The following is a 115,343-nucleotide window of genomic DNA, read 5'->3' as shown; positions in this document are numbered from 1 at the left end:
CGGCTAAGACGTTTAGAATAAATGAGCTCCTGATCAAACTCTCCTGTTTCAAGACGACTAATAGTGTCTCGAATAAACTCTATCGGGTCCTTATCCGTGAACACCTGTTGAAACAAGGCTTTTTGGAATCGTCTTGCTAATGGTGTCCAATCACTTCGGGCGGCTTCTAGACCTTTAAAAATAAGCGCACCATTAGACATACCTGCGTAGCGTTTTTTACTACCCTCTTCTTGCCCTCGAATGGTTGGCATAAAAAACCGTTCATAACAGGTTTCAAATTCTAGCTCTAAATATGATCGAGTTTGATGCTCAGTGCGACAATAATCCATCCATTTATCATTAATCAAGGTGCATAACTTTTTACCTTGCTGATTAATCTCATGGGGAGCAAACTTATCATCTAAAACAACAAACACGGAATCAGTGTCACCATAAATAACCTTTCCGCCAAATGCTTCTATCCACTGCTTCGTTTGCTCTAGAATTTGATGGCCTCTCATGGTAATAGAGCTAGCCAATTCCGCATGATAAAAGCGGCATACATTAGACCCTAAAACACCATAGAAGGAGTTCATAATGATTTTAATCGCGTAACTTAAGATACTATTGTCTTGAGCTTTTGCTAATTCACGGGCTTGTGCAAGCTCATCAATCAATATCGGTAAGATCGCATCTGCAACCGCGAATCTAGCCCCTAAGAAACCTTCCACCTTCGGTTCTTGTTGACTTATCCTGGCCAGCGGATCAATTTTAAAGGTTCGTATAATACTCGGATAAAGACTTTTAAAATCCAGCACTAAGACATTTTTATAAAAGCCAGGTATAGAACTCATTACAAAACCGCCAGGACTTGACTGAAATTCACCCTCACTCCAAGCAGGTCCAACAAAACCGCTTTGGTGCAGTCTTGGCAGGTAGAGATTTTCAAAAGACGCGACCGAGCCTCCTGTTTGCTCCAATGGTATGCCAGTCAAATCTGCACGTGTTTGTTGTAATTCAATTAATTTTAATTTTTGAAAAATCCGTAAGACCAAATCACAATCTTGTATATTGTAGTCAACAAATTTAGTTAAATCGTTAGCGTGCATTGCTTCAATTTCTTGCCAACGGCCACTTCCATGAAGCGTTTTTTGGTCTTGTAAAATTTCTTTGCTGACATTATTTAAACTGTAGGATTCAAAATGGTAACCACCCACTTTCAATAAAGAAATACCATCTAGCACCACCCGTCCAGGTATAGTAATGAAGTATTTCCCTTCTTTTTCCGATGAGCGCAGTGACCAAGATTCGCCATTCACACCAAACTGAGGTTTCAGCCCAAGTGCTTGGCATCGGCGGTCGATAAACGCCATATCAAACCCAATAACATTCCAACCAATGATAATATTAGGGTTATGCAGTCGGATAAAACGCATAAATGCGAGCAACAAGCTTTTTTCATCTTTGAAATAATAACAGCGTGGATCTTCATTAGGAGTCAGGCTCACAACAAACACAGCCGCTAGGTCCTTGGAAACAACGCCAATAGAGAGCAGGGTGTTATTCGTAACCGAGGTTTCAATATCAACAGACCAAACCTTCCAGTCTGGCTGATTAAAGGGAGAATCTATTTTAGCTGGTTTGAGAATAGCCTGGTTGTAATGAGTGCTTGTACTGTCACACTCACCAATAAAACATATTGCTCCGCGAATCCTCCTTTCCATTAAATACCGATCTTGAGGTTTGATATCCTCCTCATAAACCGGAAAGCCATTTTGTTTCAATCTCTGAATTAAATCATGTCTTTGTTTTAGACTAGAACAATATACTGTTAATACTGGCCGATGCTGAAAATCTAAATAGTCATGTTTTTCAAAATGAATGTTCAACATGACCAGTAACTTTTGAGCTTGTAAGTCCGTAAAAAAAACAACATGCTGCTTATTAGGGACCACATGCACTGTCTTACTGGCGGTTTTTACCCAGTAAGACATCTCAACCACACCTTTTATATCCTTAGCATGACGGCTAAGAATATAACCTTCGTCTGTTTTCAGCATAAACTCTTATTATTTATAAAGATCGCAGCATTCTCATTGGAGGCACGGTCAATACAGACTTACCCGCATATAATCCAATAATTGATACTACAACAAAGCCTGTCATGGGTCCTAAAAACCACATTAAGGGATGAAAGCTTGGAGCAAGCTCAAACACAAATACTTGCAAACCAAACAAACTTAATTCTGCCGCTAAAGCACCAATAACACCAGCGGAGAAACCAAGGAACCCAAATTCCACCAACATTGACTGGCGAATTAAGGTTTTACTTGCTCCCAACGTTCTTAATAGTGCACCTTCCTCTAGCCTTTCGTCTAAACTTGCCCTAACACTTGCATTCAATACCAATACCGCTGAAGACAAGATAAAGAACAAAACAAGCTGAATGGCTTGAGAAACTTGCGCGATAATGAGCTGTATTTGTTGAATTAAATCACCCACGTTCAGCATGGATACTGTAGGGAAATCCGCCATTTTTTTATAAAAGGATTGAACATTATCTTTGTCAATAAACACGCTGCTTACATAGTTTGCAGGGAAGTCTGATAAAATACTTTGAGGTAATATCAGGTAAAAATTCGGCCTCATGGAACTCCAATCCACACTTCGGATCGACGTAATAGGCAGTTGGTAGTCTAAACCGCCTATCTTCACCCCCAAGGTATCACCAATTTTCAGCCCGATTTCTTTAGCGACTTCTTCTTCAATAGATAAACCATTCACATTTCCACCAAACTCACCTTCAAGCAAAACATTATCTTCAGCCAATTCATTTGACCAAGTTAAATTCATTTCTCTTGAAAGTAATTCAGGTTCTTTATCATCAGATGTATAAAGTAAGTCAGCATCCTGTCCGTTAATTTGAACCACTCGACCTCTTACCATTGGATACCATTCACTGACCGGTATTTGTAAATTATCAGCTATGTCAGAGATCTGTTTAACTTCGCCCTCTTGAACATTAAATAAATAATGATTAGGCGCATCAACAGGAAGTTGTCTTTGCCAATCAGAAATCAAACTGGATTTCACCCCAATTAAAATTAACCCCAACATGATAATTAAAGTAAACACCAACAGCTGGAATAAATTTCCCATCAAGCGACGATGCAATGAAGCAAGGCCAATTTGCCAACCACTCACCGCTCCAGACGTTAACACTCTACCTAACTTAAAAAGCCCATAACCAATAATGCCAATGGCCACGGCTACCATAAAAATGGCTGCGATCATAATACTTGGTAATAGCAATCCACCCGTGTAGACAACCATTAATAAATACATACCCGTTAACGCAATGATATAGAGTTGCAATGACTTTAATTGCACTTTTCCTGCTGGATGTAAAACCGTTAATGGAGAAACATCAAATAAACGCATCAGTAATGGCAGACAAAAGGCAAAGAGTGACATTAGGCCAGTCACCATCCCTAACCATAAGTTACTAATTGATGCGGCAGGCAATACGGTCGATAACAAACTGGCTAAACTTAACGCAATCACTTCCTGTATAAGCCAACCCAGTAATAATCCAAGACCCGTACCTACTAAGAAAATAATAGCCAATTGTGACAATAATAGTTGTGCAATTTTTTTCGGGGTAGCGCCTAATGTTTTAATCACAGCGACTTGTGTGAGGTGTCGTCGAACATAACGAGAAGACGCTAACGCCATAGCCACACCAGACATAACTACGGCTAAGGTCCCAGCTAACAATAAGAATGATTCCGCTCTTTCTATAGCCGAATTAATGCCCTGCCCCCCACTTTTAGGGGTTCTCCAGCGCTCTCCTTTTTCTAAATTAGGCGTAATCCAAGCTTCATATTGATTGAGGGCGTCTTCATTACCGGCAAGTAACAACGAATAACGCACTCTGCTACCTGGTTGAATTACTTGCGTTTTTAATAAATCGTCTTGGTTAATCACCGCCCTTGGTGCAATCGCAAAAGCGGACCCTGTGGAACCTGGATCTCGTACTAAATAATGACGAATGGTTAGATCAGTTTCACCAACTTGTACCGCATCTCCTATACCAACACCTAATAAGCTTGCCAGTCTTGATGACACCCAAATATCGCCCTCACTAGGACCATCCTCAACAGAGTAGCCAGCGCCAAACAAGTCATCATCAACCAAATAGCTTCCTCTTAATGGGTAATTACCCGTCACCGCAGATAATTGCGATAACTGTAACCCTTCGTTCGAAAAAACCATGGATGAGAAAGACGTTTTCTGTGCCGTTTCTAAACCTTGCTCTTTCGCATATTCCATTCTTTCATTGGTAATCGCTGTATTACTTCTAACAACCCTATCAGCCGCCAGCAAGGTTGCTGATTGTATGGTAAAGGACGTCTGTAAGCGATCAACAAACAAATCAATTCCTGTGACGGTCGATACAGATAAAATTAAGGCGAACAATAACGTCAGGACATCGCCATTACGTATTTCTCTAATAAGCAGTTTAACAGCCAACATTGTCTGTTACTCCTTACCTAATGATTCGATGATTTTACCGGATGACATCATAATTTGACGAGAGCAGCGCTGTGCCAAGCTCGCATCGTGAGTGACTAAAACTAAGGTAGTACCTTGCTTTTCATTCAACCCAAATAGTAAGTCAGTCACCATTTTGCCATTTTCAGAATCTAAATTACCCGTAGGTTCGTCTGCAAATAGTACTTTCGGGGAAGAGGCAAACGCACGAGCCACAGCCACACGCTGCTGTTCACCACCAGACAACTGGCGAGGATAATGCTGTAGTCTATGTTCTAAGCCAACTTGTTCTAAAAATTCTGTCGCTTTACGCTTAGCGTCTTTATCACCTTTTAGTTCACCGGGCAGCATAACATTCTCTAATGCTGTGAGACTCGGCAATAGATGGAAAGACTGGAACACAAAACCGACATATTGGCCTCGAAGATCCGCACGTTTTTCCTCATCTAATTTCGACAAGTTATGACCATACAAAAGTACGTCGCCATCGGAACATACATCCAATCCAGCAATTAATCCTAATAAGGTCGATTTTCCAGATCCGGAGGCCCCCACTATGGCGACACTTTCCCCTTCTTCAATACTCATTGAAATATCATTCAAAATAGTAAGATCATCAGCAGCAGTTTTTACCGTATGAGTTAAATTTTGTGTTTTAATTGCAAGATTCGTCTTCATATACTTACTCGTTCTCATTCTTTAAGGTAAGAAAAATGCATTTCTTAAACCACATTAAATTTTTGTTTATGACCGCTTTTCTTTTGCTGTCTTCTTCCATTTACGCAAATAGCATTCTTGTTATGGGAGACAGCTTAAGTGCTGCTTACAACCTAAAACTAGATCAAGGCTGGGTTTCTTTATTAGAAAACACAGCCGATTTTCAAGATACTAACTATGCTATTATCAACGCCAGTGTTAGTGGTGAAACCTCTCAAGGCGGTGTTGCTCGTTTAAACAAATTACTCACTACCCATCAACCTACCATCGTCATTCTAGAGTTGGGGTCAAATGATGGGCTCAGAGGCTACCCTCTAAATAAGACGAAAGCCAATCTAGAAACGATGATTCAGCAATCCATCAACCATGGAGCCAGTGTTCTGCTCATCGGAAATCGCATGCCGCCCAACTATGGAAAACGTTACACGGAACAATTTTTTACTCTCTATCAGGCTCTTGCTGAGCAATTCAATATAGAATCCTATCTTCCATTTATGCTAGACAATGTTGCCCTAAATGATGATCTTATGTTAGAGGATGGCTTACATCCTAATCCTGAAGGGCAAAAACAAGTCCTCCAAAATATTATGCCGTTTCTTATGCCTATGTTGTCAAAATAAAAAGGAAATATAATGAAAGCTGTCTTTTTAGATCGAGGCTCATTCCCTGAACACGTTACGTTTAATGTGCCAACGTCTTCTTTAAGTATTACTGAGTACCCTCATACATCACCAGAGCAAGTAGTCGAACGAATCAAGCACGCTGATGTTATTTTAGTCAATAAAACATGGTTAAGTGCCGAAACATTAGCCCAATGCACTCATTTAAAAATGATCCAAGTGACCGCTACTGGCACCAATAATGTTGATCTAGAATACTGCAAAAAAAATAACATCTTAGTACAGAATGTGGCTGACTACTCCGCCAACAGTGTTCCTGAACACACCTTTTCTTTACTGCTTAATTTAAAACGCAACCTTGATTCTTATGTAAGAGCGGTAAAGCAAGGAGCCTGGTCCAAATCGACTCATTTTTGTTTTCTAGATTACCCTATTAATGATTTAGCTGGCTCTACTATGCTGATTGTGGGTAATGGAAACATAGGTAAAAATGTGGCTCGTATCGCAGAGGCATTTGGCATTCATTGTCTTTTTGCAGAGCGTAAGCATACTGACACGGCACGTGAAGGACGCATAGCCTTTGCTGAAGGGATTAAAGTGGCCGATATTGTCACTCTTCATTGCCCCCTGACGGCAGAAACCAAATCCATGATAGGAAAACAAGAACTCCAAGACATGAAGTCTACAGCCGTATTGCTCAATGTGAGTCGCGGTGGTTTAGTGGATGAAGAAGCACTAGTTGAAGCCATTAAAACCCAACAAATTCTTGGCGCCGCCATGGACGTTGCCACCCTTGAGCCAATGTCTTCTGTTAATCCACTGAATGCACTAGCCGACTACCCAAATTTTTTGTTAACGCCGCATGTCGCGTGGGCCAGTGAGCAAGCAATGCAAACTCTGGCAAATATCGCAATGGGACATATCAAAGATTTTTTATTGACTCATTCATCATGATTGATACTTTACCTATTCTATTTCAAGATGAGCATATCGTTGTCATCAACAAACCTGAAGGTCTGCTGGTACACAGAACCCATCTCGACAAGCAGGAAGAAGAAGCGGTTGTCCAAAGATTAAGAGATCAGATTGGTCAATGGGTCTTTCCTGTCCATCGACTTGATAGAGCGACCTCTGGTGTACTTGTTTTAGCCTTATCGCCAGCTGTTGCCAGAGACTTCGGCACTCAATTTGAAAACCATGAGATAGAAAAAACCTACCATGCGTTAGTCAGAGGTCATTTAGCGAGCCGTGGTAATATTAATTACCCGCTCGCAAAAATAAATGAAGTAAAAGGATCGGCTAGAGCTAAGGTGGCAGGAACAGAGAAAGCAGCGGAAACCCATTACAAAACACTGACGCATTTCACTCTGCCAATGGCCGTTAGCCGTTATGACGAAGCCCGTTGCTCATTAGTAGAAATCACACCTCGGCAGGGTCGAAAGCATCAAATAAGGCGTCATTTTAAGCATATTTTCCATCCATTGATTGGCGACACACGCTACGGTTGCCGCCATTACAACGCATTGTTTAAACTAGATTTGCTCCCTAAAAGAATGTTTTTACATGCTTTAAATATTCGTTTTTTTCATCCTATTACTCATCAAATCATGGATATAAAAGCACCGTATCCAGACAGTTTCACAGGGACTATTACCTGGTTAAACACTCACGGTCTCGCTGAGGCCGTGTGAAACAACATTAGGTTATGACCCTAGCTTCAAACACTTCTCTCAATTTGCGATTGTTTACTACTGAAAAGGAAAAAACTAGTAATAGTAAACAAATTCAAATTTATAGAAAAAGTAGCCAATTTCCAAACAACTAATCATTGATATAAAAGCGTAAATTGTTTCTACTGCCTGTCCATTCGTTTAAATTCATTTTTAAAAGAACAAACCGCCCCCCATACATGAAAGTAACGTACTAACCTCATTAGCATCAAAATAAAAAGATACGATGATAATTCATCTATGACTCGATAAAAGATTCTTATACCCATGCTTCTTATTTACAAAACGATGATGCTACCACCACAACAGCAATTTATAGTGAGGGTACATATGCGAACACAGATAAAACGAATGTCATTACAGGTGTTCGTATTGCAAACGAAAAAGTAGATCGTACAAGTGGCTTTGATTGGACAGGTCAAATTGATCAATTTGAAACCTTTAAAGGGAATGATCTGCCTAGCGCACCAAAAAACCATTTTGGTTTTGGCTTTGCTCAGTACCTTGGGGAAAAGTGGTCATTTGGTGCGGACATTACTTATGTCGGAGATTATTGCTCTGATTTAGATAATACCGACAATTATAAAGTGGGTGATTATACAACGACAGATGCTCGTATTCAGTTTCTTCTCGATAATCTGACCATTAACGGTTACGTTACGAATCTAACCAACGAAGATGTCGTCTATTATGCTGCACGAGGACCAAGAGCATCAGTAGGTCAAACAAGAACCATAGGATTAAGCGCAATCTATCGCTTGTAAATACTCTATATTGTTCCGGTCATAAGTATGATATAAAATTCACTTTTTATGGCCGAAGCCGAATTGGTGGTCCTTATAAAGGTATTCTTTATATGGACCAAAACATCACTCTAAACGCCACCTGAAATCTATTAAATGAACAATAAATTTATTTAAATTAGAGTCAGGCAATTTCGCTTTAACTGGTGTGAGACCAGATGTTTCAAAGATTCGATAGTAAAACTGATTATTCATATCAACTCGAGTAGTAAGACTTTCTAGTCCGCAGCACCCAAGAACGGGCAGTAAACTTCGAATCGCGTAACTAACAACATCAGAATATACCTGATCTTTACGTATTTTAAGTAATAATTCGGCTTTCGATTTTTGCTCATTTTGGAAAACAAAAATAATCCAACCAACGACTGCCTGCTTATTTTCTAAGATTAAGTAATGATCTTCTTCTAAATCATTCTCAAATCTAGACAACAAGTCCTCTTCAGTAAGAGGGCCCATCTTTGAGTAAGAATAAAACTCATAAAAACAGTTTTCTCTTTTAGCCAGTTCCAAAACCCAAGGAACATGGTGGCTCAAGGCTTTTGTAATGGAGTATTTAGGTTGCATAATGAATCGACTTCTATCCACTTTAGGTGAAGTATAGTCAATAAATTAAATTCAATCTTAATCATTTAAAGATTGTTACTATATGTAATGATGATAAACTTTATTTCTTTACGAAATTGTTGAAGCGCGAGTAACCGATGTCAAGCAAGTTAGTTTATTCCACTGAGGTAGGAAAGGTATGTTCACAATGCCAGCAATCAATCAATGACTGCAGTTGCAAAGAGGATCACCACGTCATAGGCTCTGGAAAAGTAAAAGTACTGCATGAAACAAAAGGCAGAAAAGGTAAAGGCGCTACCTTGATAACAGATTTAGCTCTCAATAGTACTGAACTAGCTAAATTAGCAAAAGAAATAAAAGCTAAATGCGCAACAGGTGGCACAGTAAAAGATGGTATTGTAGAGATTCAGGGTGATCACAGAGATAAAATAATACAACTGCTTTCGTTAAAGGGTATTCGAGCAAAAAAATCAGGTGGATAAATGTAAGAAAATAATAAAAATAAAGTATCCTTGTTTTCAGCCGATAGAAAATAGATTTATCGGTTTAATAAAACAATAAAATTATGCCGTATCTTGTAAAAGATATAATTTAGTTACTTATTTTACGCCAAACGGATTTAGCGTTTTATCTTCTTTAAGAGGTTAAGATGCGCCAAGAAAGTCCTTCTCAGGCTGTGAGCTTATTACGAAAAGCCGTTCCTTTGATGATGAAACTGAATATTGCACCAACTCCCTATAATTACGGCGTTTGGTACACCTATGTTTCCAATCGAAACAAAAAACTGAATAACATCATGGACACGACTATCCAAAAACTGGGTAGCCTGCCTAATTTTATTTCTAAAGAGCTTTTTCAAGAGTTCATTCTAGACGAAGATTTAAAAGTAAACGATGAACATTCAAGTCAGCTTGATTCTATGATTGAAAAAATAGAATCAAGTTCAGAAAAAATGAGTGAAGGGTTACAAACTCTCACCAGTTCACTAGAAAAGAGTAAACGTTCATTAAAAAGTAATGGTCGTGTTGAAAATATTGAGAAAGTGGTTCGCTATTTAGAAGTGAATTCCATAAAAGCATCACACCAAACCCATCTTTTTCAAGAAAGCTTACAAGAAATTCAAAATCAAATATTGTCTTTAAAAGAGGAAATACATCAGTCTAAGGAAAATTCAAATATTGACCCTGTCACTGGTTTATTAAATAGCCAAGGGCTAGAGAGGACGCTCTACTCTTGGATCAATGATGCTGAAGATGATTTATCCATAATGCTGATCGATATTGATAAATTAGCTCTTATCAATCAACAATATGGAAAGAAGGTAGGCAGTGCTATTATTCGTTTTCTAGGGCAGTTTCTACAAAGTAAAAAACTAGAAAACAGCGTAGCTTCACATTTAGACGGTGGTACTTTTGCCATCTTGATTAATGAAGAAAGCCTCAGTTTTACATCAACCTTTGCTGAAGAACTACGTTTACAAATACAGAACCAAGTGATTCGAACCAAAAAAACACAAGAACCCATTTCCTCATTAACGGTATCTATTGGTATTGCTACATTATTAGGACAAGAATTAGGCGAACAACTCTTAGACAGAGCCAGAAAGAACCTAATGCACGCTAAAGCGAAAGGTGGTAACCAAGTTTCAACAAACTAATTCTGAATAGCCGGAAAACATTATTACAGCATGAGAAAAAATCCATGGTAGAACAGCACATTACAAATTTTGAAGTAAGAGATTACGAGTGTGATATTCAAGGTATTGTTAATAATTCTGTTTATCAAAATTATCTAGAACACGCACGTCACAAATTTCTAAAAAGTAAGGGGATTAATTTTACTGAACTTGCGAAAAACAACATTAATTTAGTGGTTATTAGAGCTGAGCTTGACTATAAATCCCCTCTTATTAGTCAAGATGAGTTCATCATTAGCACTCATATGGTAAAAACCAGTAAAATAAAGTTTGCCTTTCACCAAACAATAACACGCCTAAGCGATAACGCACTCATACTTCAGGCTATTGTGACTGGAACCTCTATTAATGAAAAAGGCAAACCCATTCGTTTTTCAGATCTGGATGATTTGGTGTAATCCATCCCTACCCTTAAAATAAGAAGAGGCAAGGAAAACAACCTAGTTATATTTGTACTATAACGATCACCAATATAGATCTGACTACAGGGAGGTAGAAAATTGATCCACCAGTAAGCTTGCAACCGCTAGATCCTGAGCCCCTAGTCCTGTTAAGTCGACAATGGAAATCCCCGTACCATTAAAGTCTAATTCCGAATATTGACCGGATAGCACCTTTCCCATGGCGTAATCGGCATCTTCTTTTATAGCCTTAGCTCTCACTGCCGCACCAAAATCCCCGTGATGTAAACATTGATCATGATCATCGGTTACCACTATTTTTGCAGCATGAAACACGCTAGGGTCTATTTCTAATTTTCCAGGACTGTCTGCACCTATCGCGACTATATGCAATGACTCAGGTAAATCCTCAGCACGAATTAAGGCTCTTTCAGAAGGCGTTACCGTGATAACAACTTGACTCGCATGGCACACCGACCTAGCACTGTCCATTGGCACAGCGATAACATCAAGCTCTTCATTTAATTTACGGCAAAAGGCCGCACTTTTCTCCAGCGACCGCCCAAGTACCGCCACTCTTTTCAATGACAGTTTTTCAGTAATCATTTTTACCTGTAAATAGGCTTGAATGCCCGTACCTATAACACCCAAACAATCTGTCTTTTTTACGTCTCTTAGTGATGCGGCTAACGCTCCAGCAGCGGCGGTTCTCACCTGAGTTAACCATCCTTCATCCTGTAACAATGCTACAGCCTGGCCATTATCCGAAGACATAACCAATACCAAGCCATTGTTGACCGGCAACCCTGCGGCGGCGTTATTATAAAAACCTGATGCGACCTTAATCACAAAGTATGCATGCCGTTTTTTTTGTGCAGACTTTACGTGACAGTCACCCGTAAGTCGGCCCAGCTCATCTTTAAATAAAATTTGCATAGGATCTGGCTGTTCTATTAATCCTTGAGAGTAGTCTATAAACGCGTCTCTAACGGCTACTGTGGCGGCCGATAACGAAACCATGGATTGAATCTCTTTTAATGTCACAATACGCATTCTAAGCCCTTATAATTCGCCTTGCTGAATTCAAAAAAATCACTACAAATAAGAATTTCTGACTACCAACATGAGGGTTATCTTGCATAATCCGCGTAGTATTGCTCAAAATGTTGACGCATTACGGAGACACCCTCTTTGAAAATCTCTCCTCGACCAAACCCAATACGAAAACAATCTTGAGCTACCTCGGTTAAATCTGACACATAAATCGACGCAGGTAAAAGCAAGACTCCACTTTTTTCCAGTAAGCCCTGACAAAAAACATCTACATTATCAGGACCTGTGTATTTAGGAAAAGCCACACAGCCTCCTTTTGGGCGTTGCCATTGAATCAGGCTGGGAAAGTCATCGAATAGCGCTTCCAATAACAGCACATTTTCCATCATTAATGCGCGATTCTTAGCGAAGATAGCCTCTCTGTTTTGGATGGCAATAAGCGCTAACGACTCAGAAGGCGCTGAGTTACAAATCGATAAAAAATGCTTATAACGCTCTATCTTTTGTAAAATATCTAAATCTTGAGACGCAACCCAACCAATCCTTAATCCAGGTAAGCCATAGGCTTTTGAAACTACATTTAAAGAAATACCTTTTTCATAAAGATCGGCTATTTGTGGCATTTGATCCGCTAAATCCAATTCAACGCCTCGATATACTTCATCGGACAAGATATAAATATCATGTGCGCGACATAAGCTAATTAAGGCATTCAATTCTGCGCGATTAATCAACATCCCGGTTGGGTTATGTGGAAAGTTTAATGACAGCAATTTTGTATTTGGACGAATGGCATTTTTTATCGCCTCAATATCCAAAAACCAACCGTCATTACCGGACGTATTTTTTGTCAATAATGGCACACCGGTGACATCACATATTGACAGAGGTACCGTTTCAGCACTTTGATAATTAGGAGTAGGTACTATAGCATGGTCTTCAGGGCCCAATATGCATTTTGAAACACTGTAAATACCTTCCCCAGCACCCGCCATACAAAGAACATTTTTGGCATCTAATCGTTCATAGAGCTGAGCTATTTCCCGCCTCAACTCAGGTGCGCCCCAGGTTTCCGTGTAACCTAACCAAAGTGAATTAAACTCGCTTCGCTGTTCTGCTGTTGCCATAGAAAGTAAGGTTTCAAGCGTCATACTTTCTAAATCTGATGCCGTCATATGGTACTTGGCAGCGAATTCCCATTTGGAAAAAAAGACTTCTAGGCTAAAGTCGCGCATCGGCTTTTTCGTTTTAGTCATAATTCGTACTCTCACATTGCGTCGGTAGATTGTTTACTGGCTTTTAATAACTGATAAAAACTTGCCCTAGATATACCGAGGGCTTCGGCGACATAATCGGCTGAGCCCCGAGATAGAAAGATATCCGCTTCATTTAGCGCTTTAATAATGGCTAAACGGTCAGTTTTTTTGGCATGGCTAAGCGACACATTCATCTCAAGCAAGGTTTTGGAAATAATGACATTAGCGGTTTCTCGCCAATCATTTTTTAAAATCGGTTCCGCATCAGGAATTTGAAATGAGACAATGCTTTTTAGGTGTTGCAGAGACAACTCAAAACCATCAATTCTCATATTGATGCACAATAATCCAATAGGACCTGATGCCTCCTCCGTGATTACCATCGAGATGGATTTTACCTTACTGCCATCAGGGTTGGTTTTCACATAAGGGCCTAGAACCCCCTCTTCATTCATTTCATTTTCGTAATTTTCAGTTTCCAAAAGTGAATCATCATCTACACACCTATGTGTAAAAGCATTTTCAATATGATAAATCTTGTTGGTACGAAGGTCATGGACAACCACTTCCACCAAATCAGGTAAAAGTAAGCGCAGAGTGCGAGCAACTAACTTATAAGGATGTAGACTATTACTCATATATTTAGACTTTTTATATAAAAATATACTTTTAATCTTATTTTAAACAAATTTAAATCGCAATCTTTATTATCTTATAAACAAAAAAACGCCTACCAATGTCATGGCAAGCGTTTACTCTTCTGTCGCGATAGATGCTTATGAAGGTAGAAAATCACTGACTCTGCATGCAAGCATCCATAAGCAGATAATCGTAGCCAAGCCTTACCATTGCATTTCGCCTTTATGTACTTTCGCTCCGATACTTAGAGCAATGGATTTATCGCCATTTGGGTATTTCTGGGAAATCAAATCCATCAGTTCTTTACTATTAGCACTCTTTGTAACAGCCTCTTGAAAGTCCTCTAGGTAGTCAATGGAATATTGAATAGCACTTACATCCATTTTTGTTCCACTCGCCATATGGCCAGGAATAACGCTTTCTGGATTCAGCTCTAACATTTCATGAAGTTGATTCTTCCACGCTTGTTGAGATTCTAACGTCTGCGTGTCCGCCATCCACAAATGTAAATCGCCAAAAACAGACACATTTCCCAAGATAGTTTTTTGATCAGGTATCCATAAATAGGGTCTATGCGCTAATAAACCTTCTGTGCCATGTATTTCAACTTTATGGCCATCGATCATAATAGTTTTTCTTGAATATGCCTTTGGAACTACTGGAGACTCAGGCGCATTCGCTCCCATTCTAGGAGTCCAAACAGCCAGTTTTTGTTCCAATTTTTTCTCGATCACTTTCTTCACGGCTGGCGTGGTAATAATATCGGCTTTTGGAAACAACTTATGCAATATTTCTGCACCAAAATAATAGTCTGGATCTGCTTGACTAATAAAAATGGTGGTTAATTCTTTCTGTGATTGAATGACTTTTATTGCGATATTTAATGCATCTACTTTTGTAAATCCAGTGTCAACCACCATGGCTTCCGTGTCACCGTAAATAACAGTTGAGTTGACACTAAAACTATTTTCATCCGCATTGTACACATCGAATGTTAATGCCTTATTCTCCGCTGAAAATGCCACTTGAGCCATCAAGGCCGAGCCCATAACTAATGCAATTTTTTTCATATCATTCTCCAAATAAGTAGTCAGTAGACGAATAATAGAGGATTGATATGCACAGAAAAAGATACAATAATGAACATGATTATTTCATAATTCGAGCATATAAAAGAGAGAAATGATGGACAAACTGACTGCCGCTAGAGTATTTATCGATGTGGCTTATTCCAATAGCTTTACGTTAACAGCTGATAAACTGAATATGTCTAGGCCTATGGTTACTCGTTATATTGAAACGATAGAGGATTGGCTAGGGGTACGTCTACTGCATAGAACTACCCGAAAAATATCCTTAACAACGGCTGGCAAAGAATCACTAAAAGACATTGAAGCATGGGTAGCACAAGCAGATCATATAGTGCACTTAACGTCTAACTCTGATGTGTTATCCGGTGCAATTCGAATTACTACCAGTATGTCGTTTGGCATTCATCAGTTATTGCCTGCTATTCAAGATTTCATGAATAAATATACTCAGGTACAAGTCAATATTGAACTGGAGGATTCAGTGACGGACATGATAGAACAAAGTATCGACTTGGCCATTCGCATTGCTTCCACTCCCCACCCATCTTTAATAGGTAAACCTATTGCTATCTGCGAGTCCGTTTTAGTGGCCTCTCCGGAGTACCTGAACGGAAAAACGGCAATTAAACACCCACAAGATTTGCAAAACCATGATTGTTTAGGCTATAAAAATCATGAACGTTATATTTGGAATTTATCTAAAAATGAAGACTTCGAAGCCGTTGCTGTGACTTGCCGTCTCAGTGCGAACGAGGCGACGGTCTTATTAAACGCTTCTTTAAAACACGCAGGGATAACGCTCCAACCAAAGTATCTAGCAAATACTTATATTAAGACAGGGGAATTAACACCCATTTTACCTGAGTGGAAGCCAAACGACCTCACCATTTATGCACTTTACTCTTCAAGAAAGCATTTATCCCCTACTGTGCGGGCACTCATAGATCACCTTGAACACTATTTTTCCAACCATCCTTGGTAAATAAAAACAGAACGATTACATAGCAAGCACAATCGTGTTTTCCCCTTTAGCAGGTACGGCGCAACAGAGCAGTACCTTTCCTGGCTCAATACTCGCTGTCGGCGGGTTACGATAAGTAATAGCACCATTTTGTAACCTGACAGAGCATGATCCGCAAGAACCACTGCGACAACTGTATGCGGGAGTCAAGCCTTGATCTTCAGCGACTTCTAGTAAGGTTTTGTCACCCGCACGCCATTCCCTTTCAATCCCTGATTCACTAAAACGAATCATGGCACGGTCTGACTCCTTTATTCTTCCTCCTGGTATGACTTTTCTTTGTAAGGCAGAAGGTCCGAATGCCTCAGCATAAATACGCCCGTCTTCCACTCCTAATGCAATCAATTCATCGTACATAGTTTGCATAAAACCATTTGGTCCGCATATATAAAAGTCACAGCGCTCAATATGATCATTAGAATAAGAATCCAAAGTGAACTCCTGTCGAAAAACATCCGCATTTATTCGCCCTGAGACAGTGAAATCCCTCCCTATTTTACTCTTTCCATCAGGCTGACTAATAACGGAGAGATAGCGGAGCTTACCCTCAGTTTCTTTTTGCAACATGTTAAAAGAACGAAAAAAAGCCCTTTCTTCAATTGTTCGACAGGCATGAAATACAGTTAATTGTCGAGTATAGCGGGTTCGCTTTCCTTCATTCGCAATATGCTGTGCCATGGACATCATCGGTGTCACACCTACACCACCAGCAATTAACACAGCAGGACGGTCAGCCTTTGCATCGATATAAAAATGACCAGTCGGCACTTTTACTTGAATAACTTGACCTTCAATAAGATCATCATGGAAAAAGTTAGATACACTCCCACGCTCTTCGCGTTTAATAGAGAGGCGATAGTAATACTCATTGGGCGCATTCGATACGGTATAGTTACGGATGTTGTCTTGTTTTCCTATCGGCACTTTTACTGTCAAATGCTGACCTGCATAAAACGGCAATACCACCGAACCGTCCGCAGGCCTTAAATAATATGAACAAATCACACTATTTTCGGGTTCAATTTTTTCTACTCGATAAGATTGCCAACGATTACGAAGCCCTTCCATCGCAAGTCGTTTTTTCGCTTCTTGCCATGTACCCATCATTTCTGAATTGGGTGAATACTCTGCAGATAGGCTTCTAAAAGGCAGGGCGTCTTTTAACCATTGCCCTTGAATGACAGTAAAGCGCCAAGCTCTTTCTGCACCTCGAAAAGACAGTACCTCGGGATCATCCTCTAATAACAGTTCAACGCTACCAGTTAGCTGCAATAAATCACCAGTGATAAAGTCTGGGAATAGTAACCCTGCTTTCGGATTAATTAGAAAATTACCTAACGTATTAAAAAAATGATTGCCTGGGAAGTCTGGAATCGTTAACTGGTTGCCTTCTCGCTTAACAAAACCCGGCATACCACCACGATGAGAAACATCCACGCCTTCCCTTACAGGCTGTTCTAGAGCAGGCACGAAGCTGGCTACAAAAAAAGTATCTGCATTGTCTATCAACTTATTAGCCATTTTATCTAGGTTAGAAAAGTGCTCAACCGTGTGGCTAGGACTCATCGAACCCACTGGACGTACATATTGATAGTGCCGAGTCTGTATGTACTGGGGACAGTTACCAAACGACTGATCAACATTTAGAGCAATCATATTGTCATTAACCTCACCTATGCGCACATTGACTCTATTTCTCCGTCTCGACATCAATTCGATACCCAATAACCCTAGTGGTCGCCCCGTTTCGTTTATGGAATCCTGTAATGGATCGCCCGCAATAACACGGGTAGATAAAGACAAACTCGTCTCTGTAGGGGATTGAATAAAACCCGCTTCTCCAAAGACCATTGAAGCCCATGGATTATTTTGATTGTCTACACTACCAACGACAACAAAAGGCAATTGTCGAAAAAACTCACGGTGCTGTGCTGGCATAAAAGAACGAACGGCACGTCGACCGATCCCATCCATCGTTTCTTTTTTACCTATACGCTCCTGCAAGGATTGTTCACCTTGATGGAAAGGTGAACCTATCTTTTGTGTGATGTCTTTCATACCAAGCTCGACTTACTCTGCAAATATGTGAAATTGAATAGCCTTGTCATCACCGTTCACAAAGGTCGGCGTCGTCCACCGACCTTGTAATAATCACAGGGCGTTTTTCGATGTCTAGCTCACTAAGCCAGCTTTAGTTGAGGGCATAGGCACAAACCCCTTTAAGGTTTCAATATTTGTTAATAACCGACGTACATTTGGGTATTCATCCAAAGAAACTCCCCCTTCTGGGGCATGCGCGGTATAACTGTAGATAGCAACATCGGCGATAGTGGGTATATTGTTCACTAAGAAATCTTTACCCTCTAATTCGCTGTCTAACCTTGCTAAGGCTTTAGCGGCCACCATCAAAGTTTGCTCCTTGTTAAACGGCGCATTAAACACATTAATTAATCTGGCGGCCGCCGGTCCATAAGCAATCTCGCCAGCGGCCATGGTTAAATATTTCTGAACGTGTGCTTCTGCCACAAGATCTGTGGGCATAAAAGCAGGAGCATATTTACGTGCTAAGTAAACCAAAATAGCATTGGAATCGGATAATTTGATGTCTCCGTCTACGATCGCAGGGACTTGACCGGCTGGATTAATCGCTAGAAAATCCGCTTGCTTATGCTCCCCATTAGGTAAATCAAGATTCACAACCTCATGATCTATACCAGCTAAGTTCGCAAACAACACAACACGGTGTGCATGACCAGAAAGAGGAAAATTATATATACGTAGTGCGTTATTCATATTGCATTCCTATCTAAATGTATTTTTTAGCGTCATGGTAACTAGAGCATTCACAATCAAATTACCCCTTGATTCACGACACGTCGTGAACAAGTAATATCTTATAGGGAGTTGATTGGTAAGATAATAGACACTAATGTTTAAAAATAATGTACATTATGTTCATAATATAATGAGAGGTATGGATAATGGACACAATAGATGGAATGAGGACGTTTGTTGCCGTTGCCCTGCAGCAATCCTTTACTGGCGGTGCAAAAACACTTGGCATCAGCACCAAGCTTGCTAGTAAATACATTGGTCAACTAGAAGATAAGTTAGCGACACAATTATTCAACCGAACCACTCGCAGTGTCACATTGACAGAGGCGGGTAACACCTATTTACGACATTGTGTTCCAATACTGAATCAAATTAATGAATTAGAAAGTATCCTTCAAGAAAACCAAACGAATATCGCCGGGCCTATTCGTCTGAGTGCGCCAACAGGCTTTGGTAGTCAAAGTGTTATTGACGCTTTGAGTATGTTCCAGAAAACGCATCCAAGAATTGCCATTGACTTACACCTCTCGGATCATAGGGTCTCTATTATTGAGGAAGGTATTGATCTCGCCATTCGCCTAGGTGAGTTAGAGGACTCCAGCCTTATTGCTCGAAAACTAACGCAAATGGATGTCGTTGTTTTCGCATCAAAAGACTATTTACAGAAACACGGAACACCAACCCATCCTAGAGAACTAGCGGAACATAATTGCTTAGCACTTACCATTGCCTCTACCCCCAATCACTGGGCCTTCGAAGCAAACTTACAAAATGATAGCCATAAATTCATTGTGCCAATAAAAGGGGATTTTAAATCAAATTCCCCTAAAGCCCTGGTTAATATGGCGATTAAAGGTCAAGGAATAAGCAGAGCCCCAATCTACGCGGTGGCTCCATATATAAAATCCGGCCAGCTAGAGGTTCTTTTTTCAGACTACCAAACCGAAGGCATTACCCTCAATGCGATTTTCCCACCGAACCGTCATTTAACCACTCGAATAAGAACGCTCATTGATTACTTTGTCATCTATTTTTCTCAACTAGATTATCACTAATTTTAAATAGCACATTTCATAATTAAAAATCACCTGGCGCACATTGTAGACAAGTCATACCGAGGTTACGCCATCCTTCCACTACGGCGTCTCTGTCATCAAGCACTAGCCAAGGTTGAAAGCCATCCGCGTGAATTTTTGCTAGCAAGGCTTTTTTAACCTCTTCATCTGGCATAGAATCGGCGTGATCGGGCCTCAAATAGACGCCATCAAACGGCACATTATGCTTTATCATCCAATCAATTGAGTGCTGTTTATGTGACTCTGGTCGACCACTGCAGATCAAAATACACTGTCCTTGTTGCTTAAGAATATTGACTAAACGTAAGACATTTTCAATCACAGGTGCGTCTTTCATATATTCGAAGAAAGGTCCCCAGTGCTTCTCTGCTCCCAAAACCCAATGTGAAACTTGAGCATGATCAAATTCCGCTAAAGTTCCATCTAGATCGACAATTACAGCATTTGAATTCATTTGAACTTTCCTTTAAATGGAGAAATAGACCAACCATGACCATTTTGGTTAGGGTTAAATATAATAGGGGTTACATTACCCACTCTAGGGCAATAAGGTGTGCCATTAATCAGATTATTTAGCACGCGGTACACCCCGGAATGCGCCACAATTAAGGGCCTCTCATATTGGCTCAAAATCGTATTTAGAGCTTTTATAACACGCGCTTCAAATACCAACCATGACTCGCCATTTGGAGGCGTTAGTTCATAAGGCGTCTGTTGCAAAATGCTCTCACCTTCTAAATCGCCCCAATTGCGTTCTTTTAGCCCATCATAATGATGGCACGGATAATCAGGAACAAGATACGACGCCGTTTCTTTAGTACGTTTTAGTGAACTTGTGCAAACAGCACTCCATTCAATCCCGGTCAAAATTTCTGACGCCTTCTGCGCTTGAAGAATGCCTTCCTCACTCAGTTGACTGTCAGTAAAGCCGCCGATTAACCCAGACTTGTTGTAAACACTTTGCGCATGACGAACAAACACAAATGGTGCTTTTATTAATGTCATAATGTCATCTCCTTCAAACGAAATTGGAGTATTTTTACTCCCTTTTTTCTTTGCTATAACCAAGCATGTCGATTCAATTTATCCGCTTTTCTGTGATTGGAAACATTGTCTATATCATCGTAATAACGTTCTATATAGGAACGCGTCGTGACACTGTTCCCAAGGGATTGTTGCCAAGCGGGCAAATCGTTAATCGTTTGAAACAAAGGTAAGCAAACTTGACACTGAAGATAATCGATCAGTTTTTTTAAGTCCCGTTGACGCGGATGCACATTCCAGCGAACAAAAAAAGCATCCCCTTTATTAACAGAGTATTGAGCATGCTCAGGAAGATGACCTGTATAGACCGGTAAATAGCGCTCTGGTTGCGCAAGTAATTCTGCCGCCTCTCCGCTTAGGCCATCAGGATCACCGCAGAGCAGGACTTTCGCGTCAGTATCGAATGGCTTGCTTTTAAGTCTCATTAATACAGGCATCATAGAATGACAAATCCCCTCTTTTGCACCCGCCAACACATTTTCAGGTGAAATACAGTCGGCCGCTAATGTCCAATCGTGAAAACCAATAGACGATAACCAGCAAGCAATTTCCAAGGCCCTACCGGTTTGTGGCACGGGCATAAGTAAGGCTTTCTCATGCGTTAAAAACGTCTCCAACTTACGTTTACACCCATCTAATGATTCATCATAGAGACCATAAGACGCATCCAATAGCGCAATTTCCGCTGTCGGTGGTGTTGTAAAAGCATACAGAGTGGATTCAAAACTGAAATCGCCACTGTAAAACACACCATTACCAATGGCAAAATGAAGCCATACACCACCAAATGAATGACCAGCTGACCCTGTGGTCACAGTGATGCCTTCGATTGGAAGAACTCCGCAGACAGGTAAAGTACGGACATTCAGTCCTGCTGGGAATTGCTTTTGAACCTCTGTCGTTGCGTAGATAGGTATTTGATTAACTTTATTATCTTGCGCTATTTCTCTTAATGCTCCCATATGATCCTCATGATCATGAGAAATAAAAATGGCATCAAGATTGTCCGGTATTTCCCAACCTTTATCTTCACCCGCCTCCAGTGCGCCCCCCGCATCCAATAAGAAACGGATCGGGCGGGGATTACCTTCGTCAGAACACGTCATCAAAATGGCCGCCGCGGTTTTTCGACCGGCGCCACTAAGCACATCAATACTGATTTTCATACGTCTTCCTCCAATGCCCAAGCCTGTATTAAACGAACGTAATGTTTACTACCCTCAATCATGGGATACTCGCTATAAGCTAAGAGAGCTTGACCATCATTCAGTATTAACTCAACGTCATAACGTTCACCACGGAAAATACAAGTACGCACTTGCACCGATAATGCATCAACGTTTTCTTCTACGAATTGGATATCATGGGGACGAATTAAAATAGAACTGGTAGCCGCAGACGCATTAACCATTTGTACTATTTGATGTAGGGTGTCGGTTTTCACATATTGCAAGGGTTCAATGGCCGCAACCTTCAACACCGATCCGCGACCAATAAAATTTGCCAACCAAGTATTCTTTGGCGTGTTATATAATTCTTCTGGGGTGGCCCATTGCACTAACTGCCCTTTATGCAATACGGCAATGTGATCCGCTAACGACATGGCTTCTGATTGATCATGAGTAACATAAACAATTGTCGCCTTAGTGCGTTTATGGAACGCTCTAAAAGTGGCTTCCATAGTGGCTCGTAAATGCCTATCTAAATTGGCCAGAGGCTCATCAAATAACACCACATCCGGCTCTGTCACTAAACTCCGAGCGAGAGCCACACGCTGGCGTTGACCGCCGCTCAATTGCGATGGCAAACGATTTGCGTAATCTTCCAACTCGACGACAGACAAGGCATCCTTAATACGTTGCTCTTTTTCCACTCCTTTTATTTTTTTAATTTTTAACGGGTAGCCGACATTTTCAGCCACTGTCATATGTGGCCAAAGGGCATAGGATTGAAATACCATGCCAAAATTCCTCGCTTCTGTGGGCACATGCTGTTGTTCACTAGAAAGACAGCGCTCACCATGGCGGATTTCTCCTGAGCTTACTGGCTCAAACCCTGCTAACATCCTTAAAATAGTCGACTTACCACAACCGCTGGGGCCTAATAACGCCACAAAAGACCCGGGTTCAATGCTTAGATTTAAATTATTAATGACCCGCTGTTCTGAAAACTGTTTACAGACATTATGCAGTATTAATCGTGCCATGGAATGATTCCTTTTGGTAAACGAGGAGCCAGCAAACTCAATAAAGCCATCAGAGATGCGACTAAAAGCACCACTAATACAGAAATAGCAGAAGCCAATACACTGTCGCCACTTTCATCTAAGTTGAAAATCAAAACGCCTAAAGTTTCATTACCTGCACTCCATAAAAGTGCTGAAACCGTTAATTCATTGATGGAAATTAAGAAGACCAACAAACCACCAGCAAAAAAAGCCGGTGCTGTTAATGGCAAAATTATGTGCATTAATCTTTGTATCGAGTTTGCTCCTGCCAGTTGCGCGGCTTCTTCTAGGGAGGCATCTAAAAGAGACATGGCCGTCATTACAGGCTTTAAACACACACTGAGAAAGCAGGACAAATAGGCTAGAAATATGATCCCTAAGGTGCCATATAAACTCACATTAATAATAGGAAGTGGCTTAGCAAACAATAAGATAAAAGCAATCGCCAAGACAATTCCGGGTATTGCGTACGGCACCTCTATTAGACTGGCCACTACAGATCTGACTCTCATCGGTAAGCGCATCAATAAATAGCCAAGTGGCAAACAAACCAACATAAGCACCATAGCGGTAAAAAAGGCCAACATGCCGCTATTAACAAAGGCCCTCGCTGTTGACCCTTGATTACTGACCATTTCGACATATGCGTTTAATGTAAAGGTATTACTGTTGAGCGGCATTCCAAGTGCTGGTACAAAAGAGCTGATTATCAAGCCAATTAAAGGAATCACTAAAATGAAGCTTAAAACCATTCCTAAAGCAAATTCAGTCGGCATTCTTGCCTTCTTAAGATCAAAGAATATTGGTTGCGTAGTATGGCCTATTAAAGCGTACTGACTGCGCTGTTGTAACCATTGCTGCAGTAGCATTCCCGCTAATACCAACAACGCAATGATCATCGACAATCCCGCCACTTCACTAAGAATATCCTCGCCAAAGCCGGCCATTTGTTGATAAATCAGTGTTGGTAGCACCAAGTAGTTAATGGGAATCCCAAGCATGGCAGGAATACCAAAATTACCTAACGAAGACACAAATGCTAAGGCCGCTCCAGCCACCAATGCGCTTCGTGATAGAGGCACTATAATATCAATCCAGATACGAAATTGTGACGCACTGGCCATTCTGGCAGCTTCCACCATATCTTGTGGCAAGTTCATTAACTGAGTACGCAACGCTAAAAAGACTAAGGGAGCACTTTGAATACCCAGTAGCAAAGCGATACCTTCTGCGGAATACATTGGGTTTGCACTGCCTAATGCAGGGGCTATGCCGAATGTATTTAATAACGGGCTGGCAGGACCAAACAATTGCAACCAACTTAAGGCCGTTACCTGAGGTGGAATCATCATGGGTAACATGAAGCAGAACACCCATAGAGGCCGACGTCGTATATTGGTTAAAGACACGATAAAAGCGAACCCAGAACCAAGTAACACCGCAATCAATGTGCCCAAGCTCGAGGTATAGAAGCTGTTCTTTAGTGCTCTCCAAGTGCGCTCGCTGCTTAATACATCAGACAAAGGAGAAGACGCAGTAAAACTGACGCTAGTTACAGCCTCTGTCAATAACCTTAAACTTGGTAGCAGGCTGATTAAAGCAATTAATAAAAATAAAAGTAAGGACAGCCAGCGTAGCTGACTGTCCAAAGAGCGAATTAGCATTTTCATTAGCCTTCAAAAATCGCACTAAAACGCGCTTTGTTAGCGGCATTATTTTCTAAGGTTTTTGCTGCATCAAATGGCATTAATTTAATGTCTGCACGGTTTGGGAAACCGTCTGGGACAGGCATATCACTACGTGCGGGTAAGTACCCTTGATCTAATACCAATTGCTGTCCTGGTTTTGATAATACAAAATCCACAAAGCGTTTCGCTGCGTCCTTATTTTGAGCCCCTTTCATGATGGCAACCGGTTCAGTCACCATACTGACACCCGTCTTCGGAAAGATGAATTCAATAGGTGAACCTTTACGAGATTCTCTAATCGCTAAGAAATCAACAATCACACCATAGGGTTTAGAACCAGATGACACCGCTTTCAAAACGCCACCATTACCACCTTGAGCCATGACTTTATTCTCATGCAATTGCTCATAATAGGTCCATCCTAAATCGGCTGATTCAGTTAAGGTCGCTAGATGAATCAAGGCCGCACCTGAATACAATGGACTTGGCATGGCCACCTGGTTTTTGTATTCTGTATTAGCCAAATCACTCCAATCTAATGGCGTTTCTGGCGCTCGATTATGACGAACTATCCCGGTAGTAATCAGTTTTGTTCCATAATAAAAGCCCTTCTCATTATACAGAGCTGGATCATAATCCTTTTTAAATGGGCTGTTGTAGGCATACAAATAATCCTCTGCCACCATAGACTCCATGGTAACGCTGTCTGCAATTAAGAGTACATCCGGTTTTACCACACCACTGCTTAACTCCGCACGAAGCTTAGTCATTAGCTTAGTGGTGCCATCACGTACCCAATCGACTTTGATATCAGGATTTTGTTTTTCAAATGCGTCCACCGTCATCTGCGCATCTTTATTCGGCTGACTAGTATAAAGCGTTAAGGTTTCAACGGCCTGAGCGCTCAAAGGTAAAGTTAAAGAAACAGCAACCAGAGTAGACAAACTATTTTTAAGTTTCATTGTGAAATGCTCTTTTTTTAAAGTAAGTTTTTTAAGTGAGATCTCACAATACCTTGGTTATTTGACATTAAAGTGACACGAAACTTTCGTTTAATTAAAAAACGCTTTCGTTTTATCAAACATCACTTTCGTGGACTCAAAATGCAAAGAAATCTGAATATAAGGACGAATAAGAGATGAACAAACGACAACAGGAAATAGTTCAATGGATTAATAAACACGGTCGTAAATCGTTAAATGATGTGGCCGAAGAGTTTGCCGTTTCAGTACAAACCATTCGTACCGATATTCGTCGTTTAACCGACCGAGGATTAATTCTTCGCAGTCATGGTGAGGTGGTCCCTTTCCCACACAGGGAAAACATCAGCTTTGATCAACGTCGAATACGTAATTTAGAAGGGAAGCAGCGTATTGCCGAACTCTGTATGACCAAAGTGGCTGACTACCAGTCAATATTTCTTGGAACCGGCTCCAGCGTGTCGGAAGTCGCCACACGACTCAACGAGCTGAGAGGATTGCAAATTATGACCTGTAACTTACATGCTGCACGTAATCTCTGTGAGCACCCAGATTGTGAATTAACCATTGCGGGAGGACGAGTTCGTAAGCGAGATCAAGATGTCATTGGAGGCGATGCGGTGCGGTTTTTTCAGCGTTATCGCGCAGATATTGGTATTTTTTCGGTGGCCGCCATCAATAAAAATGGCGAGCTGTTTGATTTTACAGACGATGACATTATGTCTTTAGAAGCCTTGGTTGATAACGCCCATTATCGAATTTTACTGTTAGACAGCACCAAATTTGACCTTGAATCACGTTGTGTATGGAACCGTGTCAATAATTACCATTGTCTAATCACCGATGTAAAACCGTCCCAATGGTTACTCAGTAAGCTACAGAGTCAAGGCATTGAAGTGCTTTATTAACCCAGTATCGAATCTACAGCGACGTATAACCTATTGTAAACAACGTTGAATAGTATTGATTACCGTATTCACCCGTTGAGGTAAACGGCTTATATTTTGTGTGGCGACATAGAGTGTTTCTGAGACGGGGTTCGATAATGGTTGCGTGAAGATAAGATGTGGATGAGAAAAGCTCTCAACCGCGTGACTTGGTAACACAGTAAAACCCAAGCCTAAACTGACGGGTTTTAAGATTAAATTAATTTGATTAGAAAAACCCTTTTTTTAAATTCTCGAATATGTTTAAACTCTTTATAATTCGCACTCAATAATAAATTAGCATGATGGGTACCATCCGGGTGATCGATAAACCCCAGCGCTTCTAAGTCTTGCCAACTAGGCGTTTCTGTTTGAGACGCTTTAGATGGCTGTTTTGCATTCATGTCTCTTTTCTCTATCACCGCTGGCAAAACCAAAAGCAGGCCTTCTTCACCAATAGGACGGCATGCTAATCCATTTTCTGTGGGGACCTTAGTTAGCAAACCACAATCAATACGTTTATCCATTAGCGCTTGCTCTATATCGTTGTTGGGAGCAAAACGATAGTCAATGATCAACTTAGGATATCGCTGCTGTAGTTGCAAAAGGTGTGGGTAGAGTTTTAAACCAATGCTCCCAGGTGACATGATTTTTACCATTCCTTCATACGCTGGGTCAGCCAACACATTGGCTTCAAGGTCATTTAACGCTTGTACAATTTTCTTGGCTTCTTGGTATAACGTTCTGCCCGCGTCCGTAAGCTCAAATGACTTCCCCTCTCGATTCAACAAGCTTGTTCCAATCTGTTCTTCTAGCTTTTTAATATGCTGACTTACACCGGATTGCGTCATATACAACTTTTCCGCCGTTTTAGTGAAATGGCCATTTTCCACCAAACTGCAAAAACTTCTTAACAAGACAGGATTGATCATTACGTTTTGTACTCAAAATTATCAAGAAACATAATTTCCAATAATAACTCATTCCTCTTAATCTACAAGCATAACGATTACAGGAGATCATTTATGACTAACGTTTACCCAAGAAATTTTTCCCACATCGGCATTTCTGTTCCAGACTTAGATAAAGCCGTTGAATTTTACACCCAAGTAATGGGTTGGTATCTCATTATGGAACCCACTCAAATTGAAGAAGATGACAGTCCAATTGGTCAAATGTGTACCGATGTTTTTAGTGCTGGATGGAAAAGCTTTCGCATTGCTCACCTTTCAACAGGTGACCGTATTGGCGTGGAGCTTTTTCAGTTTGTAAACCAAGAACAACCAGAGAATAACTTTGAATACTGGAAAACCGGTGTCTTCCATTTTTGTGTGCAAGACCCGAATGTAGAGGAACTGGCGGCACGTATTGTGGCGGCGGGAGGCAAAAAGCGCATGGAGAAACCTCGATACTACTATCCAGGTAAAAAGCCTTATCGCATGATTTACATGGAAGACCCGTTTGGCAACATTTTAGAAATTTACAGCCACAGCTACGAATTAATCTACAGTGAAGGCGCCTACTAACCTTTATAGTGTTAGATAGCATTGCATTAGATCACACCTTTTTTTGAGAACAAAACCTCTAAGCCTGATTAGCTAATCTAGTGACAAATCAAGTTAATCTAGGCTTAGATGACGCATTAAGCCCTAATGCAATACTTTTGATAGAGAGCCACCAAAGCGAGCGCCAATAGAATCCCCACACTGTTTGCCGCAAAATCTTGCCATTCTCCATAACGATTCACATAAGGTTGAATCAACTCAATTACTCCACCCCAGATGAAAATAAAGCCACTCATTTGCAACAGTCGGTTAAAGGGACCGAAACAGCTAAGTAGTACCCAGGACCCAAACCCAATGACATGATGCAGTTTATCCGATCCTGCCACCACAGGTAATTGCTCTACTGGTGTTAAGGTAGATACACTGATGGCGATAAACCCAAGTAAGAAGCCAATAATTTGTCTTTTATGATAAAGAAGCGCAATAACAGAATTTGTTTTTAACATTGAAGCCACATCGAAGTTTCCAATTGATTACCTAGTCTCAAACTGGCTATTGAATCATTCTAGGGCGTTTTTGGATAGGAAAAGATAGATAGCGAATACATATGCTGTGAACATATAGAAAAGTGTGCGGTGAACATATAGAAAAGTGTGCGGTGAACATATAGAAAAGTGTGCGGTGAACATATAGAAAAGTGTGCGGTGAACATATAGAAAAGTGTGCGGTGAACATATAGAAAAGTGTGCGGTGAACATATAGAAAAGTGTGCGGTGAACATATAGAAAAGTGTGCGGTGAACATATAGAAAAGTGTGCGGTGAACATATAGAAAAGTGTGCGGTGAACATATAGAAATGTAAGCCGTAAAAAAGAGTCACTTCCCTTATTTACGGCTTAACATGAACTAAAGCGGCTGTCGTTACTTTGTCGTTACGTTACAGCTACGCTTTTTTCACAAACGCCGATTTCAACATCATGTCACCCGCACCATCTACTTTACAGTCGATGTCATGATCGCCATCCGCGAAGCGTTTAATGGTCGCTTTCGTACCAATTTTAAGCACGGTTGACGTCCCTTTTACTTTTAAGTCCTTTATTAAAGTAACCTTGTCTCCTTCTTGAAGCAGTGTGCCATTTGAATCTTTAAGAACAATGGTGTCGTCCTCTTCTTCAGCCACTTCATTTGGATTCCATTCATGGGCACATTCTGGACAGATCAACATTTCTTGATCTTGATACACATATTCTGATTCACACTTTGGACAGTTTGGCAGACTCATTGTTACCTCTCAGATAAAAATACAGATAAAATTTCCGGCGCATTATAACGTAATTATAATCACATGATAATGTTTTTATTTCTCTTAATCCTAGATCTAAACCTTGTTCTCTATCAGGAATCAGAAGAAGGTGGTGCGTCCTCCTCTTGCTGTAAAAAATCAATATCATGCTGTTCTAAATAACGTCGTATTAATTGGCGAGTGACTTGAGATGGCGTCAAATCCTGTGCTGCACACAATTGTTCAAAGGCTTTCTTTTTTCGCGGATCAAGCAATACTGTAAATCGAGCTGTTTTGTTTTCCATTATTTTCCCACCACTTAAATATTATAATTTGATTATAATGTGGTAAGGAGGTTTTAGAAACGTCTTAATGAGATCTTTAATTCGTTGCATAAACATGCGGTATTTTAGAAAGTGTAAAACCCACTGTTCGATAGAAGGTTAGTCATAAAAAAGTATGCATTATTACTTGAGCAAGCCTCTTATCCCAGATAAAGTCACGGCTCCATTTATAGAGACAGACACTTAATTGAGTAAAACTTATTATGTCAAAAATCATTTTATTAATTGCAATCGTCGCCATCGGCTTTTTTCTTTTCAACAAAAGTAAAAAGAACAAAGAATTAGCCATTGAAAACGCCAAAGCTGGTGAAGCCTTTTTAGAAGAAAATAAAAAAGACGTCGACGTGCATACCACAGAGTCTGGTTTACAATTCAAGGTATTGCAAGAAGGTACTGGGGACATCCACCCAAAGGCAACAGACACCGTAAAAGTACACTACCACGGAACCTTAATCGATGGCCGTGTATTCGACAGCTCGGTAGATAGAGATGAACCCATTGCATTTGGCTTAAACCAAGTCATTGCCGGATGGACAGAAGGTGTACAATTAATGGTTGAAGGTGAAAGACGTCGTTTCTATATCCCGAGCCACCTGGCCTATGGCAACAGTTCTACGGGCATTATTACCGCAGGCTCTACTTTAGTATTTGATGTTGAACTGCTAGCTATAAACCCTTAATTTAAACTTTTTTATCTGCCAAACGCGCTCTATCACTACCCTATTTATAGAAATAATCGCTACTTTATCAAGATCCATATAAAGTAGCCTTCTATTTATTTCGGGGCAATAAAACCTTATCCCTTAGATTTGAGCGTCTACTTATTTCTTGCTAAGGTAGACTTCCGTCGCATCTTTCACAAATAGGCTTTATGCCAGTAACATCATTCGTTAGCATTCATATAAACACCAAGTGATACCGCCTTATTCAATGATTTTATCTAAATACTATAATGGAAGCCAAAATGCCTAATGATTCTCTCGAAAAATTAACTCAAGCGGCAAACAGTTATAAGGCGATCTTAAATTCTATGGAGGAATGGGTTGTTATCGTCGATCATCAAGCAAAAATATTCTTTATTAATCGCCCTTATGCCCGTTTTTTAGGTGTTAAAGCTGACGACGTGAAAGGTAAAAAAGTGACCGATGTCATCGAAAACACTCGGATGCATATCACAGTACAAACGGGTAAAGCGGAACGGCTTTCATTTCAAAAAATCCTCGGAAGCAATATGATCGCCAGTCGCTTTCCAATCATTTCTCAAGGCAACATTATTGGTGCTGTCGGCACTGTCATTTTCCATGACACCCATGAATGGAAACAAATTAACAGCCACATAAAAGCTTTACTTGCTGAACAAGATTTTTTCCAGCAAAAAGCGCGCTCCACGGATAAAAGTAAAAACGGAGCCAACTTTCATTTAAACGATATTATTGGCGACAGCCAAATCATGAAAGCCTTAAGTACCAAAGTCACTCAAGTGGCATCCGGTGATGTGACCGTATTGATCCGTGGAGAATCCGGGACGGGGAAAGAGCTCTATGCACATGCTATCCACCAACTTTCAGACAGGGCGGATTTCCCTTTTATTAAGGTAAATTGCGCAGCCATCCCAGAGAACTTATTGGAAAGCGAACTCTTTGGCTATGAAGAAGGCGCCTTTACTGGAGCGAAAAAAGGCGGCAAAGCAGGAAAGTTTCAACTGGCTAATGGCGGCACCTTATTTCTTGATGAAATTGGCGATCTACCACGCTCAATGCAAGCCAAGCTACTAAGAGTATTACAAGATAGAGAAGTCGAATCCGTAGGCGGTATAAAACCCACACCTCTCAACATACGATTAGTGACAGCGACTCACAGACCGCTGGAATCCTTAATTGAAAGTGGCGATTTTAGAGAAGACTTATATTACAGAATCAACGTCGTTTCCTTAACCCTGCCACCCTTAAGAGAAAGGAGAGAAGACATACCAAAGCTGGCGGACTTTTTCTTGCAAAAATTATCGAGACGAACGGGGCGTAGAGCTCCAAAACTGACCGTTCAAGCCTTGACGGCCATGCTCGCTTACGATTGGCCTGGCAACATTCGCGAGTTGGAAAATGTCATGGAAGCCGCCTTCTACACCAGTCATGACCGTAAAATCCCGCTGTCATTATTACCGGCTCAACTCGCGACCGCACCCAGTGATTATCAAGCGAGTCAAGCCATCCCTTTAACTAGCCTAAAAGAAGGGACTTTAAAAGAACAATTAAATGAAGCGGAAAGAAGCATTATTCAAGCGACGCTCATCGAATGCGGAGACAACAGAACCAAAACGGCAAAAAAACTGGGCATTAGCAAATCCACTTTTTATGAAAAACTCGATAAACACGGACTAAGTTGACCAAATGGTCTACTGGAAAAGTAAAAAAAGCCTCAATCGTCCGATTAAAAAAACACAGACCGATTTATCGGACAGATCTTTGTCAAAAAAACCACCCTTTAATTATTAAACCGTCCGAAAAATCGGATTTTTTTCTTTTTATTTTTTTAAAAAACACCATAAATTTTGTAACTACATGTTTTATATAAATAAAAAAATATTGGCATTATTATTGATACATTACCTCGGCAATATATTTTCTATTGTCTACATGGAATATAAAACACACAACAAGAATAATAGGATAGTAACCATGAAAAAAGCATTAATGACTGCCTCTTGCTTAACAGCTCTCACTGTCGCCATACCTAGTTATGCTGACTTTGATAAAATTCGCTGGCAGGTTCCAATGGCATTTTCTTCTTCATTGGTGGCCTTGGGTGATACCATGCCAGAAGTATCGAAAATGGTCAGTGAGACCAGTGGAGGCCGAGTTAAACTGCAAGTGTTTGAACCTGGCACCTTGATTCCCGCATTAAGTATTTTTGATAACGTAAGCGCTGGTAATATTTCAGCTGGTTATTCTTGGATGGGATATGAATGGGGTCAAGTACCTGCTGCTGCACTTTTTGGCGCGACCCCTTTTGGCCTTGAATCAAACGAATTTACGGCTTGGATGTATTATCACGGCGGCGATGAAATGCTCAAATCGCTATTCAAGCCATACGATGTTTATCCGATCTTATGCGGAACGATCAGCCCTGAAGCCGCGGGTTGGTATCGTAAGGAAATTAAGTCTGTAGAAGACATGAACGGGTTAAAATTCCGTGCAGCCGGTATCGGTGGTGAAATCATGACAGAGTTTGGTATGTCAGTGAATGTCTTTCCTGGTGGCGAACTCTACCAAGCGCTTGAAACGGGTGTCCTAGATGGCACTGAATTCTCCATTCCAACAGTAGATGAGCAATTAGGCTTCTACCAAGTGGCCAAGCATTATTACTTACCTGGTTGGCATCAACCTTCTACTAACCAATTCCTCTATATCAACCTGAATGAATGGAATGATCTAAATAAGCAAACGCAATCTTTGATCGAAAACGCCTGCGTCGCCGCGAACACATTGTCCATCGCCAAATCGGAAGCACTACAAGGTGGTGTATTGGCTAAATTCAAAGAAAAAGGGGTAGAGCTACATCAATATTCCCCTGAAATTTTATCGGCTTTTGAAACGGCTACCGATAAAGTCATGGCACGTCGTTCTGCTGGTGATGAAACCTTTGAAAAAATCTATGCGTCTATGAAAGACTTCCAAAAAGAAAACAGTGCCTGGAAAAACTTCGGTTATTTACCACGTGATTGGAATACTAAATAGTCTTCTTTCTTTAAAACCCAGTTAAGTGTGTCGGCACAGTAGGTGCCGACGTTTTCCACAAGGTGATCCATCATCTAGGGCTTAAAGGAGAAATTCATGTCCCATCCTACCCCTCAACTTGATTTAGCCGAGATTGAAGCCAAGCTATCGCACTCAAATCTAAATCAATTACCCCATACTAAATTGTCACTTTTTTTAGAAAAGTGTATTGAAGGTGTCGGTAGACTTACCTCTTGGTTATGGCTTTTTTTAATGCTACTTATCGTTGGCAATGCGTTAATGCGCTATTTTTTTAACACCAATTTTGTGGCATTAGAAGAACTGCAATGGCACCTGTATGCGGTCGGATTTATGCTTGGTCTATCCTATTGTTTTATTCATGACGGCCACGTTCGCGTTGATGCGATGGCAGAACATTGGTCTATGAAAACCCGTGTTTGGATAGAGATTATCGGTTTGTCCGTATTGCTGTTACCATTTTGCTTTGTCGTCTTTGAATATGCACTTCCATTTGTGCAACGCGCTTATCGACTCAATGAAATCTCTCCATCATTCGGAGGACTTTCTATGAGATGGATCATTAAATCCTTTATCTTGCTTGCCATCATTCTATTGGTGATCGCGGCCATTTCACGATGGTTACGTTGCATTGCTTATCTTAGAGGCTCACGCGCACGCACACTTTCGTCCACTTCATCTGAAAGTTTATAAGCAGGGGAATACTGTGTTAGAAACATATGAGTTTTTAGTCATTGCCATGCTTGGCAGTTTTATTTTATTAATTTTCACTGGTTTTCCTGTCGCCTGGATTCTTGCCGGTCTTTCAATTGTATTTAGTGTTATTGGTATCTTATCCTCTGAATACCTTGATTGGGATACCTATTACATGACGGACTGGCGCATTTACGGCACCATAGTTCAACGTATCTACGCTCAAATGAGCAATTGGGTTCTTGTCGCCCTCCCCATGTTTATCTTTATGGGATTAATGCTTGAACGCTCCGGTGTGGCTGAAAAATTAATGGTGAACTTTGTAAATTTGTTTGGCCGTTTCCGTGGTGGACTCGGTGTCGCCGTTATATTAATTGGTATCTTGTTTGCAGCTTCAACCGGCATTGTCGGGGCCTCTGTAGTGTTGCTGGCCATGCTGTCTATGCCGGTTATGTTGGAGCAAAAATACTCCCCTTCTTTTGCCAGTGGTATTGTTGCTTCATCCGGTACCTTAGGCATCCTAATCCCCCCAGCATTATGCTAATCATTATGGCAGATCAATTATCCTTATCAGTGGGCAACTTGTTTATGGGCGCCTTAATGCCGGGGCTATTACTCGGTTCTTTATATATTATCTATGTCATTCTGGCCGCGATATTTAATCCGAAAGTATGCCAACCCCCAAAGACTTACCGCCCATTACAGGCGCATTAATTTGGTCCACCTTAACGGCCGTCCTGCCACCACTTGGTTTAATACTCGCCGTATTAGGGTCCATTTTTATGGGTATTGTTTCACCAACAGAAGCCGCTGGCGTTGGGGCATTTGGGGCCACTCTTTTAGCCATTGGCAACAAACGCTTTAATCTAACCGTCTTATCTGAAGTCTGCCGCAAAACCACCATCACAACGGCCTTTGTATTTGGCATTTTTCTTGGTGCGACCGCTTTTGCTGTAGTGCTTAGAACGTTAGGCGGAGATGAGTTCATTAGTGAGTTACTTCATGGTATTCCATTGTCACCCACTGGCATTATCATCGTTATCTTACTGATTACCTTTGTGGCCGGCTTTTTCCTTGATTGGTTAGAGATCAGCTTGATCTTACTGCCGCTTGTTGGACCTGTCGTAGTCGCATTAGGTTTTGATCTTGTTTGGTTTGTCATTCTCTTCGCCTTAGCATTGCAAACCTCCTTTTTAACGCCTCCCGTTGGTTTTTCATTGTTTTATCTAAAAGGCGTGGCGCCTCCAAGTGTGACCACCATGCATATTTACAAAGGTGTCATTCCTTTTATTTTGTTGCAGCTATTCGCTGTGCTCTTAGTGTTCGTTTTTCCAGATCTTGTGCTCTGGTTACCCGAAGTGATTTACGGCTAGGTATAACACCCGCTGTTTGGAGAAATTTAAATGAAGAAAAAAACCGTACTGATCACAGGGGCGGCAAGTGGCATTGGTTTGGAAATCGCTCAAGCCTTTCTAAGAGCCAACATGAATGTCGCCATATTGGATTTCAGCGAGGAAGCCATTACAACGGCAAAATCAACTCTAGCGGACTATGCTAACTGTTGTGATTTCTTTGTGTGCGACGTCACTGAGGAAATCGCCTTTATGAATGCTATGGATGCGGCCCTAGCTCGGTTTGGACACATAGACATACTGATAAACAATGCAGGATTACAGCATGTGGCTCCCATTGAGGACTTCCCTGCTAGCACTTACCGTAAGCTTATTGATATTATGTTAGTAGCGCCTTTTTTAGCCATTAAAAAAGTACTTCCTTCTATGAAAGAAAGAGGAGAGGGTCGAATCATCAACATGGCATCAATCAATGGTTTAATCGGTTTTGCAGGGAAAGCGGGATACAACTCCGCCAAGCATGGTGTGATTGGATTAACCAAGGTAACCGCATTAGAAACAGCGCCTTTTGGCATTACCGTCAACGCTCTTTGCCCAGGATACGTAGACACGCCTTTAGTACGAAACCAACTACAGGATTTGGCCAAAACGCGTAATGTCGCACTAGAGAATGTATTGGAAGAAGTGATTTGGCCACTCGTGCCACAACGAAGGCTATTAACCGTAGAGGAAATCTCGGATTACTGCTTATTTCTTTGCAGTCCTTCCGCAAGAGGCGTAACTGGCCAAGCCATTGTTATTGACGGTGGGTATACAGCTCAATAACCCATAAAAAGCCGATTAGACATCCATCTAACCGGCTTTTATTTACTTATAAAACATCAAACAGATTAGTTTGAAATTTTAGAAAGAAGGTCTTGGTTGGTTACCAAGTTTCTCACGCCATGGGCATGATCCTCTTTAAATGTATTGTCACCGTCTTCACACCATTCTCCAACAGTTTCAATATTGACCTTTTCAACGTTTGGACGGACGCTCCAAGTCACTTGATACGGTGACCCTTCTTCATTGTAGCCAGGACCCGTTGTTGAACCTAAATATTCAACAGGGGTACCGGTTGAACTAGGGATATTGACCGCTTGATGAACGCCATTTTTCTTTTCGTGATGGGTTAGCTTAGTAAAATCACTGGCATTTTTATCATTCACAGCAACAAATACTTGCGTTTCAACACGTAATTGAGGGTTAACCGTTGCTTTATTAAAGCATGATCCTAAACTTTTACCCGGTTCAATATCGGCCGTTGAATACACATAATGCACTTCTATGGTATCACCAGAAGACAAAGCCCCGTGCTTGCTTGGGCATATATGATGTTTCGTTGGCGCCATTTCGGCTTTGCTTAACTTACCTGAATATTTATAGCCACTTGAATAGCCGTGACCATCGCCATTACCAGCAAATTCAGTGAACTCGCCCCCTTTATGTTCAGCATTTTTATGAAAATGGATGTTACATAAATTCATTGCCGTAGACGCTGGAGCAGTGCTAAAAACAACGGCATTTTTTCCCTCTACAGCATCAATATCACGAGGGGATTGAGGACCAAAGCCTTTGCCTTCGGTATTTTTTGCTAGATTTAAACGCTGCTCAGCTACGACTTCGTCTGATACAGACTTGTGACCTTCAGAGTGCGAATTATCTTTTGCCATTGCATTAAAAGGGATTAGTGCCGCCGTTGTTAATACTGCAAGCATTTTTGAATTCATCGTTTTTTCCTATACTGATTAATTAAGTCAAACATATCCATAACATTCAAACCATGAAGATAACGCTGTCTTCCGTTAGGTGTCCGGCAACCTTCTAGCGAAAAGTAACACTATGTAAATCAACAATCAATAAAATGCAAAAAATGTGTACGTAATTTATAAAAATCATGTATTTCAAGCATTAATGATCAAGTCCCTGAAACTATCAAATTCCTGCAACTATCAAATTTCTGAAACTAGTTAGAAAATCTAATGCCCTAAAATGTTTGCGAAGGCGGAAAACCAAAGAAGCGTTTATATTCACGACTGAACTGGGAAAAACTGTTGTAACCTACTTGAAAACTGGCCTCATTCGCCTGCATTCCTTGCTTTAACAATATTTGAGCCTTTTGGAGCTTAATGGACTTTATATACTGCATAGGAGATACATGCATGAGTTTTTTAAAAGCATTAAAAAAAGACGTCTTACTCATATTGGCAATACTCGCCAGCTCTTCTACTTGAATACTTGCATTCACATTATCGTGAATAAAGTTCACCGCTCTCGAAACCGGCTGAATATGCCCATACTGACTTAATAACTGACGTAATGCATAGCCATGTTCACTGGTGAGTAACCGGTAATAAATCTCATCCATAACAAAATCTCCCAGAATAGCCGCATCAGTTGTGTTGCTTCCCACTTTAATAAGCCGAATAAACAGATCCATCAAGTCATCACTGGCCTGACCAACAATGATGCATGAGGCATTCTCTGGCTCTGTATTGATCGCATTTTTTTCCTGTCGTTCAATACGAGTAATCATATCAGCTAACTTCACCAAATTAATGCTCATCACCGCTGATAAAAAAGGGATTTCTTTTGATGCGGATGTCACCTCAGCTCTAACAGGAATAGGAAGAAAATTAATAAAGTAATCCCCTTTCTTGTATAGAAAAGCCGACTCGCCAACACTGCATACTTTCTCCCCCTGCCCCATCATGCAAATAAGCGGCTCATAAAGAACCGGAGTTCGTGCTTGAGGGCGACTCCATTGCAACACTCCAACACCCTCTATAGCTAAAGGCGTGACACCTTCATGCTGAACATTTTGTTTAATCAATTGGTTGAATTCATCTATTTTATTCGACACCGATCACCCTCTGCTGTTTTTCGCATTGTTACTCGTATAAACACCTGTATAAAAAAAGAATACATACTACGAAGAACTGTAATTAAATCTATCTCTTTCCACTATTAAACCCATATTTGAAGAATTATGCATCACATAAGTCTATTTATGTATACGAATAATCATTAACTCGGACTATAGTGCATACCACATTCTATAACCTCAAAGGATCACATAAATGTTAGATTTTGATTATTACAACCCTACTCATATCGTCTTCGGTGAAAACCGTATTGCCGAACTCGATAAATTGATTGCGGCTGATGCTAAAGTAATGGTGACTTTTGGTGGTCAAAGCGCAAAAAAATACGGCACAATTGATAAAGTGATTGCCGCTTTAGGTTCTCGTGACGTCATTGAATTCAGTGGTATTGAAGCGAATCCTCAGTTTGACACTCTGATCAAAGCCGCCAATATGGCCAAAGAAAATAAGATTGATTTCTTACTTGCCGTTGGCGGTGGTTCTGTTATGGACGGCACAAAATTTATTGCCCTTGCCGCCAAAGCAGAAGCAGAAGATTATGCTTCCTTGTTATCCCATGGCTTTGCACCAGTTCCAGCCACAGAAGCCTTAGCACTTGGTTGTATTGCAACGCTACCGGCGACCGGTTCTGAAATGAATATGGGTGGCGTGATCACACTAGAACATCAAAAACGTCCCTTTATGTCACCACTCGTATTTCCAAAGTTCTCTCTTTTAGACCCTGAGCTGACAAAAACACTGCCAAAAGAACAAATTGCTAATGGCGTTGCCGATGCGTTTATACACGTATTAGAGCAATACCTAACTTTCCCTGTTGATGCACGCATTCAAGATCGATTCAGCGAAGGGGTACTGCAAACCTTAATCGAAATTGGGCCTGTCACCTATAAAGACAACGACGACTTAAATGCTCGTAAAAACTTTATCTGGTCAGCAACAAATGCACTAAATGGTGCCATTGGTGTGGGTGTTCCGCAAGATTGGTCAACGCACATGATTGGTCATGAATTAACAGCTTTATTTGATATTGCTCACGGCCGTACTCTAGCCATCATCATCCCTTCTTTATTACGCGAACGTAAAGAGAAAAAACACGCTAAACTAGTACAATTTGCTGAACGTGTTTGGGGCATCACCGAAGGGACAGCAGAGGAAAAAATTAATAAAGCCATCGACCAGACCGAAGCGTTTTTTAATTCCCTTGATATCATCACAAACCTAAACCATTACGGTATTGATGATGCCGGTATTGATAAAGTCATTGCCAACTTAGAAAACGTAGGTATGACCGCGCTATCTGAAAGTGGTGACCTGACTTTGGACATCGTCCGTAAGATTTTAATCGCCGCAAAATAACCTCTTAACAAAGCGTCATTCAAACCATAAAGGCCGGCGGTTAAAACTGGCCTTTATTCTGACTACCTACCTTCTTTTTTATAAGACACTCAGATCAACTTGTCACTGTCGACATGTTTTCACGGATCTGCTTCACAGCAACCGCAGGTGTCATACCCCAAATAGCCTTAAACACTTTATACATCCCCAGCAAAAAGGCTAAAGGAATCAGCATGGTTTTAAAAATAAACAGGGCCATTAGATTCAAAAAGTTATCCGAAGCCAAATTCAAGGAATCAACAAAATCAACAATTTTGTTTTTCGCCGCAAAAGCAAACTTACTCAAGCCCCCTTTTAGACTTTGATACGTACTCACCCCATCCTCTTGGTATTGCCTTTCCAACGATTCGTATTCCTCCTGCTTATCTCGTATTGCATCTTGTGCATTCTCAATTTGATTTTTGAGTACATACAATTTACTTCTCAGTGTCACACGTTGCTCATGTAATACGGCTAATTCGGGTGACCGATTAATGAATTTATTCAATAACGATGTACCCGCTGTACTTTCTAAAATAGATTCATTCAGTTGAGACATTTCCAATTCAAGGAGTTCCTCTTCTGCGATTAACTCTTCTATCTCAATAGATTGCACCCTAATCTCAGCTTGCTTCTGTTGCATTTCTATTTTTAACTGCTGCTTAATTTCACTGGTTAAATCAAGTTGCTGATTAAGTTGTGACGTTGAGACAGGAAAAGCATCAAGGGTATGATTTTCTTTCTCGATATGATCATTGATAAAAGCACTATCAACAAAACTGGATGCAACCGCCACTAAGGCAATGGAAAACTTACACGCCAAAGCAAATACAAAAACCTTGTAACTTAACACTCTAAAGCCGTTAAAATAATACTTGGTAGAGATAAAAACACACGCAGATAGAGTTAAAAAGAGTTTAAAATGGATCGTTTGTAAGATTTCGACAATGAATTTTTGAATCAATAGAGACGAAATCGAATACTTCATAATGGTAGAAAAATCCTCCACCAAATCATTTAAAGGGTCCAGTAACTCACCAATCTGAATAGAGCCTATTAGAGGCACTTGCAAGGTAATAGTCGACAATACAGAAATCGTCGCATTAAACGCCTTAGCCACCCCAAATGACAGCAAAGACGTACTAATAGAGCGATTAATATAGGCCTCCGCATAACGGTCAATAAAGCCTAGCCAACAAACCAAAACCAATAACGCAACAATCAATGTATCGCGATTGTCTTTGACAAAACTAATCATAATGATTCTCTATGGTAAAAAGTAATCTCGCTTGAACTTTAGCATTCGCACTGTGTCTTGGTAATGCTTGGGAGAAATTCCAAACAAAGCGTTCAAAGAACATTTTAATTATGAGGATGACTGTGTTGCAGGACAACCTAACTGAGCCAATGTCGTCTTTTCATCATAGCGCTGCTCTATATAGCGAGCGACATTTATTAGATTTTGCGTTCGTTGGTCTCCGCTTACTGGGTGACAACGCTTACATGGTCGAAAGCCTTCCCCATTGTTAAGTCGGCGGCGCTCAATTGCGAGATTCTGGACAGAATTGAGTAAAGAGACTCCTAAAACCCTAATAGCTTTTATGCAAAAGGTTTAGCTGTTGATGTGTGAGGAAATACAACACCCCTAAATACCGCCCCCCGATAATCGATTGTAATCCGATTTAATGGCCTCTTCCATAAATTCAAAAAACGCTTTCACTTTGGCAGAGCTTTCCAGTTCGTTGTGGGTCATCAACCAAAGGTCTGTGCCTTGGTGCTTTATTTCCACATCCACTTTTTGCAGTATGTCGGAACTGTCACCAATAAAACAAGGTAAATAGATCAGACCCATATTGTTTTCTGCGGCTATAATAAGAGGCTCAAAAGAGTCTGCTTTCATGACTATCTTTTCTTCCGAAATAAGTTCTGAAACTTGTACAGAAGCAGTACCTTGATACATCACTAACCAAGATGCCGCCCCAAGAGGATGCTTACCTTTCAGACCTTTGATGTAATTTGGTGCCCCATAAACACCAAAGGCCATTTTGCACAGCTTTGTCCCAACAAAAAACGCTGGTAACTCACTGGCAGGACGAATCGCAACATCTGCATCTAAATTTGAAATATCCAATAGACGAGAAGTCAGAATGAGTTCCAACTGAATTCTTGGATAAAGCTGATGAAAAGCCGCTAAATGAGTTCCCAGAATTAAACGAGACAACGCGTCTGTAGTTGTTAACCGCAGCACACCCTCCAACTTCATTTCTTGTCCGAAAATCTTACGCTCCAACTCTTTCACTGTGGATTCTACAGCAAGTGCGGACTCGAGCAGTTTTTGCCCCTCCACTGTTAATTTGTATCCGGTAGGAAGTTTATGAAAGACCCGTAATTTATGGCGGTGCTCAAAAGCGTCAAGACGACGCAACACGGTACTATGATTCACGCTAAGAGACCTGGCTGCAGCCGACAACGATCCTTCATTAGCCACCGTCAGAACATATTGCAGGTCACCCCATCGTATCTTGTGCATTTTTGCATACCAAATATGTCTAAATAGTGAATTTATTAAAAATTTAGCACAGGTATAGTTATTACACCAGCGTAAGAACGTCGTTGAAACTTAAGGCATAAGCAGATAACGGTTCTTATATCTCTCGAATTGAACTTCAAAATTGATAATCAGGAAAAAGAAAATGTTTAAGAAAAATCTACTAATAGGTCTTGCTAGTCTTCTAGCTTTCTTCCAATTAACTCCAGCACTAGCAGATAAAACAACATCCGTTGACCCAGCTAAAACACTTGAAACGGCTCAATCATTCCTATGGGCTGCAGGCTCTGGTGATATGGAAAAGCTTCAGGTACTGATGGCAGACGATTTCGTCTGGCATAACGAAGGTGACACCAGCATCCCGTGGATAGGTAACTGGGATTCCAAACAAGAAGTACTCACAACCTTCCTTCCTCGTTTCGGTGCAGGTTTGAAAGTAACCAGCTGGTCTACAGACTATAGCTTTGCAAACGATAACCAAGCGGTATTTATGGGTACAATGAGTGCCGTTGCTAACGAATCTGGTGTAGACACTGGCAAATTCAGTTGGGCGGTACGTGTTCAGGTTGAAGATGGCAAAGTGAAAAGCTGGAATTGGTTTGAAGATAGCTATGCGGTATCTAAAGCTTACCACGCAAAAAAATAGCTACGACTAACTAGCTAAGCAGTGAAAGCTCGACATATTCTCCGGATATATTGAGCTTATTACTTATGACAGACAACAAAAGACACCCAGTTAAAAAGCTCTTCCAGAGGATACTTTCAACATGTCTAAACTAAAATACGGATAATAAAAAAAGGTTTAGTGTCATTTTTTGTCATTTTAAACAACGACAAACCCATCATTCTGTAGAAATGGGAAAATCTGGACGAGCAAAATCAATCATGCTTTTATGACGTCATTTTAATGAAGTGAGAGTAATGGAATACCTAGGTTAAGCAAACAATCGGCAACATCGCTTATTCGGCCTCGCTCTTGGTCGGTTATTTTTATAACGCTCAATGCTTTGGGTTTGACCGACAACTCCGTGAGTATGCGCTTCAAACTTTGTCGCAATCTCCATCCAGTTTTCTGAATCAATTCCAAGTCGTTGAAGTATTGGGGACAAGGAGATATCAATGGCTCCACGTTTGTCATGTCGGACAATGCGCCCTGTAAGATCAACAAGTTGCAGGTAGTCAGCCAATTTAAATGAAATGCCTTTTGGCCTGCCTTCCACATTGTCTGGGCGCTCGTTACCAACAAAGGGATACAAGGTTTTTGGTTGTTTGCCTTTTTCAGCCGATTCCACCCTCTTTTTGATGCTGGTGAATTCTGATTGTTCAGGTGTGGGGGCAATATTGGCTCGTATAGGATTTAAATCCACATACGCCATGCAAGCTAGAACAGATGCCTCATCCAACAAAGCTTGAGACTTAAAACGCCCTTCCCAGAATCGACCTGTACATTCATCCTCAAAGTTCGCTTGTCGAGCAATCGGCTCATTTAATTCCCTCATAAACCAACTGATATCAGACAACCTTTCACGGTAGTTTTCAGCAGAACTTTCAGCTAATTCAATAGCATACTCAGGCATAGCCTCGCCACGAGCGAATTGTTGAGTGAACAATGTGCCTTTATGAAGATAATGCCACCGCCTTAACACTTCGTGCGTAGACCAATTTTTGGCTTGCTTGTCATCGACATGAAGAACTAAATGAAGGTGGTTACTCATTACCGCATAAGCACAAATATCAATGGAAAATATCTGAGATAAAAAGAGAATACGCGCTTCAATCCAACCGCGACGGTGCTCAAAGCTTTTTCCTGTAACTGAATCTTCACCACACAAAAAAGCACGGCGAACGCATCGACTGATGCAATGGTAATACGGCGTGTCAGACAAACTGACTTGTTGACTTCTGGCCCTTGGCATAATCTCTTCCTCATCCATGAGTTTGGTTTTTCAGTTTAGACAGTGATTAAAGAAACATCAATAAAGTCATGGGTGTCTCGTATTATTATCTGTATTATTATCTGTATTATTATCTGTATTATTATCTGTATTATTATCTGTATTATTATCTGTATTATTATCTGTACTATTATTCTCTGTCCAACGTCCAAAGAAGTTCTTACTTGGACGACCTCTCACCTGATTTCCTAATAAGTAGGATATCGGTATAACAATAAGACCAATCAAAGCATGACCGTAGAAATCCCCGTAAATAATGTGCCCAGCCAATGCTAAAATCATATTTAGGAAATAGGCGGCGTAAACCATATCTCTGAGATCACTGTATCTATGGCTCACAATGACCAGAACAGCAATTATTTTCAACCAAGCGAGGGGGTAAACAAGGTACGTTGGGTATCCAAACGCTTCAAAATAGCCCGCTTGGGTGTCGTGAATAATGTGGTATGACCCTGCGGCCCAACTTAATAGAAATAAAATGATTCCGGTTGAAGCCCAATAGACAATTTTATTTATTTTACTAGACATGTGTATTCTCGCTGTGATTGTTGCTTTCTGTGTTATAAGTTATTTCAGGAAAGAGAAAGATGACCTCCCTGATGACTTGCCATCTGTCTGCTGATTTATGAAGATCTATACTTAGGTGAAGTTTCATGGGCGTACCTGATAAATCATTCTTGCGAGACAATAAAACATGCGCTGAGTCATTTTTTACATCAATATTGTGAAACTCAGACCATGTATTCATTGGCGGATCTCCAGCATCTCTTTTCTGAGAAAATAAGGAAGTAAAAGTTCCTTTATTTGCAACTTGCAATTCTCCCGTCGTGCCTAGCATGTAAACTTGCAACTCGTTATGATAGATGTCCTCGAGCGTTTCTACGTCATAATTGGTTGCCGTATGGATAAGGTTGTCGATAACCGCTTTGATCTCTAATTCTCTCTCAGTATAAGAACTCATTATAAAGTCCCTCTAATTGGGTAGTTGTTTTCTGGATTTCGAACAAAATTTACTCCCATCAAAATGGTTTTAAAATCTGGGCGAGTGAAAGGCGTATTTGAAATATCAATAACCTGAATTTTTCCTTCTTCATTCATAATGAAAAGGCCGGGCTCAGCAAATGCCCTGTCAGATTCTTGGGGTGAGCGAGGTTCAGAGATGTACAGCCCTAGCTTTCTCATCTGTTCAAGATTTATATCATAACCCACAGTATAAGAAGGGTTAACTTTGTTGATTTGCTCATGCGCTCGTTCTAGAGAGTCAGCAGAAACCACAATGATATCAACCCCCGCTGCATCAAACGCAGGAGCATAATCATTAAGTGTCATTAAATAATCGGTGCATATAGGACAATGTTTACCTCTATATACAACAACCATTTTCCATCGACCATTACCTGATCGAGAAAAAAGATCAACACTTCCGCCTTCAATGATTGGAACTATGATACTTGGCACTACCGCACCTGCCTTTAACTTGAGATCTGTCATTTTCAAAACCCTTATATTTTGTAACAGTCGATATATAACCACAACAAAAAACGATTCGCAAACATTTTGTATCAATTGATATAAAACAAAATACAAGGCATTGTTTTTAAAAAATTTATTTAAATAAAAATGATTTACTTTTGTTTCAATTGATATGGTATTATGTGTAATATGTAATGAATAACGAGTCGAACTTCAATGAAAGCAAAAAAAACAGGCCGACCTAGAGAGTTTGATAAAAATGAAGCTCTATCTGCTGCTATGCATGTTTTTTGGAAGCAGGGTTATGACGGTGCCTCCATGAGAGACCTGACAGCGGCGATGAATATCAGTGGCCCCAGCCTTTATGGGGTATTTGGAGATAAGCGTCAGCTTTTTATGGAAGCTATTGATTTCTATGCTAACCGAAAAGCCTGCAAACCTTTAGAAGTGTTTGAGACAGAACCTAACATTGAAACTGCCGTACAAAAATTCTTTTTTGAAGTAATAGAATACAGCACAGAGAGTGTAAGTGGCGCCAAAGGCTGTTTTCTAAGCTCATGTGTTGCAACGGCTGCTGGAGAACTGGAAGGAGTAGAAGAGTTGCTTAAACGCGCTATTTTAGACACAGACGAAAGACTGGCAAGGCGCTTCGAACTAGAAAAAGCCAGAGGTGTTTTGCCTGATAACTTTCCTTCAAAAATCAGAGCTAGGCTAATGTTTGATTTGAGACAAGGTCTTGTCTTTCGTGCTCGCGCAGGAATAGAGCCAAAATTTTTACTGGCCGATATCGAAAGCAATGTGAGAATTATTTTAGGATAGCCTAGCTTTTTGGAGGTAACCCATTTTCAGTACAGGCTCAACAACACCTAGCGTGCAAATTGCCGTAGTATAGCCTGTGATGTCAGCAGAATAAGTGTTGGTGTTATGAATATCTATGACTTTGCCCGTACTTAATAACGCTTGCAATTTAGAGATATTACGCATCGTCGCGTAAACTTCCTAACCTTGTCGCGCACTAAGCGCGACGCCTAAGCCTGTAGATATACTTTGATGTAACCACTGCAAAAATACTTCTTTTAAGGCTAATGCATGACTGATTCGGCGAAGAAAATCACGAAAAAAGCTGTCATACACAAAGTTATTTTCTTCTTAAATTACAGTAACTTAAAAATCATTTAACATTAAAAAATATGGCTTTAGTTTTGAGACAGGCATGATACGTTTAATTGGAAAATGTATGACTCTATTTAAATAAAAGATTAGTCATACTTTCTATCCTACACTTTCTTTTTGGACCTAGTCGTTCAATATAGACTTAATTGAACATAAATTATTGATTTTATTGAATTTCAGACATAAAAAAAGACGTCCTTAGACGTCTTTCTTAAGAATATGGCGGTGAGCAAGAGATTCGAACTCTTGATGCCTTTCGACATACACGCTTTCCAGGCGTGCTCCTTCGGCCACTCGGACAGCTCACCAATTTGGCCTCTCAATTAAGAGTGGCGGTATGATAATAACGAAGTAATTGAATTGCAAGCATTTTATTACAGTCTTTCTATAAAACGGCGTTTATCCGCTTATTCTTACGCCCAAGAGATTCTCGAATCTAGTCCAGTGTCTTCTATATAATGCTTTGCTTGCTCACATTGACCAACATAAATAAAACCTATGATCTGATCATTATCTTGTAATCCTAACTGCGATTTCGTGATGTCACTGTGAGCCACAGGGCCCGAACGCCAAATAGCACCGTAATCAAGGGAGTCCAATCCTAATAACACTTGTTGGCACGCCGCCGAGACGGCCATTATTTGTTCCATCTTAGGGACTTTTGGATGATCTTCTGTGCTGGCGTACACTAATAACACACTAGGAGCTCGAAAAGCTTTTTTAATAAAACTGTCTTTTTTACTTTCAGGTAGTTCTGGCACTTCTGATTTCGCCAACGCCCAATAACATTCACCTAACTGTGCTCGTACTTCGCCTTCGTAAATACGAAAACGCCATGGTTTTATTCCTCCATGATCAGCAGCCCTACTCGCGGCATTTAAAACACTATACCATTCATCCTTAGAAGGGCCCTGTCCAGTGAGTTGATTCTGGGAAGATCGTAATCGCATTGCGTTGATGATTTCATTACTCATATCGTAGAAAACCTTTTATTTATTAATTTCTTACCATAGACTAAATTTAAATATGTCTATTAGGACTTTATATTAATCTTCACACGCTTTAAACAAGTGAGTTACTTTATGGATAAATGGTTATTTTGGGGACTCGTTGAAGGCTCCACCATTTTGTTTGCAATTACAGTCTATTTTTCATGGTGCTCTTGGAAGCTATACAAGCGATCAAATACACCAGAGGAATCACCTGAAGAAAACGCTTATACAAAGCCCAATGTCGATATAGATCCACTGCAGACAGAGAATCGTGTTGCCAACTCAGATTCATTCATTCAATATATCGACCAACATATTACGGTGGCATTAGATAAATTAGAAGCATTAAGACAAGACCCAGAAAAACAATCTCCCGCAAGAAATAAATATAAACTTTGGGGGACCTTGTTAAAAGCACAAAGAGCCATGTTTCTACATGATAAACAACTTGAGCCGCTACCCATTTTGCAACGCTTTTTATCCACGGTACTTGATGCTGTCACCAAAGAAAGTAAGAATGGCGAACGCATTGACTCAATTAAGCTCGCTCTGTCTGACGTTGAAGAGGAAGTACGCACATTATCACAGGAAGTGGCCAGCAACATCACATCATTAGAACAGCAAAAGACGATTCAGGAAGAAATACGTTCAAGTTTATCGCGTAAAAATCAGGTTCTAGCAAGTATAGACATTAAAGAAAATGAGTTAAAAGAGCTAAACCTTTTTCTTAAAGAGTCCAGGCAAACTATAAGCAAACTTAAGGCATCTCTTGCAAAAGGCAAAAACTCAGATTTGGTTAAATTTTCTGAGGAATTTGACTTTCAATACCATGCACCAGAAAAATCCACTGACTACGCCGATTATCAAAGCTTAAAGCAATTAACGTCTCTATCTAGAAGACAGCAAATTGTTATTGATCAATTAAAGATTTCCCTAAGATCATCCAAAAAAAGAAATCACGCTAAAGAAGATCAAGAATCTCAAGCCGTTGCTCTACAAAGATTAATGAGGCTCTCTGACGAATCAAATAGCCTTATTCAACAATTGGAAAATGAAGTTAAGAGTGAAAATCTAACCATTGAAGGAATGAAAAATAAATTGTCACAAAAAGAAGAGAAAATAAAAGAACTAGAAACAAAAATTAAAGAAAGTGATTCAAGCTTCTCTGACTCTCTCAAAACTCACACATTACAGAAAACACAGACATTAAACACATATAAAAGCAATATTTCGAATTCCAGCCACTTAAACTTAAGCGAGGACTTCCTAAAGCAACAAACATCAGAAGTTGAACAGCTTGAACGATTACTGAGTGAGTCTGAAACCTGTGTCACGCTGCTTGGCAATGAACTCAGCTCAGCAGAGGAAGAAAATATTAACTTACTCAAACAGGTGGAAGCCATCTCAGGACAAGTCTCGAGCTTAGGTAACAATCAGGATAGCAGTGATAAATTAGAAAAAATTAATAATGACATATTGCAACTGCAAAAAACCATTAGCAAACTTAATATATCCCTATTAAATTCACCGACTCCAAACAACTTCGATACTATAAAAGCACGCTTCGACACGAAAAAAATGGAACTCGATAGGCTTGAGTTTGCCCACGCCGATCTTGAGAAAAAATACCTAAAAGCATTACAAAATAAAGAAGCCAGCAACTAGCCCGCATCACAGGCTTCTTTATTTACTGCACTACTGTCTTGTTAAACGATCATTACCAAGCGTAATCTCATAAGAAGCTCGGTATGGGTTAATATCCAGCCCGCCTCGCCTAACATAACGAGCAGACACCAAAAGCGACTCAGGACCGCATTGGCGCATAATATCAATAAAGATCCGTTCAACACACTGCTCATGAAAATCCGTATGCTCTCTAAAAGAAATAACGTATTTTAGTAACGCAGCATGATCTATCGCCTTACCTTTATACTCAATATGAACGGAACCCCAATCAGGCTGATTAGTAACCGGACAGTTGGATTTTAGCAGGTGACTCACTAGACTTTCTTCAACCACTTCATCATGATGTTTATTCAACTGTAAAAGAAATGGGTTTGGATGATATTCCGTAATGGTGACATCAAGGCCATCGATACAAAAGTCAGGCTTTATCACAACCAATGACTCAGTTGCTTCTAGATCACGAATCATAACAAAAACATCAGCACCCGCGGCTTGCGATAAATCTTGCTGTAATACCGATATTACCTCTTCCTGCCCTTCAAACTGCGTTTGGTTAAAAGAATTCAAATACAATTTAAATGACTTAGACTCAATGATATTAGGCGAATCACAAGGAAAGCGAAATTCCGCAACCGCAACAATCGGTTTGCCTTTTTTATCTAACCAGGAAACCTCATATGCATTCCAAATGTCTTCACCATAAAATGGGAGCTTCTCAGACTCAATTCCCATTTCAGACCACTTATCAACCCTAGCAATAGGAAACAGCAAATTCGCATCATAATGGGCAACGTATTCTGTCTGCTGCCCTAAAGGTAAAAAAACCATCTAAACCAACCTTAATTTCTAATGCCTTGGCCACGATTTAATAAATACAAACTGTAGCTAAACAAAACAACAATAAAAGACATGATAATAAACATGGCCCAGCCCACACTAATGTCTGAAACCCCAAGAATGCCAAATCTAAATGCATTTACCATATACAGTACTGGATTCAGAAGAGACAATTGTTGCCAAACATCAGGCAGTAAATCGATGGAATAAAAAACTCCACCAAGATACGTCAATGGCACCAGAATAAAGGTCGGCACAATAGACACATCATCAAAGCTTTTTGCAAAAATAGCGTTAACAAACCCACCAAGTGAAAACAAAACCGACGTGAGAATCACTACGATAATGGTCACAAACAAATTCTGTACTTGTAGATGGGTAAAGAACAAAGACAATAAGGTAACAATCAGTCCAACAAATAAACCACGAGCCACTCCCCCCAGAACATAACCCATCAACACTACCCAATTAGGGGTTGGTGAAACCAGTAACTCTTGAATACTGTGCTGAAATTTCGCAGAGAAAAAGGAAGACGATACATTAGAATAAGAGTTAGTAATAATAGACATCATAATTAAGCCAGGAACTATGTATTCCATATAACTAAAGCCCCCCATTTTACCAATTCTTTCGCCTATTAGGTTCCCAAAAATAGCAAAATACAATGTCATGGTAATCGCTGGAGGTAATAGCGTTTGTGGCCATATACGCATAAATCGACGAATCTCACGACGAATGATGGTAAGGAACGCAATGAAAATTTCAGACTGCTTCATTCTTTATCCTTAATTAACTTAACAAACAATTCTTCAAGTCGGTTGGATTTATTTCTCATACTAATGACGTTCAACCCTTTTTCAGACAAAAAGACAAACACGTCATTAATGGTCTGACCTTTTGCGATTTCAACTTCAAATGAGTGACCGTCATTAATAAAGGTTATTGGGTACCCAGCAATGGAAAAAGGCGACTCCACCTTGGAATCAAGATCAAAAATGAAGGTTTCCATATTTAAGGTCTTTAGCAAGGACTTAACACTGGTATTTTCTACTATTTCCCCACGGTTAATGATGGCAATATTCCGACATAACTGCTCTGCCTCTTCTAAATAATGCGTCGTCAAAATAATGGTCGTACCTTGCTCATTCAGTTTTTTAATGAACTCCCACATAGAACGACGTAACTCTATATCGACACCTGCAGTAGGCTCATCGAGAATTAATACTTGTGGCTCATGAATTAACGCCCTAGCGATCATCAGCCTTCTTTTCATACCTCCTGAGAGCATTCTTGATGGCGTATCCTTTTTATCCCACAACTCTAACTGTTTTAAATATTTTTCAGCTCGCTCTGCTGCTACATCACGGCTAATGCCGTAGAAGCCAGCTTGTGTCACCACTATGTTAAAAACCGTCTCAAAAACATTAAAGTTAAACTCTTGAGGAACAACGCCTAAGTATTTCTTCGCAGTAGCAAAATCTTCATCAATATCTACACCAAAAATGGAGACTTTTCCGCCCGTTTTGTTGACTAGTGAACATAAAATCCCAATCGTTGTGGACTTACCGGCACCATTCGGCCCCAAAAGTGCAAAGAAATCCCCTTTCTCCACCGTTAAATTAATGCCTTTTAGGGCTTCAAAGCCACTTTCATATCGTTTTTTAAGATCACTTATTTCAATCGCATGTGTCATAATCTATCTCAGTAGGCATAATGCCCAGTTATTCATTAATCATTAAATAGGTTTTTTAGTGAACTTACGTACCCAATATATTTTAGATTCATTCACTGAACTCAAACAAAGAATGTTTGAACATGCCCCTTTCAATCAAAAGCCTCTTGCAGAAGAAGAAGAGGACTTTTTACAAAAGTGGCACATTCTCATGGAGGAAATTAAGTCACTTTCTCATGACTACCTCTTTACAGCCCAAGAACTGTTGGCAAGGCTTATCCGTTGCTACCCAAACCTAACTGCATTAGTTAAGAGAGAGCTATTGTGGCTAATTGGTGGAGAATGCCTTCATTTCTTAGGCGATGAAGAGTTGGCGTTGTACCAACAATTTGAAGAGCTTGCTTATGAATACGAACAAACTGGACAAGAGTATGACATTGCCAACTTAATCGGCGAACTGCGCAATAAAGAGTTAAATGCAAACAATACTGTTGTTCATTAAGTTTTTGGCATAATTCGCTAATTATTAGCGCATTATGCCATTCATTACATCTTCTTAAATACTAATGTTCCGTTAGTCCCACCAAATCCGAAAGAATTATTTAGCACAATATTTATTTTTCTCTTTTGTGGGGTCAATGGAACATAATTCAAGTCACAACCCTCACTTGGCTCCTCTAAATTAATAGTCGGAGGAGCCACTTGATCTCTGATCGCTAAGATGGAAAAAATTGACTCTACCGCACCAGCCGCCCCTAGTAGATGCCCCATCATAGATTTTGTCGAGCTAATGGCCACATCTGAAGCATCAGCCCCCATTAAGGCTTTGACAGCATTACTCTCTGCCAAATCGCCTGCCATGGTTGAGGTTCCATGGGCATTTATGTAATCAATTTCAGACGGATCAGCACCTGCATCTTTCATAGCCGACTTCATCGCTGATAATGCGCCCTCTCCTGTTTCCGGAGGGGCCGTCATATGAAACGCGTCATCACTCATACCAAAACCACTTAACTCAGCATATATTTCAGCGCCTCTGGCTTTTGCATGTTCATATTCTTCAAGTACAAGTATTCCCGCACCATCTCCCATAACAAAACCATCTCGGCTTTTATCCCAAGGACGACTTGCTGTTTTAGGATCATCGTTACGTGTAGACAAAGCTCGTGCCGCGCCAAACCCACCAATCCCTAAAGGGGTAATTGCCATTTCAGAACCACCAGCGACCATAACATCCGCATCACCGTAAGCAATCATTCGACCCGCCATACCGATGTTATGAGTACCTGTTGTACAGGCCGTGACAATCGAAATATTCGGCCCTTTAAAGCCAAACCGTATTGCTATATGCCCTGATATCATATTAATAATGGCACCAGGGACAAAGAAAGGAGAAATTCTTTTCGGGCCAGACTCCAAAAGCAGGCCAACATTCTTCTCTATCATTGGTAAACCACCAATTCCAGAGCCAATAGCACAACCAACACGAGTTAAATCAACCGTCTCTTCAGTAACTTTAGCGTCATCCAATGCTTGGACTGCCGCCGCAACACCATACTGAATAAAAAGATCCATTTTTCTTGACTCTTTCGCGGTCATGTAAAGAGAAGGATCAAAATCCGTTACTTGAGCCGCAAAGCGGGTAGAAAATTGCAATGCATCAAAGGCGACTATATCGGAAACACCGCTCTTTCCTTCAAGCACATTGTCCCAAGTCTCTTTAACATTATTGCCAAGAGGCGTCACCATCCCCATACCTGTGACAACGACCCGACGACGTGGCATATTTTTCTCCTAAACACGCTTTTTATTTGATCTTATATAAATAAGAAAAGCCGCTGTAAAAAATACAAGCGGCTTCCCTAAAAACTTATTTCACTAAGAATTACAAGTTAGCGTTGATGTAGTCAACTGCTGCTTGAACTGTAGTGATTTTTTCAGCTTCTTCGTCTGGAATTTCAGTATCAAATTCTTCTTCCAAAGCCATTACAAGTTCAACTGTGTCTAGAGAATCAGCACCTAGGTCATCAACAAAAGACGCAGCTAACACTACTTCTTCTTCTTTAACACCAAGTTGTTCACAAACAATTTTTTTAACGCGTTCTTCAATGCTACTCATTAGAAGTTCCTACTATTATCATTATAAAGCTCAATTGAGCATGTTAATTGTTCAAATTCTTTAAAAGATTATATCTCAATGAACCGGTTAGCTATTTTCGTTGATCTTTAAACAAAATTCAACTCAAATTACGCCATATACATGCCGCCATTGACATGTAGCGTCTCACCCGTGATGTATGCAGCGCCTTCAGAGGCTAAAAAAGCCACAGCAGATGCAATTTCTTGTGGTTGACCCAAGCGCGATGCAGGCACTTTTTCCACTAATTTCGCTTTATGTTCTTCAGGTAAATCCTTTGTCATATCGGTTTCGATAAAACCAGGGGCAACACAGTTTACTGTAATCCCTCGAGATGCGATCTCAGCCGCCAAAGAGCGACTAAAGCCTTCTAAACCTGCCTTAGCCGCAGAGTAGTTTGCTTGACCCGCATTACCCATAGAACCAACAACAGAACTAATTGAAATGATACGCCCAAATCGTGCCTTAGTCATACCTCTCATACATGCCTTAGTTACACGAAAAACAGATGTTAGATTAGTATTAAGTACTTGTTCCCATTCATCTTCTTTCATTCGTAACATCAAGTTGTCACGAGTAATACCTGCGTTATTTACTAATACAGTTGGGGCACCGACATCCCCTGTAATTAACTTAATCACGGAATCAACCGATTCAGAAGAAGCGACATCAAGCACATAACCTTTACCAGGGTTACCCATAGCAGCAAGATAATCTGTGATACTTTGAGCGCCTGTTTCACTTGTTGCCGTGCCAATGACTACAGCACCTTGTGATGCAAGCTGTTGAGCAATTGCTTTACCAATACCCCGTGTTGCACCTGTTACTAAGGCAACCTTTCCTTCAAGACTCATGCTTATCTCCGTCTTATTTTGTTTTATCTTTATCGCCATCTAACTTCATATCTAAACGAATTAAATAGCCAATTATTTTTTGTGCTCGGCAACCACAGCAGTAAAACTACCTAGATCACCAATACTTGTTGCCTCAAGGCCTTTTACAATACGCTTATTCAATCCTGTTAGCACCTTACCTGGACCACATTCGATTGTTTTTGTAACACCCAAACCAGACATCAAGGTAACAGATTGTGTCCACAATACAGGCTCACTTAACTGCGACACTAGATTTTTTTTCAATAATACCGGATCAGAGACCACTTCGGCACTTACATTCTGAACCAATTTACAAACAGGTGCTTTAAATTCGATTCTTTCTAATTCAAGGGCCAACTTTTCACCAGCAGACAACATTAATTCACAATGAGATGGAACACTCACTGGTAGCGGTAACGCTCGTTTCGCGCCAGCTTCTTTCATGGCAACCATAGCTTGATTGACACTGCCTGTCTCGCCCGCAATAACCACTTGACCAGGAGAGTTGAAGTTTACCGCACTCACTACACCCGCAACGGTTGCACAAGTTTTGACAACGGTTTCGTCATCCAGACCAATAATAGCGGCCATTGCCCCCTGACCAGCGGGTACGGCCTGCTGCATATATTCACCTCGTAATTTTACAAGGTTAACCGCATCTTTAAATTCTAATACGCCAGCACACACTAATGCAGAGTACTCCCCAAGACTATGGCCAGCAACGTATTCAGGCAATTCAGCTTGCTGCTCTTGCCATAAACGCCATAAAGCCACACTTGCTGTTAACAGAGCAGGCTGAGTTTTATCTGTTTGAGCCAACGCGTCAGCATTATTTTGAACGAGCTCCCACAAGTCGTACCCTAATACATCAGACGCTTCTTGGAATGTCGATTGAATTATTGGGTATTCGGTAGACAAATCAGCCAACATACCTAACTGTTGAGAACCTTGTCCTGGAAACACAAACGCTAATGTAGAATTCATTAAACAACCTCTTTTTTTATCTTGGCAGAAATTTTTTCATGCAAATTATTTTTTGCCATATCAATACCGTATTCAATAGCCCCTGTAAGCGCTGTAACATCTGAGCCACCATGCCCTTTAACAACATTACCTGCAACACCGACAAGGCACGCACCATGATTACGGCCACCTTTAAATAATGAACGCACAATATCCTTATCATGGCTGTCACTTAATTCTTTATTGATAAAGGATAACAACCCTTCGGATGCTTTTAAAACCGCATTTCCAACCATGCCATCACATACAATGACATTTTTATCCCCTTTAAAAATCTCATCGCCTTCTGCGTAACCAGAATAAATAGGCCAGGCTCTTTTGCTTAATGCCTTATCCGCTTCTCGAATTACAGAACTCCCCTTACTCGATTCAACACCAACATTTAGCAAACCAACATTCGCCAACTGATCATCACATGCTTCAATATAAGCGGCCCCTAAGCAGGCAAAACCCTCTAACATCGTGGATTGACAATGAACATTGGCTCCCAAATCCACCAAACAACGTAGCGGGGAGCTACCTAGTTCACGAATTAATGCTGGATACAATTTAGGCCGAACCAGCCCTAAAATAAACCTTGACAAGGCCACCATAACCCCTGTATTTCCAAGAGTTATCACAACATCTGAATGCTTTTTAGCTAGGCTCTTAAGGGCTTTATATAATGTGGTTTCTTGGCGACGGAATAAGTCTCTGTTAACAACATCATTTTGAAGAATAAAATCTGGGCAAGCAATAGTTGTAACATTAAGATGAGAGGGATAAATAGGAGAAAAGGATTCGTGATGATAGATCGAAATATCTACATCATCGTAATTTTGAAGTACGTTAAGAGCACTCTCAAAAGCAATGCGGGGACCTAAGTCCCCGCCCATAGCGTCAATAGCTACCCTAATCATATTGGGTATCTTAGTTATTCACCTTTAGGGGTGATAACTTGACGACCACGGTAAAAACCATCTGCTGATACATGGTGACGACGGTGGATCTCACCTGTAGATTGCTCTACAGATAAAGTTGGTCCAGTCAATGCATCATGTGAACGACGTTGGCCGCGGCGTGAACGAGTCACTTTACTTTTTTGTACTGCCATTTTGGAGCTCCTAACTTACTTGGCTTTTAATTCTGCCAAAATACTAAATGGATTCGGTTTAATTACCTCATCCTCTGCGTCATCGGTAGACGATGCGTACTTTAAAGCTGCTGGGTTGCAACCACTTTCTTGATGATAAGCGACTATAGGTAAAGCAAGAAGTAACTCCTCCTCAACCAGTTTCGACAGAACAACCTCCCCATTGGTCATGACAACTGGATCATACTCTTCTGGAATCTTCTTAGCATGGTCTTCGTCATAGACAAAAGCCAAGCTCAGATCAATATCCAAATCATATGCCACAGGCCCAAGACATCTTTGACAGACGATTTGAACTTGTGATTTTAAATTGCCCGTCGCAATATAGCGCCGATCTTCGTCCACTTTAAAGTTCAGATGAACAACTACTTCCCCAACATCTGATGCCAAGGCAGCGCAAAGCTCCTTAAGCTGGTTAAGGGGCAAAATACCACTGATGGAGAGCTCATGATTCGCTTCTCTGCGTGGATCGAAATATTTAGGTAAAGAGTCATTCAACATGGCGGCAAATAATATTGACAAGAGCCCCAATTGTCAAAGCAAGAATGTCCTAAATCCATATTTTTTATGCTTTTTTGATAATAAAAGTGTAAATTGAACAACTTTAGAGCACATCCACATTAAAAAGAGAGAAATGAAGTGAGCCTTCCCTTAATTCTAGCCTCCTCCTCACCTTACCGAAAACAGCTATTAGAACGACTCCACCTTAACTTTCACTGTTTATCACCAGAGATAGATGAGACCCCTCTTGCAAATGAAACCGCAAACAATCTGGTTTCACGGCTCGCATATCAGAAAGCGACAGCTGTTAAAAACACATTAAGCGACAATGCCATTATCATTGCATCCGATCAGGTCGCCTTATTGGAAGACACCATCTTAGGCAAACCTCACACAGTAGAAAACGCCATCAATCAACTATTAAGCTTTAGTGGCAAAAAAGTCACTTTCTTGACTAGCCTGTGCATTTTAAATTCTGATACAGAACAGCAGGAAAACACGATTGAAGTATATCAGGTTTATTTTAGAAACCTAACGCGCAAAGAGATTGAGCACTACATCAAACTTGAATCCCCTCTAGATTGTGCAGGAAGTTTTAAATGTGAAGGACTTGGCGTCACACTTTTCCATAAAATGGAAGGAGACGACCCTACCAGCCTAGTAGGGCTACCTCTCATTGCATTATCTCGATTACTCAGACGACAAAAGGTAAATCCTCTCGAACCCTAATCAAAATATAAAAAGGAAAAATATGACTCACCGATGATTGAACGGGCCTTCTTCTCTTTCAAAAATGACGTTTTTTAACAGAGAAAAAAGCCCTTTAACGCTTAACGAATTTTAGCCGTTGACAGTAGCTCCACAACAACACCAACACCTATTGATTTAGCAAACTCTTCCCACGGCTCTTTAGTGGGCTCAAAGTAAACCGTCTCAACACCATTAAATTTACTGTCCAAAACCTTGTTAAAACTCAACAAATCATCCGCCAACCCCATTTTTACCGATTGAGCACCTGAAAACACCATTCCAGAAAACACATCTTGAGTTTCTTTTAATTTTTCACCACGACCATTTCTAACGGCTTCAATAAATTGCTGGTGAGTCTCATCTAGAACGGACTGCCACTTACTTTTTGCCTCATCTGACATAGGAACAAAAGGATCCATAAAGGCTTTATTGTCACCTGCAGTAAAGGTTCGCCTCTGAACCCCTATTTTTTCAATCAGACCGGACAAGTCAAAACCAGATGAAATAACACCTATGGACCCCAACAAACTGGCTTTATCGACATAAATTGCATCCGCGGCCGCTGCAATATAATACCCACCTGATGCGGCCATATCTTCCACAACCACAACCACCGGAACATTTGGGTAGAGTGTTTTTTTCTCTTTTATTGCATCATAGATGATGCCCGAATGCACAGGACTACCACCGGGACTATTCAAACGAATCACTACGCCTTGTAGACTTGATTCTTCATAGGCACTGTCTAATAAAGTCACGACCACATTTGAATCTATCTGCTCTCCAGCTCCAATCACGCCATTTAATGGCAAGACAGCAACAAATGGCTTATTAATAGCACTTTCACCATACTCGACTCGATTGAAGGAAACTATCGACACGCCAATAAACACAGCTAAAAAGGCAAACCTAAAAAATATTTTCCAGCGCCTTGACCTACGCTTTTCACGAACATTCTCCTCAAGAACCTTTTCTAATAAAGTATATATTGAGGTATCCATAGACTCTTTCTTAGCTCCTACCTCGCTAGATGAAGGTGTCACTTTAGAAGCTCTCTCCTCTTGATACAGATCTTTTGCCCCCTGCACATTGTCCTCTTCCTCTGTCCAGCTCATAACTCACCCTCAATAACGGCTATTAATTTTGAAAAATCATCCAACACGACAATAGGATCACACTCAAGTAGGCGCAATTTATCATGAGCGCCATAACTGACACCAATAGAGGCCATGCCAATAGCCTTCGCCATCATTAAGTCATACTCCGTATCACCGACCATTACCGCTTCTTTTGCAGCAACACCAAGCTCATCAAGTAATTCTTGCAACATCAGAGGGTCCGGTTTCGATTTAGTTTCATCCGCACAACGTGTTGCCTGAAAGTATGCACCTGTATCTGTCTCAAGCATCATTCTATTCAACCCTCGTCGAGATTTACCCGTTGCAACAGCCATCATGACTTTTGAAGATTGTAAGTGATTTAATACATCCATCACCCCAGGGTAAGCCAGAGGTGCCTCATAATCTCCCTTCATAAACAAATGTTTGTAGTTCTCTATAACAAGATCTTGTTTTTCACGAGTTTCATGTGGCCAAACCTTAGCAATGGCCTCCACCAACCCAAGACCTATGATTTCTTTGATATCTTCAGGCTCACGTTTTGCAACACCCGCTGCCTCACTCGCATTGAGCATGCAATCACAAATTACATCAATTGAGTCGAACAAGGTTCCATCCCAATCGAAAATCACCAATTTAATCATTTCAACCCTTAATAAAATCATTATAAAACAGGTAAGATAGCTTACTTACTTTAACACGGAGCACTTTTATGCCCACTAAACTTGATATAAACACCTTCTCAATTGAGCAAGCAATTGAAGTAAATAATACCGTCAGCAAAGAAGACGTTCATTTGTTTGCTCAGGTCACTGGAGACACAAACCCTGTTCATTTAGACGATGACTATGCTGCCACTACCAGTTTTGGAAAAACCATTGCCCACGGAATGTTAACCGCAGGATTTATTTCTGCTGCGATTGGCACCAAACTGCCTGGACCTGGTTGCATTTACTTAGAGCAAAGCCTTAAATTTCGTGCCCCCGTATTTATTGGGGACTCAGTTACTACTCGCATAACAGTGTCAGACATTAATACTCGACGAAAACGCTTAACCTTAAAAACGGAATGCATAGTGAACGACAAGGTCGTCGTCAACGGTGAAGCCGTCATCATGATTCCAAGTTAACATCGATACATCAAAGCCGAGCCAAGATTACTTTCGTTCATATTTCTCAACGAAAGTATTTCTGCTCGGCGCACTTTCTTCAACTCTCGCTCTAACGCTGACGCTCAGGTTTCGAAAATAGATTTCATGATCCATGAATAGATTCAAGAGAGTGATTCATCAGTTCACGCCATTGATCGTCAATGGGCGCCTCTAAAAGCAAACGCTCTTCCTGCAAATTAAAATCCAACCGGGTCGCATGCAAACATAAACGTTTAAAGCCCAAAGATTTTGCTAACTTTAGCTCATCATCCGTAGAATATTTCTCGTCGCCGACAATAGAATGCCCAGCATATTGAGCATGAACTCTAATTTGATGCGTTCTACCGGTGACAGGCTCACATTCAATTAAGCTAAAACCTTCAAACTGCCGCACTAATTTAAATCGTGTCAGACTTTCTTTACCGTCTGTATGCACTTTTACGACTCGCTCGCCCGATTTCAGCTCATTTTTAAGTAAAGGAGCGTTTACCTGTAGTTTTCTTTTTGACCAACTACCATGAACCAACGCCAAATATGTTTTCTGTATTCCTTCCTTATCCCTTAACGCGGTATGGAGCTCTTTTAAGACAGAACGTTTCTTGGCCACCATAATTAAGCCCGAAGTATCTCTATCTAATCTGTGCACAAGCTCAATAAATTTCTCTGTGGGTCTCATTTGTCGAATAACTTCAACCAAACCAAAACTTAATCCACTGCCACCATGCACCGCTAACCCTGAAGGCTTATTAATGACCATGAGCTTTTTATCTTCAAAGATTATCCGTCCTTCTACCTCACTCTTCAAACGATCAGACACGGAAGGTTTTTCTGAAGCGGGCTCTATTCGAATAGGCGCAATACGAACAAGATCCCCAGACTGTAAGCGCACTTCAGGCTTGACTCGTTTCTTGTTTACTCGAACCTCACCTTTTCGCAAAAGATTATAGATACGCCCTTTTGGCACGCCTTTAAGGTGAGTCATTAAAAAATTGTCTACTCTTTGATCATGATTATTTTCATCAATAGTGACAAATGTGACCTTAGAATAGTCGGTATTATTTCGTTCTGAGTTAGACATAACCAAAGAATGGTTTCCTTTATAATTGAAGCACTTAGTTTTTACTGTTATATTCTATACCGCAGAGGGTAAGAGGCACCAAAACGCCTCGAAGAACAAAAGAATTTATACAAAGAACACCGCTGGAGCGACACTCCGGTTCCCTATCTTACCTCTGTATACGATAAGCTTAAATAATAAACCGCTTGATTCGGAAAAAACCTTGTCAAGATTAGGTAAATGTCATCCTTGATTGTGCAAATGCAACGTCTCAAATTGTAAATATTCATGAGACCCATTCAAGGATTCGCATTTTGTTACTATTAAAAGGTGTTGATCGCATAAAATCGTTTCCTTCAACTTCATAAGAAACGTACGGCGCACTCAATAGCCCTAGAGAGAAAACGAAATACAATCCTAGAATAGGACTCAAATCCATATTTTGGACATTTAACTCGTCTTAACAAAGTGAACCGACTCGGCCATATAGAGTTCACACTTAAATGATAAGAATGCTAATTAACGCAACTCAACAAGAAGAGTTGCGAGTCGCCCTAGTTGACGGCCAACGTTTATACGATCTTGACATCGAATCTGGTTCTCGCGAGCAGAAAAAAGCCAATATTTATAAAGGCCGCATTACTCGAATTGAACCAAGCCTTGAAGCTGCTTTCGTCGATTTTGGAGCAGAACGTCACGGATTCCTTCCACTAAAAGAAATATCGAAAACCTATTTCTCTAAAAAACCAAACCATTCCGATGGTCGAATCAATATCAAAGACGTTCTCACAGAAGGTCAGGAAGTTATTGTTCAGGTTGATAAAGAAGAACGCGGAAACAAAGGCGCTGCACTCACTACTTTTGTTAGTTTAGCCGGTCGTTATCTAGTCCTAATGCCGAACAACCCTCGTGCAGGTGGCATCTCTCGTCGCATCGATGGCGATGACAGAACCAATTTAAAAGAAGCGATGTCTGGCTTAAACATGCCCGACAACGGCGGCTTAATTGTTCGTACTGCTGGCGTCGGCCGCTCTACTGAAGAGCTCCAATGGGATTTAGACTATCTAAACACGCTTTGGCTATCCATTACCAAGGCCGCATCTGAAAAACCAGCGCCATTCTTAATCTACCAAGAAAGCAATATTGTTATTCGTGCCATTCGTGATTACCTACGCGAAGATATAGGCGAAGTATTGATCGATGAGAAAAACGTTTACCAAGATGCGATTAACTTCGTAATGCAGGTGATGCCTCACTTTAAATCTCGTATCAAGCTATATACCGACCAAACCCCGCTATTCAATCGCTTTCAAATTGAAACTCAAATCGAAACGGCATTCCAACGAGAAGTTCGCCTTCCATCAGGCGGCTCGATTGTAATTGACCCAACCGAAGCACTTGTTTCTATCGACATCAACTCCGCCAGAGCAACAAAAGGCGGCGACATTGAAGAAACAGCATTACAGACAAACCTTGAAGCGGCTGATGAAATTGCACGTCAATTACGTTTAAGAGATATTGGTGGTTTGGTAGTCATTGACTTTATTGACATGACACCAGTACGCAGCCAAAAAGAAGTCGAGCACCGAATGAAAGACGCTCTAGAAGCCGATCGTGCTCGCGTTCAATTAGGACGAATATCTCGTTTTGGTCTTTTAGAAATGTCTCGCCAACGATTACGCCCTTCATTAGGTGAAACCAGCGGCATTGTTTGTCCTCGCTGTAATGGCCAAGGCTTTATTCGTGACATTGAATCACTAGGTTTATCTGTATTACGATTAATCGAAGAAGAGTGTGCAAAAGAACGTACCGCTCAAATTCGTGCGATTCTACCGGTTTCAGTGGCGACTTTCCTATTGAATGAAAAGCGCACGAACATTGCTAAGATAGAAAAGCGCAACCAAGTACATATCATACTTGTTCCAAACCCTCATATGGAAACACCTCACTTTGAAGTTGAGAGAATTCGTGATGACAGCACTTCGGTTGTTCAAGATGACAGTAGCTATAACCTAATAGAGACCCCGGTGACTCCACCTTACGAGCCTCGCCAACAAACTGAAGACACAAGACCTAAAGCCGTTGTGACGAGCATTGCTCCTAAAGCACCAGCACCAACCATTGAATCTCCAAAAGCAAAAGTAGCAAGCAGCAATACCCCTAATACGCCAGCAAAACCAGGGCTGCTAAGCCGTATTATTAAAGCCCTTTTCGGTTCAGATGAGTCAACAGAAAAAACGACCTCTGATACACCAAGAAAAGCGCCACCAAAACAAACTACTGAGCGCACTACGAAACCGCCTCGCAATACGACTCGTAACACTAAACGTAAAGCGAAACACCAGAATGCATCGTCTACCGATGATTCTGGAACAGAAACACAAAATAAAGCTCGCTCCACACGACAGACTCGCCGTGAACAAGCGGAAGAAAGAAATAAAAACCCTAGAAACAACAGAGATGATCGCTCATCAAACGACAATCGTAATGACTCAAATCGTAGCGAATCGACTACTAGCGATAAAAAACCTGCTCGCTCTGAAAGGCCTAAAAAAGTCATACCAGAAGTAAACGAACGCAAACGTGAAAGAAACAACAACAAGCGTCGTAGCGGCAAACTTAAAGAAGAGGCCTTGCTTGCTGAGGAAGTTAAACAACAGCAAATTGAAGTAGACACTCAAAAAGAAGAAGCGGCTGCTGAAGCAAAACTTAACGAGAGTAAAAACTCAGAAGGTCGCTCTCCAAGAGAAAAACGCAATACCAGTCGACGTACTCGACGTGGTGCACCAAGCTCTGAAAAAGAATCACACAATGAAGATAGCGTAGATTCTGATTCGGTTACTAATGAAGCCTCTCAAGTTGTAGATAATATCAATACGACGGCTGATGTCGATAATCAGGCATCCATTTTAGAAGAGTTGCAAGCGGCCGTTACTGAACCAACAGAAATTAAATCTCGTGAAAAAGCCGCTACTGATCCGCAAAACAAAATAGAGATTCAAGCGGAAACCACTAACGCGACCGAGACAACCTCTGTTATAAGTGAAAAGAGTGAAGAAGGTAGCAATACCGCAGCATCAGCCGACACTCCAGAAAACGGAACTCAGGCTACCACCTCTATAGAGGACGCTCCAAGCCAATCTAAGAAAGCAGAAATGTCGGCTCCTGAAGAGGTAGAAAACTCTGTCGATAAAACTCAGATTAACCCTGCCACTTCTCCTACAATGGACGATGTTCAAGTAGAGATAGAGACGGCACCTAAAGCGGAAATTGAAGCAAAAGCGGACGCTAAAGATGTTATTGAAACGATTGCAACAGTAGATCCTGAACCTGCGAGCCCAGCGGTAGAACCTATAGAAGCAATCACATCAGAAACGCCCTCAGAAGAACCAGTGAAAGCAGATGAAAATCCAGCACAAACTCACTCTTCCGTTGAATTAGAGGAAACTGAAAGCACCAAAGAATCAACAGTCACCGCGGAGGAAGAGGCCCCAGCGAAACCAACGAGATCAACACGCACACCTCGTCGTGGTCGTGGAAAACCCGCTCCCGTCGCGAAAAGTGAGGTAAAAGAACCCGTTGAACTCCCACAAGCGATCATTGATCAGCAAGAGAAAATCAAGCTCGAACGTGAACAACGATTGACAGAAAGTAAACCTCGACGCAATTCTAGAGGTCGAGTGAAAAACGACCCTAGATTAAAAGAAGAGAGTAACAGCGTGAGTGTTGACGCAGGCACTTCTGGAGTAGAAACAACTTCAGAATAATTGATACGTTAAAATAAAAAGAGCCCGCTTAATGCGGGCTCTTTTGCATAAACTATACACTTAACATACTTATTAAAATAAAATTCTCTCTATATAATCTATTTTATTTACCAACCTTAAACTTAAAGACAAGAATTAATCAGGATTTTTCATGGTTTTTGCTGACTCTCGCTTTAAAGAATTTAATTTTGTAGGCGACTTATTTGGTGGCGCAACAACAGCCATCGTTTCTCTTCCTTTAGCCCTTGCTTTTGGTGCCGCGTCCGGTGCTGGCGCAGAAGCGGGCTTATGGGGAGCCATTCTTGTTGGCCTCTTCGCTTCTTTCTTTGGCGGTTCTACTTCATTAATATCAGAACCAACCGGACCAATGACAGTGGTTATGACCGCAGTACTAACCACCATGATGGCAGAGCATCCCGATCAGGGGCTAGCCATGGCCTTCACAGTGGTCATGATGGCTGGCTGTTTTCAGATTTTACTCGGCAAACTTAAACTGGGCAAATACATTACTTTAATGCCTTATAGCGTGATCTCCGGGTTTATGTCAGGCATTGGTATCATCCTCATTATTTTACAGCTCGCCCCCTTCCTCGGTCAAACCAGCCCAAGCGGTGGCGTACCTGGCACTATCATGGCAATTCCAAACCTTGTACGAAACATGGATTTTGCTGAACTATTTTTAGGACTTGCCACATTAGGGGTACTTTTTTACGTACCAAAGAGTTGGAAAAAATATGTCCCTCCACAACTTATCGCCTTAATCTCCATTACATTACTTTCAATTATACTGTTTGACTCTGAATCCATCCGACGAATTGGCGAAATACCATCTGGTCTACCGTCAATACAATGGCCAACCTTTTCATTTGATCTATTGGGTGAAATGATCATGGACGCTTTGGTTCTTGGGACCTTGGGTTGCATTGATACACTGCTCACGGCCGTCATAGCAGACAGCCTCACAAGAAAGGAACACGACTCAAATAAAGAGCTTGTAGGACAAGGTATAGCTAACCTCATATCTGGTTTTCTAGGCGGATTACCAGGTGCTGGCGCCACTATGGGAACCGTTGTAAATATCCAATCCGGTGCAAAATCCCCCGTATCAGGCATTATTAGAGCCATGATATTGTTGTTTGTTGTTATGTGGGCAGCTGAGCTCACGCAACCCATACCGATGGCGGTGTTAGCGGGTATCGCTCTTTATGTGGGGCTTAACATTCTCGATTGGAGTTTTTTAAAGCGTGCGCATAAAGTAGCTTGGTCGCCAACCATCATCATGTATGGCGTTATGATATTAACAGTATTTGTGGATCTGATGGTCGCCGTTGGGATAGGTGTATTTATTGCCAATGTGATAACAATAGAAAAACTAAGTCGTATCCAAGAAGGTAACATAAAATCCATCAGTGACGCAGATGACGATGTACCTTTAAGTAAAGAAGAAAGATCACTACTCGACCAAGCCGAAGGAAAAGTGCTGTATTTTTACCTTTCAGGCCCGATGATCTTTGGGGTAAGCCGTGCAATTGCCAGACATCACAACTCAGCCACCCACTATAAAGCCATGGTAATTGATTTAAGCGATGTTCCTATGATGGATTTAACCGTGGGTCTCGCTCTTGAAAATGCCATTAAAGACGCATTAGAAACAAACTGCCAAGTTTATATCTTTGCCCCTAACGAACAAACCCGTGAAAGATTATTAAAGTTAGGCGTTAATAAACAGCTGCCTAATAATGCTTTTGTAGACTCAAGAATGATTGCCCTTGAACGAGCGCTCGCGGATTCAAACCAAGATCACTCTATTGGTTCTGAAGGACTAACTTATAGTGAAAAGCAACAAAAATTTCCAGGAATAGATGAATCCTAAATTTTACCCGTTAATGAGAGCCTATCCTAAAGCGATGGGCTCTCTTTCTAATACGACATCAAACTTTTGCTGAACATCGGTAACAATTGAGTCTTGCAGGGCCAATAAATTATCAGCAACCTTATTATCATAGTTTACCAGTACCAGTGCTTGCTTATCATAGACGCCAACACCATCCACGCACTTACCTTTCCAACCAGCCTGATCAATCAACCATCCCGCAGCTAACTTCCAAGATACACCGTAGGGGTAGGCAACCAAGTTAGGATAAGACTTTTTAATGTCTTGGTAGACCCTATCTGTGACTATAGGGTTTTTAAAAAAACTACCTGCATTACCAAGCCGCTTAGGATCAGGCAACTTTTCACGACGAATAGTGGATACTTTTTCAAAAATTTCTAAAGCACTGGGATCTAACGAGTCAAAAGCACTGTCTGAAAAATAACTTAATTTCGGATTAACAACCGTGGACAACTTAAGGCGAATCTTAGTAACAATATGAGAATCTTTCCATTCATGCTTAAATCGGCTTTCACGATAAGAGAAGTCGCAATCTAGAGCACTAACCCATGAAAACACTCTTGTACGAATATCAAAAACTTCAACCTCGAGCAAAGCATCTTTAATCTCCACCCCATAAGCACCTATATTTTGCACAGGTGCCGCACCAGCCGTCCCAGGAATCAAAGCGAGATTCTCAATACCGTATAACCCCTGACGAACACTGTATTCAACCGCATCATGCCAAACCTCGCCTGCCGCCAGCTCAAAAGTAAAATCGGCAGGGCTCTCACCTACGATTAACTTCCGACCTTTTAAATTATTAACGACTACCAGACCTTTTACATCCCCTTTAAGAACAAGATTACTGCCCGCACCAATCATAGTCAATTGACATCGATTACGCTCAACAAAGTCCATCAATTCAAATAACTCAGCTTGGTCATTTAAAATACAAAAATATTCCGCTGAATAATCAAAGCCAAAAGAATTATAGTGTTTTAAAGATTGATCATAAGAAATATTCAAGGACATAGAGCACTTATTTTGAAGATGCATGGATAAAATCTAGAAAATTATCAGATAAGTCAATTAGATGATCCGCCATCACTTTAAACGCATCATTTCCATCATAGTAAGGATCTTTTACCGCACCTAACACCTTTCTATCAGGTAATGCGCCAAACAAAACAACTTTACTTTTGCATTTTTCAGGACAGATACGGATAAGGTTTTGATAGTTACTTTCATCCATAGCCAAAATCCAATCAAAATACTCAAAGTCCTCTCTAGCGACCTGCCTAGCCCTCTGATTACTGATGTCTATCGATCTTTTTTTAAGCTCAGCAATCGATCGAGAGTCCGGCTGTGAGCCTATATGATAAGCCGCCGTACCGGCAGAATCGACTTCTAACTCAATCCCCTTCCGTGCCATTGCCGCATACTCTAAAATACCTTGGGCTGCAGGGGAACGACAGATATTGCCTAAACAAACGGCCAAAACCTTTATAGTCTTCATTTTTTCGTTTCTGAATCTAAACGCTCATCAGTGCTCAGGGTACGCGCCTCTGTTTCCAATAATACAGGAATACCATCACGAATCGGATAAGCCACCCCACCCATTTTACTTATGAGCTCAGTACCTTCCGAATTTAAGGTTAGTGGAGCCTTTGTCACTGGACAAACCAAAATATCAAGTAGTGCTTTATTCATTTTAAATCTACCTTTGCAAAATTTGATAATGAATTTATCAAATTAAATTTAAAATCATCCGTTAATTGTAGCTTCACCCTAAGATACCAAACATCATCATTAAGAGTATCTAGAGCGAAACATTTTGTCGCATCTTTCTCCGTCATAACAACCAAGCCTCTTTCAGGGATGTCACTAGCTAGGATAGGGTGATGATCAGGTAACCATCGAGTAGAGTAATCCTCTTTCAACCCTAGAGACAGTAACGTTCTTAAAAATCGCATAGGATTACCAATGGCGGCCATTACCGAACATTTTTCAGCGGTTTGAAGAATACTTAAGTCTGCTGTCAACTTTGTTTTTACGTTTACCAAGTCGACAACTTTTAGAGGAAATTGAGAGAATTTTTGAATCACATCCCTAGAAATAAAATGTGGCACGCTCAATTCCTGACCCTCCTGAATAACAGAAGCAATAAAATGGACATCTTCCAGCCTTTCTATTGGTTCTCTTAAAGGCCCAACAGGCAAAAGATAGCCATTTCCAAATCCTCTTTCATGATCCACCATGACAATCTCAATGTGGCGATTCAAGGCGTAATGCTGCAATCCATCATCACTTATAATAACATCCACCGAATGCTCAGAAATCAGTTTTTTTACAGCTGAAACCCGGTCTCGGCCAACAACAACAGGACAAGAAGTTCTTTGAGCAAGCATCCAAGGCTCATCACCAACCTCTTCAGGTGTGGATGTTGTTTCAACGGTCATAATGGAATTGTTATTGGAACCATACCCTCTAGACACAATGCCTGGAGAATAGCCTTTCGATTGAAGCAGATCACATAATGCTATCACCATCGGAGATTTCCCCGTCCCTCCTACGGTTAAATTTCCAACCACAATGACCGGTACAGACGGTTGGTAAAGGGTATCTTTATTCTCAAGAAATGATTGACGTTTTTTTTGCACAAATGCACGTACAAATGGAATCAAGGGGGAAAAGCATTTCGTCCAAGAACCGCCTTCATACCACCCTTTATTAAAGAGCTCATCAAGATTCACTGTATAGTTTCTCGTTCTGCTGTATGAGCAAGCTTAGTAAATCCCAGCTGAGAGGCGGCATCATAAACCCTCATAACCATTTCATAAGAAGAGTTTGCATCAGCCGTAATAATTAAAGGCATTTGATTATTACCTAAAGACGCTTCTTGCAAGCCAAGCTTGAGTGTCTCGATACGACCATTAACCAAAGTTAATCCGTTAATTACATATTGACCATCAGACGTAATCACAACCTCTAACTTATCGGTACCGATAGAAACCGGATCGCTTGTTGTTGCCGTAGGAAGATCAATCGTTAACTCCGTACTTTGTTTAAACGTGGTCGTAACCATAAAGAAGATAAGTAACAAAAAAACGACATCAATCAAGGGTGTCAAATTAATATTTACTTCCTCAATTTTTTGACGTCGAAACTTCAATGCTTAGCCCCCATATTGGCATCCCTATCTCCATGTATTACTTCAACCAACTTTGTTGCTTGCTGCTCCATTGTTACGACCAATTCATCAATACGACGACTGAAAAAACGATGAAATATCAATGCAGGAATCGCTACGCCTAATCCTGCCGCCGTTGTTAGCAACGCTTCAGATATGCCTCCGGCTAGCAGTGCAGTATTACCAGCACCTTCAGCCATCAACACAGAAAAGACTTTAATCATCCCAACAACCGTTCCAAGCAAGCCTAATAAAGGCGAAATCGCGGCAATCGTTCCCAGTGTATTCATAAATTTTTCTAACTCATGAATGGCATGACTTGCGGCTTCTTGTACACTTTCTTTCATGATATTGCGCCCATGCTTTGAGTTTAAAAGCCCAGCCGCAAAAATTGACCCTAATCCTACTTCTGTTTGTAAATTACGTATTTTCTCGACTGTTAACCTATCTTCACGAAGTAATCCTAAAATTTCAGATAATAAATTTTTAGGGGCAACCTTGTTACGTCTTAACGCCCAAAAGCGCTCAAGAATAATTGCCATAGCAACAATTGAACAAAGTAATAGCGGCCACACAAAAAAACCACCGGACTTAATAAAATCTAGCACCCTTAGCTCCTTCCAAAATTTGTTACTAATTTACCATACTATTAATCATTTCAATACGTTCACATAAGGCTTCAGACCGACTTAACCACAAAAAATGACACCGTGATAAATTCACCTCAATTGAATTAAGATCTTCTTCAATAACAATAGCTTCACCGTCCTTAACGACAGCCCATGCCACTTTAAGCGCGTCCAACCTAGTCGTCAGGACGTCATCAGGCATTGTACTCAAAATAACGATGTCCGGTAGCATTTCAAATATCATTTTTACAGTTAACTTACTATTAACACTTGGCCATAACAGCAGTTTCCAGTTTTTATCCAATAACAGTACCTCTTTCTGATGTTCGAATATCTCTCTCATACTAGAAAACCAATTCGCATCAAGATGCAATGATACTCTGTAAGTAAGTTCTTGTTCCGATAACCGTTTCTGATAGAAAAAGAGTAGCAATTTATTATTAATATTCTCAATAATAATGTATTGATTAGGACACAGTCGATTGGGTAACCAACACTGCATAATTACACTCTTCGGCACCTTATGGCTAACAAATAAAAACACACTCCCCATAAGCAAAACAGAAAAAAATACACTCCAGCGGAACCAGATAATAGATAACACCAACCCAATTAGAGCCATGATAACAAGCGCTAATGGAAGCGCCTCATTCATAGGAATAAGATACAAATTAAACGCAACAAATTGCATGATATTAAATAAAGTTAAGACAGCTGAGTCAATAACGCCCATAAGCCAACTCGAATTTGTTACAAATGCCTCAAGAACAGCAAAAAATCCGACAGGGAACCAAAAGAACGCCGTGAAAGGAATAACCACTAGATTTACTATCATAGTGTAAATAGACACATAATCCTGCCAACCAACGATAATAACAAGAGAGCCTACACTCAAAACAGCCTGAGTGCAGATAGCTTTAAACACCAACCCAAGGGGTAATCTCGTCATATTGACAATCAAAAACACCAAACAGAATGACAACCAAAAACCAGCTGAATTGACGTTATCGGGATGAATGAGCAAAACAATCACAAAAGCCAATGCAATCAAATACGTGCCCGTTAAAGATCGATGAAAAGCCCCCATAAAGTTGAACAACAACAGCATGACGCTTGCTCTTCCGACAGCAGGGCCCCATCCTACAAAACTGCCGTAAGTTACTACTAAGACAATACTAATAAATACCTCCAAGACTTTCTTAGATACTCCCAACAAAAGCCATTGTGAAGGTAGAGCACACCATAAGAAACGTATTAGCACTTTCAAAATTGCGTATAAAAAACCAACATGAAGACCAGAAACAACAAATAAGTGCCCAACACCTAACACTTGAACAACCCACTTATCAGACTGATCCATCAGCCCTTTCTCCCCAAAGAGCAACGCTCGACTAAATCGCCAACTCGGATATTGATTAAATCGACTGTCAACGGCAGACTTAATCTCTTTAAAATTCATCTCATAAATAATTAAGTTGTCATATATATAAGTCACAATACGCAAAAGCGGTTCAATAAATTGATACATTAAAGTGAGCAAAAAATATCCACTTATTAAATAAGCTAAATGTTCTTCATTTTCTATCCTAACTGTTTGACGGATTAAATAGAGACACAACAGCAAGATGTAAGTAGAATAAAGGCACTTAAAATCGTCGGGGACAATATCTGTCCCCATCCATAGAAACAAATGTTGTAGCATACAACCTCCATATTGTAAGTACGACTCAATTACATTTTTGGCATGCCTAAGCGATATTTCAAAAAATTCATCCCCAATCCTGAAAGATTAAAGTCGAATAAAACCTTGGCTATATTAGGCTCTCAGATTTATGATCAAGACTTATGGCACCTAAGCCGTCGCTCTGTTGCGAAAGCCTTTTTTGTAGGTATTTTCTGGGCCTGCATTCCCATGCCTTTTCAAATGCTGGCAGCCGTATTATGCGCGGTTCCATTTAGAGCCAACGTTCCTCTTTCTGTAGCCTTAGTATGGATAACCAACCCCATTACCATGCCATTTGTCTTTTACGGTAATTACCTAGTGGGTTCGCTGTTCGTAGGTACCCACACTAACAAACACTTTCAACTCTCCGTTGAATGGATATGGGACAAGATGGAGCATATTTGGCTCCCTCTCTATGTTGGTTCCATCACAACAGGGTTAGCTATAGGATTATTGGCTTATATTGCTACTATGGTTATTTGGAAACTACATGTTGTAAAACGCTGGAAATTAAGGCGTATCAGGAAAGAAAAAAATAAAGGGGCTTAATCCTTTTCCCTTTATTTTCTTCACTCTTGTCTTTAAATTTGCCACTACCTAACACAAACCATCAATAAATAGATTCTACTATTTAATCTTTTCCAGCTCCCCAAGAGAAAGCCTATAGGCAGAATCCACCCACGACAGCATTTTTTCGTCATGAGTTACAATTAAAAAAGCCATATTCTGGGTTGACTGCAACGTTTTGATCAAGTTTTGAATTTCCAACGCTGTATTTTCATCCAAATTACCTGTCGGCTCATCCATTAAAACACAAGACGGATTATTGATAAGGGATCGAGCGACAGCCACCCTTTGCCTTTCTCCTCCTGATAATTGAGCCGGCCTGTGAGATAAACGCTCAACCAAACCAACTTGCGATAATAAATTAGAAGCTTTTTCTTTGGCATCGGATTTTTTCTTGCCCGCAATTAGCATTGGCATCATGACATTCTCTAAAGCAGAAAATTCAGGTAATAAATGATGCAACTGATACACAAAGCCTAATTCTTTATTTCTCTGTTTAGATCGATGTCGATCATTAAGGCTCGACCAGTCCTTACCAGCCAAACTAACACTACCTGATGACGCTAAATCTAATCCCGCCAAGAGGTTAAGAAGCGTTGTTTTACCTGAGCCTGAAGCCCCAACAATCGCGGCCGTTTCTCCTAACATCAAAGAGAGGTTTATTGATTTTAATACGTCAACCGTATGCTTTCCATCAGAGTAAGACTTAGATAAATCACAGCATTCCATTACCACTGAGTTTGCATCATTCATATCTAAGTGCCTCAGCAGGTTCAATTTTTGACGCTCTCCACGCAGGATAAAGCGTCGCACAGACAGTCATGATAAAGGCTGCAACCACAATCAAACGCACATCATCCCATTGTAATTCAGAAGGCAAATAACTTATAAAATAAACATCTGCATTTAAAAACTGCATATCCAAAATACTCTCTATCCAACCAATGATGGCACTAACATTGAGGGCGGCGGCCACACCTAAAATAACACCCAAAACCGTCCCTAACGAGCCAATAAAGACGCCCTGAACCACAAACACCCACATAACTTGGCCCGAAGTCAGTCCCATGGTTCTTAAAATAGCAATGTCTGTTTGTTTATCTGTCACTACCATCACTAAGGTCGATACTATGTTAAACGCAGCCACAGCTACAATTAAAAGCAACAACAAACCAATCATGGTTTTTTCCATTTGTATCGCTTGAAATAAATTTCCGTGAGTACGAGTCCAATCACTGACTCTATTTTGACCCGGCACAGCCCTTGCTATGTCCCATATTCGTGTAGGCGCAATGAATAAATTATCGAAAGAAATTCTAATCCCCTCGACTTGTCCTGGCTGTAAACGTTTTAGTTTCGCTGCATCTCTCACATGAATATAAGCAAAGCTGCTATCAATTTCAGCCCCTACCTTAAAAATACCCACTAGCGTAAAGCGCTTTAATGTTGGTGTAACGCCAGCAATGGAAACATTCGCTTCCGGTAGCAGTGCAGTTACCTTATCCCCTACTTTCACTCTCAGTATTCGAGCTAACTGCTCACCTAAAATAATACCAAATGACACATCATCTAAATCGGACAAACTTCCTTGCGTCATATTTTGAGAAATTATAGAAACTTTTTCCTCAAATTTAGGATCTATACCGTTCATTAATGCCCCATGCACCCCAGCCTTTGACTGAAACATAACTTGTGCTTGTGTATGTGGTGCGACTGCTGTGACATTAGGTTGCTGCAATACAATATCGGAAACAGCCTGCCAATCGTCTAATGCTGGCATCCCCCAAAGAGTAGCATGTGGAACCATTCCTAAAATACGCTGCCTTAACTCTCGATCAAAGCCATTCATTACTGATAGAACAGTAATCAGAACAGCAACACCTAGGGTTAATCCTGTAATAGAGGAAAAGCTAATAAATGAAATAAAGTGGTTCGTTCGCTTTGCTCTTGCATAGCGCAAGCCAATTTTTAGCGGTAATAAATTAATCAACTCAATCCCTTTTATAAATACAAACGGGAGACTTAAGCAGCCTCCCGTCACTCAGCTCTTAATATTAGTATGAGCTATACTCTGCTAGATAAGAGCGCTAAATCACGCCGAAAAATCAATGCCAATACGACGACCAATTTCTTCATAAGATTCGATAACATTACCTAAACCTTGTCGAAAGCGATCTTTATCCAATTTTTCTCGGGTTTTACTATCCCATAATCGACAGCCATCAGGAGAAAACTCATCACCCAATACAACTTCACCATGAAACAAACCAAACTCTAACTTATAATCAACAAGTATCATGCCCCCATTCGCGAACAACTCTTTTAATACCGTATTTACTTTATAAGTAAGCTCTTTCGCCTTTGCTAAATGATCCGCTTTTGCCCATCCAAAAGATTCAACATGAGATTCATTTATCATTGGATCGCCCAGCGCATCATTTTTCAAAAATAATTCAAATGTTGGCGGGCTAAGCTCTTGGCCTTCTGTCACCCCTAGACGACGACATAGACTACCTGCAGCCACATTACGTACCACGCACTCAATAGGCATCATATCAAGACTTTTAACCAAGGATTCAGTGTCACTTAAACATTTTTCAAAATGCGTTGGGATACCCGCTTCTTGCAGTTTAGTCATAATAAAAGCATTAAACTTATTATTTACCATACCTTTACGGCTAAGCTGTTCTATTCTTTTGCCATCAAATGCTGACGTGTCATCTCGAAATACGAGAACCATTTTATCAGGATCATCTGTACGAAATACAGACTTTGCTTTACCTGCATACAGCTCTTGTCTTTTTTCCATTGTTGGGGCTCCGAGTTAATTCTATTATGAGGGGTTTATAAAACGCGACATTACTTGATACGAACGTAATTCTGGGTAATCGACATCGCTAAAGTCAATAACCAAAAATTTGCCTAACGTATTAGCATCAATTTTAAAGTTATAAATTTTTTCATCCCATTCCACATCATCTAGATTACGTCTGCGGCTTTTTATCGAGCTTGGCTTTGACTCATCTTGAGTTATAAATGGTATTTTGAAATCCACGATATCACCTATTTTTGGTAATTCCGCTTCCGGTTTTAACGACAATGTATTTGGTGCAGTAGACAATAAATATAAACCACCCATTGATAATATTGAGTCAATTGATTGATCATTATTATCATTCAGCCTCAATACAAAATGGCCTCGATGGTCGACCCATAACGGCGTTGTATTAACAGACGACTGGCTAGATAAAAAGACCGCATTATCGCTTAACTGCTTACCTAGCACACCCCAGAGACGAACTACTGATGTTTCTGCAAACTGGCTCTTTTCTGGACTAGCCCATTCCGATACAACACCATCGGATGATTCATTACGATATCGTATCTCAATTTTGGTGCCACCCAATTGCTCTGCTAATTTATATTGCAACGCAATGCCTTTAGAAGGTAGGCGAGTTATCGCACGCCATATCGACGCCAATCTACTTTCGCTACTGGAAGTAAATACTTGAGTTTCTATGCTCCCTTCTATATTTGATCGAATAGGATCCCCATCTCCGTACATGCCTGTTAGGAAATTCGTCAGTAGATTCTCTGTGACCTTCACACTTGCAGGAACGATCAACTGAAAATGGTCTCCAGTGGAAGAGATATGTACTGGAGTCAATGCATGGTAGATTGTAGGTGGTGCAGGAATCTGCGGAACCTTTATATCGTCTAAATGAGCAATGCGACCTTCATTAGGTATGTATAATCTATCTATAGGCGCTTTAATGCCCTCAGGGTACTGCAAAGTATCTGAATTAGTTTTTACTGTTTTGTAGTCTTCCCTATGGTCTGTCAGAGTACTACAGCCCGTTATCAATATACATAACGCTGCACCAAGAGCACATTGCTTAATCATTTTATAGATATCCCAGATATTAACATTGACTCTTCTAGTTGAGCTCTATACTCATCAGAAAGAGGCGTTAGTGGTAAACGTATACCTGCTCCGCATAATCCCATTTTATGTACAGCCCATTTAACAGGAATAGGGTTTGACTCTAAAAACAGATTGGCATGCAAAGAGCCAATACTAGCATCCGTTTTATGCGCCATTTCAGCATTATGTGCTAATGCATAATCCGCTGCTTGAGAAACCTTATCAGGCGCAACATTAGCCGTAACTGAAATATTTCCCTTTGCACCAGCGAGCATAAGATCCACAGCCGTTGCATCATCTCCTGAATAAACAGCAAAATCGTCAGGCAGTTGACGAATCAAGGATCGACCTCTTTCAACATCACCAGTAGCGTCTTTCAAGCCAATAATATTTTTTATGGATGACAAACGCACAACCGTTTCATTAGCCATATCACAAGCTGTTCGTCCTGGCACGTTATAAAGTATTTGAGGTATATCAACCGCTTCAGCAATGGCCTTGAAATGTAAATACAGTCCATTTTGAGTAGGCTTATTGTAATAAGGCGTCACCAAAAGACAGGCATCTGCTCCGGCTTCTTTTGCTCTTTTAGTAAGATCAATTGCTTCATGAGTAGAGTTTGCACCAGTACCAGCAATAACGGGGACTCGTCCATTTACTTTTTGCACGACTTGACGAATCACGTCTGCATGCTCTTCATAATCTAGGGTCGCTGACTCACCCGTAGTCCCAACAGCAACGATACCATGTGTACCTTGCGCAATATGAAACTCAACCAGGTCGTCAAGTTTGCTTTTATCAACTGCGCCGTCATCCAGCATTGGGGTAATCAACGCAACTAAGCTACCGATAATCATTCAGAGTCTCCAAGAAAAAATAACGGAACATATAGTACCGCCCAGCCTCATTGGAAACAATAACAGTAATACGTAAAGGCTTGTAAATAATTGATTGAAAGCTCACTTTTTAGCACTATTAATAGATATAACACTCTGTGTTCGCGATTTCACTCTAAGAAAGGTTAAATAATATGACCCTAGCTATTGGCCAAGACGCTCCCAAATTCGTGTCTAAAGATCAAAATGGTAAACCTGTTGCGCTTGAAGACTACTTAGGTAAAAAAGTCGTTTTGTACTTTTATCCTAAGGATTCTACACCTGGCTGCACCGCTCAAGCAAAAAATTTAAGAGATCATTTTGATGCGCTAGTTGACGCTGGTTATACCATTCTTGGTGTTAGTACGGATTCAGAAAAGCGCCATCAAAATTTTATTCAAAAAAATGATCTGCCTTTTTCTCTTATCAGTGATGAGGATCAATCCGTACATGCACTCTACGGTACATGGCAGCTGAAAAAGTTTATGGGTAAAGAGTACATGGGCACGGTGAGAACCACATTCGTTATTGATGAAAAAGGCAAAATCAGTCACATAATCAATAAGATAAAAACCAAAGAACACAGTGAGCAAATTTTATCTCTTGAATAACGAAACTGCAGAGCATTGGGTACCTAAACTGGTTCTAAAGCTTAGGTACCTATTAACACATTTAACCTTCTTGTCAATTAAGCTTTTGGTAACCTCGGCAAGCTCTCTTTAGGCCAAGCATTCAAAATGGCTTTCACTAAGGTAGCCAATGGAATAGCAAAGAAAATCCCCCAGAACCCCCAAATACCACCAAAAAACAGCACAGCAACAATAATAGCCAAGGGGTGTAAATTAACCGCTTCAGAAAACAAAAGAGGCACTAGCACGTTACCATCCAAAGCCTGTACAACCAAATAAGCAACCACCACATAAAGGAACTGATTATCGTCTAAACCAAACTGATAAAATGCCACTAAGACTACCGGAATAGTTACTGCAGCCGCTCCAATATAAGGAATCAATACGGACAGCCCTACTAATAATGCCAGCAACTCCGCATACCTTAACCCAAATACAACGAACACCAAATACGTTACCGCACCAACTACCAACATTTCGATAAACTTACCTCGAATGTAGTTCGCTATTTGTGAATTCATTTCATGGGCAATATTTCTCATCATACTACGCTCTTTTGGTAACCAACCAGTAAACCAAAACATGATTTTGTTCTGATCTTTCATCAGAAAAAACATCACTAATGGAACCAAGACGGCATAAATAATGACAGAAAATAAGGATGGGATGCTGGAAAGCGAAAAAGACAGCAGCCATTGGCCAACACTCGTCAACTCTGACGACAAATCATTTAAAACGCCATTTATTGAACTCTGGCTAATAACAGGATTATCACCTTCTGCCAACTCGCGGAGTAAATTTTGTAACTCGACCAACATTCTAGGAACATCATTAATTAATCGAACTGACTGCTCCCAAACGATAGGAACCATTAAACCAACAAAAACAACACAACCAACCAAAAACGATAAAAACACAAAAGACACAGATAACACATGATTAACACCCAGTTTCTTAAGCTTTTCAACGATACCTTGTAAAAGAAAAGCCAGAACAATAGCAATTAAAACAGGTGCCAAAATATTTCCAAGGAAAAACAAAACCCCAATGATACTCACCAAAAGAAGTAAAAATATTACCGCTTCTTCATCAGAAAAATAGCGCTTAACTAAATTATCAACTATCTTTAACATACCATTCCACTTCTAATTTTTTCTAACAACAAAAGTAAACACATCTCCTTCATCGAATTGCTCTATCAAATACAGTTCGGTCAGGCTCAAATAATAAGGAATATCTTTTTTTGATGCGGCATCTGTCGTCACTATACACAAAACCTCATTCAGAGACATCTTTGCCAAAGCCATTTTCATTTTCAGTAATGGCATTGGACAACGATCTCCACTAGCATCGACCAATACATCATATTTGTGTATGGTGTTTATACTCATATAAGCCTACCTATTAAATTAACCATTATGAAGCAATATCTTACAATACTAAAAATCGCCTGCATCAGCTTAATTCTAAACATAAACCTTAGCAACGCAAACGAAATCATTTTGCCTAGCCTTCAGAAAAGCCTATCCGAAAGAAGCTTAGACAATCCTTCCTATGTCTTAGGGCAATATTGGTTCAGGCAATTAAACGGGAGTCGTCAACTTATTGATTTCCCACCCGCTTACGACTATTTAAATGAAAGTTTAAGTCAGTTACTTGTTTATACAGACCTTACTGACAAACATGTTGAAATAGGACTATTAAACAGCAAAACAAGCAATGCGTTCGTGATGCCGGGAAATCATCTTTTTTTGTATTCTGATATCCTCCAACTATTAGATAGCGAAGAACAGTTTCTTGCTTTACTCGCCCACGAAGTGGCTCACCTAGACGCTAAGCATTATGAAAGGCAACAACAGAATTCTCTACAGGAGCAACAAAAAGTACTCGCCCTTATCGGCACCAGCATCGCTCTTGCATTAGCAGGTTCAGACATGGAGGCAGGTTCCGCTTTATGGGTAGGAGGTATTGCCAATCACAGTGAAAACGCCCTGTCATATAGCAGAAGCCAAGAGCAAGAAGCGGATAGAATTGGTAAACAATATTTAGAAAAAGCAGGCATTAACAAAACTGCAATGAATCAGCTCTTCTTAGCCTTCTCCAAAGCTTCCCCTAGAGGAGAACAAAAAGAGTTTCTGTCTACCCACCCAGTACCTCAAAACCGAGCCTCTGACTCACTAACGACCATAGACCCAATAAGCATCCTATTTAAAAAAGAGAACAAAGCCTATCAATACTTTAGAGCAACCCTGCTCACCTATAGATCTACACTCTCCGACTCCAACCACATAAACTACCTAGATCACTCTACACCAGAAATAAAACGTTATATGAGTATTCTGGCATCCCTACTCAACGGAGCAGAAATACAAACGGAATTAGTCGAACAACTCGATGAGAGCAATGAATATGAGTCGTATCTAAAGGCCAAAGTTTATATTAAAAATAATCAATTCAATAAGGCCACCCAATTAGCTAAGCGAAAGCTGTCTATAGACCCTAAAAACATTACTTATTCAACTTTGCTATCAATGGCTAATTATGAAATTTCAGCAGAGTTGCTCGAGAAGAAGCCATATCAATACCAAACAAACCAAAAGCTAGACGCTTTAATCGCCATATTCAAACATGAACAAAACTTACCTCTTACCCTTGCTTACTTAGCTCAAAAGAACTTTAATTCAGGCAAGACAACAGAAGCCCTCTCCCTATTAAACAGAGCAAGAAAACTCGCCAATGCCACTGAGCTTGAAATAATTAATCGCATAGAAAAAGACATCAAATTGATACTTAATGCCCAAGAGAAAATCAACCTCCCAAGCACATAAAAAAGCAGGCTACATCGTATTCAAATATAAGAAAACGACACAGCCTGCCTATTGATTCTAACGTTAAGTTAGCTACTAACCTGAAAATCTAACATTCTTTGAAGTGGAATCAAGGCCTTACAGCTTACCTCTTCTTCAACATGAATCTCATCTGCACCATATTTTAATGCATCCCTCAATAGCTCTAAACTATTTAAAGACATCCAAGGGCAATGAGCACAACTTCTACATGATGCTCCAGAACCGGCAGTTGGAGCCTCTATAAAGGTCTTTTCAGGCGATGCTTGTCGCATTTTATAAAATATACCTCTGTCAGTAGCAACAATAAATGTACTGTTAGACATTTCCTTAGAGGCATTTAAAAGCTGGGAAGTAGACCCTACTACATCCGCTATTTCGACTACTGAATCTGGAGACTCCGGATGTACTAATATCGCAGCGTCTGGGTGAACCTTTTTGAGGTCCAATATGCCTTGAGCCTTAAATTCTTCATGAACAATACAAGCACCATCCCATAAGATCATATCAGCACCTGTTTGTTTTTGGATATACCCACCAAGGTGTTTATCTGGCCCCCAGATGATTTTTTCGCCTTGTTCTGATAAATACTCAACAACTTGAAGAGCAATACTGGATGTAACTACCCAATCAGCTCTAGCTTTAACCGCAGCTGAAGTATTCGCATATACCACCACTTTTCTATCAGGGTATTGGTCACAAAATGCTGAAAACTCATCCGCTGGACAACCAATATCTAGCGAACAAGTCGCCTCTAAAGTTGGCATGATTACTGTTTTATCCGGACTTAATATCTTAGAAGTCTCCCCCATAAATTTCACCCCAGCAACCACTAAGGTAGACGCTTTATGGTTCGCACCAAAACGAGCCATTTCTAAAGAGTCAGCTATCACACCTCCAGACTCCTCAGCGAGAGATTGAATTTCATCGTCTGTATAGTAGTGAGCAACCAAAACCGCATCTTTTTGTATTAATAAGGACTTAATTTCTTCTCTCAAAGCATCCGAATGTTGCGAAGGTTCTTTTATTAGCTGCTCAGCCGAAGAAAGGTATTCTTGAACGGTTTTTCTTAAAGATGATTTATCAATGACATTAGGCATAATGGGAACCCTATTAAAACTGACTTACGGGGCAGAATAAATTACGAAGATATGTGATTAAAGCAGTTCTTAGTGGTGGGTCGTACTGGATTCGAACCAGTGACCAATTGATTAAAAGTCAACTGCTCTACCAACTGAGCTAACGACCCAACGGGGTTCGCATACTATAGAACTGCATGGAAATTACAAGAATTTATTTAATATTAGACAAATAACCAGCCGCTAATTTCGCCGTATTAGTCTCAGGAAAACGATCTATAACTGATGATAGCAAGGCTCGTGCTTTACTTTTCTGATTCAATTGATCGTATACAATGCCCGATTTATATAAAGCATCAGCTTCTTTGGTATGTCCTGCAAAACGGGTTGAGACAATTTCGAAGTTTTTTAACGCTTGAGCTTTATCATTCAAAACTAGCTTTAACTCTCCCAACCAATAATACGCATTCCCTGTCAATTCATTCCGAGGGTACTTAACCACAAAAGCAGTAAATGCTTTGTCAGCTGCGTCATAGTCTTTACTTCTTACTAACTCATAGGCTGCCCTATAAGCGGCCTGAACCTCTACCGATGGTTTCTCAACCTGAATTGGAGCCGATACGATAGGAGAAGCAGCAGAAATAACATTCACCGCAGGAGCAGAAATGGGTGATTGAGATACTAATGGTGAAGTAGTCGTTGTGGATGCGGCCGGTCTACTTAATAAAAGAGAAAGTCTCTTATCAAGATCGATATAGCGATCCAGTTGATTACGCTTCATTTTAGCAAGTTCGTGAGATTGTTCTTCGACCTTCCCTCTTAACTGAGCGACTTCAACCTGCAGGCTTTCTAACTGAAACAAAAGATCAGCTGCAGCAGCAGGAGTTAAACTGTTATTGGCTCCCTGCACTAATGCAGATGATGCTGTCAAAGACAGCACCATTGCATAAGAGCGAAGCTTAGAAGCATCAATCATCATTATTTTTCGTAACGAATTTCAACGCGACGATTTTGCTGCCAAGAATTATCATCATGACCAAATGCTAAAGGCACTTCTTCACCAAAACTTACAGATTCGATTTGTGAAGCCGCAACGCCTTGGATAGTCAAATAACGACTAATTGCTTTAGCTCGACGTTCGCCCAAAGCCATATTGTATTCACGTGTTCCACGCTCATCAGCATGACCTTCAAGAACAACACGAGCATCAGGGTTAGCAACTAAGTATTGTGCATGCTTAGTTAATGCTTCACGAGATTCTGGACGTACGATAGATTTATCAAAATCAAAATAGAAAACCGTTTCTACGCCATCTAGCATACTCATGCCATTTTCGTCTGCATTAGCCGCATCATCAGCAATGATAACACTTGTTAATGAATCATCTTCACCAGCACCAAACGCTTGATCTGTGGATTCAGTGTTTTCTGCAGAGTTAGCAGATGAATCTGTTTCAGATGCTGTAGTACTACAACCAACGATCCAAGCTGCTGATAAACCAACTACTGCAATTTTACCTAATTTTGTAATGCTCATTCTTCACTCCTTAAGTGATCTATTTGAAGTAAGGAGACCACGATGGCTCTCTTACCTCACCCGCCGCTGATGGTAACCTATATTTAACCAGTCCATCAACGGAAACAACAGATAAAATCCCCTTTCCATTGTGCGTAGTAGCGTACATTACCATACTGCCATTCGGCGCAATGCTTGGCGACTCATCTAAATAAGTCTCTGTTAATACTTGAACACGGCCAGTTTTCATATCCTGTAACGAAATATTATATTGACCATTACTCTTCTGTACAGTAACTAGAAAACGTCCATCTGGTGTCATTCTAGCTCGAGTATTTAATTCGCCTTCAAACGTCACTCGCTCTACCGACTTAGAAACTAGGTCCACTCGATAAATTTGCGGATTGCCCCCTCGGTCAGAGGTAAAAATAATACCTTTTCCATCTGGTTCCCAGCTAGGTTCTGTATCAATAGAGTAATGATTTGTTATGCGCTCTAATTTTTGTGTTGCTATATCAAGAACATATATTTCTGGATTATCATCTTTAGACAATACTAACGCCAGTTTTTTACCGTCTGGAGACCAAGATGGAGAACCATTTAACCCTTTGTAACTCTTAATTCTTTGGCGCTTACCCGTCGCTAATTCTTGAATAAAAATATTCGGCCTGCGATCTCGGAACATAACATAAGAAATAAATCGCCCATTATTACTCCATGCAGGTGAGAGTATCGGCTCCTTCGATTCAACAATGACTTGTGGATTAAAGCCATCTGCATCAGCAACTTGCAATTGAAAAGTCGGTGAGGCTTTATCCCCTTCAGCTGTTACATAAAGAATTTTTGTACTAAACGCACCACGGACACCCGTTAATAACTCATACACCTTATCACTTATGTAGTGTGCTGCATCGCGAAAATTCGCCTTACGGACTTTTATACTCTCTCTATTTTGAACATTTTTTTGAGCGAGCACATTTAATAATTCAAATTCAATTTCATAAGTATCACCAGACAACAACTTCGTTGAACCAATTAACACATAATCTGCTTTTAATAGTCGCCAGTTACGATAAAAAACATTTTCTTTTTTTGTTGGCTGACTCAGCATCACATTTCTTGGAATAGCATCAAATAACCCACTCCGCTTGAGGTCGCTCTCAATAATTTGCGCAATATCAGGAAGAATCTCCGTCCCTTCATTACCAAACTTAACCACAGCAATGGGCAATAATTGATCTGCTCCATTAGTAATTTCAATGACTAGTTGCGCCCGAGATAAACTCGAAAACAAAAGCGAACAAAACAACAATAATAATGGTATTTTTTTCATTAGTGTCTCAAATCCTGTGGATTAAATATTAAATCAACTTGACGAAAGTTACGTTCAAAGACATAAGAGTCCAAATCAGAAAGCTCTTCAATCCTTTCAACACGCTTAACAGCATCAACAGCACGCTGATCAAACAACGCATCGCCACTACCTTTAGTGATATTGACTTGACTTACTTCCCCTGTCGGTAAGAAAAATATTTTCAGCTGAGCCTTCATATTATTTCTTGCATTTGGAGGTCGAATCCAAGCTCGAGCAATACGGTCATTTATTAAAGCACTTAATGATTGAACCATTTGCTGCTCAGCAACATCTCTTTTTCTAGCCTCCTCTTCAGCCAGAGCCTGCGCGGCCCTCTGTTCGGCTAATTTTTGTTTTTCTTCCGCTTGTTTACGCTTTAATTCTTCTTGACGTTTTTTCTCTTCATTTGCCAACCTTGCGGCTTCATTACGTTTCTTCTCTTCCTCAGCTTTCTTCTGTTGCTCTAAACGCTTTTTCTCCGCTTCGGCTTTCTTTCTCTGCTCGGCTTCTTTACGCTTTTTCGCATCAAGTGCTTGCTTTTCTTTTTGTCTTTTCAATTCCGCATCTTTTTGCTGTTGTTTCTTATCCGCTTCTAACTTTTGTTGCTTCTCGCGAGCTTGTTCGGCCTTTCTTTTTGCCTCTTCTTGTTTTTGCTTCGTTAAAGCTAATTGCTTCTTCTTATCTTCTAATGCTTTACGTTCATCATCTCTCTGTTTTTGAGCATTTGCTTTTGCCTTTTGTGCTGCCACAGCTTGCGCTTTTTTGTCTTGAGTTTTCCTTTCTTCTTCTAATCTTTTACCGATAACGGTTTGCTTAATATCAATGACCGTTGCTTGAACTATGGGGGCTCGCTTGGGTTTCAATTCTTCGGCTTCAGTAAAGTCCCACACAAAAATAGCACTTAAAATAATAAGCAAATGCAAGGTTACAGCAAATACGATTGGCAGCGCATAACTATCTTGATGAAACAACTTCATTTTATCGACTCAGGTTCCGTTACGAGACCCACATTAGGGGCGCCCGCGGCCTGTAAAGCCACCATCAAACTAATCACCTCACCGTAGGAGACATTCTTATCTCCTCTAACAAGAACGGGTAACGCCGCATTTTGAGATAAAACTTTTCGAACCTTATCTTGTAAGTCGGCAAGACTAATAGCGTCTTGTGTCCCACCAAAATCTAAAAAGTAATTCCCCTTATCATCGATTGAGGCCACTAGGACCTCTGAATCAGGATCTTGGATAGGTGTTGCGTTTGCATTTGGCAAGTCCACTTTTACACCTTGAGTTAACATTGGCGCTGTAATCATAAAAATAACCAACAATACCAACATCACATCGATATAAGGAACAACATTAATTTCAGACATTGGCCGTTTTTTATTACGTCGTTTTAGTCGAGGCACTAAGAAATCCCTCCCTCACGAACATGAACTTTCCTATGAAGGATACTGGCAAATTCATCGGAGAAGTTTTCATAACTTGAAGCCAATGAATCAGAAAGCGCAGCAAAACGGTTATACGAAATAACAGCAGGGATAGCCGCCGCCAAACCGATAGCCGTGGCAATTAGAGCCTCTGCGATACCAGGAGCAACGGTAGCTAGTGTCGCTTGCTGCACCTCAGCCAATCCAATAAAAGAATGCATAATCCCCCATACAGTACCAAACAGGCCAACATACGGGCTCGTTGAGCCAACAGTCGCTAGAAAAGACAAATGTTTCTCTAATTTCTCTTCTTCTCGATACATCGCAACACGCATAGAGCGTTGCACACCCTCCATAACCGCATCTGGCTCCACATTAGACGTCTGTCTTAAACGAGTAAACTCTTTAATTCCCGCTGTAAAAATATGTTCAATACCATCAACCACACGACCTTCTACCGTTATTTGACGATACAATTGACTTAAATCCATTCCTGACCAAAATAAGTCTTCAAACGCTTTACTTACTTTCTTTGCTTTACGTAAAACTCGACTTCTTTGAAAAATAATCACCCAAGATACAATTGATGCTGTCAATAACAGCAACATAACCAATTGAACTACAACACTTGCACTTGCAATAAGACCCCAAATTGACATTCTATACCTCTAAGTTAAATCTGATGGCAACTGATAATTAAAATGTTCATATGCCCGTTTAGTCACTTGCCGACCTCTTGGCGTCCTCATGATAAACCCTTGCTGAATTAAAAAGGGCTCAACTACATCTTCGATTGTGTCTCTATCTTCTCCAATGGCTGCAGCGATATTATCTAGACCTACAGGCCGTCCGTCAAATTTCTCAATCATGGTCAACAACATACGTCGATCTAAATGATCAAAACCTTGAGAGTCGACACTTAACATGTCTAAGGCTTTTTGAGCAATTTCTTGGCCGACACATAACTCACCACTCACTTGAGCTACATCCCTAACCCTTCGCAATAAACGATTAGCGATACGAGGAGTCCCTCTTGATCTGCGAGCCACTTCATAACTGCCAGCCTGATCCATTTCAATACCAAGCTTTTCCGCTGACCGACTTACTATAGACGTCAATGATTTAATATCATAGAACTCTAAACGCTGCACTATACCGAAACGATCCCGTAATGGTGATGTTAATAGTCCTGCTCTTGTTGTTGCGCCTATCAAAGTAAACGGAGGAATTTCAATCTTAATTGATCGAGCCGCAGGGCCTTCGCCAATCATAATATCCAATTGATAATCTTCCATTGCTGGATACAAGACTTCTTCAATAGCTGGGCTTAATCGATGAATTTCATCAATAAAAAGCACGTCACCTTCACTTAAATTTGTCAGCAAAGCTGCCAAATCCCCAGCTCTTTCAAGTACAGGGCCTGACGTTGTTTTAATCTCCACCCCCATTTCATTAGCAATAATATTCGCCAAGGTTGTCTTACCCAACCCTGGGGGGCCAAAAATCAAAGAGTGATCCAAGGCTTCATTACGCTGCTTAGCCGCCTGTATGAAAATTTCCATTTGCTCACGAACAATTGGCTGGCCAATATATTCTGACAAGCTTTGGGGACGAATTGCCCTATCGTGGTGAAACTCACTGACTTTGGGCTCACCGGAAATAATACGATCGGATTCAATCATCAACTACCCTTTCTGAGCATATTTTTCAATGCTGCTTTGATAACATCTTCACTACTTGAATTCGACATAGGAATTAATGCAATAGCCTTCGCCGCTTCTTGAGGCTTATACCCTAAAGCAATCAAAGCCGATTCTGCCTCTTGTCTTGGATCTGCCTTAACTTGCTTCAATACCTCAGGAGTAGAAAACAAATCCTGCTTAGCCGCTTGACCTAGCTTATCTCTCAATTCAATGATGAGACGCTCAGCAGTCTTTTTACCGACACCTGGTATTCCTGTTAACGCAGTAACGTCTGATTCCTGAACAAATTTTACTAATTCATCAGCCGACATACTTGATAAAATCGCCAACGCCATCTTGGGACCAATTCCATTTACTTTTATCAGTATACGAAATAAGGCTCTCTCAGATTTATCAATAAACCCATATAGAGTATGAGCATCTTCTTTAACTTGATAGTGCGTAAATAAAATGACGTGTTCACCCACTGGAGGCAGTTCATAAATCGTTGTCATTGAAGCACTTAACTCGTAACCCACCCCACCTACATCTATCAGCAACTCCGGGGGCATTTTTTCTATCAATTTTCCGACTAAGCGACCAATCACTTTATTTTCCTTACATCTAATTCGGTCCAGCGCTTACCTGAATTCCTCAAGGCTCGCTTGCCTGTACCATATTCCAATCCAGCGGCGGTTCTTGTATGGGCGTGACACAAGGCAATAGCAAGTGCATCCGCTGCATCCGCTTGCGGCGACTTATCTAAAGACAATAATAACTGCACCATTTGTTGTACTTGCAACTTGTCTGCGCCTCCATTACCGACAACGGATTGCTTAACACGTTTTGCAGAATACTCATGTATAAACAAATCATTTAAAGCCGCCACCACAATAGCCGCACCACGAGCCTGCCCTAATTTTAGAGCTGAATTCGCGTTCTTTGCCAAAAAAACTTCCTCGATGGCAAACTCATCGGGATGATAATCAGAAAATAGTGTTTGCACATTCAGATAAATATTCTTCAATCTAATAGACAGTGCTTCATCTGGTAATCTTATGCAGCCACTGTTCACGTATTTTATCTTTCCTCTGACATCAACATCAATGATACCAAAACCAGTAATCCTCGAACCTGGATCGATTGCTAAAATACGCGTCAATACTCTATCACCTTTCTAATAAAACACACTGTATATTCCAACAGTACTTGTTTGATAGTCAATATTAATTAAAAAAGGTCGCTTAAAGCGACCTTTTTTATAATTTCTTTACACTTAGATAAAATCAGGCATCAGAAAAACTTATTCAACAACGGGTTTACGAACACGAATATGCAGTTCTTTTAGTTGCTTCTCACTTACTTCACCAGGCGCCTGAGTCAACAAGCACGTAGCACTCTGGGTTTTAGGAAAAGCAATCACATCACGAATAGATTGTGACCCTGTCATTAACATAACAAGACGGTCTAAACCAAATGCCAACCCACCATGCGGTGGTGCACCAAATTTAAGCGCATCTAATAGGAAACCAAATTTCTCTTCTTGCTCTTCAGGAGAAATATTAAGCAATTCAAAGACTGTTTCCTGCATATCGCCTTTATGAATACGAATAGAACCACCACCTAATTCGGTGCCGTTCAATACCATATCATAAGCTTGAGAAAGTGCCGTTAACGGGTTCGCTTTTAGCTCTTCTGCACTGCAAGACGGCGCGGTAAATGGGTGATGAATTGCGGTAATTCCACCATCCGAAGTTTCTTCGAACATTGGGAAGTCCACTACCCATAAAGGAGCCCACTCACAAGTGTACAAGTTAAGGTCATCACCCACTTTACAACGTAGTGCGCCTAATGCTTCCGTAACCACTTTAATAGAATCTGCACCAAAGAAAATTAAGTCACCATCTTGAGCCTCAAGGCGATCAAGCAATTGCTGACGAACCTCAATCGGTAAGAATTTCACAATAGGAGATTGCAACCCTTCCTCAAGATTCGATTTATCGTTAACCTTAATGTATGCCAAACCTTTAGCACCATAAATACCAACAAATTTTGTGTATTCATCAATTTGCTTACGAGTTAGCGAATTCCCGCCAGGCACTTTTAATGCAGCAACACGACCTTTTTCATCTTTGGCTGGGCCAGAGAATACTTTAAAGTCCACTTCAGTCATCAAATCAGAAACGGTTACAATGGTTAACGGTATACGTAAATCTGGCTTATCTGATCCATACGTTTCCATCGCTTCAGAATACGGCATACGTGGAAAGGCACCAAGATCAACACTAAGAAGTTCCTTAAACATCCCAGTAATCATCTCTTCCGTCATTCTCATGATTTCTTCTTCGCTCATAAATGACGCTTCGATATCAATCTGAGTAAACTCTGGCTGGCGATCTGCACGTAAATCTTCGTCTCGGAAACATTTCGCAATTTGATAATAACGATCAAAACCGGACACCATCAACAACTGCTTAAAAAGCTGTGGAGATTGCGGCAATGCGAAAAAACTGCCTTGCTGAGTACGACTTGGCACTAAATAATCACGCGCACCTTCTGGTGTCGCTCGAGTCAAAATAGGTGTTTCAATGTCTAAGAAGCCGTTGTCATCTAAATAACGACGCAACACGGACGTTACTTTAGAGCGAAAGCGCAGTTTTTGCTGAACTTCAGGACGACGAAGATCAATAAAACGATTCTTTAATCGAACATCTTCACCAACAGCCTGATGTTCATCCAATTGGAAAGGAGGTGTTTGAGCCGCATTCAAGACTTCAAGCTCAAGGCCTAAAATCTCAATTTCACCTGTAGACATATTAGGGTTAGTTGTCCCTTCAGGACGAGCTCTCACTTTACCAGTTAACTTAACAACATATTCATTACGAACACTGTCTGCAAGCGCAAAACTTTCTGCACGATCTGGATCAAAAACAACTTGTGTCACGCCTTCACGATCACGTACATCTAGAAAGATCACGCCCCCATGATCACGTCTACGATGGACCCAGCCACACAAAGTGACTTCTTGAGAAATATTGGTAGCATTTAATTCGCCGCAATAATGGCTGCGCATAATATTTTTATCCTGTTACTAGCTCAGTAAGCGTGTTTATTTAAGTCTAAAAAGTCGGAAGCAATAGGCAACAGACCTTCGTCAAGTAGAGGAATCAATTCCACACTATGACGCTCTAGTTTATTCAAATGTTAAAAGTGCCCGCATTATAAGCGAACAAACGCTGACACTCTAGGGCATAGCGAAAAATCAGTGGCCTTTATACGTTAAAAAGCACTCACAGATATTTATTTGGCATTATTCAAAATACTTAATGCCACGGCCTCGGCCACTTTAATACCATCAATTCCTGCAGATAAAATACCACCAGCATACCCAGCACCTTCACCTGCTGGGTATAGTCCAGTGGTATTTAAGCTAACAAATTCCTTGTTCCTACGAATACTTACAGGAGACGATGTTCGCGTTTCAATTCCCGTTAGCAAAGCATCGTTCATTGCAAACCCTTTAATTTGTCGATCAAATACCGTTAAAGCTTCTCTCATCGCGTCGATAGCAAACTTAGGCAAAGCTGTCGATAAATCAACTAATTTCACACCTGGTTTATAAGAAGGCTCTACCGACCCAAGCTCAGTAGAAGGCACTCCTTTCAAGAAATCTCCGACCAATTGAGCGGGAGCATTATAATTCTTGCCGCCCATCTCAAAAGCAAGCGACTCCAATTTACGCTGTAGATCAACACCAGCTAAGATATGATCTGGATAATCTTTCTGTGGGTCAATACCAACAACGATGGCTGAATTAGCATTGCGTTCATTACGGGAATATTGAGACATACCATTTGTGACTACGCGATCATCTTCCGACGTTGCTGCCACTACCGTACCACCTGGGCACATACAAAAACTGTAGACACTGCGGCCATTTTCACAATGATGAACCAATTTATAATCGGCTGCACCAAGAATAGGATGACCTGCCTGTACACCAAAACGGCCGGCATCAATAACAGATTGCGGATGTTCTATACGAAAACCGATAGAAAAAGGTTTGGCTTCCATATAAACACCTTCATCTAAAAGCATCTTGAAAGTATCTCTCGCACTGTGGCCAATAGCTAGCACCAAATGATGAGTCGCCAGCACCTCACCTGTTGAAAGCGTCACTCCGGTTATTTTTCCCTGCTCGGTTCCACGATCAAGTTCGCGATTCACTTTTTCGACCTTAGAGTCAAAACGAATCTCCCCGCCTAAACTCACAATTTCAGCACGAATGTTTTCAACCATTTTCACTAACTTGAACGTACCGATATGAGGTTTACTAACATAGAGAATCTCTTCTGGGGCACCAGCTTTAACAAACTCTTCCATTACTTTACGACCAAGGAAACGCTTATCTTTTACTTGACTCCAAAGCTTACCATCTGAGAAAGTACCGGCGCCGCCTTCTCCAAACTGAACATTTGATTCTGTATTCAATTTCCTATCACGCCACAAGCCCCAGGTGTCTTTAGTACGCTGTCGAACATCTTGACCACGTTCCAAAACGATCGGTTTCAAACCCATTTGCGCCAATAATAATGCGGCCATAATGCCACACGGACCAAAACCAATAACGATAGGTCGTCGCTGCTTATCACTAGGAAAGCTGGAATCCACAGAAGCAACGTAATGATAGGAAGTATCTGGAGTGGGCTTAATCCTTTGACTATCGCCTACTTGCTCAAGAATTCTTTTCTCAACATCCGCATTAAGCTCAACATCCAATTGATATAATAAAACTATATTACCTTTTTTACGGGCGTCATAACTTCTCTTGAAAAGAGTGAAAGCATTTAATTCATTTGCTTCAATGCCTAATGTGGCCATAATTGCTGCACTAAGATCTTCATCTGTGTGCTCAAGTGGTAATTTTATATCATTTAGTCGTAACATGGAGATTGATGTACTCAAGTCAGTATAGGATAGTAGGTCTTCCGTGTGTCGAGACCTGATTATTAACGGGGCAGTTTACCACGAAGCATTTTAAACCGCTAAGAGAAGTTTTTCGCCTACGAAACCCAGAAAACACATACTTCAGCAACAATTTTCTACTTCATACTGTTTATGACTATATGCCGTATCTAACGCTATTTCATCACCCTCTTCCTTCCCTAATAAGCTACTACCAAAAGGCGATGTCATAGACAGTAAAGTAATCACTTCCCCCTTAAATGTAACTTTCGTACCTCCCGCAACAGGGCTGATAAAAAAGTAAAAGGTTTCTGAATTTTGCTCTCTCACCTGCACAAGACTGCCTTCTGAAATAATCTGATGTAGACGTGCGTATTGTGATTTGTATTTTATAAATACCGCCAGATCAGCTTCGCACTCGGCCACTCTCTGGGATTGCCCATGAGCCAAATAAGAGGCTTCAAGCCCAAATGTATCGTATTTATTTTCAGCGACAGACTCTACATTAGTCGCCTGCTCGTAAGCTTGATAAGCCGCCTTTTTTGCCACTTCGACTCTTTCCATTAAGGCCCATTGCACACCATTCAAAACGTCTTTTTTCTCTAACATCTTGATACTCATACACCATCTAGCCCATTAAAAACAATAATGGCGCAATTAAGCGCCATTATTAAAGTCTAATCCATTAATTTTTAACGATTAATGGTGATGACCACCTTCACCGTGAACATGTCCGTGCTCTAACTCTTCTTCAGTCGCCGCACGTACATCAATAATCTCTACATCAAATTTTAGCGTTTTCCCTGCCAATGGATGGTTTCCATCTAAAGTAACACCTTCATCACCAACCGCAATAACCGTCACAGGCTGCTCACCACCTGGTGTTTGGGCCATGAACTGCATGCCGATTTCGATAACATCTACACCTTGGAAGTTATCGCGAGGCACTTCTTGCACCATTTCTGGATAAACAGGACCATACGCTTCTTCTGGAGTAACAGAAACAGACTCTTTATCACCAGCCTGTTTTCCCTGTAATGCCTTATCTAGACCTTCAATAATATTTTGAGCGCCACTCAAAAACACCAATGGCTCTTGACCAATAGAAGAATCTAGCTCAGTTCCTTCCTCATCAACCAATGTATAATGCATGCTTACTACAGTATTCAACGCTATTTGCATTGCTATCCCCTTGTAAATTTTATAGGTAGTAGGAACGAGACTTTTATTAAGTAAAAGTCCACTCAAAATAGCGAGACTTCACGCACCTTTATAATATGAAGAACCATAATAACGCCCACAATTATCAATAACCACCGTCAAAGAGTACTTTTCCGTAAGAAAATGCATTTTTTAATTAAAAAAATTCTTACTTACGTACAAAAAAAACACCTCATTTAGCTATAACGCTCCATGTAAAAATAAAAAATCCCAGACAAAGCTGGGATTTTCTGAGGTATTCAACGTACTAATATTGAGTTATTTATCGATAAAATTACAAACGCACTTTATCAATTACACTAAGCACTAGATCATCCAACTTCTCTTCCATGACCTGAGAATCAGACAAGCTGTCATCACCAATCAAGATGGTTAAACCCGTTTCCCTAAGAAGTGCCACTTCAGACTCTGTCGCATCTAATTTAACAATAGAGGCAATGCCTTTGTTCAACAGCAATCGCTCAATTAATTCCGCTTGAGCACGCACATTACTTGATAAAGAAATGACAGCCGGTTTTTGACCCAATCGCGCCGCTCTATCTTCCGCGGTGACCACCGTATTCGCATCCAAGTCAGCAACCGCCTCTTCCGCCATTGCGGCACCAACAGTCACATTTGTTAAACGATCAATAACAATGATTGCCCCGGTAAAGCGACTGTCGACGTAAGAGTCAAACGCAACCGGTGCATCAAACTGAACCACGCATTCAGCAATACCATTTAACTCTAATTGCTCAATATTACTTTTTTCCAGAGTATTCACATCAACTCGATGCGTAAAGTGATGCACTTTACCAGGTACAGACTGAGTGCCCACCTTAAAATTATATAACTTACCTGGAACCAATGGCTGTTCGGCCATCCAAACGATCGATGTCCTCAAAGTGCTCGCCATCAAAGGCTCTCTACCTTTGTGGGCCAGCATATCGCCACGACTTACATCAATTTCATCTTCTAGAGTAAGTGTTACTGCTTGCCCTGATTTTGCAACATCCAAATTGCCATCATAAGTGACAATAGACTCGACCTTACTTGTCTTACCTGATGGTAAAGCAATAATTTCATCACCAGGCTTAACCTGCCCAGCCGCCACCGTTCCAGAGAACCCTCTAAAGTCCAGATTTGGACGGTTCACATATTGTACCGGAAAGCGGAAAGCATCACTTCTTACATCTCGATTGATTTTAACGTCTTCAAGAATGTTCATAAGAGATCCACCTTGATACCAAGGAGTATGCTCAGAAAGATTAACGACATTGTCTCCTTTCAAAGCCGACAAAGGTACAAATCGAACATCATCTGTTGCACGGTTACCAAGTTGTTTATTAAATGCCAAGTAATTCGTTTTAATCTCGTTGTATCGAGCTTCAGAGAACTCAACTAAATCCATTTTATTGATAGCAATGACCAAATGTTTAATACCCAACAAAGCGGCAATATAACTATGACGCTTAGTCTGGGTTTGCACACCGTAGCGGGCATCAATCAAAATAATGGCTAAATCCGACGTGGATGCCCCTGTCGCCATGTTCCGCGTATACTGTTCATGCCCAGGCGTATCCGCAATAATAAACTTACGCTTCTCAGTAGAGAAATAACGGTAAGCCACATCAATAGTAATACCTTGCTCACGCTCTGCCTGCAAACCATCAACCAGCAAAGCTAAATCGACTTCTTCACCCTGTGTGCCTGACTTTTTACTATCACGCTTAACCGCTTCCATATGATCTTCAAAAATCAATTTTGAATCATGCAACAACCGACCAATAAGCGTACTTTTACCGTCATCAACGTTACCGCACGTCAACAAACGCAACATGTCTTTTTCTTCATGCTGCTTTAGATAACCTAATATATCTTGATTAATTAATTCTGATTGATGAGACATTACTTACTCCAAAACCTTACATTACCAATAGGTTTTTCACGCAACATACGCAACACGAGCAATAGGCATCGACGTAAAACTGAAGCTGAAAAACCCCTTAAAAACCTAGAAATAACCTTGCTTTTTCTTCTCTTCCATCGAACCAGACGAATCATGGTCTATCATACGCCCTTGTCTTTCAGAGCTTTTAGTAAGCAACATTTCTTGAATGATTTCAGGCAGCGTGTCGGCTTCAGACTCAACAGCCCCCGTTAATGGATAACAACCCAGTGTTCTAAAACGAACCGGCTTCATCATTGGTTTTTCATTTTCACGTAAAGGCATACGCTCATCATCAACCATGATTAATGTGCCATCACGCTCAACAACAGGACGTTCTTTTGCAAAGTACAGAGGTACAATATCAATGTTTTCAAGGTAAATGTATTGCCAAATATCCAACTCAGTCCAATTTGACAAGGGGAATACTCGAATACTTTCGCCTTTATTCACTTTACCGTTGTAAATATTCCACAACTCTGGACGTTGATTTTTTGGATCCCAACGATGTTGTTTGTCACGGAAAGAATACACTCTCTCTTTAGCTCGGGACTTTTCTTCATCGCGCCTAGCCCCACCAAATGCCGCATCAAAACCGTACTTATCAAGTGCCTGTTTCAAACCTTGAGTCTTCATCACATCAGTATGCTTGGAACTGCCATGGGTAAAGGGACCAATACCTTCAGCAACACCTTCTGGGTTTTGATGAACCAGCAACTCTAAACCCAATTTAGCAACTAGCTTGTCACGGAAGGAAATCATTTCCTTAAATTTCCAACCCGTATCAACATGCAATAATGGAAAAGGAGGTTTGCCTGGATAAAAAGCTTTCATAGCAAGATGCAACATAACAGCAGAATCTTTACCGATAGAGTAAAGCATAACTGGATTGTCAAACTCTGCCGCCACTTCACGGATAATGTGAATACTCTCAGCTTCAAGCTGTTTTAAATGAGTAAGTCTAGCCTCTGTTGTCATAATATAATGTCTCAATAAAAGTCATAACGGATTCGCGTTTATCTTTATTTGACTCACTATAGCATATCATTAAGTTATAAAAACAAAACCTATTAGACTTTAAAAGAATATTTATATTAATATTTTCCTCTTTCAAAAGCGCCTATCCAACACAAACAACAAACTTATCATGGTTTTTTCAATCTTTGCCAACAAGATAAAAGTGACAAACAGAACTAAAGAGTGACTAAGCTAGATTCCTCATCATCATACCAAAAGCCAGCCCCTCAGGTTCAACTGACAAGGGGATCTTCACCCTATGCCCGGAACCAGAAGCAACATTCAATGCCACCCCATGTAACGACTCCATCGCACTTAAAACCATTGTTTGACTCCCATTTGGGGTGATTAATTCAACCGAATCGCCTACTGAAAACTTATTCTTCACATCCAATTCTAACCAGCCATTTTTCCATCCGGTCATTTCAGCAACAAATTGCTGGTGCGTAGAATGCGAATTTCCCGATTGGTAATTCTGATATTGATCATGTACGTGGCGACGATAGAAACCTTCTGTATAACCACGATTCGCCAAACCATCCAACTGCCCCATTAAGTCCGTATTAAACGCTTTCCCATGCTTAGCGTCATCAATGGCTTGTCGGTAAAGCTGAGCGGTTCTTGCGGCATAGAAATGCGATTTTGTTCTGCCTTCTATTTTTAGCGAATGCACTCCCATTTCAATGAGTTTTTCAACATGCTGAATGGCCCTTAAATCTCGACTATTCATAATGTAAGTTCCATGCTCGTCCTCAAACGCGGGCATATATTCCCCATCCCTTCCTTGTTCGCGAAGTAAGACCACATCATCAAATGGCTTACCCATACCCAGAGTTGTTCCCGCTACATTAACAGTAGGATCAAAGTAATCAACTGTGCTTAATGGTGTTTTTAAATGACTGCCGTCTTGTGGAACAATATCACCACTGAGCTCTTCTTTTGCGGCTTTAATGTCGTATTGCCAGCGGCAAGAGTTTGTGCAAGTACCTTGGTTAGGGTCTCTTCGATTAAAATACCCTGATAACAAACAGCGTCCTGAATAAGCGACACAAAGTGATCCATGCACAAAGGTTTCAATTTCCATGTCCGGCACTTTTTCACGGATTTCACCTATCTCCTTTAAAGACAGTTCACGTGAGAGTATTACTCGAGATAAACCGTAATTATGCCAAAACTTAACGGTTGCCCAATTGACGGCATTGGCCTGTACCGATAGGTGCAATTCTTGATCCGGCCAGCGCTCCTTCACTAGCATCATCATCCCTGGATCAGACATGATCAATGCATCGGGTCCCATTTCAATTACTGGCGCGATATCATCAAGGTAGGTTTTGATTTTTGCATTATGAGGCGCAATATTACTGGCCACATAAAACTTTTTACCCTGAGAATGAGCCTCATCTATTCCAACGGCCAAGTTGTCCATATCAAAATCATTATTACGTACTCGCAAGCTGTATCTAGGTTGTCCGGCATAAACAGCATCTGCACCATAGGCAAATGCATAACGCATATTTTTTAAGGTTCCGGCGGGGGAAAGTAACTCAGTCATGTCTCTCTTCTATATCAGTTTTCAAATGGCACGCAGTGTAAGCCAACCAATATAAAGGCTAAATTTAAAACAAAAAAAAGGCCGATAAAATCGACCTTTCATTGATAACCATCAATTAGACGGAATAATTATGGTGCCTCAGAGCTCAATTGTTGCTGCAATTGAATCTGTAATACTTGTGATTCTAAACGGTTAATAGATGTGTTTATTTGTGCTCTAAACGCATCTACTGAATCAATCGCTTCTTGATGATCATTTAGCGTTCTCTGAACGTCATTAGGAACGGTCGCCACTATTGAATCATTGGATTTTTCAGACAAATTATTCACTTCAGCCAAAAGCTCACTCAACTTAGATTTGAGGCTGGATATTTCAGACTCATAAGTCGTAAGTTGCGCCGAATTTGCTTCAACTCGACCTTGCAATGCAACATTTTTACTATCTAAAGCACTTGCCGCCTTTTGCAACTGATCTTGATTAAGGCTTAATTCTGTTAACAGGCTTTTTTGCTCAGTTTGTATATTCTCTAATGTAGTAACGACATCAATTAGCTGGTTATAACCATTCTCAATATCATTAAACGCATCCCCTTGAACGGCAATTAATTTTGCTTGTGTGGATGAAGATTCTCTTACTGAAGTCAGAATACCGCTTATTGTCTCTAAGTTAGCCTTATTAGCCGCTATTGCTTTCCTATTCGTGTCATATGACACACCCCAAAGCTTAGCAATTTCACTGCTATGAACATTTAACGTCTCCTCTAAGGTAGATCCTTGTTCATTCGCTGAGACGTCCGCCGCAATCAATTGATGATCTAAGTTTTTGACCTCACTTTTGGTTAGTTGTAACTCGCCCAAGAGCATTTGATTCTGCTCCCACAACCAATAGCCAGCACCACCAGCACCAGCCAAAATAAGTAACAATAAAAAATACACACCAGTAAGACTTGTCTTTTTTTGAGTTGCTCCCATAGTAGTAACACCAGCTGGGTGGGCTGGTGGTGGATTTAGTTTCCGCTTAGATTGAGAATTAGCGGTTCGCCTTTCACTTACTTCATCATGGTCTAAAGTAAGGCTTGGAATATCTACATCATCGTTTCTGGACATCGAGCTCTATTTCTTATCTGTGACTAATTAAAAGGGAAAATAAATAACCATACTAACTTAATGAATATAAAATTCATTTGTTCAGTGCTACTATATAAGCACCATTAACTGCTTGATAACAAGCATTTTTGTATATTAACGCTAGGAGAAAAGATATGTCTTTCGAATTACCAGCTCTTCCTTACGCTAAAGATGCTCTAGAGCCTCACATGTCAGTAGAAACTCTAGAGTTTCACCACGGCAAGCACCATAACACGTATGTTGTTAAATTAAACGGTCTTGTTCCTGGAACTGAATACGAAGGCAAATCTTTAGAAGAAATCATTGCCGCTGCTCCAGCTGGCCCAGTATTTAATAATGCGGCTCAAATCTGGAACCACACCTTCTTTTGGAACAGCCTAAGCCCAAATGGCGGCGGTGAACCAACAGGTGAATTGGCTGATGCAATTAACGCTAAATGGGGTTCTTTTGAAGCATTCCAAGCCGAGTTCAATGATAAAGCAGTAAACAACTTTGGTTCAAGCTGGACTTGGTTAGTTAAAAATGCGGCTGGCGAATTAGAAATCGTGAACACTAGCAATGCTGGTACACCTTCTACTAATGGCCAAACAGCACTTTTAACCGTAGATCTTTGGGAACACGCTTATTACATTGATTATCGTAATGTTCGCCCTGACTATCTAAAAGGTTTCTGGGCACTTGCTAACTGGGAATTTGCAGCCGCAAACTTCGCAGCATAATCATACCTTGCCAGTCATACGAAAGGTGATTGGGAATTTTTAGAGTTCTCAAACCTTATCTAAACCCCAGTTTTTCTGGGGTTTACTTTTTATGCGCTCTATAAAGAATCCATCAACGCCTTCTTAAAGGCCATTATATTTAAATAATCAAGACGCCAATTCTTTTTGCACTTCCAACTTAGTTCGAATGAAATCAGAGTGGGGTACGTACAACAGTTCGCTGATCCGGCGAATTCTATGGTCCTCGTATTTATCCAACTCTAAATCCGCGTAGGCAATTCTCCAAAGGCAACGCATAATCTCATCCTTATCTTCATTACTGGCCTGTTCATTAATGACATTAGTGTACTTAAACATATCATGCGCCAGTTTTGACTGGGATCTTGCCTCTGCCAAAATGCTATCCACCTCATCACTCAAATCCGGTTGATTTTTTAGAATCTCAAGAATTTTTTCTACCTCTCTCTGATCCACTGCATCATCCGAAACCATCACTTCAACCAATACTGTCGCTAGCGCCAAATTATAAGAAATCTCACTTTCATCAGAAGCGGATTTTTGAAAATTAAAAAACATCTTTTTAAGCCCAGAGATCATAACTCATTCCTATTTTTTCTTTATTATAACCAATCTGAAGAAAATACTGTGTTTAAGACCTGTAAAAATAATGGAACGAAAAGGATTGGCAAAGTACAAAACTTTAATATAAGATATTTCTAATATAAATAAGAGGTTTATTATGGACAACTACATATCACCACTCATTGGCGGCTTGCTCATCGGCGCAACAGCCACATTCTATCTACTCACTACAGGTAAAGTGCTTGGCATAAGCGGCATTTTTTCCCAAGCTCTATTTAGCAAAACTCGCCTACTCCCGGCTCTATTTATAATTGGACTGATTATTGGAGGCAGTACTTACGGTACTATAGTTCCTCAACATACAGAGTTTCCTGAAAGTAGAAATATCATTCTGATTTTGGTTTCAGGGTTGCTTGTTGGGTATGGAACAAGATTAGGAAGTGGCTGTACAAGTGGCCATGGCGTATGTGGAATTTCAAGATTTTCAGTGCGCTCAATCATCGCTACCATTACCTTCATGGTGAGTGCCGTTATCACTGTTTATTTAGCCAAAACAATTTAGTCATAGGACATCTTTATGAAAGCTATCGTCACCCTACTTTCAGGACTGCTCTTCGGTATTGGCTTAGCGTACTCTGAAATGACCAATCCCGCCGTTGTTATTGGCTTTTTAGACATTACTGGAAACTGGAACCCCTCTTTACTGTTTGTGATGGCCAGCGCCATTATTGTCGGCATACTTGGTTACCAAATTCAAAAACGTCGCAAGCAACCATTTTTTTCAGATACCTGGTCTCTTCCTACTAGACAAGATATTAGTGCCCCATTAATTATAGGCTCAATACTTTTTGGTATTGGTTGGGGATTAAGTGGCTATTGCCCAGGACCAGGATTGACTGCCATGGTAAACAACCCGACAGAAGGCATCACCTTTGTTATTGCGCTTATTCTCGGCAGCGCCCTATTCCAATTTCAGACAAAATTACAGTCTAAATAGACTATTTTTAATAGAATACAAATGGACGATTAGGAAAGAAAACTGACATTATAAAAATAATTCATTAATTAAATAAAAAAAGCTTGACCTAGAGTCGTTCTGAAATTAAATTGCGCTCGCGTCATTACTGAACATAATCCGCACCGCTTCAACTGCTGCCGCAGTCGCTTAAGGTTCACACCGGATAAGCAACAGCCATGAGTAGGATGGGGGGAGGTAAAGACGCTTTTATCTTTCGGTTTATGTTTTGTAATGATGAGGAGAATTCCATCTAATGACTATTGACGTCCACTCTTTCTACACACCTGCTAGCTTCGAACGCCTTAAAACTTTGGCTGATACAAAAGAAACCCCTTTTGTTGTCATTGACACTAACACCATTAAAGAACACTACATTGATTTGAAGAACGGCTTCCCGATTGCGGATATTTTTTATGCAATGAAAGCCAATCCAGCACCTGAGATTCTTACTTTATTAAGAGACCAAGGCGCGAATTTTGATGTGGCGTCCATTTATGAGCTAGACAAGCTGCTTGCGATTGGAAACGTCTCTCCAGAAAAAATTAGCTACGGCAATACCATAAAGAAAGTAAAAGACATCCGTTACTTTTACGAAAAAGGCATTCGCATGTTCGCTTCTGACTCTGAAGCAGATTTGCACAATATTGCCAAGCAAGCGCCTGGGTCGCGCGTTTATGTCCGTATTCTAACGGAAGGATCGCAGACCGCCGATTGGCCATTATCAAGAAAGTTCGGTTGTCATACCGACATGGCAATAGGCTTATTAGTACTTGCTAAAGAATTAGGCTTGGTTCCCTATGGCGTTTCTTTCCACGTTGGCTCTCAGCAACGAGACATTGGCGCATGGGATGAAGCGATAGGCAAAGTTAAAGTTATTTTCGAACGTCTTAAAGAAGAAAGTGGCATTGAGTTGCAAATGATTAATATGGGCGGCGGCTTCCCTGCTAACTATATTTCTCGTACTAATGATTTAGCGACTTACGCAGAAGAAATTAATCGATTCTTAGAAGAAGACTTTGGTACTAACCTACCTAGAATCATTTTAGAACCAGGTCGTTCCTTGATTTCTAATGCTGGCATTTTAGTGAGTGAAGTAGTGTTGATTTCGCGTAAATCTCATACGGCATTGAATCGTTGGATTTTCACCGATGTGGGTAAATTTTCAGGCCTTATTGAAACCTTAGATGAAGCCATTAAGTACCCGATTCACACAGAGAAATCTGGTGAAGTAGAAGACGTAGTGATTGCAGGCCCTACTTGTGACAGTGCTGATATTATGTATGAAAACTACAAATACGGCTTGCCATTAAGCTTAGAAATTGGCGACCGCCTTTACTGGTTATCAACAGGTGCCTACACAACAACCTACAGTGCGGTGGAATTTAATGGCTTCCCGCCTTTAGCCTCTTATTACGTGTAATTGACTTCCATCTATAGAACGCCCTATTTAATGGGCGTTCTATAACGCTTGTGAACTGTGCTTAAAATACAGTCTAAACTGCACATTCCATCCTTTAAATTCTTAATTCATCCCAATCAAACACGCATCAAGTAACAACCGCGGAAGCCAGACCCAAAGACTATTTTTATTAGATTCATTGCGTAATAATCACTCCATCGAAACGCAACGGCGCTTCACATTCCTATCAAATTTGGAGATACATTATGAACACATTTACTAAAGCAACATTGGCTCTTTTAACGTCTTCTGTAGTCGCTACTTCCGCGTTTGCATTTAACGGTTCTTCTGATGATTCTGCTTACGAAACCTACCGTAACAGCATCTCAAGTGTAGAAGCCCTATCTAATACGCTTGATGCGAAAGGCATTGAATACAATGCAGACGTTAATCTAAAAGGCGCCAACACCTTCTCTAAAAAAGCCGAAGCATACAACGACAAATACGAAGAACTGCAAACTATCTTCAATGCAAACCACTTTGCAAACTAAGTTAGTTACCTCGATTTAAGATCCGCTCTCCCTTTTACAAGGTTCCTTTTTAGCCAGATTATCCTTTGATAATCTGGCTTTTTTTATTCAGGTCTTCTCGCTCTGCATTAAACGATCTAGCCTTATTCCCAGATAAACGGATCCCCCTCCAGCACCAGCAGAACACCAGAAAACTAGACACCCAATTTTAAAATCCAGAAAACTAGACACCCAATTTTATAAATCAAAAAGAAATGAGATTAAGCGCCTCTAATTCGATAAGCAATAAATACAGGAAAGAAAACACTTAATTTTTGGTACATGCGTTGTAAAAATCGACAGCATATTAATAAAATCAAGATTTAAAGCGAGTTAGACCACTTACTATTGAGTAAGCATAATTTGGAGTATAGTAAAATATGTGGTTACGCTAAGCCAACAGGTGACAACACCGTTTATTCGGCCTTGACCTTGGTTGAGCGTTTTTATAACGAGTAATACTATTTTCTTGCCCCACTACCCCATGGGTATTTTGCTCAAAATTGATAGCGATGGTTAACCAGTTTTCCGAGGTTACGCCAAGCCGCTGTAAAATGGGTGAAAGCGACAAGTCAATCGAGCCTCGCTTGTCTTGTCTAGCAATGCGACCAGTCATATCGACTAACTGTAGATAATCCGTTAACTTAAACAAAATCCCTTCGTTTTTATCTTTATGCTCATTCCCGATAAAAGGATACAAAGCTTTGGATTGAGTAATTTCCTTGGCATACTCTACTCTTTTCTTAATGCTTGTGAAGTCCGATGTTTCCGGTGTTGCTGCGATATTGGCTCGAATGGGATTAAGATCAACATACGCCATACAAGCTAAAACAGAGGCTTCATCTAATAAAGCTTGAGACTTAAAGCGCCCTTCCCAAAACCGACCCGTACACTCATCCTCAGCATTCGCTTGTCGTGCAATGGGTTCGTTCAACTCCCGCATAAACCAGCTGATGTCGGACAGCCTTTCTCGATACGCTTCCGCCGATCTTTCAGCTAATTCAATGGCATAAGCAGGCATGATGTCACCATGAGCGTATTGTTGAGTAAATAACGTACCTTTATGCAAGGAATGCCAACGCCTCAGAACCTCATGAGTAGACCAATTTTTTGTCTGTTTTTCATCAACATGCAGCACAATATGCAAGTGATTACTCATCACCGCATAAGCACAAATATCGATAGAGAAGACCTCAGCTAAGAATAAAATTCGAGCCTCGATCCACCCACGGCGGTGCTCAAAGCTCTTTCCAGTTAGAGAATCTTCACCACACAAGAAAGCACGGCGAACGCATCGAGAAATACAGTGATAGTACGGAGTATCAGACAAACTGACTTGTTGGCTTCTGGCCCTTGGCATCGTTTTTTCCTCATCCTTGAGTTTGGTTTTATCTAGTTTAGACGGTGATCGAAAAAACATCAATAAAGTAATGGGTGTCTTAGATGACGATATGCAAGTGGTTACTCATCACCGCATAAGCACAAATATCGATAGAGAAGATCTCAGCTAAGAATAAAATTCGAGCCTCGATCCACCCACGGCGGTGCTCAAAGCTCTTTCCAGTTACAGAATCTTCACCACACAAGAAAGCACGGCGAACGCATCGAGAAATACAGTGATAGTACGGAGTATCAGACAAACTGACTTGTTGGCTTCTGGCCCTTGGCATCGTTTTTCCTCATCCTTGAGTTTGGTTTTATCTAGTTTAGACGGTGATCAAAAAAACATCAATAAAGCAATGGGTATCTTAGATTACCTTGTAAAGATCCATTTTTCAATTTCGCTTCAAAAGCTTGGTTCTAGCCTCATTAAACTCCTCTTCAGAGATGTGACCGTCTTCTTTGAGTTTTGCCCATTTTGTCAATTCATCAGCCACAGAATATTGCTTTAACTTCTCTCCTTTGATTATGTCTACCTCTGACCGATTTATTGAGTCATTATATGACTTTGGTTTTGTTGAAAATATTCCATTAACCTCCACCCACTCTCTATGTCTATTCATAGGTGAGTAAAATAGAACCTGAACTACAACCAAATAAGCAAAAGCAATTCCAGCGAACATTAATGAAATAAAGAACTCATCATCGTAGTACCAGCTATCTTCCGCACTGAAATACTTATTGCCCCAGTAAATAGAACTTAGAGCGCAGCCAATGAGAGCTAGCCACGTATAGCCCTTAAAATTTTTGACTGCTGTATCAATGCTGGAGAAGTCTTGATTCTTCTTCATCATATATATGCCAAAGCCCAAAAATATGGCTGGAATAATGCCGAACAGGAAAACTAGCGAAGGGGCCATCAAGAGTGAAAAAATAAGCAGCTTACCTTGGTCGCCACTACTCATAGGTTGATTTTGCAATGTACTCTCCTTTTGAAATATAACGCCCACTTAAGCGGACAAAAATTGTTGGCTATAATATGTAACGGAGTGAAACGTAGCCAACTGTTTTTGTTCCGTTTGAAGTGCTTGTTATGCGATCTTTTTAATATACTCCATAAAACTTTTTTCCCAAGATTGTATTCGTATTGTTTTTGGGTGCGGTGCTCTAATGGTAATCTTAGGTAATGTTGGATGGGTTAATTTTGAAAAATGGGTTGGAGGTAACCCCTCTATATCTTCAAAGACTAACCCCTTATACATCCCCATTAATCGATTATCATATTTATGATTAGTAAAGAAAATGCACACGTCTGGCTTTAAAATTTCAATTTCTTTTTTGAGTATGCAATCAAATTGCTCTACTTCTTCTAATACTGCGCCAACAGGTGCTCCTACGTCTTGATCAAATCTATTCAAATTTGACCAAGCTATAGAATATGGAGAAACTCCTAATGCACTTTCCACTTTTCGTATGACATTCCAAAACGGAGTACTCTTGTAATTTGAGCCAAAATTAAACCCTTCATAAGAATTTAGCTGGTCTTTAATAGATGATGACTGATCCCAACCATAAGTTTCTTGCCCAACACACATTAGTTTAAGTGGTTCATCAAGATATTTTTTTACTCTAATGAGTAAAGGGCCATGTAAGTTTTGGGTTTTAAATTTTAATGAAAAATCATTCAAATCAGAAATATAAGAAGAGTATGTTTTTTCCAAGCTTTCATTGATGCTCATGTGAAATCCTCAGTCGCATAACGCCGTTTTAAGCGGCAAATTGCAGTTGGCTAAAATAAGTGAGGCACGAACAAAAAGCCAACTGTAATTTGTCCGACTTGAAAACCCTTGTTAGCAGTACATTGTTAAATCATTTTTTGTTGTACTGCGATTTTTCTTAACTGTTTTTTATAGTGCTCTTCTGTATAAATAAGAAATTTATCTGGAGATGACATTGCTTCGTTTAGCACATTATTATTGATTAAACTTATATATAGGGCTACGGAATGCGCTTGACAATTTATAGATTTTTCAGGATTGAATTCTATATCGGTAAAAGCATCGAAACTTAGAATATTATTAGCTAAATTTTCATTTTGAAGTAGAGCATTAATATAAATCCAATCATAAAAAAATGTTCTTGGTTCAATTGGGAAATCTCGGTTAAAAAACCGAAAACAAACCACGTTACCAGAACTTTTAAGTCTAACGTCTTTTTTTGCAGATAACGAGTCTCCCTCTAACAAATCCAAATAAGGGCCTCCATTGTCAAAAACTTTACTACTCTGAAACGCACATTCAACACTAAAAGTACGATTATGTTTTTTCGTTGTTATTAGTAGATTAAATGCGCTTAAAGCAACACCTAAGGAGTCTTCAGACTTGCTAGAAATCTCAAGTAAGTTGTTAAAGCCACAATCAATTGCAGCAGAATGCATAGACTCTATAGATTTTTTCTTTTGAGATGCTGCAAAGCCTGAAAACCATTTGAAGTCTATTAGATTTTCATCAACCCCTACAGAATCGACTTTAGGGATAAACAGAGGTCTTTTTGCCATTACCTATATTTCCGTTGAATGTCTCTGCGAGAAAGGTAATTTTGATTTTCACCATGAATTCTAGTCATTCTTTCACCTATTAATTCCTGATGATCTTTTTTAGCTTGTCGCGAAGTAAATACAATACCTTTAATATATTCTGGGGCAATATTCCCTTTGATAAGCACTTCAGCTTGTACATCAGTAGGATCATAATTTTTCAAGAACTGCTCATCGCGTGAAGGGGTATCTGATAACTCCTGAAACATACCTTCTAATGAATCAGGGCTCTTCAAGTCATCTTCTGATTTATTACTTATCGAAGAAGATGCTGCATTTCTCTTACAAAAAAGAGCTTCTTTTTCAAGTAAGATCTCAGCTTTGATCCCTATCACACACCAGTCAGCTTTAGGGTTTTGCTGTCTATATTTATAAAACATTGGGCTATTTGGGTGATGTATTGATACTGATATTGTATCAGTATGGTTATCTAATCTATGTTCATCATTACATTTAGCTGATTCATCTACATTATCTTTAGTCAGTAAACCATTTTTTATAATACTCGGTAAATTTTCGATCTGAGTAAAATGTAAGAGAGTTTTAATTTTTCTTTTCTCTAATATTTCTTCTATTTCATCTTTTCTAGACATAATGCTTAAATAATCCTTTAAATCAACCTGATGATACACCTAGGTTTGGTTTGTACTGCTAACGCCCAAAGCAGCGGCAGCCTTAGCTGTCCGACTGACTTTGCTTGTTAGCCTCGAATTGCTCCAATGCCTCTGCTGCAGGTCTGAAGTAGGTGTTAATGTAAGATTGCAATTGGTAACCACTAATCTTCCCCTCGAATAACTGCCTTTTTTCTTCTAGCAGCCTAATGACATTTCTGAGCCACTCTAATTCAGGAAGTAATGAAGCATTAAAGTTATCGAACTTATACCTTTCAGAAAATGCATAACAAATTGTATTTCTTGATTTTGGTATGGTACTTACAAATGCTTCAACGAATTTTGCGGAGTCAACGTATTGAAAAATTGGTATTTCGTAGTAAATGTTATCTGAATCATTGCAAAGTACAACTTTTCGATAGAATAAATCGGGGTCTTCATTTATTAAGTGAATCAATTCATCTCCAGCAGTCGGGTAGTCTTCAATTACTGCCTGTTCACTTAGCCAATCGATATATTCATTTAGTTCCTTGAATTCATCAGATTCTTTTTCGTGAAAACCTAGACCTCCCCATGATTCATATTCTCTGAACCTTGGTCTATTGGAAGCTTGAGAGTTAAGATGGCCTGTCTCTTTAAGATGATCAACATAGGAACAGGAAAACTCAAGAATCTCGCGCATAGTCTTCTTGATTAGCCCGATCTTAGATAACCAAAGAAAAATACCAGCAACATGTCTAACAACACCTAACTCAGAGTACTTCATCTCGAAGAAATCGTTTCCCACAGACGCAAGTGCAGTGCTGAACTCGTCATCACTCAATTCCATTGAGTGCCACAGTCTAACCCAGTCAGGAGTATTTTTTGTACGGTAGTATTCTGACTTTTCGAGAGATTCTTGTACCCGTTCTTCAGAGCAGCAACCTTTATCAAAGAAATCAATCCAGATTGACTCTTCGACTAAGAGATCTCTGAGGCTCACATTTTTATATTTTTTGCTCACTCTTTGGTACGGTGTTTCTTCTTTCTTTTTTGAGTCTCTATCAAGTAAGCCAGAAAAATATGCTGTTTTAAAGTTTGAAATGTCTTTCGGTAGAATACTCCCGCTCTTTATCTCAAATGACAAAATAAGAAATATTTTTAATAAGTGATCAAGCAACCCATCTTTCGAAGATGCATCTGGACTGACAAATGATGAAAACCGTTCAAAATCCCAAAGAGCTTGCTTTAAGTGTCTTAGATTTTGGTATTGTGAGCTTTCATAAATCTCAGATATTAAGTTAATGTTTTTATTGTATAATTCTTGTGCGCTAGTACTTTTAACTTCAGAGATAAAATTAACTAAAGCCCCACTTAAATCAGGTTTTATCTCAAAGGTTTTTCCTACCAGTTTTTCTTTTATTCTTCTATATGCAAGTTTGAAGTCATCCCGTTGCTCTTGATGTGCTAAGATCTCTTCCTCATTTGCAACAATAATCACCTTGTAACCTTGATGCTCAACATAGTGGTTTATATACCCAAGAAGACTTTCGAGATTAATTGAGGCCCTTTCAAGGTCATCAAAAACGATAATAAAACCAGATGTATTGGTTAGGTAATCAGGTAAATTCAACTCTGGAGCTTGAGCAGATACACTGCCATCAGCTTTTCCATCACCATCTAAATCAATTTTTAACGTAGCCTTCAGCAACCCTTTAGCTATCTTTCCTGTTAAAGCCATGCTTTTTGACGATAATAGCGGGTGAAGCTGCTTAAAGAACTCATCTTCTATTTCTTCAAATGAAGTTACGCCATAGAGGCTAACATATAGATATTTACCATCTTGCTGTGAAAGTGAATTCAGCGTTTGGTTTATAAACCAAGTCTTGCCCGTTCCCCATTTCCCTTTCAAAAGGACTGCATAACCGGGCTCCTGTTCGAATGAATAGTAGTACCTTAAAAATTCCTCGATATGTAAGTTGGGGGCATCCATTACTAATCATTTCTCCTGAACCATGTATTTTTGAGGCTAACGCCCGCATTTGCGGCTGATTTGGAGCGCAGCGGAAAAGCAGTCCGGCAACATGCGCTTGTTAGAGCTTTTTGCATGTAAACACACAGTATCGAGGGGACTCCCATCTAGCACCATATTTTTCTTGTATATCATCATCAGGATAAGTTTCATCGAAACCGTAAATTGCAAAGCCCGAATTAACCAGACTATTAAAGTAATCTGACAAAGGTCTATGATGATATGGAACACCGCTTATTATATTCTGTGAGTCTTTAGTGATCGAGAATGATACGTTCTTTGTAATCGGGACCATATAATTATATTCATCCCCGAAAAACCCCTTATATTCATTATAAAAACAAGGGTGAGGAATCGAAAAAATAAAATGACCGTTCTTTTCAAGATGCTGCCCAATCGACACAAAGAAGCCTGATAGATCATCAACAACGTGTGCTACAAGATGAGAAAAAGCAACCTCGTAAACCTTATCTCTTTCTAACTCGAATGAAGCGCAGTTGACTAATCGCACATCTGTTGAAGACAATACATCTTGAGCTACTTCATACATCCCTTGAGAAGGTTCTATTGCTGTAACGGGAAATCCTAATTTGAATAGCTCATTGGATATGTGACCAGTGCCAGCACCAACTTCCAATACATTATTAGGTGAAAGGCTCTGAATACGGCTAACTATAAGTGGTTTAAATACCTCATTGAATGTTAAATCAGCGCCTGATTCAATTTGCTCACGACGTATTTTCGCCGAGTTACACCATCTATTTGGCATCAGCCAACTCCTTTGACTTTCTAATTATATCTTTCGCCATTGCAATTATTTGCGGGCCAGAGTTATTATCAAAAATTGTTATTTCATGGTCAGGATGAACACCTCGTGCAATAGCAAGTTTTTCAGCACCGCTACGGTCGCCATTTACTAGTGTGAATCTAGCTTCTGGCGATATTATTTCCTTTGTAACTATAAAAGATGCACCTTTCAGGTTTTCTCTTAGTGCTTCAGGAACTTCATTAGGTGTTATAATTTCAATACGTGTTCCAGCCTCAACTTTAGCTTGAAGAATAGATATAAGCTTATCGTTACCTGCAAGCCAAGAAACTCTATTACTGACAACCGTTGCACTTGTTCCGGTGGATATAAAATCCTCCATGAACTTGAGAGTGTTTTTTGGTTCTTTATCTGTTTGTGTATCAGGTAGGTACTTCATCCCCTTTTTTGCAAGCATAAGAATTACTGCAACAACCTCAATGATTACCGAACCAATAAGCCACTTTAAATGAGGGAGCTCTTTAGCTTCCGAGAAAAACCAAACATAACAAATACCTGCAAGAGTTATAGCAGCGGTTAGGCCAGTAATAATTAAAAATAGATAGAGTGTGTGTTTTACTAAATTTTGCATTTATACCCTTTAATAATGCTGATATTCGATACTGATTGAGCTCTAACTACTAAGCGGTTATACAGTGGCGAAGCCATGGCTATAACCGTCTGTTGAACGGCCGCTTTATTTATAGGGAATTTGCTTTTTCAAGATTGGCGACGTCCCTGTTTAAATCGCGGTGTTTTTTTGTGCTCTTCAAAGGTTTCTTTTAAAAAACCTTCGTGTTTTTAGATTTTTCATATTGCTGCCTAATACTTTTACTCGAATTCTAAGTATTAGGCAAGTAAGAGCCCTCAGGTCTCACTACCTGATATTTTTCCCTTGTCATGACTTAATGCCATTCTTTTCTAACTACTATTTAACCTCAACTGAGTATCATGGTTGTTATCTCCTAGATAAACTACCTTTGATTCACCACAGGATGGGCATCGACACCCTGTTAGTGCCGTATCTGTCTCTACTTTTTCTGCCTTCTTTGTTGGTTCACCGCTGTGTCGTTTAATCTTTTCCAAAGATCGCTTTTTTACAGCATTCGATAAATAACCATAATGACGAATACGCATGAACCCTCTGGGCAAGACATGCAAAAGAAATCGCCTAATCAGTTCCGCGGGTTCAAGTGACAATCGACTTGCCTTTTTGGCTTTATTATCAAAATAGGACAAGGTCACTTGATTGTCTTTCCATGACTCAAGGCGATGATTACTTAAACCAACTCGATAAGTATAACGCGCTAAATAGCTGACTAAAGTTTCTCGATATTCCAAAGCGGACTTGCAATAAACAACCCATGGATGAGTCATTAAATGACTCAGTGTGTCATCTAACGTTGCCTTTTCAACCGTCGATAACGCTCCTTGCTCATACGCTTGGCGTAATTCGCTTACCATCGTGCCTCTAAAACGGTTTGAGAGAAGCTTAACAGGTAAAAAATACCCTTTATGTATGGGATTCCAGCCCTTATCGGATAACACACCTGCAGGAACCAAACAATGCAAATGAACATGGCGAGATAAGTTTTGGCCCCATGTATGCAACACCGCCGTCATACCTGCTTGACCATGGTATTTTCTATCCGCTAATCCATTAAGAGCGCTCCATGCCGCGTGAAACAACGCACCATAAATCGGCCGACTATGTCGGCCAACCCACTCATTTAAATCATGTGGAAGGGTAAATACAATATGAAAGTAAGGGGCTGGCACTAGTTGAGATTTCTGACGATCAACCCACGCGTCACTGGCTTGTCGCTGACATTGGGGACAATGTCTATCTCGACAACTATGATGCCAAAACCAACGATGCCCACAGCCATTACACTGATAACTTCCCGTTCCCATTTTTTGAGTTCGGCAATCTTCTATATGATGAAGAACCTGCCATTGACGAGCATTCGCTTGGATTTGCTGTCTTTCACGGCAATAACAAACAATCTGCGCTAACCCTAAACCGTTCACGACGGGCTCCGAAGATCTCGTAAGAGATCTTCGCTACTATTACTTCTCAAATCCATCATAGCAATCCATTGAAGATAACGAAAAGTAGTTTGCAATTGACTGTGCCCAAGAAGAGTTTGGAGCCTAGGTAATGGCATGCCAGCCAGTAATTGATGGCACGCAAAAGCATGACGTAAACTATGAAAACGTACTGTTTTGGTTATTCCAGCCCGTCTTGCGGCCGCCTTCACTTCTAAACGCAGATACTTACTGTGAAGCGCTCGATGTTTATCAAGTCCGTAAATCACAACATCCGTTGGTTTATACTCTTTCCAGTAATAACGTAATACACTTTTTAATCCTTCTGGAAACAAAACATAACGATCTCGATTGCCTTTTCCTTGTCTTACTTTGATGCAATTGTGTTCGCCGTCTAAATCTCCCACTCTTAGCGCATTAATCTCACTGATCCGCATGCCTGTTGAATAGGCAATAACAATGGCTGCATGCGCCTTGGAATGTCATCTGATCAATGACTTTTTGACG

118 protein-coding genes, 2 tRNA genes and 2 pseudogenes (1 of these 122 running past the window's edge) are annotated in these 115,343 nt (G+C 40.4%); 33 read left to right on the top strand and 89 right to left on the bottom strand.

Translation table 11 applies throughout. The features are described 5' to 3' along the window. The 3 genes in view from O1D97_RS01210 to O1D97_RS01200 are tightly spaced (at most 13 nt apart) and all read right to left on the bottom strand, a layout consistent with a single transcriptional unit that may run on beyond the window. On the bottom strand, positions 1-2,039 hold the 5' portion of the coding sequence (locus tag O1D97_RS01210; protein WP_269122081.1) for a DNA polymerase II. It extends 292 nt beyond the left edge of the window; only the first 2,039 of its 2,331 coding nucleotides appear in the window; its start codon is at positions 2,037-2,039; its stop codon lies beyond the left edge, outside the window. Between the two features lie 13 nt (positions 2,040-2,052). Further along, positions 2,053-4,515 (bottom strand): ABC transporter permease, encoded by a 2,463-nt coding sequence (locus O1D97_RS01205; RefSeq protein ID WP_269122079.1) that lies wholly within the window; start codon positions 4,513-4,515, stop codon positions 2,053-2,055. Between the two features lie 6 nt (positions 4,516-4,521). Continuing rightward, a complete protein-coding gene (locus tag O1D97_RS01200) occupies positions 4,522-5,211 on the bottom strand; it encodes an ABC transporter ATP-binding protein (protein WP_269122077.1) in 690 nt (229 codons plus the stop codon). A gap of 35 nt (positions 5,212-5,246) precedes the next feature. On the opposite strand from O1D97_RS01200, the gene O1D97_RS01195 reads away from it, so the two are divergent. Genes O1D97_RS01195 through O1D97_RS01185 form a run of 3 tightly spaced genes read left to right on the top strand, consistent with a single transcriptional unit; the run spans position 5,247 to position 7,561 of the window. After that, positions 5,247-5,870 carry an arylesterase gene (locus tag O1D97_RS01195; protein ID WP_269122075.1) on the top strand — a complete coding sequence of 208 codons (624 nt, stop codon included), beginning with the start codon at positions 5,247-5,249 and terminating at the stop codon, positions 5,868-5,870. A 12-nt stretch (positions 5,871-5,882) separates the two neighbouring features. Further along, positions 5,883-6,824 carry a D-2-hydroxyacid dehydrogenase gene (locus tag O1D97_RS01190; RefSeq protein WP_269122073.1) on the top strand — a complete coding sequence of 314 codons (942 nt, stop codon included), beginning with the start codon at positions 5,883-5,885 and terminating at the stop codon, positions 6,822-6,824. Continuing rightward, positions 6,821-7,561 carry a pseudouridine synthase gene (locus O1D97_RS01185; RefSeq protein WP_269122071.1) on the top strand — a complete coding sequence of 247 codons (741 nt, stop codon included), beginning with the start codon at positions 6,821-6,823 and terminating at the stop codon, positions 7,559-7,561. Before O1D97_RS01190 ends, O1D97_RS01185 begins: the two co-directional genes overlap by 4 nt. 908 nt (positions 7,562-8,469) lie before the next feature. Here O1D97_RS01185 and O1D97_RS01175 read toward each other — a convergent pair. Beyond that, positions 8,470-8,967 carry a hypothetical protein gene (locus O1D97_RS01175; protein ID WP_269122069.1) on the bottom strand — a complete coding sequence of 166 codons (498 nt, stop codon included), beginning with the start codon at positions 8,965-8,967 and terminating at the stop codon, positions 8,470-8,472. 137 nt (positions 8,968-9,104) lie between these two features. On the opposite strand from O1D97_RS01175, the gene O1D97_RS01170 reads away from it, so the two are divergent. The 3 genes from O1D97_RS01170 to O1D97_RS01160 all read left to right on the top strand — a co-directional run bounded on the left by O1D97_RS01170 (position 9,105) and on the right by O1D97_RS01160 (position 11,061). Next, positions 9,105-9,449 (top strand): SUI1 family translation initiation factor, encoded by a 345-nt coding sequence (locus O1D97_RS01170; protein ID WP_269122067.1) that lies wholly within the window; start codon positions 9,105-9,107, stop codon positions 9,447-9,449. 167 nt (positions 9,450-9,616) lie between these two features. Next, positions 9,617-10,624, top strand: a complete 1,008-nt coding sequence (locus O1D97_RS01165; RefSeq protein ID WP_269122065.1) for a GGDEF domain-containing protein — start codon at positions 9,617-9,619, stop codon at positions 10,622-10,624. Positions 10,625-10,668: 44 nt separating this feature from the next. Continuing rightward, the gene (locus O1D97_RS01160) at positions 10,669-11,061 is read left to right on the top strand and encodes an acyl-CoA thioesterase (RefSeq protein WP_269122063.1); all 393 of its coding nucleotides are present in this window, start codon (positions 10,669-10,671) and stop codon (positions 11,059-11,061) included. An 84-nt stretch (positions 11,062-11,145) separates the two neighbouring features. Here the strand turns inward: O1D97_RS01160 and O1D97_RS01155 are convergent, their stop codons facing one another. From O1D97_RS01155 to O1D97_RS01140, 4 genes are all read right to left on the bottom strand, one after another. Beyond that, on the bottom strand, positions 11,146-12,117 hold the full coding sequence (locus tag O1D97_RS01155) for an ornithine cyclodeaminase family protein (protein ID WP_269122061.1): 972 nt from the start codon (positions 12,115-12,117) through the stop codon (positions 11,146-11,148). Positions 12,118-12,194: 77 nt separating this feature from the next. Continuing rightward, a complete protein-coding gene (locus O1D97_RS01150) occupies positions 12,195-13,373 on the bottom strand; it encodes an aminotransferase class I/II-fold pyridoxal phosphate-dependent enzyme (RefSeq protein WP_269122060.1) in 1,179 nt (392 codons plus the stop codon). An 11-nt stretch (positions 13,374-13,384) separates the two neighbouring features. After that, positions 13,385-14,011 carry a PAS domain-containing protein gene (locus O1D97_RS01145; RefSeq protein ID WP_269122059.1) on the bottom strand — a complete coding sequence of 209 codons (627 nt, stop codon included), beginning with the start codon at positions 14,009-14,011 and terminating at the stop codon, positions 13,385-13,387. Between the two features lie 204 nt (positions 14,012-14,215). Next, positions 14,216-15,082 carry an MBL fold metallo-hydrolase gene (locus O1D97_RS01140; protein ID WP_269122057.1) on the bottom strand — a complete coding sequence of 289 codons (867 nt, stop codon included), beginning with the start codon at positions 15,080-15,082 and terminating at the stop codon, positions 14,216-14,218. Between the two features lie 115 nt (positions 15,083-15,197). Here O1D97_RS01140 and O1D97_RS01135 point away from each other — a divergent pair, with 115 nt between their 5' ends. Continuing rightward, positions 15,198-16,085 carry a LysR family transcriptional regulator gene (locus O1D97_RS01135; RefSeq protein ID WP_269122055.1) on the top strand — a complete coding sequence of 296 codons (888 nt, stop codon included), beginning with the start codon at positions 15,198-15,200 and terminating at the stop codon, positions 16,083-16,085. Positions 16,086-16,100: 15 nt separating this feature from the next. On the opposite strand, the gene O1D97_RS01130 is transcribed toward O1D97_RS01135, so the two are convergent. Further along, positions 16,101-18,182 (bottom strand): 2Fe-2S iron-sulfur cluster-binding protein, encoded by a 2,082-nt coding sequence (locus O1D97_RS01130; RefSeq protein ID WP_269122052.1) that lies wholly within the window; start codon positions 18,180-18,182, stop codon positions 16,101-16,103. Between the two features lie 114 nt (positions 18,183-18,296). Next, positions 18,297-18,917 carry a glutathione S-transferase family protein gene (locus tag O1D97_RS01125; RefSeq protein ID WP_269122050.1) on the bottom strand — a complete coding sequence of 207 codons (621 nt, stop codon included), beginning with the start codon at positions 18,915-18,917 and terminating at the stop codon, positions 18,297-18,299. A 188-nt stretch (positions 18,918-19,105) separates the two neighbouring features. Here O1D97_RS01125 and O1D97_RS01120 point away from each other — a divergent pair, with 188 nt between their 5' ends. Continuing rightward, entirely contained in the window at positions 19,106-20,014 is a 909-nt protein-coding gene (locus O1D97_RS01120; protein ID WP_269122048.1) for a LysR family transcriptional regulator, read from the top strand. 22 nt (positions 20,015-20,036) lie between these two features. On the opposite strand, the gene O1D97_RS01115 is transcribed toward O1D97_RS01120, so the two are convergent. Genes O1D97_RS01115 through O1D97_RS01090 form a run of 6 tightly spaced genes read right to left on the bottom strand, consistent with a single transcriptional unit; the run spans position 20,037 to position 25,956 of the window. After that, complete coding sequence (locus O1D97_RS01115) at positions 20,037-20,489, bottom strand: phosphatase domain-containing protein (protein ID WP_269122046.1); 453 nt, start codon at positions 20,487-20,489, stop codon at positions 20,037-20,039. After that, on the bottom strand, positions 20,486-21,040 hold the full coding sequence (locus tag O1D97_RS01110; RefSeq protein WP_269122044.1) for a histidine phosphatase family protein: 555 nt from the start codon (positions 21,038-21,040) through the stop codon (positions 20,486-20,488). Before O1D97_RS01110 ends, O1D97_RS01115 begins: the two co-directional genes overlap by 4 nt. Positions 21,041-21,093: 53 nt before the next feature. Further along, positions 21,094-22,245, bottom strand: a complete 1,152-nt coding sequence (locus tag O1D97_RS01105; RefSeq protein ID WP_269122042.1) for an MBL fold metallo-hydrolase — start codon at positions 22,243-22,245, stop codon at positions 21,094-21,096. After that, positions 22,242-23,285: an ABC transporter ATP-binding protein gene (locus tag O1D97_RS01100; protein ID WP_269122041.1), complete on the bottom strand. Its 1,044-nt coding sequence runs from the start codon at positions 23,283-23,285 to the stop codon at positions 22,242-22,244. Before O1D97_RS01100 ends, O1D97_RS01105 begins: the two co-directional genes overlap by 4 nt. After that, a complete protein-coding gene (locus tag O1D97_RS01095; protein WP_269122039.1) occupies positions 23,273-24,970 on the bottom strand; it encodes an ABC transporter permease in 1,698 nt (565 codons plus the stop codon). The genes O1D97_RS01100 and O1D97_RS01095 overlap by 13 nt, the downstream gene beginning before the upstream one ends. A gap of 5 nt (positions 24,971-24,975) precedes the next feature. Beyond that, positions 24,976-25,956 carry an ABC transporter substrate-binding protein gene (locus O1D97_RS01090; RefSeq protein WP_269122037.1) on the bottom strand — a complete coding sequence of 327 codons (981 nt, stop codon included), beginning with the start codon at positions 25,954-25,956 and terminating at the stop codon, positions 24,976-24,978. A 176-nt stretch (positions 25,957-26,132) separates the two neighbouring features. Here O1D97_RS01090 and O1D97_RS01085 point away from each other — a divergent pair, with 176 nt between their 5' ends. Next, positions 26,133-26,882: a DeoR/GlpR family DNA-binding transcription regulator gene (locus tag O1D97_RS01085; RefSeq protein WP_269122035.1), complete on the top strand. Its 750-nt coding sequence runs from the start codon at positions 26,133-26,135 to the stop codon at positions 26,880-26,882. A gap of 233 nt (positions 26,883-27,115) precedes the next feature. On the opposite strand, the gene O1D97_RS01075 is transcribed toward O1D97_RS01085, so the two are convergent. After that, the gene (locus O1D97_RS01075) at positions 27,116-27,832 is read right to left on the bottom strand and encodes a LysR family transcriptional regulator (RefSeq protein ID WP_269122032.1); all 717 of its coding nucleotides are present in this window, start codon (positions 27,830-27,832) and stop codon (positions 27,116-27,118) included. Between the two features lie 93 nt (positions 27,833-27,925). Between O1D97_RS01075 and O1D97_RS01070 the strand changes: the two genes are divergently transcribed. Beyond that, positions 27,926-28,426 carry a lactoylglutathione lyase family protein gene (locus O1D97_RS01070; protein ID WP_269122030.1) on the top strand — a complete coding sequence of 167 codons (501 nt, stop codon included), beginning with the start codon at positions 27,926-27,928 and terminating at the stop codon, positions 28,424-28,426. Positions 28,427-28,542: 116 nt separating this feature from the next. Here the strand turns inward: O1D97_RS01070 and O1D97_RS01065 are convergent, their stop codons facing one another. From O1D97_RS01065 to O1D97_RS01055, 3 genes are all read right to left on the bottom strand, one after another. Then, positions 28,543-28,911 carry a VanZ family protein gene (locus O1D97_RS01065; RefSeq protein WP_269122029.1) on the bottom strand — a complete coding sequence of 123 codons (369 nt, stop codon included), beginning with the start codon at positions 28,909-28,911 and terminating at the stop codon, positions 28,543-28,545. A 437-nt stretch (positions 28,912-29,348) separates the two neighbouring features. After that, the gene (locus tag O1D97_RS01060; protein ID WP_269122028.1) at positions 29,349-29,687 is read right to left on the bottom strand and encodes a zinc ribbon domain-containing protein YjdM; all 339 of its coding nucleotides are present in this window, start codon (positions 29,685-29,687) and stop codon (positions 29,349-29,351) included. Between the two features lie 113 nt (positions 29,688-29,800). Then, entirely contained in the window at positions 29,801-29,992 is a 192-nt protein-coding gene (locus O1D97_RS01055) for a CopG family transcriptional regulator (protein WP_269122026.1), read from the bottom strand. 242 nt (positions 29,993-30,234) lie between these two features. Between O1D97_RS01055 and bamJ the strand changes: the two genes are divergently transcribed. From bamJ to O1D97_RS01025, 6 genes and pseudogenes are all read left to right on the top strand, one after another. After that, on the top strand, positions 30,235-30,711 hold the full coding sequence (gene bamJ / locus O1D97_RS01050; protein WP_269122025.1) for a BamJ family beta-barrel-assembly machinery protein: 477 nt from the start codon (positions 30,235-30,237) through the stop codon (positions 30,709-30,711). A gap of 284 nt (positions 30,712-30,995) precedes the next feature. After that, positions 30,996-32,414, top strand: a complete 1,419-nt coding sequence (locus O1D97_RS01045; RefSeq protein WP_269122023.1) for a sigma-54 interaction domain-containing protein — start codon at positions 30,996-30,998, stop codon at positions 32,412-32,414. A gap of 292 nt (positions 32,415-32,706) precedes the next feature. Continuing rightward, complete coding sequence (locus O1D97_RS01040) at positions 32,707-33,765, top strand: TRAP transporter substrate-binding protein (RefSeq protein WP_269122021.1); 1,059 nt, start codon at positions 32,707-32,709, stop codon at positions 33,763-33,765. Between the two features lie 96 nt (positions 33,766-33,861). Continuing rightward, a complete protein-coding gene (locus tag O1D97_RS01035; RefSeq protein ID WP_269122019.1) occupies positions 33,862-34,476 on the top strand; it encodes a TRAP transporter small permease subunit in 615 nt (204 codons plus the stop codon). 46 nt (positions 34,477-34,522) lie between these two features. Further along, positions 34,523-35,849: pseudogene (locus tag O1D97_RS01030) on the top strand (TRAP transporter large permease). Between the two features lie 30 nt (positions 35,850-35,879). Further along, positions 35,880-36,653: a 3-hydroxybutyrate dehydrogenase gene (locus O1D97_RS01025; RefSeq protein ID WP_269122017.1), complete on the top strand. Its 774-nt coding sequence runs from the start codon at positions 35,880-35,882 to the stop codon at positions 36,651-36,653. A gap of 65 nt (positions 36,654-36,718) precedes the next feature. Here O1D97_RS01025 and O1D97_RS01020 read toward each other — a convergent pair whose 3' ends face one another. Next, positions 36,719-37,597, bottom strand: coding sequence for a delta-class carbonic anhydrase (locus O1D97_RS01020; protein ID WP_269122015.1), 879 nt, complete (start codon positions 37,595-37,597; stop codon positions 36,719-36,721). Between the two features lie 257 nt (positions 37,598-37,854). Beyond that, positions 37,855-38,730 (bottom strand): AraC family transcriptional regulator, encoded by an 876-nt coding sequence (locus tag O1D97_RS01015; protein ID WP_269122013.1) that lies wholly within the window; start codon positions 38,728-38,730, stop codon positions 37,855-37,857. A gap of 217 nt (positions 38,731-38,947) precedes the next feature. Between O1D97_RS01015 and O1D97_RS01010 the strand changes: the two genes are divergently transcribed. After that, the gene (locus tag O1D97_RS01010) at positions 38,948-40,108 is read left to right on the top strand and encodes an iron-containing alcohol dehydrogenase (RefSeq protein WP_269122011.1); all 1,161 of its coding nucleotides are present in this window, start codon (positions 38,948-38,950) and stop codon (positions 40,106-40,108) included. Between the two features lie 94 nt (positions 40,109-40,202). Here the strand turns inward: O1D97_RS01010 and O1D97_RS01005 are convergent, their stop codons facing one another. Together O1D97_RS01005 and O1D97_RS01000 are read right to left on the bottom strand one after the other, a co-directional pair. Continuing rightward, positions 40,203-41,384 carry a hypothetical protein gene (locus O1D97_RS01005; protein WP_269122009.1) on the bottom strand — a complete coding sequence of 394 codons (1,182 nt, stop codon included), beginning with the start codon at positions 41,382-41,384 and terminating at the stop codon, positions 40,203-40,205. 387 nt (positions 41,385-41,771) lie between these two features. Next, entirely contained in the window at positions 41,772-42,656 is an 885-nt protein-coding gene (locus O1D97_RS01000; protein WP_269122007.1) for a LysR family transcriptional regulator, read from the bottom strand. 163 nt (positions 42,657-42,819) lie between these two features. Between O1D97_RS01000 and O1D97_RS00995 the strand changes: the two genes are divergently transcribed. After that, complete coding sequence (locus tag O1D97_RS00995) at positions 42,820-43,320, top strand: nuclear transport factor 2 family protein (RefSeq protein ID WP_269122005.1); 501 nt, start codon at positions 42,820-42,822, stop codon at positions 43,318-43,320. Positions 43,321-43,609: 289 nt separating this feature from the next. On the opposite strand, the gene O1D97_RS00990 is transcribed toward O1D97_RS00995, so the two are convergent. The 4 genes from O1D97_RS00990 to O1D97_RS00975 form a co-directional block, all read right to left on the bottom strand. Beyond that, positions 43,610-44,590, bottom strand: a complete 981-nt coding sequence (locus O1D97_RS00990) for a transposase (RefSeq protein ID WP_269122004.1) — start codon at positions 44,588-44,590, stop codon at positions 43,610-43,612. Between the two features lie 66 nt (positions 44,591-44,656). After that, complete coding sequence (locus O1D97_RS00985) at positions 44,657-45,157, bottom strand: hypothetical protein (RefSeq protein ID WP_269122002.1); 501 nt, start codon at positions 45,155-45,157, stop codon at positions 44,657-44,659. Continuing rightward, entirely contained in the window at positions 45,150-45,590 is a 441-nt protein-coding gene (locus O1D97_RS00980) for a nuclear transport factor 2 family protein (protein ID WP_269122000.1), read from the bottom strand. The genes O1D97_RS00985 and O1D97_RS00980 overlap by 8 nt, the downstream gene beginning before the upstream one ends. Then, positions 45,590-46,120 carry a peroxiredoxin-like family protein gene (locus tag O1D97_RS00975; RefSeq protein WP_269121998.1) on the bottom strand — a complete coding sequence of 177 codons (531 nt, stop codon included), beginning with the start codon at positions 46,118-46,120 and terminating at the stop codon, positions 45,590-45,592. Before O1D97_RS00975 ends, O1D97_RS00980 begins: the two co-directional genes overlap by 1 nt. A gap of 198 nt (positions 46,121-46,318) precedes the next feature. Between O1D97_RS00975 and O1D97_RS00970 the strand changes: the two genes are divergently transcribed. After that, on the top strand, positions 46,319-46,921 hold the full coding sequence (locus tag O1D97_RS00970) for a TetR/AcrR family transcriptional regulator (RefSeq protein WP_269121996.1): 603 nt from the start codon (positions 46,319-46,321) through the stop codon (positions 46,919-46,921). Here the strand turns inward: O1D97_RS00970 and O1D97_RS00965 are convergent. The 3 genes from O1D97_RS00965 to O1D97_RS00955 all read right to left on the bottom strand — a co-directional run bounded on the left by O1D97_RS00965 (position 46,913) and on the right by O1D97_RS00955 (position 48,249). Further along, a complete protein-coding gene (locus O1D97_RS00965; RefSeq protein ID WP_269121994.1) occupies positions 46,913-47,086 on the bottom strand; it encodes a hypothetical protein in 174 nt (57 codons plus the stop codon). The genes O1D97_RS00970 and O1D97_RS00965 overlap by 9 nt on opposite strands. A gap of 409 nt (positions 47,087-47,495) precedes the next feature. Then, positions 47,496-47,583: transfer RNA gene (locus tag O1D97_RS00960), tRNA-Ser, on the bottom strand. Positions 47,584-47,688: 105 nt separating this feature from the next. Then, positions 47,689-48,249, bottom strand: coding sequence for a nitroreductase family protein (locus O1D97_RS00955; RefSeq protein WP_269121992.1), 561 nt, complete (start codon positions 48,247-48,249; stop codon positions 47,689-47,691). Between the two features lie 108 nt (positions 48,250-48,357). On the opposite strand from O1D97_RS00955, the gene O1D97_RS00950 reads away from it, so the two are divergent. Further along, the gene (locus O1D97_RS00950; protein WP_269121991.1) at positions 48,358-49,932 is read left to right on the top strand and encodes a coiled-coil domain-containing protein; all 1,575 of its coding nucleotides are present in this window, start codon (positions 48,358-48,360) and stop codon (positions 49,930-49,932) included. Positions 49,933-49,962: 30 nt separating this feature from the next. Here O1D97_RS00950 and queF read toward each other — a convergent pair whose 3' ends face one another. Genes queF through O1D97_RS00935 form a run of 3 tightly spaced genes read right to left on the bottom strand, consistent with a single transcriptional unit; the run spans position 49,963 to position 52,483 of the window. After that, complete coding sequence (queF, locus tag O1D97_RS00945) at positions 49,963-50,781, bottom strand: NADPH-dependent 7-cyano-7-deazaguanine reductase QueF (protein ID WP_269121989.1); 819 nt, start codon at positions 50,779-50,781, stop codon at positions 49,963-49,965. Positions 50,782-50,792: 11 nt separating this feature from the next. Then, on the bottom strand, positions 50,793-51,566 hold the full coding sequence (locus O1D97_RS00940) for an ABC transporter permease (RefSeq protein ID WP_269121987.1): 774 nt from the start codon (positions 51,564-51,566) through the stop codon (positions 50,793-50,795). Further along, positions 51,563-52,483, bottom strand: coding sequence for an ABC transporter ATP-binding protein (locus O1D97_RS00935; protein WP_269121985.1), 921 nt, complete (start codon positions 52,481-52,483; stop codon positions 51,563-51,565). The genes O1D97_RS00940 and O1D97_RS00935 overlap by 4 nt, the downstream gene beginning before the upstream one ends. A gap of 58 nt (positions 52,484-52,541) precedes the next feature. Between O1D97_RS00935 and O1D97_RS00930 the strand changes: the two genes are divergently transcribed. Then, the gene (locus tag O1D97_RS00930) at positions 52,542-52,964 is read left to right on the top strand and encodes a PA2817 family protein (RefSeq protein ID WP_269121983.1); all 423 of its coding nucleotides are present in this window, start codon (positions 52,542-52,544) and stop codon (positions 52,962-52,964) included. 44 nt (positions 52,965-53,008) lie between these two features. Here the strand turns inward: O1D97_RS00930 and fabF are convergent, their stop codons facing one another. The 7 genes from fabF to O1D97_RS00895 form a co-directional block, all read right to left on the bottom strand. Next, positions 53,009-54,247 carry a beta-ketoacyl-ACP synthase II gene (gene fabF / locus O1D97_RS00925; protein WP_269121981.1) on the bottom strand — a complete coding sequence of 413 codons (1,239 nt, stop codon included), beginning with the start codon at positions 54,245-54,247 and terminating at the stop codon, positions 53,009-53,011. Between the two features lie 100 nt (positions 54,248-54,347). Continuing rightward, positions 54,348-54,581: an acyl carrier protein gene (acpP, locus tag O1D97_RS00920; RefSeq protein ID WP_191600145.1), complete on the bottom strand. Its 234-nt coding sequence runs from the start codon at positions 54,579-54,581 to the stop codon at positions 54,348-54,350. Positions 54,582-54,709: 128 nt separating this feature from the next. After that, the gene (fabG, locus tag O1D97_RS00915; RefSeq protein ID WP_269121978.1) at positions 54,710-55,453 is read right to left on the bottom strand and encodes a 3-oxoacyl-ACP reductase FabG; all 744 of its coding nucleotides are present in this window, start codon (positions 55,451-55,453) and stop codon (positions 54,710-54,712) included. Between the two features lie 72 nt (positions 55,454-55,525). After that, positions 55,526-56,458: an ACP S-malonyltransferase gene (gene fabD, locus O1D97_RS00910; protein WP_269121976.1), complete on the bottom strand. Its 933-nt coding sequence runs from the start codon at positions 56,456-56,458 to the stop codon at positions 55,526-55,528. Continuing rightward, positions 56,458-57,396, bottom strand: coding sequence for a fatty acid synthesis protein (locus O1D97_RS00905; RefSeq protein ID WP_269121974.1), 939 nt, complete (start codon positions 57,394-57,396; stop codon positions 56,458-56,460). The genes fabD and O1D97_RS00905 overlap by 1 nt, the downstream gene beginning before the upstream one ends. Before the next feature lie 14 nt (positions 57,397-57,410). Next, the gene (gene rpmF, locus O1D97_RS00900) at positions 57,411-57,590 is read right to left on the bottom strand and encodes a 50S ribosomal protein L32 (protein WP_191600149.1); all 180 of its coding nucleotides are present in this window, start codon (positions 57,588-57,590) and stop codon (positions 57,411-57,413) included. A gap of 15 nt (positions 57,591-57,605) precedes the next feature. Next, positions 57,606-58,151, bottom strand: a complete 546-nt coding sequence (locus tag O1D97_RS00895; protein ID WP_269121970.1) for a YceD family protein — start codon at positions 58,149-58,151, stop codon at positions 57,606-57,608. Positions 58,152-58,268: 117 nt separating this feature from the next. Between O1D97_RS00895 and O1D97_RS00890 the strand changes: the two genes are divergently transcribed. Continuing rightward, the gene (locus tag O1D97_RS00890) at positions 58,269-58,859 is read left to right on the top strand and encodes a Maf family protein (protein ID WP_269121968.1); all 591 of its coding nucleotides are present in this window, start codon (positions 58,269-58,271) and stop codon (positions 58,857-58,859) included. A 101-nt stretch (positions 58,860-58,960) separates the two neighbouring features. Here the strand turns inward: O1D97_RS00890 and sppA are convergent, their stop codons facing one another. Then, positions 58,961-59,995, bottom strand: coding sequence for a signal peptide peptidase SppA (sppA, locus tag O1D97_RS00885; RefSeq protein WP_269121966.1), 1,035 nt, complete (start codon positions 59,993-59,995; stop codon positions 58,961-58,963). Continuing rightward, positions 59,992-60,642 (bottom strand): HAD-IA family hydrolase, encoded by a 651-nt coding sequence (locus tag O1D97_RS00880; RefSeq protein ID WP_269121964.1) that lies wholly within the window; start codon positions 60,640-60,642, stop codon positions 59,992-59,994. The genes sppA and O1D97_RS00880 overlap by 4 nt, the downstream gene beginning before the upstream one ends. A 68-nt stretch (positions 60,643-60,710) precedes the next feature. Here O1D97_RS00880 and O1D97_RS00875 point away from each other — a divergent pair, with 68 nt between their 5' ends. Next, the gene (locus tag O1D97_RS00875) at positions 60,711-61,127 is read left to right on the top strand and encodes a MaoC family dehydratase (protein ID WP_269121962.1); all 417 of its coding nucleotides are present in this window, start codon (positions 60,711-60,713) and stop codon (positions 61,125-61,127) included. A 124-nt stretch (positions 61,128-61,251) separates the two neighbouring features. Here O1D97_RS00875 and rluC read toward each other — a convergent pair whose 3' ends face one another. Next, positions 61,252-62,226, bottom strand: coding sequence for a 23S rRNA pseudouridine(955/2504/2580) synthase RluC (rluC, locus tag O1D97_RS00870; protein WP_269121960.1), 975 nt, complete (start codon positions 62,224-62,226; stop codon positions 61,252-61,254). 482 nt (positions 62,227-62,708) lie between these two features. Here rluC and rne point away from each other — a divergent pair, with 482 nt between their 5' ends. Next, the gene (gene rne / locus O1D97_RS00865; RefSeq protein ID WP_428981076.1) at positions 62,709-65,972 is read left to right on the top strand and encodes a ribonuclease E; all 3,264 of its coding nucleotides are present in this window, start codon (positions 62,709-62,711) and stop codon (positions 65,970-65,972) included. A 151-nt stretch (positions 65,973-66,123) separates the two neighbouring features. Continuing rightward, on the top strand, positions 66,124-67,845 hold the full coding sequence (locus O1D97_RS00860; RefSeq protein WP_269121956.1) for a SulP family inorganic anion transporter: 1,722 nt from the start codon (positions 66,124-66,126) through the stop codon (positions 67,843-67,845). Between the two features lie 21 nt (positions 67,846-67,866). On the opposite strand, the gene murB is transcribed toward O1D97_RS00860, so the two are convergent. From murB to O1D97_RS00825, 7 genes are read right to left on the bottom strand one after another with little or no spacing between them, the layout of a single operon-like run. After that, on the bottom strand, positions 67,867-68,880 hold the full coding sequence (gene murB, locus O1D97_RS00855) for a UDP-N-acetylmuramate dehydrogenase (RefSeq protein WP_269121954.1): 1,014 nt from the start codon (positions 68,878-68,880) through the stop codon (positions 67,867-67,869). A gap of 7 nt (positions 68,881-68,887) precedes the next feature. Then, entirely contained in the window at positions 68,888-69,364 is a 477-nt protein-coding gene (locus tag O1D97_RS00850; RefSeq protein WP_269121952.1) for a low molecular weight protein-tyrosine-phosphatase, read from the bottom strand. Then, the gene (locus O1D97_RS00845; protein ID WP_269121950.1) at positions 69,361-69,558 is read right to left on the bottom strand and encodes a Trm112 family protein; all 198 of its coding nucleotides are present in this window, start codon (positions 69,556-69,558) and stop codon (positions 69,361-69,363) included. Before O1D97_RS00845 ends, O1D97_RS00850 begins: the two co-directional genes overlap by 4 nt. Beyond that, entirely contained in the window at positions 69,555-70,601 is a 1,047-nt protein-coding gene (gene lpxK / locus O1D97_RS00840; protein WP_269121948.1) for a tetraacyldisaccharide 4'-kinase, read from the bottom strand. The genes O1D97_RS00845 and lpxK overlap by 4 nt, the downstream gene beginning before the upstream one ends. Beyond that, positions 70,598-71,020 (bottom strand): ExbD/TolR family protein, encoded by a 423-nt coding sequence (locus O1D97_RS00835; protein ID WP_269121946.1) that lies wholly within the window; start codon positions 71,018-71,020, stop codon positions 70,598-70,600. The genes lpxK and O1D97_RS00835 overlap by 4 nt, the downstream gene beginning before the upstream one ends. Continuing rightward, complete coding sequence (locus O1D97_RS00830) at positions 71,017-71,646, bottom strand: MotA/TolQ/ExbB proton channel family protein (RefSeq protein ID WP_269121944.1); 630 nt, start codon at positions 71,644-71,646, stop codon at positions 71,017-71,019. Before O1D97_RS00830 ends, O1D97_RS00835 begins: the two co-directional genes overlap by 4 nt. Positions 71,647-71,671: 25 nt before the next feature. Further along, positions 71,672-73,369, bottom strand: a complete 1,698-nt coding sequence (locus tag O1D97_RS00825; protein WP_269121942.1) for a ComEC/Rec2 family competence protein — start codon at positions 73,367-73,369, stop codon at positions 71,672-71,674. 42 nt (positions 73,370-73,411) lie between these two features. Between O1D97_RS00825 and O1D97_RS00820 the strand changes: the two genes are divergently transcribed. Continuing rightward, a complete protein-coding gene (locus O1D97_RS00820; protein ID WP_269121940.1) occupies positions 73,412-73,939 on the top strand; it encodes a DUF2062 domain-containing protein in 528 nt (175 codons plus the stop codon). A 78-nt stretch (positions 73,940-74,017) separates the two neighbouring features. Here O1D97_RS00820 and O1D97_RS00815 read toward each other — a convergent pair whose 3' ends face one another. From O1D97_RS00815 to dapA, 5 genes are all read right to left on the bottom strand, one after another. Next, positions 74,018-74,710 carry an ABC transporter ATP-binding protein gene (locus O1D97_RS00815; protein WP_269121938.1) on the bottom strand — a complete coding sequence of 231 codons (693 nt, stop codon included), beginning with the start codon at positions 74,708-74,710 and terminating at the stop codon, positions 74,018-74,020. Then, positions 74,703-75,947 carry a lipoprotein-releasing ABC transporter permease subunit gene (locus tag O1D97_RS00810; RefSeq protein ID WP_269121936.1) on the bottom strand — a complete coding sequence of 415 codons (1,245 nt, stop codon included), beginning with the start codon at positions 75,945-75,947 and terminating at the stop codon, positions 74,703-74,705. Before O1D97_RS00810 ends, O1D97_RS00815 begins: the two co-directional genes overlap by 8 nt. Positions 75,948-76,049: 102 nt before the next feature. After that, positions 76,050-76,766: a phosphoribosylaminoimidazolesuccinocarboxamide synthase gene (gene purC, locus O1D97_RS00805; protein ID WP_269121934.1), complete on the bottom strand. Its 717-nt coding sequence runs from the start codon at positions 76,764-76,766 to the stop codon at positions 76,050-76,052. Positions 76,767-76,790: 24 nt separating this feature from the next. Beyond that, positions 76,791-77,861: a hypothetical protein gene (locus O1D97_RS00800; protein ID WP_269121932.1), complete on the bottom strand. Its 1,071-nt coding sequence runs from the start codon at positions 77,859-77,861 to the stop codon at positions 76,791-76,793. Next, positions 77,858-78,739 (bottom strand): 4-hydroxy-tetrahydrodipicolinate synthase, encoded by an 882-nt coding sequence (gene dapA, locus O1D97_RS00795; RefSeq protein ID WP_269121930.1) that lies wholly within the window; start codon positions 78,737-78,739, stop codon positions 77,858-77,860. Before dapA ends, O1D97_RS00800 begins: the two co-directional genes overlap by 4 nt. A gap of 173 nt (positions 78,740-78,912) precedes the next feature. On the opposite strand from dapA, the gene bcp reads away from it, so the two are divergent. Further along, positions 78,913-79,368, top strand: a complete 456-nt coding sequence (gene bcp / locus O1D97_RS00790; protein WP_269121928.1) for a thioredoxin-dependent thiol peroxidase — start codon at positions 78,913-78,915, stop codon at positions 79,366-79,368. A gap of 77 nt (positions 79,369-79,445) precedes the next feature. On the opposite strand, the gene O1D97_RS00785 is transcribed toward bcp, so the two are convergent. Together O1D97_RS00785 and O1D97_RS00780 are read right to left on the bottom strand one after the other, a co-directional pair. Continuing rightward, positions 79,446-80,519: an AI-2E family transporter gene (locus tag O1D97_RS00785; protein WP_269121926.1), complete on the bottom strand. Its 1,074-nt coding sequence runs from the start codon at positions 80,517-80,519 to the stop codon at positions 79,446-79,448. Positions 80,520-80,531: 12 nt separating this feature from the next. Then, entirely contained in the window at positions 80,532-80,777 is a 246-nt protein-coding gene (locus tag O1D97_RS00780; protein ID WP_269121924.1) for a sulfurtransferase TusA family protein, read from the bottom strand. 111 nt (positions 80,778-80,888) lie between these two features. Between O1D97_RS00780 and O1D97_RS00775 the strand changes: the two genes are divergently transcribed. Next, entirely contained in the window at positions 80,889-82,214 is a 1,326-nt protein-coding gene (locus O1D97_RS00775) for a M48 family metalloprotease (protein WP_269121922.1), read from the top strand. Between the two features lie 68 nt (positions 82,215-82,282). Here the strand turns inward: O1D97_RS00775 and nadA are convergent, their stop codons facing one another. From nadA to O1D97_RS00680, 19 genes are all read right to left on the bottom strand, one after another. Then, entirely contained in the window at positions 82,283-83,332 is a 1,050-nt protein-coding gene (gene nadA, locus O1D97_RS00770) for a quinolinate synthase NadA (RefSeq protein ID WP_269121920.1), read from the bottom strand. 73 nt (positions 83,333-83,405) lie between these two features. Further along, a tRNA-Lys gene (locus O1D97_RS00765) sits at positions 83,406-83,481 on the bottom strand. Positions 83,482-83,525: 44 nt separating this feature from the next. Further along, the gene (gene ybgF / locus O1D97_RS00760; protein ID WP_269121918.1) at positions 83,526-84,290 is read right to left on the bottom strand and encodes a tol-pal system protein YbgF; all 765 of its coding nucleotides are present in this window, start codon (positions 84,288-84,290) and stop codon (positions 83,526-83,528) included. Beyond that, positions 84,290-84,847 carry a peptidoglycan-associated lipoprotein Pal gene (gene pal, locus O1D97_RS00755; protein ID WP_269121916.1) on the bottom strand — a complete coding sequence of 186 codons (558 nt, stop codon included), beginning with the start codon at positions 84,845-84,847 and terminating at the stop codon, positions 84,290-84,292. The genes ybgF and pal overlap by 1 nt, the downstream gene beginning before the upstream one ends. 19 nt (positions 84,848-84,866) lie before the next feature. After that, on the bottom strand, positions 84,867-86,159 hold the full coding sequence (gene tolB / locus O1D97_RS00750; RefSeq protein WP_269121914.1) for a Tol-Pal system beta propeller repeat protein TolB: 1,293 nt from the start codon (positions 86,157-86,159) through the stop codon (positions 84,867-84,869). Beyond that, positions 86,159-87,157: a cell envelope integrity protein TolA gene (gene tolA, locus O1D97_RS00745; protein ID WP_269121913.1), complete on the bottom strand. Its 999-nt coding sequence runs from the start codon at positions 87,155-87,157 to the stop codon at positions 86,159-86,161. The genes tolB and tolA overlap by 1 nt, the downstream gene beginning before the upstream one ends. After that, positions 87,154-87,585, bottom strand: a complete 432-nt coding sequence (tolR, locus tag O1D97_RS00740) for a protein TolR (protein ID WP_269121912.1) — start codon at positions 87,583-87,585, stop codon at positions 87,154-87,156. Before tolR ends, tolA begins: the two co-directional genes overlap by 4 nt. Beyond that, the gene (gene tolQ, locus O1D97_RS00735; RefSeq protein ID WP_269121911.1) at positions 87,585-88,265 is read right to left on the bottom strand and encodes a protein TolQ; all 681 of its coding nucleotides are present in this window, start codon (positions 88,263-88,265) and stop codon (positions 87,585-87,587) included. The genes tolR and tolQ overlap by 1 nt, the downstream gene beginning before the upstream one ends. A gap of 9 nt (positions 88,266-88,274) precedes the next feature. Next, on the bottom strand, positions 88,275-89,288 hold the full coding sequence (gene ruvB / locus O1D97_RS00730; RefSeq protein WP_269121909.1) for a Holliday junction branch migration DNA helicase RuvB: 1,014 nt from the start codon (positions 89,286-89,288) through the stop codon (positions 88,275-88,277). After that, positions 89,288-89,896, bottom strand: a complete 609-nt coding sequence (gene ruvA / locus O1D97_RS00725) for a Holliday junction branch migration protein RuvA (RefSeq protein WP_269121907.1) — start codon at positions 89,894-89,896, stop codon at positions 89,288-89,290. Before ruvA ends, ruvB begins: the two co-directional genes overlap by 1 nt. Beyond that, a complete protein-coding gene (gene ruvC / locus O1D97_RS00720) occupies positions 89,893-90,450 on the bottom strand; it encodes a crossover junction endodeoxyribonuclease RuvC (RefSeq protein ID WP_269121906.1) in 558 nt (185 codons plus the stop codon). Before ruvC ends, ruvA begins: the two co-directional genes overlap by 4 nt. A 141-nt stretch (positions 90,451-90,591) precedes the next feature. Further along, positions 90,592-92,361 (bottom strand): aspartate--tRNA ligase, encoded by a 1,770-nt coding sequence (aspS, locus tag O1D97_RS00715; RefSeq protein WP_269121905.1) that lies wholly within the window; start codon positions 92,359-92,361, stop codon positions 90,592-90,594. A gap of 227 nt (positions 92,362-92,588) precedes the next feature. Next, on the bottom strand, positions 92,589-94,235 hold the full coding sequence (locus tag O1D97_RS00710) for an NAD(P)/FAD-dependent oxidoreductase (protein WP_269121903.1): 1,647 nt from the start codon (positions 94,233-94,235) through the stop codon (positions 92,589-92,591). A 141-nt stretch (positions 94,236-94,376) separates the two neighbouring features. Beyond that, on the bottom strand, positions 94,377-94,874 hold the full coding sequence (locus O1D97_RS00705) for a hypothetical protein (RefSeq protein ID WP_269121901.1): 498 nt from the start codon (positions 94,872-94,874) through the stop codon (positions 94,377-94,379). Between the two features lie 78 nt (positions 94,875-94,952). Next, positions 94,953-95,435, bottom strand: a complete 483-nt coding sequence (locus O1D97_RS00700; protein WP_269121899.1) for an FKBP-type peptidyl-prolyl cis-trans isomerase — start codon at positions 95,433-95,435, stop codon at positions 94,953-94,955. 313 nt (positions 95,436-95,748) lie between these two features. Beyond that, positions 95,749-97,362: a sulfate adenylyltransferase subunit CysN gene (gene cysN / locus O1D97_RS00695; RefSeq protein WP_269121897.1), complete on the bottom strand. Its 1,614-nt coding sequence runs from the start codon at positions 97,360-97,362 to the stop codon at positions 95,749-95,751. A 105-nt stretch (positions 97,363-97,467) separates the two neighbouring features. Then, positions 97,468-98,379 carry a sulfate adenylyltransferase subunit CysD gene (gene cysD, locus O1D97_RS00690; protein WP_269121895.1) on the bottom strand — a complete coding sequence of 304 codons (912 nt, stop codon included), beginning with the start codon at positions 98,377-98,379 and terminating at the stop codon, positions 97,468-97,470. Between the two features lie 226 nt (positions 98,380-98,605). Beyond that, a complete protein-coding gene (trhP, locus tag O1D97_RS00685; protein ID WP_269121893.1) occupies positions 98,606-99,970 on the bottom strand; it encodes a prephenate-dependent tRNA uridine(34) hydroxylase TrhP in 1,365 nt (454 codons plus the stop codon). Positions 99,971-100,098: 128 nt separating this feature from the next. Continuing rightward, a complete protein-coding gene (locus O1D97_RS00680) occupies positions 100,099-101,076 on the bottom strand; it encodes a coiled-coil domain-containing protein (RefSeq protein ID WP_269121891.1) in 978 nt (325 codons plus the stop codon). Positions 101,077-101,231: 155 nt separating this feature from the next. Here O1D97_RS00680 and O1D97_RS00675 point away from each other — a divergent pair, with 155 nt between their 5' ends. Next, positions 101,232-101,816, top strand: coding sequence for a superoxide dismutase (locus O1D97_RS00675; protein WP_269121889.1), 585 nt, complete (start codon positions 101,232-101,234; stop codon positions 101,814-101,816). A gap of 147 nt (positions 101,817-101,963) precedes the next feature. Here the strand turns inward: O1D97_RS00675 and O1D97_RS00670 are convergent, their stop codons facing one another. After that, positions 101,964-102,413, bottom strand: coding sequence for a tellurite resistance TerB family protein (locus O1D97_RS00670; RefSeq protein ID WP_269121887.1), 450 nt, complete (start codon positions 102,411-102,413; stop codon positions 101,964-101,966). A 142-nt stretch (positions 102,414-102,555) separates the two neighbouring features. Between O1D97_RS00670 and O1D97_RS00665 the strand changes: the two genes are divergently transcribed. From O1D97_RS00665 to O1D97_RS00650, 4 genes are all read left to right on the top strand, one after another. After that, the gene (locus tag O1D97_RS00665) at positions 102,556-102,960 is read left to right on the top strand and encodes a YeeE/YedE family protein (RefSeq protein WP_269121884.1); all 405 of its coding nucleotides are present in this window, start codon (positions 102,556-102,558) and stop codon (positions 102,958-102,960) included. A 15-nt stretch (positions 102,961-102,975) separates the two neighbouring features. Next, positions 102,976-103,395, top strand: a complete 420-nt coding sequence (locus O1D97_RS00660; protein ID WP_269121882.1) for a YeeE/YedE family protein — start codon at positions 102,976-102,978, stop codon at positions 103,393-103,395. 274 nt (positions 103,396-103,669) lie between these two features. Next, positions 103,670-104,836: a type III PLP-dependent enzyme gene (locus O1D97_RS00655; protein WP_269121880.1), complete on the top strand. Its 1,167-nt coding sequence runs from the start codon at positions 103,670-103,672 to the stop codon at positions 104,834-104,836. Between the two features lie 245 nt (positions 104,837-105,081). After that, positions 105,082-105,366, top strand: coding sequence for a hypothetical protein (locus O1D97_RS00650; RefSeq protein WP_269121879.1), 285 nt, complete (start codon positions 105,082-105,084; stop codon positions 105,364-105,366). Between the two features lie 409 nt (positions 105,367-105,775). Here O1D97_RS00650 and O1D97_RS00645 read toward each other — a convergent pair whose 3' ends face one another. From O1D97_RS00645 to O1D97_RS00595, 11 genes and pseudogenes are all read right to left on the bottom strand, one after another. Continuing rightward, entirely contained in the window at positions 105,776-106,744 is a 969-nt protein-coding gene (locus tag O1D97_RS00645) for a transposase (protein ID WP_269121877.1), read from the bottom strand. Between the two features lie 82 nt (positions 106,745-106,826). Then, a pseudogene (locus O1D97_RS00640) lies at positions 106,827-107,054 on the bottom strand (transposase); the annotation flags it as partial. Positions 107,055-107,159: 105 nt separating this feature from the next. After that, a complete protein-coding gene (locus tag O1D97_RS00635; protein WP_269121875.1) occupies positions 107,160-107,744 on the bottom strand; it encodes an SHOCT domain-containing protein in 585 nt (194 codons plus the stop codon). Between the two features lie 111 nt (positions 107,745-107,855). Continuing rightward, positions 107,856-108,503, bottom strand: a complete 648-nt coding sequence (locus O1D97_RS00630) for a hypothetical protein (RefSeq protein WP_269121873.1) — start codon at positions 108,501-108,503, stop codon at positions 107,856-107,858. 125 nt (positions 108,504-108,628) lie between these two features. Beyond that, the gene (locus O1D97_RS00625; RefSeq protein WP_269121871.1) at positions 108,629-109,321 is read right to left on the bottom strand and encodes a DarT1-associated NADAR antitoxin family protein; all 693 of its coding nucleotides are present in this window, start codon (positions 109,319-109,321) and stop codon (positions 108,629-108,631) included. Continuing rightward, positions 109,321-109,953, bottom strand: coding sequence for a DarT ssDNA thymidine ADP-ribosyltransferase family protein (locus O1D97_RS00620; RefSeq protein WP_269121869.1), 633 nt, complete (start codon positions 109,951-109,953; stop codon positions 109,321-109,323). The genes O1D97_RS00625 and O1D97_RS00620 overlap by 1 nt, the downstream gene beginning before the upstream one ends. Positions 109,954-110,035: 82 nt before the next feature. Next, complete coding sequence (locus tag O1D97_RS00615; protein WP_269121867.1) at positions 110,036-111,943, bottom strand: P-loop NTPase fold protein; 1,908 nt, start codon at positions 111,941-111,943, stop codon at positions 110,036-110,038. A gap of 100 nt (positions 111,944-112,043) precedes the next feature. After that, entirely contained in the window at positions 112,044-112,751 is a 708-nt protein-coding gene (locus tag O1D97_RS00610; protein ID WP_269121865.1) for a class I SAM-dependent methyltransferase, read from the bottom strand. Beyond that, complete coding sequence (locus O1D97_RS00605; protein WP_269121863.1) at positions 112,741-113,379, bottom strand: hypothetical protein; 639 nt, start codon at positions 113,377-113,379, stop codon at positions 112,741-112,743. The genes O1D97_RS00610 and O1D97_RS00605 overlap by 11 nt, the downstream gene beginning before the upstream one ends. Positions 113,380-113,708: 329 nt before the next feature. Then, positions 113,709-114,818, bottom strand: coding sequence for an IS91 family transposase (locus O1D97_RS00600; RefSeq protein WP_269121861.1), 1,110 nt, complete (start codon positions 114,816-114,818; stop codon positions 113,709-113,711). Continuing rightward, positions 114,815-115,291, bottom strand: coding sequence for a tyrosine-type recombinase/integrase (locus O1D97_RS00595; RefSeq protein WP_269122413.1), 477 nt, complete (start codon positions 115,289-115,291; stop codon positions 114,815-114,817). Before O1D97_RS00595 ends, O1D97_RS00600 begins: the two co-directional genes overlap by 4 nt. Positions 115,292-115,343 lie beyond the last annotated feature (52 nt).

The organism is Marinomonas phaeophyticola (genome assembly GCF_026966905.1).
Lineage (GTDB): Bacteria > Pseudomonadota > Gammaproteobacteria > Pseudomonadales > Marinomonadaceae > Marinomonas > Marinomonas phaeophyticola.
This window is presented reverse-complemented; position numbering and strand designations above follow the sequence as displayed.

Coding starts and splice junctions, on each gene's coding strand:
- O1D97_RS00630 (WP_269121873.1), bottom strand. CDS start 108,503: ATGAGCATCAATGAAAGCTTGGAAAAAACATACTCTTCTTATATTTCT.
- O1D97_RS00850 (WP_269121952.1), bottom strand. CDS start 69,364: ATGAAGACTATAAAGGTTTTGGCCGTTTGTTTAGGCAATATCTGTCGT.
- O1D97_RS01150 (WP_269122060.1), bottom strand. CDS start 13,373: ATGACTAAAACGAAAAAGCCGATGCGCGACTTTAGCCTAGAAGTCTTT.
- O1D97_RS01055 (WP_269122026.1), bottom strand. CDS start 29,992: ATGGAAAACAAAACAGCTCGATTTACAGTATTGCTTGATCCGCGAAAA.
- O1D97_RS01135 (WP_269122055.1), top strand. CDS start 15,198: ATGGACAAACTGACTGCCGCTAGAGTATTTATCGATGTGGCTTATTCC.
- O1D97_RS00820 (WP_269121940.1), top strand. CDS start 73,412: ATGCCTAAGCGATATTTCAAAAAATTCATCCCCAATCCTGAAAGATTA.
- O1D97_RS00970 (WP_269121996.1), top strand. CDS start 46,319: ATGAAAGCAAAAAAAACAGGCCGACCTAGAGAGTTTGATAAAAATGAA.
- acpP (WP_191600145.1), bottom strand. CDS start 54,581: ATGAGTAGCATTGAAGAACGCGTTAAAAAAATTGTTTGTGAACAACTT.
- ybgF (WP_269121918.1), bottom strand. CDS start 84,290: ATGATGATTGATGCTTCTAAGCTTCGCTCTTATGCAATGGTGCTGTCT.
- O1D97_RS01205 (WP_269122079.1), bottom strand. CDS start 4,515: ATGTTGGCTGTTAAACTGCTTATTAGAGAAATACGTAATGGCGATGTC.
- aspS (WP_269121905.1), bottom strand. CDS start 92,361: ATGCGCAGCCATTATTGCGGCGAATTAAATGCTACCAATATTTCTCAA.
- O1D97_RS00645 (WP_269121877.1), bottom strand. CDS start 106,744: ATGCCAAGGGCCAGAAGCCAACAAGTCAGTTTGTCTGATACTCCGTAC.
- O1D97_RS00710 (WP_269121903.1), bottom strand. CDS start 94,235: ATGTTACGACTAAATGATATAAAATTACCACTTGAGCACACAGATGAA.
- O1D97_RS01045 (WP_269122023.1), top strand. CDS start 30,996: ATGCCTAATGATTCTCTCGAAAAATTAACTCAAGCGGCAAACAGTTAT.
- O1D97_RS00955 (WP_269121992.1), bottom strand. CDS start 48,249: ATGAGTAATGAAATCATCAACGCAATGCGATTACGATCTTCCCAGAAT.
- O1D97_RS00995 (WP_269122005.1), top strand. CDS start 42,820: ATGTTTAAGAAAAATCTACTAATAGGTCTTGCTAGTCTTCTAGCTTTC.
- O1D97_RS01035 (WP_269122019.1), top strand. CDS start 33,862: ATGTCCCATCCTACCCCTCAACTTGATTTAGCCGAGATTGAAGCCAAG.
- rne (WP_428981076.1), top strand. CDS start 62,709: ATGATAAGAATGCTAATTAACGCAACTCAACAAGAAGAGTTGCGAGTC.
- O1D97_RS01025 (WP_269122017.1), top strand. CDS start 35,880: ATGAAGAAAAAAACCGTACTGATCACAGGGGCGGCAAGTGGCATTGGT.
- O1D97_RS01010 (WP_269122011.1), top strand. CDS start 38,948: ATGTTAGATTTTGATTATTACAACCCTACTCATATCGTCTTCGGTGAA.
- O1D97_RS00625 (WP_269121871.1), bottom strand. CDS start 109,321: ATGGCAAAAAGACCTCTGTTTATCCCTAAAGTCGATTCTGTAGGGGTT.
- O1D97_RS01000 (WP_269122007.1), bottom strand. CDS start 42,656: ATGCACAAGATACGATGGGGTGACCTGCAATATGTTCTGACGGTGGCT.
- O1D97_RS01185 (WP_269122071.1), top strand. CDS start 6,821: ATGATTGATACTTTACCTATTCTATTTCAAGATGAGCATATCGTTGTC.
- O1D97_RS00660 (WP_269121882.1), top strand. CDS start 102,976: ATGAAAGCTATCGTCACCCTACTTTCAGGACTGCTCTTCGGTATTGGC.
- O1D97_RS01090 (WP_269122037.1), bottom strand. CDS start 25,956: ATGAAACTTAAAAATAGTTTGTCTACTCTGGTTGCTGTTTCTTTAACT.
- O1D97_RS01120 (WP_269122048.1), top strand. CDS start 19,106: ATGGACACAATAGATGGAATGAGGACGTTTGTTGCCGTTGCCCTGCAG.
- O1D97_RS00815 (WP_269121938.1), bottom strand. CDS start 74,710: ATGAATGATGCAAACTCAGTGGTAATGGAATGCTGTGATTTATCTAAG.
- rluC (WP_269121960.1), bottom strand. CDS start 62,226: ATGTCTAACTCAGAACGAAATAATACCGACTATTCTAAGGTCACATTT.
- sppA (WP_269121966.1), bottom strand. CDS start 59,995: ATGAGCTGGACAGAGGAAGAGGACAATGTGCAGGGGGCAAAAGATCTG.
- O1D97_RS01190 (WP_269122073.1), top strand. CDS start 5,883: ATGAAAGCTGTCTTTTTAGATCGAGGCTCATTCCCTGAACACGTTACG.
- O1D97_RS01085 (WP_269122035.1), top strand. CDS start 26,133: ATGAACAAACGACAACAGGAAATAGTTCAATGGATTAATAAACACGGT.
- bcp (WP_269121928.1), top strand. CDS start 78,913: ATGACCCTAGCTATTGGCCAAGACGCTCCCAAATTCGTGTCTAAAGAT.
- O1D97_RS00665 (WP_269121884.1), top strand. CDS start 102,556: ATGGACAACTACATATCACCACTCATTGGCGGCTTGCTCATCGGCGCA.
- fabD (WP_269121976.1), bottom strand. CDS start 56,458: ATGAATTCTACATTAGCGTTTGTGTTTCCAGGACAAGGTTCTCAACAG.
- O1D97_RS00975 (WP_269121998.1), bottom strand. CDS start 46,120: ATGACAGATCTCAAGTTAAAGGCAGGTGCGGTAGTGCCAAGTATCATA.
- O1D97_RS00650 (WP_269121879.1), top strand. CDS start 105,082: ATGAACACATTTACTAAAGCAACATTGGCTCTTTTAACGTCTTCTGTA.
- O1D97_RS00825 (WP_269121942.1), bottom strand. CDS start 73,369: ATGCTACAACATTTGTTTCTATGGATGGGGACAGATATTGTCCCCGAC.
- fabF (WP_269121981.1), bottom strand. CDS start 54,247: ATGCCACGTCGTCGGGTCGTTGTCACAGGTATGGGGATGGTGACGCCT.
- O1D97_RS01115 (WP_269122046.1), bottom strand. CDS start 20,489: ATGAATTCAAATGCTGTAATTGTCGATCTAGATGGAACTTTAGCGGAA.
- O1D97_RS00680 (WP_269121891.1), bottom strand. CDS start 101,076: ATGTCCAGAAACGATGATGTAGATATTCCAAGCCTTACTTTAGACCAT.
- O1D97_RS01105 (WP_269122042.1), bottom strand. CDS start 22,245: ATGAAAATCAGTATTGATGTGCTTAGTGGCGCCGGTCGAAAAACCGCG.
- O1D97_RS00905 (WP_269121974.1), bottom strand. CDS start 57,396: ATGATTAGGGTAGCTATTGACGCTATGGGCGGGGACTTAGGTCCCCGC.
- O1D97_RS01110 (WP_269122044.1), bottom strand. CDS start 21,040: ATGACATTAATAAAAGCACCATTTGTGTTTGTTCGTCATGCGCAAAGT.
- murB (WP_269121954.1), bottom strand. CDS start 68,880: ATGTCCTTGAATATTTCTTATGATCAATCTTTAAAACACTATAATTCT.
- cysN (WP_269121897.1), bottom strand. CDS start 97,362: ATGTCTCATCAATCAGAATTAATTAATCAAGATATATTAGGTTATCTA.
- O1D97_RS00990 (WP_269122004.1), bottom strand. CDS start 44,590: ATGCCAAGGGCCAGAAGTCAACAAGTCAGTTTGTCTGACACGCCGTAT.
- O1D97_RS01155 (WP_269122061.1), bottom strand. CDS start 12,117: ATGCGTATTGTGACATTAAAAGAGATTCAATCCATGGTTTCGTTATCG.
- O1D97_RS00780 (WP_269121924.1), bottom strand. CDS start 80,777: ATGAGTATAAACACCATACACAAATATGATGTATTGGTCGATGCTAGT.
- O1D97_RS00845 (WP_269121950.1), bottom strand. CDS start 69,558: ATGAATAAAGCACTACTTGATATTTTGGTTTGTCCAGTGACAAAGGCT.
- purC (WP_269121934.1), bottom strand. CDS start 76,766: ATGGAAAAAAGACAAGAGCTGTATGCAGGTAAAGCAAAGTCTGTATTT.
- O1D97_RS01095 (WP_269122039.1), bottom strand. CDS start 24,970: ATGCTAATTCGCTCTTTGGACAGTCAGCTACGCTGGCTGTCCTTACTT.
- dapA (WP_269121930.1), bottom strand. CDS start 78,739: ATGATTATCGGTAGCTTAGTTGCGTTGATTACCCCAATGCTGGATGAC.
- O1D97_RS00935 (WP_269121985.1), bottom strand. CDS start 52,483: ATGACACATGCGATTGAAATAAGTGATCTTAAAAAACGATATGAAAGT.
- O1D97_RS00700 (WP_269121899.1), bottom strand. CDS start 95,435: ATGCAAATAGCGTTGAATACTGTAGTAAGCATGCATTATACATTGGTT.
- trhP (WP_269121893.1), bottom strand. CDS start 99,970: ATGACTGAGTTACTTTCCCCCGCCGGAACCTTAAAAAATATGCGTTAT.
- O1D97_RS00785 (WP_269121926.1), bottom strand. CDS start 80,519: ATGTTAAAGATAGTTGATAATTTAGTTAAGCGCTATTTTTCTGATGAA.
- queF (WP_269121989.1), bottom strand. CDS start 50,781: ATGGTTTTTTTACCTTTAGGGCAGCAGACAGAATACGTTGCCCATTAT.
- ruvB (WP_269121909.1), bottom strand. CDS start 89,288: ATGATTGAATCCGATCGTATTATTTCCGGTGAGCCCAAAGTCAGTGAG.
- O1D97_RS01040 (WP_269122021.1), top strand. CDS start 32,707: ATGAAAAAAGCATTAATGACTGCCTCTTGCTTAACAGCTCTCACTGTC.
- rpmF (WP_191600149.1), bottom strand. CDS start 57,590: ATGGCAGTACAAAAAAGTAAAGTGACTCGTTCACGCCGCGGCCAACGT.
- nadA (WP_269121920.1), bottom strand. CDS start 83,332: ATGCCTAATGTCATTGATAAATCATCTTTAAGAAAAACCGTTCAAGAA.
- cysD (WP_269121895.1), bottom strand. CDS start 98,379: ATGACAACAGAGGCTAGACTTACTCATTTAAAACAGCTTGAAGCTGAG.
- tolQ (WP_269121911.1), bottom strand. CDS start 88,265: ATGTCAATTTGGGGTCTTATTGCAAGTGCAAGTGTTGTAGTTCAATTG.
- O1D97_RS01060 (WP_269122028.1), bottom strand. CDS start 29,687: ATGAGTCTGCCAAACTGTCCAAAGTGTGAATCAGAATATGTGTATCAA.
- O1D97_RS00880 (WP_269121964.1), bottom strand. CDS start 60,642: ATGATTAAATTGGTGATTTTCGATTGGGATGGAACCTTGTTCGACTCA.
- pal (WP_269121916.1), bottom strand. CDS start 84,847: ATGAGCATTACAAAATTAGGTAAAATTGCAGTAGTTGGTTTATCAGCA.
- O1D97_RS01005 (WP_269122009.1), bottom strand. CDS start 41,384: ATGATTAGTTTTGTCAAAGACAATCGCGATACATTGATTGTTGCGTTA.
- O1D97_RS00610 (WP_269121865.1), bottom strand. CDS start 112,751: ATGCCAAATAGATGGTGTAACTCGGCGAAAATACGTCGTGAGCAAATT.
- O1D97_RS00860 (WP_269121956.1), top strand. CDS start 66,124: ATGGTTTTTGCTGACTCTCGCTTTAAAGAATTTAATTTTGTAGGCGAC.
- O1D97_RS00655 (WP_269121880.1), top strand. CDS start 103,670: ATGACTATTGACGTCCACTCTTTCTACACACCTGCTAGCTTCGAACGC.
- O1D97_RS01125 (WP_269122050.1), bottom strand. CDS start 18,917: ATGAATAACGCACTACGTATATATAATTTTCCTCTTTCTGGTCATGCA.
- O1D97_RS01195 (WP_269122075.1), top strand. CDS start 5,247: ATGCATTTCTTAAACCACATTAAATTTTTGTTTATGACCGCTTTTCTT.
- O1D97_RS00670 (WP_269121887.1), bottom strand. CDS start 102,413: ATGATCTCTGGGCTTAAAAAGATGTTTTTTAATTTTCAAAAATCCGCT.
- O1D97_RS00615 (WP_269121867.1), bottom strand. CDS start 111,943: ATGGATGCCCCCAACTTACATATCGAGGAATTTTTAAGGTACTACTAT.
- O1D97_RS00620 (WP_269121869.1), bottom strand. CDS start 109,953: ATGTCTAGAAAAGATGAAATAGAAGAAATATTAGAGAAAAGAAAAATT.
- O1D97_RS01130 (WP_269122052.1), bottom strand. CDS start 18,182: ATGAAAGACATCACACAAAAGATAGGTTCACCTTTCCATCAAGGTGAA.
- O1D97_RS01070 (WP_269122030.1), top strand. CDS start 27,926: ATGACTAACGTTTACCCAAGAAATTTTTCCCACATCGGCATTTCTGTT.
- O1D97_RS00980 (WP_269122000.1), bottom strand. CDS start 45,590: ATGAGTTCTTATACTGAGAGAGAATTAGAGATCAAAGCGGTTATCGAC.
- O1D97_RS00800 (WP_269121932.1), bottom strand. CDS start 77,861: ATGATTAAGCAATGTGCTCTTGGTGCAGCGTTATGTATATTGATAACG.
- O1D97_RS01165 (WP_269122065.1), top strand. CDS start 9,617: ATGCGCCAAGAAAGTCCTTCTCAGGCTGTGAGCTTATTACGAAAAGCC.
- bamJ (WP_269122025.1), top strand. CDS start 30,235: ATGTCAAAAATCATTTTATTAATTGCAATCGTCGCCATCGGCTTTTTT.
- fabG (WP_269121978.1), bottom strand. CDS start 55,453: ATGAGTCTTGAAGGAAAGGTTGCCTTAGTAACAGGTGCAACACGGGGT.
- O1D97_RS00875 (WP_269121962.1), top strand. CDS start 60,711: ATGCCCACTAAACTTGATATAAACACCTTCTCAATTGAGCAAGCAATT.
- O1D97_RS01020 (WP_269122015.1), bottom strand. CDS start 37,597: ATGAATTCAAAAATGCTTGCAGTATTAACAACGGCGGCACTAATCCCT.
- O1D97_RS01175 (WP_269122069.1), bottom strand. CDS start 8,967: ATGCAACCTAAATACTCCATTACAAAAGCCTTGAGCCACCATGTTCCT.
- O1D97_RS01075 (WP_269122032.1), bottom strand. CDS start 27,832: ATGATCAATCCTGTCTTGTTAAGAAGTTTTTGCAGTTTGGTGGAAAAT.
- O1D97_RS01100 (WP_269122041.1), bottom strand. CDS start 23,285: ATGGCACGATTAATACTGCATAATGTCTGTAAACAGTTTTCAGAACAG.
- O1D97_RS01065 (WP_269122029.1), bottom strand. CDS start 28,911: ATGTTAAAAACAAATTCTGTTATTGCGCTTCTTTATCATAAAAGACAA.
- O1D97_RS00950 (WP_269121991.1), top strand. CDS start 48,358: ATGGATAAATGGTTATTTTGGGGACTCGTTGAAGGCTCCACCATTTTG.
- O1D97_RS00605 (WP_269121863.1), bottom strand. CDS start 113,379: ATGCAAAATTTAGTAAAACACACACTCTATCTATTTTTAATTATTACT.
- O1D97_RS00705 (WP_269121901.1), bottom strand. CDS start 94,874: ATGAGTATCAAGATGTTAGAGAAAAAAGACGTTTTGAATGGTGTGCAA.
- O1D97_RS00965 (WP_269121994.1), bottom strand. CDS start 47,086: ATGCGTAATATCTCTAAATTGCAAGCGTTATTAAGTACGGGCAAAGTC.
- tolA (WP_269121913.1), bottom strand. CDS start 87,157: ATGAAGTTGTTTCATCAAGATAGTTATGCGCTGCCAATCGTATTTGCT.
- O1D97_RS01160 (WP_269122063.1), top strand. CDS start 10,669: ATGGTAGAACAGCACATTACAAATTTTGAAGTAAGAGATTACGAGTGT.
- O1D97_RS00985 (WP_269122002.1), bottom strand. CDS start 45,157: ATGTCTAGTAAAATAAATAAAATTGTCTATTGGGCTTCAACCGGAATC.
- O1D97_RS00675 (WP_269121889.1), top strand. CDS start 101,232: ATGTCTTTCGAATTACCAGCTCTTCCTTACGCTAAAGATGCTCTAGAG.
- O1D97_RS01140 (WP_269122057.1), bottom strand. CDS start 15,082: ATGAAAAAAATTGCATTAGTTATGGGCTCGGCCTTGATGGCTCAAGTG.
- O1D97_RS01145 (WP_269122059.1), bottom strand. CDS start 14,011: ATGAGTAATAGTCTACATCCTTATAAGTTAGTTGCTCGCACTCTGCGC.
- O1D97_RS01170 (WP_269122067.1), top strand. CDS start 9,105: ATGTCAAGCAAGTTAGTTTATTCCACTGAGGTAGGAAAGGTATGTTCA.
- O1D97_RS01200 (WP_269122077.1), bottom strand. CDS start 5,211: ATGAAGACGAATCTTGCAATTAAAACACAAAATTTAACTCATACGGTA.
- tolB (WP_269121914.1), bottom strand. CDS start 86,159: ATGAAAAAAATACCATTATTATTGTTGTTTTGTTCGCTTTTGTTTTCG.
- O1D97_RS00940 (WP_269121987.1), bottom strand. CDS start 51,566: ATGAAGCAGTCTGAAATTTTCATTGCGTTCCTTACCATCATTCGTCGT.